The 113,545-nt window shown below is 69.8% G+C and carries 105 protein-coding genes and 1 other RNA gene (2 of these 106 cut by a window edge); 34 read left to right on the top strand and 72 right to left on the bottom strand.

Annotated elements, in window-relative coordinates; genetic code table 11:
- Both ACZ1DY_RS06605 and ACZ1DY_RS06600 read right to left on the bottom strand, forming a co-directional pair.
- Positions 1–280: the 5' portion of a helical backbone metal receptor gene (locus tag ACZ1DY_RS06605; protein ID WP_465483870.1), read on the bottom strand. Its footprint begins 482 nt before the window's first position; 280 of the gene's 762 nt are visible here — the first part of the coding sequence; it begins with the start codon at positions 278–280; the stop codon falls past the left edge of the window.
- The gene (locus tag ACZ1DY_RS06600; RefSeq protein WP_465485621.1) at positions 277–1,686 is read right to left on the bottom strand and encodes an RNB domain-containing ribonuclease; all 1,410 of its coding nucleotides are present in this window, start codon (positions 1,684–1,686) and stop codon (positions 277–279) included. Before ACZ1DY_RS06600 ends, ACZ1DY_RS06605 begins: the two co-directional genes overlap by 4 nt.
- 134 nt (positions 1,687–1,820) lie before the next feature.
- Here ACZ1DY_RS06600 and ACZ1DY_RS06595 point away from each other — a divergent pair, with 134 nt between their 5' ends.
- Entirely contained in the window at positions 1,821–2,786 is a 966-nt protein-coding gene (locus ACZ1DY_RS06595; protein WP_257488966.1) for an ATP-binding protein, read from the top strand.
- Positions 2,787–2,937: 151 nt separating this feature from the next.
- Here the strand turns inward: ACZ1DY_RS06595 and ACZ1DY_RS06590 are convergent, their stop codons facing one another.
- From ACZ1DY_RS06590 to ACZ1DY_RS06525, 14 genes are all read right to left on the bottom strand, one after another.
- Entirely contained in the window at positions 2,938–3,135 is a 198-nt protein-coding gene (locus ACZ1DY_RS06590) for a hypothetical protein (protein WP_007035345.1), read from the bottom strand.
- A 34-nt stretch (positions 3,136–3,169) separates the two neighbouring features.
- Positions 3,170–4,351 carry a hypothetical protein gene (locus tag ACZ1DY_RS06585; protein ID WP_465483869.1) on the bottom strand — a complete coding sequence of 394 codons (1,182 nt, stop codon included), beginning with the start codon at positions 4,349–4,351 and terminating at the stop codon, positions 3,170–3,172.
- A 102-nt stretch (positions 4,352–4,453) separates the two neighbouring features.
- Positions 4,454–5,452, bottom strand: a complete 999-nt coding sequence (locus ACZ1DY_RS06580) for a C40 family peptidase (RefSeq protein ID WP_465483868.1) — start codon at positions 5,450–5,452, stop codon at positions 4,454–4,456.
- Between the two features lie 4 nt (positions 5,453–5,456).
- Complete coding sequence (locus ACZ1DY_RS06575; protein WP_126736532.1) at positions 5,457–6,053, bottom strand: hypothetical protein; 597 nt, start codon at positions 6,051–6,053, stop codon at positions 5,457–5,459.
- Positions 6,054–6,056: 3 nt separating this feature from the next.
- Entirely contained in the window at positions 6,057–8,222 is a 2,166-nt protein-coding gene (locus tag ACZ1DY_RS06570; RefSeq protein ID WP_465483867.1) for a magnesium transporter, read from the bottom strand.
- Positions 8,219–11,176: an ATP-binding protein gene (locus ACZ1DY_RS06565; protein ID WP_126736534.1), complete on the bottom strand. Its 2,958-nt coding sequence runs from the start codon at positions 11,174–11,176 to the stop codon at positions 8,219–8,221. Before ACZ1DY_RS06565 ends, ACZ1DY_RS06570 begins: the two co-directional genes overlap by 4 nt.
- A gap of 3 nt (positions 11,177–11,179) precedes the next feature.
- Entirely contained in the window at positions 11,180–11,656 is a 477-nt protein-coding gene (locus tag ACZ1DY_RS06560) for a hypothetical protein (RefSeq protein WP_076153445.1), read from the bottom strand.
- Positions 11,657–11,665: 9 nt separating this feature from the next.
- A complete protein-coding gene (locus ACZ1DY_RS06555) occupies positions 11,666–11,935 on the bottom strand; it encodes a hypothetical protein (protein ID WP_126736535.1) in 270 nt (89 codons plus the stop codon).
- A 443-nt stretch (positions 11,936–12,378) separates the two neighbouring features.
- Positions 12,379–13,242: an SCO6745 family protein gene (locus tag ACZ1DY_RS06550; RefSeq protein ID WP_465483866.1), complete on the bottom strand. Its 864-nt coding sequence runs from the start codon at positions 13,240–13,242 to the stop codon at positions 12,379–12,381.
- 425 nt (positions 13,243–13,667) lie between these two features.
- Positions 13,668–14,066: RNase P RNA component class A (rnpB, locus tag ACZ1DY_RS06545), an RNA gene on the bottom strand.
- A 14-nt stretch (positions 14,067–14,080) separates the two neighbouring features.
- Positions 14,081–14,632 carry a COG4315 family predicted lipoprotein gene (locus ACZ1DY_RS06540; RefSeq protein ID WP_465483865.1) on the bottom strand — a complete coding sequence of 184 codons (552 nt, stop codon included), beginning with the start codon at positions 14,630–14,632 and terminating at the stop codon, positions 14,081–14,083.
- Positions 14,553–15,836, bottom strand: coding sequence for an NAD(P)/FAD-dependent oxidoreductase (locus tag ACZ1DY_RS06535; protein WP_465483864.1), 1,284 nt, complete (start codon positions 15,834–15,836; stop codon positions 14,553–14,555). Before ACZ1DY_RS06535 ends, ACZ1DY_RS06540 begins: the two co-directional genes overlap by 80 nt.
- Positions 15,833–16,642 (bottom strand): ferredoxin, encoded by an 810-nt coding sequence (locus ACZ1DY_RS06530; protein ID WP_257488972.1) that lies wholly within the window; start codon positions 16,640–16,642, stop codon positions 15,833–15,835. The genes ACZ1DY_RS06535 and ACZ1DY_RS06530 overlap by 4 nt, the downstream gene beginning before the upstream one ends.
- Positions 16,639–17,289 carry a DUF4142 domain-containing protein gene (locus ACZ1DY_RS06525; protein ID WP_257488973.1) on the bottom strand — a complete coding sequence of 217 codons (651 nt, stop codon included), beginning with the start codon at positions 17,287–17,289 and terminating at the stop codon, positions 16,639–16,641. Before ACZ1DY_RS06525 ends, ACZ1DY_RS06530 begins: the two co-directional genes overlap by 4 nt.
- A gap of 246 nt (positions 17,290–17,535) precedes the next feature.
- Between ACZ1DY_RS06525 and ACZ1DY_RS06520 the strand changes: the two genes are divergently transcribed.
- From ACZ1DY_RS06520 to sfnG, 4 genes are read left to right on the top strand one after another with little or no spacing between them, the layout of a single operon-like run.
- On the top strand, positions 17,536–18,090 hold the full coding sequence (locus ACZ1DY_RS06520; RefSeq protein WP_192746918.1) for a sigma-70 family RNA polymerase sigma factor: 555 nt from the start codon (positions 17,536–17,538) through the stop codon (positions 18,088–18,090).
- Complete coding sequence (locus ACZ1DY_RS06515; RefSeq protein WP_126736540.1) at positions 18,087–18,470, top strand: zf-HC2 domain-containing protein; 384 nt, start codon at positions 18,087–18,089, stop codon at positions 18,468–18,470. The genes ACZ1DY_RS06520 and ACZ1DY_RS06515 overlap by 4 nt, the downstream gene beginning before the upstream one ends.
- Positions 18,471–18,501: 31 nt before the next feature.
- Positions 18,502–21,336 carry a BREX system ATP-binding domain-containing protein gene (locus tag ACZ1DY_RS06510; protein ID WP_465483863.1) on the top strand — a complete coding sequence of 945 codons (2,835 nt, stop codon included), beginning with the start codon at positions 18,502–18,504 and terminating at the stop codon, positions 21,334–21,336.
- 33 nt (positions 21,337–21,369) lie between these two features.
- Positions 21,370–22,461 carry a dimethylsulfone monooxygenase SfnG gene (sfnG, locus tag ACZ1DY_RS06505; protein WP_465483862.1) on the top strand — a complete coding sequence of 364 codons (1,092 nt, stop codon included), beginning with the start codon at positions 21,370–21,372 and terminating at the stop codon, positions 22,459–22,461.
- A gap of 61 nt (positions 22,462–22,522) precedes the next feature.
- Here sfnG and ACZ1DY_RS06500 read toward each other — a convergent pair whose 3' ends face one another.
- The 4 genes from ACZ1DY_RS06500 to ACZ1DY_RS06485 form a co-directional block, all read right to left on the bottom strand.
- Positions 22,523–24,259: a hypothetical protein gene (locus tag ACZ1DY_RS06500; protein WP_465483861.1), complete on the bottom strand. Its 1,737-nt coding sequence runs from the start codon at positions 24,257–24,259 to the stop codon at positions 22,523–22,525.
- A gap of 289 nt (positions 24,260–24,548) precedes the next feature.
- Positions 24,549–25,658: a bifunctional RNase H/acid phosphatase gene (locus tag ACZ1DY_RS06495; RefSeq protein ID WP_185927328.1), complete on the bottom strand. Its 1,110-nt coding sequence runs from the start codon at positions 25,656–25,658 to the stop codon at positions 24,549–24,551.
- Positions 25,655–26,392 (bottom strand): zinc ribbon domain-containing protein, encoded by a 738-nt coding sequence (locus tag ACZ1DY_RS06490; RefSeq protein ID WP_465483860.1) that lies wholly within the window; start codon positions 26,390–26,392, stop codon positions 25,655–25,657. Before ACZ1DY_RS06490 ends, ACZ1DY_RS06495 begins: the two co-directional genes overlap by 4 nt.
- A gap of 16 nt (positions 26,393–26,408) precedes the next feature.
- On the bottom strand, positions 26,409–27,230 hold the full coding sequence (locus ACZ1DY_RS06485; RefSeq protein ID WP_465483859.1) for a Nif3-like dinuclear metal center hexameric protein: 822 nt from the start codon (positions 27,228–27,230) through the stop codon (positions 26,409–26,411).
- A gap of 31 nt (positions 27,231–27,261) precedes the next feature.
- Between ACZ1DY_RS06485 and ACZ1DY_RS06480 the strand changes: the two genes are divergently transcribed.
- Positions 27,262–27,816 (top strand): chorismate mutase, encoded by a 555-nt coding sequence (locus ACZ1DY_RS06480; RefSeq protein ID WP_465483858.1) that lies wholly within the window; start codon positions 27,262–27,264, stop codon positions 27,814–27,816.
- Positions 27,817–28,140: 324 nt separating this feature from the next.
- Here ACZ1DY_RS06480 and ACZ1DY_RS06475 read toward each other — a convergent pair whose 3' ends face one another.
- Positions 28,141–28,461: a hypothetical protein gene (locus ACZ1DY_RS06475; protein WP_126736547.1), complete on the bottom strand. Its 321-nt coding sequence runs from the start codon at positions 28,459–28,461 to the stop codon at positions 28,141–28,143.
- A gap of 130 nt (positions 28,462–28,591) precedes the next feature.
- Here ACZ1DY_RS06475 and ACZ1DY_RS06470 point away from each other — a divergent pair, with 130 nt between their 5' ends.
- From ACZ1DY_RS06470 to ACZ1DY_RS06460, 3 genes are read left to right on the top strand one after another with little or no spacing between them, the layout of a single operon-like run.
- On the top strand, positions 28,592–29,053 hold the full coding sequence (locus tag ACZ1DY_RS06470; protein ID WP_037331995.1) for a low molecular weight protein-tyrosine-phosphatase: 462 nt from the start codon (positions 28,592–28,594) through the stop codon (positions 29,051–29,053).
- Positions 29,054–29,076: 23 nt separating this feature from the next.
- On the top strand, positions 29,077–29,898 hold the full coding sequence (locus ACZ1DY_RS06465; protein ID WP_257488982.1) for an SURF1 family cytochrome oxidase biogenesis protein: 822 nt from the start codon (positions 29,077–29,079) through the stop codon (positions 29,896–29,898).
- 54 nt (positions 29,899–29,952) lie between these two features.
- Complete coding sequence (locus ACZ1DY_RS06460; RefSeq protein WP_465483857.1) at positions 29,953–30,573, top strand: FMN-binding negative transcriptional regulator; 621 nt, start codon at positions 29,953–29,955, stop codon at positions 30,571–30,573.
- Between the two features lie 276 nt (positions 30,574–30,849).
- Here the strand turns inward: ACZ1DY_RS06460 and ACZ1DY_RS06455 are convergent, their stop codons facing one another.
- Together ACZ1DY_RS06455 and ACZ1DY_RS06450 are read right to left on the bottom strand one after the other, a co-directional pair.
- A complete protein-coding gene (locus ACZ1DY_RS06455; RefSeq protein ID WP_465483856.1) occupies positions 30,850–31,791 on the bottom strand; it encodes a cobalamin biosynthesis protein CobD/CbiB in 942 nt (313 codons plus the stop codon).
- 52 nt (positions 31,792–31,843) lie between these two features.
- On the bottom strand, positions 31,844–32,539 hold the full coding sequence (locus tag ACZ1DY_RS06450; protein ID WP_465483855.1) for a FadR/GntR family transcriptional regulator: 696 nt from the start codon (positions 32,537–32,539) through the stop codon (positions 31,844–31,846).
- Between the two features lie 103 nt (positions 32,540–32,642).
- Here ACZ1DY_RS06450 and ACZ1DY_RS06445 point away from each other — a divergent pair, with 103 nt between their 5' ends.
- The 4 genes from ACZ1DY_RS06445 to ACZ1DY_RS06430 all read left to right on the top strand — a co-directional run bounded on the left by ACZ1DY_RS06445 (position 32,643) and on the right by ACZ1DY_RS06430 (position 35,446).
- On the top strand, positions 32,643–33,137 hold the full coding sequence (locus ACZ1DY_RS06445; protein ID WP_126736552.1) for a gluconokinase: 495 nt from the start codon (positions 32,643–32,645) through the stop codon (positions 33,135–33,137).
- A complete protein-coding gene (locus ACZ1DY_RS06440) occupies positions 33,134–34,501 on the top strand; it encodes a GntT/GntP/DsdX family permease (RefSeq protein ID WP_126736553.1) in 1,368 nt (455 codons plus the stop codon). The genes ACZ1DY_RS06445 and ACZ1DY_RS06440 overlap by 4 nt, the downstream gene beginning before the upstream one ends.
- A gap of 112 nt (positions 34,502–34,613) precedes the next feature.
- Positions 34,614–34,940 (top strand): ArsR/SmtB family transcription factor, encoded by a 327-nt coding sequence (locus ACZ1DY_RS06435; protein WP_257488987.1) that lies wholly within the window; start codon positions 34,614–34,616, stop codon positions 34,938–34,940.
- Positions 34,937–35,446, top strand: a complete 510-nt coding sequence (locus tag ACZ1DY_RS06430; protein ID WP_257488988.1) for an SRPBCC family protein — start codon at positions 34,937–34,939, stop codon at positions 35,444–35,446. The genes ACZ1DY_RS06435 and ACZ1DY_RS06430 overlap by 4 nt, the downstream gene beginning before the upstream one ends.
- A 58-nt stretch (positions 35,447–35,504) precedes the next feature.
- On the opposite strand, the gene ACZ1DY_RS06425 is transcribed toward ACZ1DY_RS06430, so the two are convergent.
- From ACZ1DY_RS06425 to ACZ1DY_RS06400, 6 genes are read right to left on the bottom strand one after another with little or no spacing between them, the layout of a single operon-like run.
- The gene (locus ACZ1DY_RS06425; RefSeq protein ID WP_257488989.1) at positions 35,505–36,509 is read right to left on the bottom strand and encodes an N-acetylglucosamine kinase; all 1,005 of its coding nucleotides are present in this window, start codon (positions 36,507–36,509) and stop codon (positions 35,505–35,507) included.
- The gene (locus ACZ1DY_RS06420) at positions 36,494–37,759 is read right to left on the bottom strand and encodes a 6-phospho-beta-glucosidase (protein ID WP_465483854.1); all 1,266 of its coding nucleotides are present in this window, start codon (positions 37,757–37,759) and stop codon (positions 36,494–36,496) included. The genes ACZ1DY_RS06425 and ACZ1DY_RS06420 overlap by 16 nt, the downstream gene beginning before the upstream one ends.
- Positions 37,756–38,649, bottom strand: a complete 894-nt coding sequence (locus ACZ1DY_RS06415; RefSeq protein ID WP_465483853.1) for a carbohydrate ABC transporter permease — start codon at positions 38,647–38,649, stop codon at positions 37,756–37,758. Before ACZ1DY_RS06415 ends, ACZ1DY_RS06420 begins: the two co-directional genes overlap by 4 nt.
- On the bottom strand, positions 38,646–39,635 hold the full coding sequence (locus ACZ1DY_RS06410; protein ID WP_192746522.1) for a carbohydrate ABC transporter permease: 990 nt from the start codon (positions 39,633–39,635) through the stop codon (positions 38,646–38,648). The genes ACZ1DY_RS06415 and ACZ1DY_RS06410 overlap by 4 nt, the downstream gene beginning before the upstream one ends.
- A 4-nt stretch (positions 39,636–39,639) precedes the next feature.
- Positions 39,640–41,022, bottom strand: coding sequence for an extracellular solute-binding protein (locus tag ACZ1DY_RS06405; protein WP_126736559.1), 1,383 nt, complete (start codon positions 41,020–41,022; stop codon positions 39,640–39,642).
- A 10-nt stretch (positions 41,023–41,032) separates the two neighbouring features.
- On the bottom strand, positions 41,033–42,283 hold the full coding sequence (locus tag ACZ1DY_RS06400) for an ROK family transcriptional regulator (protein ID WP_465483852.1): 1,251 nt from the start codon (positions 42,281–42,283) through the stop codon (positions 41,033–41,035).
- 403 nt (positions 42,284–42,686) lie between these two features.
- On the opposite strand from ACZ1DY_RS06400, the gene ACZ1DY_RS06395 reads away from it, so the two are divergent.
- A complete protein-coding gene (locus ACZ1DY_RS06395; protein WP_465483851.1) occupies positions 42,687–43,070 on the top strand; it encodes a TetR/AcrR family transcriptional regulator in 384 nt (127 codons plus the stop codon).
- Entirely contained in the window at positions 43,067–43,429 is a 363-nt protein-coding gene (locus ACZ1DY_RS06390) for a hypothetical protein (protein ID WP_126736561.1), read from the top strand. The genes ACZ1DY_RS06395 and ACZ1DY_RS06390 overlap by 4 nt, the downstream gene beginning before the upstream one ends.
- Positions 43,430–43,533: 104 nt before the next feature.
- Here ACZ1DY_RS06390 and ACZ1DY_RS06385 read toward each other — a convergent pair whose 3' ends face one another.
- The 6 genes from ACZ1DY_RS06385 to ACZ1DY_RS06360 form a co-directional block, all read right to left on the bottom strand.
- Positions 43,534–43,782, bottom strand: coding sequence for a hypothetical protein (locus ACZ1DY_RS06385; RefSeq protein ID WP_257488993.1), 249 nt, complete (start codon positions 43,780–43,782; stop codon positions 43,534–43,536).
- 204 nt (positions 43,783–43,986) lie between these two features.
- Positions 43,987–45,000, bottom strand: coding sequence for an NAD(+) diphosphatase (gene nudC / locus ACZ1DY_RS06380; protein WP_465483850.1), 1,014 nt, complete (start codon positions 44,998–45,000; stop codon positions 43,987–43,989).
- Positions 45,000–46,376 carry a M16 family metallopeptidase gene (locus ACZ1DY_RS06375; RefSeq protein ID WP_257488996.1) on the bottom strand — a complete coding sequence of 459 codons (1,377 nt, stop codon included), beginning with the start codon at positions 46,374–46,376 and terminating at the stop codon, positions 45,000–45,002. The genes nudC and ACZ1DY_RS06375 overlap by 1 nt, the downstream gene beginning before the upstream one ends.
- Positions 46,373–47,677: a M16 family metallopeptidase gene (locus tag ACZ1DY_RS06370; protein ID WP_192746527.1), complete on the bottom strand. Its 1,305-nt coding sequence runs from the start codon at positions 47,675–47,677 to the stop codon at positions 46,373–46,375. Before ACZ1DY_RS06370 ends, ACZ1DY_RS06375 begins: the two co-directional genes overlap by 4 nt.
- Positions 47,678–47,698: 21 nt before the next feature.
- Positions 47,699–49,294: a DUF2207 family protein gene (locus ACZ1DY_RS06365; protein WP_465483849.1), complete on the bottom strand. Its 1,596-nt coding sequence runs from the start codon at positions 49,292–49,294 to the stop codon at positions 47,699–47,701.
- A 1-nt stretch (position 49,295) separates the two neighbouring features.
- The gene (locus ACZ1DY_RS06360) at positions 49,296–51,065 is read right to left on the bottom strand and encodes a DUF2207 domain-containing protein (RefSeq protein WP_465485835.1); all 1,770 of its coding nucleotides are present in this window, start codon (positions 51,063–51,065) and stop codon (positions 49,296–49,298) included.
- A gap of 228 nt (positions 51,066–51,293) precedes the next feature.
- Here ACZ1DY_RS06360 and ACZ1DY_RS06355 point away from each other — a divergent pair, with 228 nt between their 5' ends.
- The gene (locus ACZ1DY_RS06355) at positions 51,294–52,550 is read left to right on the top strand and encodes a neutral zinc metallopeptidase (RefSeq protein ID WP_465483848.1); all 1,257 of its coding nucleotides are present in this window, start codon (positions 51,294–51,296) and stop codon (positions 52,548–52,550) included.
- 111 nt (positions 52,551–52,661) lie between these two features.
- Here the strand turns inward: ACZ1DY_RS06355 and ACZ1DY_RS06350 are convergent, their stop codons facing one another.
- The gene (locus ACZ1DY_RS06350; protein WP_257488999.1) at positions 52,662–53,540 is read right to left on the bottom strand and encodes an RDD family protein; all 879 of its coding nucleotides are present in this window, start codon (positions 53,538–53,540) and stop codon (positions 52,662–52,664) included.
- Between the two features lie 61 nt (positions 53,541–53,601).
- Between ACZ1DY_RS06350 and ACZ1DY_RS06345 the strand changes: the two genes are divergently transcribed.
- Positions 53,602–54,609, top strand: coding sequence for a stage II sporulation protein M (locus ACZ1DY_RS06345; protein ID WP_126736569.1), 1,008 nt, complete (start codon positions 53,602–53,604; stop codon positions 54,607–54,609).
- Between the two features lie 17 nt (positions 54,610–54,626).
- Positions 54,627–55,700: a hypothetical protein gene (locus ACZ1DY_RS06340; RefSeq protein WP_465483847.1), complete on the top strand. Its 1,074-nt coding sequence runs from the start codon at positions 54,627–54,629 to the stop codon at positions 55,698–55,700.
- Between the two features lie 80 nt (positions 55,701–55,780).
- On the opposite strand, the gene ACZ1DY_RS06335 is transcribed toward ACZ1DY_RS06340, so the two are convergent.
- From ACZ1DY_RS06335 to ACZ1DY_RS06305, 7 genes are all read right to left on the bottom strand, one after another.
- Positions 55,781–56,563 (bottom strand): hypothetical protein, encoded by a 783-nt coding sequence (locus ACZ1DY_RS06335; RefSeq protein ID WP_465483846.1) that lies wholly within the window; start codon positions 56,561–56,563, stop codon positions 55,781–55,783.
- Between the two features lie 86 nt (positions 56,564–56,649).
- Positions 56,650–57,396, bottom strand: coding sequence for a maleylpyruvate isomerase family mycothiol-dependent enzyme (locus ACZ1DY_RS06330; RefSeq protein ID WP_465483845.1), 747 nt, complete (start codon positions 57,394–57,396; stop codon positions 56,650–56,652).
- Positions 57,397–57,454: 58 nt separating this feature from the next.
- The gene (locus tag ACZ1DY_RS06325; RefSeq protein ID WP_465483844.1) at positions 57,455–58,741 is read right to left on the bottom strand and encodes a DUF58 domain-containing protein; all 1,287 of its coding nucleotides are present in this window, start codon (positions 58,739–58,741) and stop codon (positions 57,455–57,457) included.
- On the bottom strand, positions 58,741–59,700 hold the full coding sequence (locus tag ACZ1DY_RS06320) for an AAA family ATPase (protein WP_126736589.1): 960 nt from the start codon (positions 59,698–59,700) through the stop codon (positions 58,741–58,743). Before ACZ1DY_RS06320 ends, ACZ1DY_RS06325 begins: the two co-directional genes overlap by 1 nt.
- A 17-nt stretch (positions 59,701–59,717) precedes the next feature.
- Positions 59,718–60,842 carry a DUF4350 domain-containing protein gene (locus tag ACZ1DY_RS06315; protein WP_465483843.1) on the bottom strand — a complete coding sequence of 375 codons (1,125 nt, stop codon included), beginning with the start codon at positions 60,840–60,842 and terminating at the stop codon, positions 59,718–59,720.
- Positions 60,839–61,480, bottom strand: coding sequence for a DUF4129 domain-containing protein (locus ACZ1DY_RS06310; protein ID WP_465483842.1), 642 nt, complete (start codon positions 61,478–61,480; stop codon positions 60,839–60,841). The genes ACZ1DY_RS06315 and ACZ1DY_RS06310 overlap by 4 nt, the downstream gene beginning before the upstream one ends.
- On the bottom strand, positions 61,474–62,652 hold the full coding sequence (locus ACZ1DY_RS06305) for a DUF7847 domain-containing protein (RefSeq protein ID WP_465483841.1): 1,179 nt from the start codon (positions 62,650–62,652) through the stop codon (positions 61,474–61,476). Before ACZ1DY_RS06305 ends, ACZ1DY_RS06310 begins: the two co-directional genes overlap by 7 nt.
- 216 nt (positions 62,653–62,868) lie before the next feature.
- On the opposite strand from ACZ1DY_RS06305, the gene ACZ1DY_RS06300 reads away from it, so the two are divergent.
- Positions 62,869–63,954: a neutral zinc metallopeptidase gene (locus ACZ1DY_RS06300; protein ID WP_321183858.1), complete on the top strand. Its 1,086-nt coding sequence runs from the start codon at positions 62,869–62,871 to the stop codon at positions 63,952–63,954.
- A 161-nt stretch (positions 63,955–64,115) separates the two neighbouring features.
- On the opposite strand, the gene ACZ1DY_RS06295 is transcribed toward ACZ1DY_RS06300, so the two are convergent.
- Together ACZ1DY_RS06295 and ACZ1DY_RS06290 are read right to left on the bottom strand one after the other, a co-directional pair.
- Positions 64,116–64,523 (bottom strand): hypothetical protein, encoded by a 408-nt coding sequence (locus ACZ1DY_RS06295; RefSeq protein WP_257489778.1) that lies wholly within the window; start codon positions 64,521–64,523, stop codon positions 64,116–64,118.
- Between the two features lie 161 nt (positions 64,524–64,684).
- Positions 64,685–65,761: a potassium channel family protein gene (locus ACZ1DY_RS06290; protein WP_125680307.1), complete on the bottom strand. Its 1,077-nt coding sequence runs from the start codon at positions 65,759–65,761 to the stop codon at positions 64,685–64,687.
- Positions 65,762–65,849: 88 nt separating this feature from the next.
- Between ACZ1DY_RS06290 and ACZ1DY_RS06285 the strand changes: the two genes are divergently transcribed.
- The gene (locus tag ACZ1DY_RS06285; protein WP_034313224.1) at positions 65,850–66,236 is read left to right on the top strand and encodes a DoxX family protein; all 387 of its coding nucleotides are present in this window, start codon (positions 65,850–65,852) and stop codon (positions 66,234–66,236) included.
- On the opposite strand, the gene ACZ1DY_RS06280 is transcribed toward ACZ1DY_RS06285, so the two are convergent.
- Both ACZ1DY_RS06280 and ACZ1DY_RS06275 read right to left on the bottom strand, forming a co-directional pair.
- Positions 66,233–69,490, bottom strand: coding sequence for an ATP-dependent helicase (locus ACZ1DY_RS06280; protein WP_465483840.1), 3,258 nt, complete (start codon positions 69,488–69,490; stop codon positions 66,233–66,235). The genes ACZ1DY_RS06285 and ACZ1DY_RS06280 overlap by 4 nt on opposite strands.
- The gene (locus ACZ1DY_RS06275) at positions 69,487–72,702 is read right to left on the bottom strand and encodes an ATP-dependent helicase (RefSeq protein WP_465483839.1); all 3,216 of its coding nucleotides are present in this window, start codon (positions 72,700–72,702) and stop codon (positions 69,487–69,489) included. Before ACZ1DY_RS06275 ends, ACZ1DY_RS06280 begins: the two co-directional genes overlap by 4 nt.
- A gap of 54 nt (positions 72,703–72,756) precedes the next feature.
- On the opposite strand from ACZ1DY_RS06275, the gene ACZ1DY_RS06270 reads away from it, so the two are divergent.
- The gene (locus ACZ1DY_RS06270; RefSeq protein WP_257489009.1) at positions 72,757–73,080 is read left to right on the top strand and encodes an MGMT family protein; all 324 of its coding nucleotides are present in this window, start codon (positions 72,757–72,759) and stop codon (positions 73,078–73,080) included.
- Between the two features lie 13 nt (positions 73,081–73,093).
- Positions 73,094–73,924, top strand: coding sequence for a siderophore-interacting protein (locus ACZ1DY_RS06265; RefSeq protein WP_465483838.1), 831 nt, complete (start codon positions 73,094–73,096; stop codon positions 73,922–73,924).
- 175 nt (positions 73,925–74,099) lie between these two features.
- Here ACZ1DY_RS06265 and ACZ1DY_RS06260 read toward each other — a convergent pair whose 3' ends face one another.
- The 3 genes from ACZ1DY_RS06260 to ACZ1DY_RS06250 are packed head-to-tail and all read right to left on the bottom strand — an operon-like array spanning position 74,100 to position 77,214.
- The gene (locus tag ACZ1DY_RS06260) at positions 74,100–75,389 is read right to left on the bottom strand and encodes a sensor histidine kinase (protein ID WP_465483837.1); all 1,290 of its coding nucleotides are present in this window, start codon (positions 75,387–75,389) and stop codon (positions 74,100–74,102) included.
- Positions 75,390–75,443: 54 nt separating this feature from the next.
- The gene (locus tag ACZ1DY_RS06255; RefSeq protein WP_465483836.1) at positions 75,444–76,253 is read right to left on the bottom strand and encodes a uroporphyrinogen-III synthase; all 810 of its coding nucleotides are present in this window, start codon (positions 76,251–76,253) and stop codon (positions 75,444–75,446) included.
- Positions 76,246–77,214 carry a helix-turn-helix transcriptional regulator gene (locus ACZ1DY_RS06250; RefSeq protein ID WP_257489013.1) on the bottom strand — a complete coding sequence of 323 codons (969 nt, stop codon included), beginning with the start codon at positions 77,212–77,214 and terminating at the stop codon, positions 76,246–76,248. Before ACZ1DY_RS06250 ends, ACZ1DY_RS06255 begins: the two co-directional genes overlap by 8 nt.
- Positions 77,215–77,274: 60 nt before the next feature.
- Between ACZ1DY_RS06250 and ACZ1DY_RS06245 the strand changes: the two genes are divergently transcribed.
- Positions 77,275–77,670, top strand: coding sequence for a DUF3224 domain-containing protein (locus ACZ1DY_RS06245; protein WP_257489014.1), 396 nt, complete (start codon positions 77,275–77,277; stop codon positions 77,668–77,670).
- A 9-nt stretch (positions 77,671–77,679) separates the two neighbouring features.
- Positions 77,680–78,798, top strand: coding sequence for a winged helix DNA-binding domain-containing protein (locus ACZ1DY_RS06240; protein WP_126736313.1), 1,119 nt, complete (start codon positions 77,680–77,682; stop codon positions 78,796–78,798).
- Positions 78,799–78,807: 9 nt separating this feature from the next.
- Here ACZ1DY_RS06240 and ACZ1DY_RS06235 read toward each other — a convergent pair whose 3' ends face one another.
- The 6 genes from ACZ1DY_RS06235 to ACZ1DY_RS06210 are packed head-to-tail and all read right to left on the bottom strand — an operon-like array spanning position 78,808 to position 87,637.
- Positions 78,808–79,911 carry a uroporphyrinogen-III synthase gene (locus tag ACZ1DY_RS06235; protein WP_465483835.1) on the bottom strand — a complete coding sequence of 368 codons (1,104 nt, stop codon included), beginning with the start codon at positions 79,909–79,911 and terminating at the stop codon, positions 78,808–78,810.
- On the bottom strand, positions 79,908–80,255 hold the full coding sequence (nirD, locus tag ACZ1DY_RS06230) for a nitrite reductase small subunit NirD (protein WP_257489017.1): 348 nt from the start codon (positions 80,253–80,255) through the stop codon (positions 79,908–79,910). The genes ACZ1DY_RS06235 and nirD overlap by 4 nt, the downstream gene beginning before the upstream one ends.
- On the bottom strand, positions 80,252–82,756 hold the full coding sequence (gene nirB, locus ACZ1DY_RS06225; protein WP_465483834.1) for a nitrite reductase large subunit NirB: 2,505 nt from the start codon (positions 82,754–82,756) through the stop codon (positions 80,252–80,254). The genes nirD and nirB overlap by 4 nt, the downstream gene beginning before the upstream one ends.
- The gene (locus ACZ1DY_RS06220) at positions 82,756–84,114 is read right to left on the bottom strand and encodes a nitrate/nitrite transporter (RefSeq protein WP_257489019.1); all 1,359 of its coding nucleotides are present in this window, start codon (positions 84,112–84,114) and stop codon (positions 82,756–82,758) included. The genes nirB and ACZ1DY_RS06220 overlap by 1 nt, the downstream gene beginning before the upstream one ends.
- A 29-nt stretch (positions 84,115–84,143) precedes the next feature.
- Positions 84,144–85,571 carry an FAD-dependent oxidoreductase gene (locus ACZ1DY_RS06215; protein ID WP_257489020.1) on the bottom strand — a complete coding sequence of 476 codons (1,428 nt, stop codon included), beginning with the start codon at positions 85,569–85,571 and terminating at the stop codon, positions 84,144–84,146.
- Positions 85,568–87,637: a molybdopterin oxidoreductase family protein gene (locus tag ACZ1DY_RS06210; RefSeq protein ID WP_465483833.1), complete on the bottom strand. Its 2,070-nt coding sequence runs from the start codon at positions 87,635–87,637 to the stop codon at positions 85,568–85,570. The genes ACZ1DY_RS06215 and ACZ1DY_RS06210 overlap by 4 nt, the downstream gene beginning before the upstream one ends.
- Before the next feature lie 319 nt (positions 87,638–87,956).
- Between ACZ1DY_RS06210 and ACZ1DY_RS06205 the strand changes: the two genes are divergently transcribed.
- From ACZ1DY_RS06205 to ACZ1DY_RS06195, 3 genes are read left to right on the top strand one after another with little or no spacing between them, the layout of a single operon-like run.
- Entirely contained in the window at positions 87,957–88,481 is a 525-nt protein-coding gene (locus tag ACZ1DY_RS06205; protein ID WP_257489022.1) for a PadR family transcriptional regulator, read from the top strand.
- A 15-nt stretch (positions 88,482–88,496) separates the two neighbouring features.
- Positions 88,497–89,177 (top strand): ABC transporter ATP-binding protein, encoded by a 681-nt coding sequence (locus tag ACZ1DY_RS06200; RefSeq protein ID WP_257489023.1) that lies wholly within the window; start codon positions 88,497–88,499, stop codon positions 89,175–89,177.
- Positions 89,174–91,417, top strand: coding sequence for an FtsX-like permease family protein (locus tag ACZ1DY_RS06195; RefSeq protein ID WP_465483832.1), 2,244 nt, complete (start codon positions 89,174–89,176; stop codon positions 91,415–91,417). Before ACZ1DY_RS06200 ends, ACZ1DY_RS06195 begins: the two co-directional genes overlap by 4 nt.
- A 1-nt stretch (position 91,418) precedes the next feature.
- Here ACZ1DY_RS06195 and ACZ1DY_RS06190 read toward each other — a convergent pair whose 3' ends face one another.
- Entirely contained in the window at positions 91,419–92,216 is a 798-nt protein-coding gene (locus tag ACZ1DY_RS06190; RefSeq protein WP_126736322.1) for a TIGR02569 family protein, read from the bottom strand.
- Between the two features lie 105 nt (positions 92,217–92,321).
- Between ACZ1DY_RS06190 and ACZ1DY_RS06185 the strand changes: the two genes are divergently transcribed.
- Positions 92,322–93,290 carry a hypothetical protein gene (locus ACZ1DY_RS06185; RefSeq protein WP_465483831.1) on the top strand — a complete coding sequence of 323 codons (969 nt, stop codon included), beginning with the start codon at positions 92,322–92,324 and terminating at the stop codon, positions 93,288–93,290.
- A 284-nt stretch (positions 93,291–93,574) separates the two neighbouring features.
- Here ACZ1DY_RS06185 and moeZ read toward each other — a convergent pair whose 3' ends face one another.
- The 3 genes from moeZ to ACZ1DY_RS06170 all read right to left on the bottom strand — a co-directional run bounded on the left by moeZ (position 93,575) and on the right by ACZ1DY_RS06170 (position 96,981).
- Complete coding sequence (gene moeZ / locus ACZ1DY_RS06180; protein ID WP_465483830.1) at positions 93,575–94,753, bottom strand: adenylyltransferase/sulfurtransferase MoeZ; 1,179 nt, start codon at positions 94,751–94,753, stop codon at positions 93,575–93,577.
- A 119-nt stretch (positions 94,754–94,872) separates the two neighbouring features.
- Entirely contained in the window at positions 94,873–96,042 is a 1,170-nt protein-coding gene (locus tag ACZ1DY_RS06175; protein ID WP_257489026.1) for a DUF3152 domain-containing protein, read from the bottom strand.
- Between the two features lie 81 nt (positions 96,043–96,123).
- A complete protein-coding gene (locus ACZ1DY_RS06170) occupies positions 96,124–96,981 on the bottom strand; it encodes an alpha/beta fold hydrolase (RefSeq protein ID WP_465483829.1) in 858 nt (285 codons plus the stop codon).
- Between the two features lie 282 nt (positions 96,982–97,263).
- Here ACZ1DY_RS06170 and ACZ1DY_RS06165 point away from each other — a divergent pair, with 282 nt between their 5' ends.
- Positions 97,264–97,887, top strand: coding sequence for a TetR/AcrR family transcriptional regulator (locus ACZ1DY_RS06165; RefSeq protein WP_125680286.1), 624 nt, complete (start codon positions 97,264–97,266; stop codon positions 97,885–97,887).
- Positions 97,888–97,964: 77 nt separating this feature from the next.
- Here the strand turns inward: ACZ1DY_RS06165 and ACZ1DY_RS06160 are convergent, their stop codons facing one another.
- Positions 97,965–99,386, bottom strand: coding sequence for an amidohydrolase family protein (locus ACZ1DY_RS06160; protein ID WP_465483828.1), 1,422 nt, complete (start codon positions 99,384–99,386; stop codon positions 97,965–97,967).
- 35 nt (positions 99,387–99,421) lie between these two features.
- Positions 99,422–100,465, bottom strand: coding sequence for an amidohydrolase family protein (locus tag ACZ1DY_RS06155; protein WP_465483827.1), 1,044 nt, complete (start codon positions 100,463–100,465; stop codon positions 99,422–99,424).
- 100 nt (positions 100,466–100,565) lie between these two features.
- Here ACZ1DY_RS06155 and ACZ1DY_RS06150 point away from each other — a divergent pair, with 100 nt between their 5' ends.
- Positions 100,566–101,102, top strand: a complete 537-nt coding sequence (locus tag ACZ1DY_RS06150) for a carboxymuconolactone decarboxylase family protein (RefSeq protein WP_465483826.1) — start codon at positions 100,566–100,568, stop codon at positions 101,100–101,102.
- Positions 101,103–101,309: 207 nt separating this feature from the next.
- On the opposite strand, the gene ACZ1DY_RS06145 is transcribed toward ACZ1DY_RS06150, so the two are convergent.
- Entirely contained in the window at positions 101,310–102,233 is a 924-nt protein-coding gene (locus ACZ1DY_RS06145) for an alpha/beta fold hydrolase (protein ID WP_465483825.1), read from the bottom strand.
- Positions 102,230–103,138, bottom strand: coding sequence for an AurF N-oxygenase family protein (locus ACZ1DY_RS06140; protein ID WP_185927314.1), 909 nt, complete (start codon positions 103,136–103,138; stop codon positions 102,230–102,232). The genes ACZ1DY_RS06145 and ACZ1DY_RS06140 overlap by 4 nt, the downstream gene beginning before the upstream one ends.
- A 50-nt stretch (positions 103,139–103,188) precedes the next feature.
- Between ACZ1DY_RS06140 and ACZ1DY_RS06135 the strand changes: the two genes are divergently transcribed.
- The gene (locus ACZ1DY_RS06135) at positions 103,189–103,956 is read left to right on the top strand and encodes a TetR/AcrR family transcriptional regulator (protein WP_125680280.1); all 768 of its coding nucleotides are present in this window, start codon (positions 103,189–103,191) and stop codon (positions 103,954–103,956) included.
- Positions 103,953–104,279, top strand: coding sequence for a DUF4873 domain-containing protein (locus ACZ1DY_RS06130; RefSeq protein WP_126736330.1), 327 nt, complete (start codon positions 103,953–103,955; stop codon positions 104,277–104,279). The genes ACZ1DY_RS06135 and ACZ1DY_RS06130 overlap by 4 nt, the downstream gene beginning before the upstream one ends.
- A gap of 74 nt (positions 104,280–104,353) precedes the next feature.
- Here the strand turns inward: ACZ1DY_RS06130 and ACZ1DY_RS06125 are convergent, their stop codons facing one another.
- The 3 genes from ACZ1DY_RS06125 to ACZ1DY_RS06115 all read right to left on the bottom strand — a co-directional run bounded on the left by ACZ1DY_RS06125 (position 104,354) and on the right by ACZ1DY_RS06115 (position 106,693).
- The gene (locus tag ACZ1DY_RS06125; RefSeq protein ID WP_257489030.1) at positions 104,354–105,634 is read right to left on the bottom strand and encodes a heparan-alpha-glucosaminide N-acetyltransferase domain-containing protein; all 1,281 of its coding nucleotides are present in this window, start codon (positions 105,632–105,634) and stop codon (positions 104,354–104,356) included.
- A gap of 114 nt (positions 105,635–105,748) precedes the next feature.
- Positions 105,749–105,979, bottom strand: a complete 231-nt coding sequence (locus tag ACZ1DY_RS06120; protein WP_005167610.1) for a DUF3107 domain-containing protein — start codon at positions 105,977–105,979, stop codon at positions 105,749–105,751.
- Positions 105,980–106,039: 60 nt separating this feature from the next.
- Positions 106,040–106,693 (bottom strand): ferritin-like fold-containing protein, encoded by a 654-nt coding sequence (locus ACZ1DY_RS06115; RefSeq protein WP_191256953.1) that lies wholly within the window; start codon positions 106,691–106,693, stop codon positions 106,040–106,042.
- A 508-nt stretch (positions 106,694–107,201) separates the two neighbouring features.
- Between ACZ1DY_RS06115 and ACZ1DY_RS06110 the strand changes: the two genes are divergently transcribed.
- Both ACZ1DY_RS06110 and ACZ1DY_RS06105 read left to right on the top strand, forming a co-directional pair.
- The gene (locus ACZ1DY_RS06110; protein ID WP_465485834.1) at positions 107,202–108,812 is read left to right on the top strand and encodes a DEAD/DEAH box helicase; all 1,611 of its coding nucleotides are present in this window, start codon (positions 107,202–107,204) and stop codon (positions 108,810–108,812) included.
- A 35-nt stretch (positions 108,813–108,847) separates the two neighbouring features.
- A complete protein-coding gene (locus ACZ1DY_RS06105) occupies positions 108,848–110,242 on the top strand; it encodes an Rv3212 family protein (protein WP_465483824.1) in 1,395 nt (464 codons plus the stop codon).
- Positions 110,243–110,282: 40 nt separating this feature from the next.
- On the opposite strand, the gene ACZ1DY_RS06100 is transcribed toward ACZ1DY_RS06105, so the two are convergent.
- The 5 genes from ACZ1DY_RS06100 to ACZ1DY_RS06080 all read right to left on the bottom strand — a co-directional run.
- On the bottom strand, positions 110,283–110,978 hold the full coding sequence (locus ACZ1DY_RS06100; RefSeq protein ID WP_257489032.1) for a hypothetical protein: 696 nt from the start codon (positions 110,976–110,978) through the stop codon (positions 110,283–110,285).
- A 116-nt stretch (positions 110,979–111,094) separates the two neighbouring features.
- Positions 111,095–111,430, bottom strand: coding sequence for a hypothetical protein (locus ACZ1DY_RS06095; RefSeq protein WP_126736334.1), 336 nt, complete (start codon positions 111,428–111,430; stop codon positions 111,095–111,097).
- Between the two features lie 34 nt (positions 111,431–111,464).
- Entirely contained in the window at positions 111,465–112,325 is an 861-nt protein-coding gene (locus tag ACZ1DY_RS06090; RefSeq protein ID WP_126736335.1) for a RecB family exonuclease, read from the bottom strand.
- Between the two features lie 172 nt (positions 112,326–112,497).
- Positions 112,498–113,127, bottom strand: coding sequence for a MarC family protein (locus ACZ1DY_RS06085; RefSeq protein WP_016331481.1), 630 nt, complete (start codon positions 113,125–113,127; stop codon positions 112,498–112,500).
- Positions 113,124–113,545, bottom strand: partial view of a PHP domain-containing protein gene (locus ACZ1DY_RS06080; protein ID WP_126736336.1) — the final stretch only. The gene runs 442 nt beyond the window's last position; only the last 422 of its 864 coding nucleotides appear in the window; its start codon lies off the right edge, out of view; the stop codon is at positions 113,124–113,126. Before ACZ1DY_RS06080 ends, ACZ1DY_RS06085 begins: the two co-directional genes overlap by 4 nt.

Raw genomic sequence — 113,545 nt, 5'->3', positions numbered from 1 at the left:
TTCCGTTGGCACGTAAGCGTTCCACGTCCTCCGGCCGGTTCTCCTCGGAGTTGGCCAGCACCAGATCCGGCTGGAGTTCCAGCACCTTGTCCACGTTCGGGTACTTCGAGCCGCCCACCCGCGGGACGTCCAGATCGACCGGGTGGGTGCAGTAGTCCGTGGCGCCCGCGAGCCTTCCCGGCGCGCTCACCTCGACGGCCTCGGTCAGCGACGGCACGAGCGACACCACCCGCGACGCCGGTTCGCGCAGCGGGACGACTTCGCCGAGATCGTCGATCATGCGCGCTCGAAGGACAGTTTCCGCTTGTCGACGTCCACCGCCGTGAGCCGGACGCGGATCCGCTCGCCTTCCGGCGGCTTCTCACCCGCGCATTTCCCCATCACCGGCGGATTCTCGATCAGGATCTCCGATTTGGCGTCGTCGGCCCGCAGCACGATCGCGTCGAACTCCTCGCCGATGTGCTCGGCCATGACCCATGCCTCGACCTGGTCGATGCAGGCACGTTCGACCTTCGCGGCCAGCGTGTCGGACGCGGTCATCTGCTCCGGCACCTCCGAAAGCGCCGCGCGGACCCACTCGGGCACTTCGCGGCCCGCGCTCACGGCGAGACAGATCTCGGTGGCGAACCGGTCGACCAGGCGCCGGATCGGCGCGGTGACGTGGGCGTACGCGCCGCCGATCCCGGCGTGCGTGGTCAAGGCGGGCAGCTCGCCGTCGAACGCGGTGTACCCGGCGCCGCGCAGAAGCCTGGTGGTGTCGGCGAAAAGCGCCATGGACGCGGGCTGACCGGGATCGAGCGCGGCAAGGAACTCCGACACGCTCTTGCCCTCGGGCCAATCGATGTTCAGCGCCTGCGCGGACCGGCGCAGCCATTCGATCGCTTCGGCGTCGGGCTGGGGCAGCGTGCGCAGGACCCCGATCCCGGCGCCGATCATGATCTTGGCCGCCGCCATGCCGGTGAGTAGCGAGATCTCGGCGTTCCAGGCGTCGACGTCGTTGCGCGGGCGCTGAATCAGCGCCCAGCCGCCATCGGGGTCGCCGCTGATCTCCTGCTCCGGCAGCTGCAGTTCGACCGCGCCGCGGCGGATCGCGAGTTCGCGGCGCAGACGGCCCAGCTCCGGCAGCGCGGCGACGGAGGGATGCGGATCGCCCGCGTCGATCGCCGCCTGGACGGTTTCGTAGTCGAACTGTTCGGTGGAGCGGACGAGCGCCCGGCGGACGTTGGTCGCCGTCGGCTCGCCGCTCGCGTCGACGTCGATGGTCCACAGCACGGCGGGCCGGGTCTCCCCCGGCAGCAGGCTCGCCGCGCCCTCGGACAACACCGGCGGATGAAGCGGGACGTTCCCGTCGGGCAGGTAGAGCGTCTGCCCGCGACGGCGCGCCTCCTTGTCGAGCGCGCCACCCGGCGGGATGAACGCGGCCAGGTCGGCGATCGCGTAGTGGACCCGGAACCCGCCGCCCTCGACGCGCTCGACCAGCACCGCCTGGTCGAGATCCTTGGCGCCGGGCGGATCGATGGTGACGAAGGGCAGACCGGTGGCGTCCTCGCGCTCCCCCGCCGACTCGAGGGGATCGACGACCGCCGCCTCCGCCTCGGCGAGCACGTCGGGCCCGAACGACTCCGGCAGCGAGAACTCGGCCCGGAGGTGACCGAAGTCCCCTCCCGCCGCGTGTGTCCTGATCACGAGTGGAGGCACCACCCAACCCTATCCCGATCCGGCGCCGTTGATCGCCCGTTCGGGTGCGGGCCGGTCGGGTGTACGTTACGGACCGAAATGAAAACCGATACCCTTTTCAAAACGACAGGAAGGGCCGTGGCGTGAAGATCGCGTTCGTCGGGAAGGGCGGCAGCGGGAAGACCACGCTGGCGTCGCTGTTCACCGCGTACCTGGCCGGCGGCGGGAAACCGGTTCTGGCGATCGACGCGGACATCAACCAGCACCTCGCCGTCGCGCTCGGCGCGAGTGAGGAAGAGGCCATCGCGTGGCCGACGCTGGGCGACAACATGGGCCTGATCAAGGAGTACCTGCGCGGCGACAACCCGCGGATCGCGGACGCCGCCTCGATGATCAAGACGACGCCGCCGGGGCGCGGGTCGCGGCTGGTCCGGCCGTTCGAGGACAACCCGATCTTCCAGGCCTGCTTCCGCGAGTTCGGCGGTGTGCGGCTCGGCGTCACCGGGCAGTTCGACGAGGACGATCTGGGTGTCGCCTGCTACCACTCGAAGGTCGGAGCGGCGGAGCTGCTGCTGAACCACATGATCGACGACGCGGGCGAGTACGTGGTCATGGACATGACCGCCGGTGCCGACGCGTTCGCGTCCGGGCTGTTCACGCGGTTCGACGTGACGTTCCTGGTGTGCGAGCCGACCGTGCGCAGCGTCGGCGTGTACCGGCAGTACGCCGACTACGCGCGCGACTTCGGGGTGCGGCTGGTCGTCGTGGGCAACAAGGTCACCGAAGACGAGGACATCGAGTTCCTGCGCGAAGAGGTCGGCGACGCCCTCCTGGGCTGGATGGAGAACTCGCGGCACGTCCGCGCCGCCGAACGCGGCCGCGCGCGCCCGATCGGCGAACTCGAGCCGCACAACCTCACGACGCTGGGCTCGATGCTCGCGACCGTCGACGGCGAGCGGCGCGACTGGGCGCGCTACCAGCGTCAGGGCGTCGAGTTCCACCTCCGCAACGCGCGGGCGTGGGGCAGCGGGCGGGCCGGGGAAGACCTCACCGCGCAGGTGGACCCGGAGTTCGTGCTCGGACCGGCGCTGGCCCGCCAGGACGCCTGAGCCGCGGTGCGGCACGTTGCGAAAGCCACTTTCGCAACGTTGAAGGTTGCGAAAGTGGCTTTCGCAACGTGCGCGGAGGTGGGGCGAGCGGCCGGCGCAGGTGCTCGTGAGTGGTCAGGACGGTTCTAACCGTCCTGACCACTCACGAGGGTCAGTCGCCGTTCCACTTGGCGTCTTCGGCGTCGGCCTGCTTCGTGCGTTCCTTGGCGATCTCCAGGGCGCGCCGGGCCGTCGCCTCGTCCGGGTACGGGCCCAGGAGGTCGATGCTCCGGCCTCGTTCCAGGTGCTCGACCTGGTTCGTCTTGGTGTTGAAGTACCAGCCCTGATCCGGGTTCGGGTCGCTCGACATGGGTCAAGCCTGACATCACCCGGACGTCCTGTCATCACTTGCGATAGCGGTAGGGGATCTCCGTGGGATCGCCGGTCGGGCCGAACTCGCCGCCTTCGGGCGGATCCACCTTCGAGCTTTCCGGCACGTTCTCACCGAGTTCGTCGAACCAGCCCCGGTGCATCGGGACGCCGCGCGGCGGGGTCGCCGGTTCGAGCGCCACGGGGATTCCCGGCGGAGGCGATACCGGCTGCGTCGACGGAGGAGCCGGGGGCATCGCGGACGACGGCGGCGTCACGGGCGGCTCCGGCTCGGCTTGCGAGGGCGCGGCAGCGGACGGGGCTTCCGGGGTGGAAGGCGGCGCGCTCACGGGCGGCGGCGTGTGGTTTCCGGGCGGCGGCTGGGTCCGGGTGGGCTGAGGTAGCGGCGGCTGGGCCGACGGCGGCTGAGGAGCGGGTGCTTGGGGCACGGCAGGCTGCTGGGCCGGTGCTTGAGGCGCAGGCGACTGAGGTGCAGGCGCTTGCGGGGCAGGCGCCTGAGACGCAGAAGCCTGCGGGGACGGTGCTTGAGGCGCGGGAGCCTGCGGCGCGGGCGCGGCCATCCCCTGATTGCCCGGCAACGGCGGCGCGGGCGGCCCCGGAGGCGGCGCGACCGTACGCCACACCGGCGCGGGCCCGATGTTCATCGGCGCCGGAGCGCGAGGCGGCTGCCCGGTCGCGGGCGGCGCGGCCTGCGCAGGCGGCGGAGGCGCCTGACGCTGCGCAGGCTTCGGAATCGGGTCCAGGCACGAGACGAGCACCGTCGTGTTCGCCGGGTCCTCGACCTTCCGGCCGCTGCGCTCGCGGTAGATCATCTCGCCTTCGGTGTCCATCTCGACCAGGTAGCCGGCCTCCGCCAGCTGCTCCTCGTCGAGATCGACGAGCTTTTCGTAGCGCGACGGGACCACCCGGTAGATCGGCCAGGCGAGCCGGGCGTTCTCCTGGTGGAACTGGGCCAGCAGCGCGGCCATCTGCTGCTGCCAGGGCAGCGACATCCCCTCGGCCAGCGAACGCGGCAACACGACGTAACCGGGATCGACACCCGGCCAGCCCTGGTTCAGCTGGTCGGCCAGCGGCGTGCTCGACGCCGGCCGCGCCGCCTGCCGTGCGGGCTGGGCGGTGCCGAAAAGATCGCGGGGGTCGACCTCCGGGCCGCCTCCCGCCGCGGGCTTGCCTCGCCTTCCGAATTTCCGTGCCACGTTCTTCATCCTCTGCCAGTGTGCGGCCGCGTGCCGGTGGACAGGCCGCCACTTCGGGTGAATCCGATGGTCCCGCGATCGCGATACCACGCGCTCACCATGCTAAACGCCAGGACGGACCGCCTGCGCGACCACTTCGGCCTCGTCGAAGGAGAAGTCGCGGATGTGCACCGGCACCCCGGTCTGCTGCGCCTCGACGATCTTGCCGTCGCCCAGGTACATCATCACGTGGTGGATGGTCGCCGGGTTCGACGGCACGGTGGCGAGGAACAGCAGGTCACCCGGCTGCGCCTGCCGCACCGGCAGCATCGCGCCGCCCTTGTACTGGTCACGCGAAACCCGCGGAATGATGATCCCCGCCGACTCGTAGGCCCGCAGCATCAGCCCGGAACAGTCGTAGCTGTTCGGTCCGGTGGCGCCCCAGACGTACGGCTTCCCCTGCTCGGCGAGGGCGAACTTGATGGCCTGCGCGGCCGCCTGGCTCGGCGGCACCACGCTGCCGACGCTCGTGCCGCAGCCGACGACGTCGACGATCTGGCCCTCGTTCTGCACGAGGAGGGCGGCCATCGGCTCCCAGTTGTGATACCGGTCGGGGAAGCCGGAGCGCTCGACGCGCTGCGCGGCGTCGCCGGGCCGCATGTTCTCCCAGTTCGGCACCGCGAGCAGGACGTCGTAGAACTTGTTGACCTGGTAAGGCGGGTCGGTGACCTGGGCGACGGTGCCCCAGCCCATCGACGGCCGCATCTGGAAGATGCCGAGCGAGTCGCGGTCGCCGTAGGTCAGGTTCCGCAGCTTGGACTCGGTCATCCCGGCCTGGATCGCCACCTGCCACGCGCGCGGGGAGAGCGAGCGCTGCTTGCCGATCGAGATGATCAGCGCGACGATCCCCTTCTGTTCCTCGTCCAGCTTGTTGATGTCGGAAGAACCGCGATCGGCCTGTCCCGGCAGGGTCGGCCCGATCGACGCGTCGCACGAGGTCTTGACGACCCCGCCCGACTGCGCCTCCACATGGTCGGTCACCACCTTGGTGACCGTGCTCGTGGTGACCACCGCGGCGAAGACCGCGGTGATCAGCACACCGACGATGAGCCCGATCTTCATCGGGTCAGCCCGCTTGGGTGAACTTGGTGACCCGCCATCCCGGGTTCGTCTTGACGACGGTGACCCGGACCTTGGGCCCGTCCGTCGGGACGTCGACCTCCATCGACCCGGCGACCGAGGACGCGACCTTCGGCTCCCCGTTGACCCTGGTCGCGGTGATGTTGGCGGGATCCACCGTCCGCAGATCCGTGGACCAGAACTCGTCGGTGGTGTACGGCTTCAGGCCGCTCAGCCACTGTTCGGTCGTCGTTCCGTCGGGATGGTTCGCCCATGCCGTCACCCACTCCTTGGCGACCCGGACACCGTCCTGGTCAGGTGGCGCGGACGACGGCGGCGGCTGGGTGGTGAGCCTCGGCGGCAACGTCGACGTCACGGTCACCGGCGCCGCGACGCCGGGGCGTGAGGTGGCTGTCGCCGATGAACCCGGCCCACCGGCCGTCGGTCCCGGTTTTCCGATGGCCTTGGGCAGCAGGATGCCCAAGGCGGTGAGCACGACCGCGAGGATCACCAGCGTGCCGACGAGGTGGCGGGGCGAGCGCAATGGCCAGCCCCACAGTCTGCGGTAGACCGCGGTCCGCCCGCGGTTGGTCCGAATCGGCATGGGTCACCGGCCCACTGCGTGGTCTGTGTCGCGGACTTCCTCGCGGACCTCGAGCCCGCGCGAAGGCCGGTACAGCACGAAGACCGGCTTGCCCGCGACGACTTCGGGGTCGACGCGCCGAGGACGCGGAGTGGACGGGCCGGCTTGCACCGGAACGGCACCCGAGTGGTCCGGCGTCGTGTAACCGCCGCCCGCGGTGTTCATCCGCGACGGCACCACGACCGGTTCGGGTTCGTCGCTCCAGCGCCGGTCGGCGACCGGCGAGGTGTCGACCCGGCGGCTCGGCACCTGGATCGGGCTCCGGCCGCCGGAGGTGAACATCGAGTCGCCGGGGTTGCCCGCCGACGGGTTGTACTGGCCGAACACGGGAACGCCTCCGCCACCACCGGCGGGCAGCGCGGGCATACCGCCGCCACCGCCGACGGCACCCGGCCAAGGCGCTCCCGACCACGCCGCCGCGGGGCGGATGGCGCCGGAACCGTTGTCGAGCCGCTGGGAGCTGGCGAAGATCGTCGCCTCGGGCCGGAACCGCCCGCCGCCGACCGTCGCGCCGACGGGGCCGCGGAGGTCGCCGTCGACGACGTCGTCGGTGTCGCGGACGTTCTGCCAGAACGCGTCCTGCGGGGTCGGCTCGTTGTTCTTCTTGCGGAAGCGGGAGAAGAGCCCGCCACGCGGTGAAGGCATCGCGCCGCCGACCATGCCGACGGACATCTCGACCATCTGCCACAGCCGCCGCACGGGACGGCCGACCATGAACAGCAGGACGGTGATGATCGCGGCCAGCACCATCTTCGTCAGCAGGGACAGCGAGTTCCCCGCGGTGAAGATCGCCTCCAGCAGGAGGGTGTGCACCCCGGCCAGCACCGAGAGCACCATGAGGTTGAAGGCGACCGCGCCGACGACCTTCAGGATGCGCTGCATGATCTGCGGCTGGAGCAGCGCGATCAGGCCGATCAGCGGAGCCGTCAGGACGAAGATCCTGATCAGCACCTGCGCGAGCAGCACCGTCGCCTTGGCCAGCAGCTGGAACAGCGAGTAGAAAATCCCCTGGCCCAGCGAAAGGAAACCGGCGCCGACGCGGCTGCCGTCCTCACCGGTGAAGTACCCGGTCGCCGGGCCGAGTTTGGTGGAGATGTCCTTGAACGCCGCCTTCTTGGAGTCGACCAGCGCGGCGTCGGCGTCGCCGCCCTGCTGGATCTGACCCCAGGTGAACGCCCGCGCGTCCAGGAGCGCCGGACCGTACTGGATCGCCTGCGGCGAGTCCGGGCTGCCGAATTCGCCGCGGAGCCAGTTGTCGTAGACGACCCGGCAGTGCAGCTCGGTCGGGACCCGGTCCCACGGCTGGCGCGCGGCCACGGCCTCGGGAGTCGCCTGACACGGCTGCGCGGCGGGCGGCTGCGGCTGGGACGGCGGCGGCGTCTTGGCCTCGTCGATGAACCCGGCCTGGATGTTGGTCGTGGTCTGCACGATCGCGTTGTCGATCGGATCGAGGAATCTCAGCAGCGCCAAGGAGGACGCGGCCAGCCAGACCGCGGCGAGCCCGTAGAGCGCCCGTTTGCTGACCGCCGCGAGATCGCCGCGCCAGATGTTGCGGAACAACATGATCGACATGATCAACGCGGCCAGCCCGAACAGCTGCGCGTAGATGTTGTTGTAGACCTTCTCGGCCCCGGCCTTGACGGCGTTGTACAGCGGGCTGAGCAGGCTGCCCTGCAGCACGGTGTAGTGCAGCGAGTTCGTGGCACCGACGATGTTCTTGCCGATGTTGAACAGCTGGTTGCCCGCCCAGGTGTCGATGGTCGAGTTCGGCGAGGTGATGCCCGCGAGCGGGCCGCAGTCGGTTTCGAAGGTGTCCCAGACGTGTCCGGCGTACCCGTAGACGTTGTACGGGCTGCCGCCTTCACCGCGAGCGGTGGCGGGCGGGTCGAGCGCGCCGACCATGCCCGCGCCCGGACGTTCCGGGTTCGGTGCCTCACCACACGCCGCGGCCGACGCCGCCGGAGCGGTCGCCACGGCCTGCAGACCCAGGATCACCATGACGACGAACATCGTCGCGCGGCGGCTGGGTCTGGTCTTGCCGGGCCGCGGCCCCTCTTTGAGACGGCGGCGCAGCGCGTGCCAGCCGGCGGCGAACGCGAGAACGAACGCCAGGGTGAGCACCGTGTTCATGCGGCATCCCTGCCGGTGCCACCCTTGCCGGCGCGCGCGTGCTCGCCTTGACCACCGCTACCGTTATGTCCATTTTGGACAGCACCCTGGACCTCGCCCGTCTCCGCGGCGAGCGGGTCCGGGGCGCCCAGCATCTGCTCGTCGGTGAGGCCGACCTCGAGTTCGGCCGCGAGTTCGAGGTCCTCTTCGAGCTCGAAGTCGTCCTCCTCCGGCGGCGAAGCCACGAACGGCTTCTCCTCCGGGACGGCGAGCTCGTTGCCCGGCCTGGACGGTTTGGCGTCGGGCGAACCCGGGGTGGTGTCCATGACCCGGCGCAGGTGCTCCAGGTGCGGGCCGGAGAAGTCGACGCGGATCCGCTCCACGCCGCCGGCGCCGTCACCGAAGATGAACTGCCGCGGCTCGACGTCGCGCTGGAGATCGCGTGACGACCCGGGGCGGCGGCCCAGCGCCGCGACGACCTGTTCGTAGCCGACACCGACCGGGACCTTCAGCAGGCGCAGCGCGTCGGCCTGGGCGTCGTCGTCGTCGAGACGGCCGACGAACACCGAGTCCAGCAGCGCCACGAAACCCTGGATCTTCAGGAAGTCCGCGGGGATCTGCGAGGACAGCAGCACCCGGACGTTCCACTTGCGCGAGTCACGCGCGAAGCGGTTCATCAGCACGCGGCCGGTCGGGACCTCGGAGAGGAAGAACGCCTCGTCGATCCAGACGCCCTTGCGCAATTCCTTCGGCTTCTCGTACACCGACCGCTGCGTCAGCCACGCGGCGAGGTTCAGCATCTCGACGCCGAGGGATTCCGCGTCCGTCCAGTACTCGCGCGGGACGCCGTCCTTGGGCAGGGTCAGCCCCGCCATGGTCAGCACGGTCATCCGGTCGTCGCGGGTCTCGGCGTACGGGTCCGCGTCACTTTCCGGGATGAGCAGCGCCATCCGCTCGCGCATCTCGTCGAGGAAGTCCGCGACGACGACGGCGTGCTCGTGGTGCTCGCTGGAGTCGCGCCGCAGCGCGTCGATGACCTGGCCCGGGTCGGCGTCGAACCGGCCGCCGACCGCGCGGACGGCGCGCAGCAGCACGATCCGGGTCTGCGCCATCCGCGAGACCTCGTACGGCAGGACGCCGGTGAGGACGTCGAGCACGAGACGGCGGCGCGTCGCGCCCGCGAGGGCCTTCTCCCGCCGCCAGGAGCGCTCGGGGTCGTCCTCGTCCATGAAGTGCTCGAGCTGCGGCTCGGCGACCACCCGGTACGGGTTGAGGATGCCGGGCTGCGCGTTGAGCAGGTTGATCGGCCGGGCGTACGGACGCAGCTCGGGCAGGTCGCACAGGCGCGACAGCGGGCCCGAAGGGTCGAGGATCGTCCAGTGCGCGCCCGCGCGGAGCGTCTTGTAGACGATGCCGCCGCCGAGGAACGACTTACCGCCACCGAGGCCCGCGACCATCGCCGTCAGCCCGGAACCGTCGCGGATCTCCTGCGCCATCCACGGGTCCCACGCCACCGGGCGCCGGGTCGCGGTCACCGTCTCGCCGAGCAGGATGCCGCGTCGGTCGCCCACCTCGGCCGTCGCGGTCGGCACGGACGACGCCGCCCACACGACCGAACCGCGGCGCATGTACGCGGCCGAAGCCAGCGGCTCGCCGGGGATGAACTCCCGGGCCAGCGCGTACTGGGCCTCGGGATGCTCGACGGCGATCTTCGGCTTGTAGAGGTCGAGAAGCTGCTGGGCGAGGCGCAGCGCGTCCCGCTCCGTCGGCCCCGACACCGCGAGCCGCCACCACGACCGCACGCGGGTGGCCAGCGCGGTGAAGCCCGACGTCATCTCGTCGTCGATCTCCAGCACCCGGCCCGCCTGGCGCGCCAGTGACTGCGGCGGCTCCAGCTCGTGCTCGTCGGTATAGTGCTTGACCTGCGAACGCACCTTGTTCATCTGGCGCTGCAGCTCACCGGCGACCTCTTCGGGGCGCCGGACGTAGATCCGCGCGGACACCTCGACCGCGGCGGGCAGCCGGTCCGCGTGCTGGATCCACGGGTCGTCGACCTCGGGGATCTGCAGGCCGTGCATCTGGCCGACGGTGAGGACGGCGAGATGCCGCGAGACCCCGGCGTTCGACCCCGTGCGGCCACGGACGGTCACCGTCGGCGCGTACGGCTCGGCGTGGAAATCCGCCGCGTCGGTGAAGCTGGCGAGGTCCTCGGGCTCCCAGGCCGCGCCGGGGACCGCGGGCATGTTGCGCGGCGCGGGCAGGCCCAGCGAGCACGACCGGTGCATCAGCCAGGACATCTCCTCGGCGTGCACCGGACGGCCTTCGAGCCCGGCCGAGCCGATCACCTGGTCGAGGTGCTCGACCTCGGAGTCGAGCGCGGCCAGCTCGGCGTCGACGGCCTCCGGCAGGATCTTGCGCAGCACCGGGGCGGCGCTCTCGACCGCGCGGTCGATCATCCGCCTGGTCTGCACCTGGACGCCGAGGTAGACCTCTTTTTCGGCCATCGAACGGCCCATCAGCTGCTGCTGCTCGCCGATGAGGTAGTCGTCGAAGGACAGCGCGCCCTGGACGTCCTGTGGACGGCCGACGGCGTTGTGCACGTGGGCCTCGGCCCACATGCGGATCGGGTACGGCCGGTTGGTCACGCGCAGGTGCAGCCAGCGGCCCTGGAGCTCCGCGTACTGGCCGGCGATCGCCGCGATCAGGTCGCGGCGCTGCGAGTCCGACCGGAACGACCAGCGCTGCGGCGCGAGCCGGTACCAGGCGTACACCTCATAACCGGTGCGTAACAGGTGCCCGTCGATGCTTCGCGCCGCGATGGACGGGGTATAGGAGGGTATGGCCGCCTCGCCGGGCAGCCTCCTCCCCTTGCCGGCCTTCTTGGGCTGCGCGGAGCGGACCTGCTGGGGCGGGTGCCAGGCCCCTTGCTGCAGATCTCGATCACGTTTTCCTCGGCTTCCGCCGCGACCGAACAACGACTACCTCCCGGCCCGAGCCGCGGGGCGGCTCCGACGCGCTCGTGGTGTTCCCTGAGCTCCGGCGCCGCCGCCGTAGCCGTGGTGCTGGTACTGCCGTCTCCTGCGGTGCTTCGGTAGCGGGCGGTTCGCCCGCACCCGGACGCGGGATGCGCTGGCGGCGCCACCCGTGCCCGTGGTCCGTTCTCTTGGTGTGTTGAGCTCTTTCGCCGCCATCGCGGCCACGGCGCCCAGCGGGCGCTCGTGGCTGATCTTGGCCGTGATCAATCTGGTGATCACAATTGTGGCGACGAAGGCCCAGGCGGTCGAGAAGAACCCGAAGCTCCAGCCCGCCCACCGTTCGACGGTGAGCACGAGCAGGAAGACCGGGATACCGACGAGCCACGCGACATAGCGGGCTCTCCAGGGAAAAGTCGCTTTCGGCGGGCCGAGCCACACGGCGTCGACCCGGTAAACCTCGTCATCGGTCCGGATACGCAACGCGAGCCCTCAGCCTGTGAAGAGGCCGGCGATCCACTGGCCCACGTTGACTCCGGCGCCGCTCACCGCCAGGCCGATGATCGCCAGCGCGATCACGACACCGGCGAGTCGGCGCATGACACCCGCGTTGTCCCCTTTGCCACCGCCCAGCCACAGCAGGAGGAGCGCGACGGCCAGCAGCACCAGGGGGATGATGTTGTCGATCAGCCAGGTGCGGACGTTGCCGGTGCCGAGCTCTCCGCCCTGGGCCAGCGTGTCGAGGGTGGTCATGGTCATCATCGCATTACTCCCGGTGCGCGGAGAGGGGGATCGCGCGGTTCTGGCTCGGTGGTGCTTCGAACATCATGGCGTCACGAGGCGTAGTGGTCAAAGCGCGCTCTGTAGATGTCGTTTTGTCTACAGTTCACAGAGCGAGGCACAGCACCACGACCATCCTCGGTCTCCATCATCGTTGCAAGGGTCGTCTGGATTAACCCCGGCCACCCGTATTTCGCAGTGTGCTGACGGCCTCACTCGCTTGCGAGGCATCTTGCTCACTGTGAGTACGGGTCGGCCGCGGAGATTTCGGCCTCGACCAGTGTGACATGACTCGTTCGGTGGCTTCTCCCGAGTCCGCTGGGTGAACACGTATTCGACAAAAAACATGAGTGCCGATCAAGCGAAAGTCACGCTTCCGTTACCCAAAGCGAAATCAGGGGCGGCATTTTCACTACATAGCGTGATTATCGGCCCGTGGAGAACACATTCGCGGGAAAAGCGCCCGCTTCGACGGCCCGGCGGCTCAAAGGCCCGCACAGCTCGTGAAGCCGCTTCGTCTTCTCCTCGCCGAGGCGCTCCCACGCCCCCGTCGACGCCGCGTTCGTGGCGACTTCGAGCCGTTCGCGAAGATCGTTCCCGGCCTCGGTCAGGCCGCCCTGTTCGTCCAGGATGCCCTGCTCGCGGAGTTTGGCCGCGGCGTCGTCCCACTGCTGTTCGCTCCAGCCGCGGGACTCCTTGGCCGCGGCGGGCAGGAACCCCTTGCCGGTGGCGGTGTGCGTGACGAGGGCGGCGAGCCCGTCGAGCCCGTTGGCGACGAGCGCGGCGATGTGCCCGTCGCCGCGATGCTCGCGCAGGAGGGTGATGGCGTGCCACAGGACGAGATGCGGCTCGCTCGGCCAGTCGAGCCCCGCGTGCCCGGCGAACAGGGGACGGCCGTCGACCTGGCAGCCGCCGGTCGCCTCGCGGGCGAGCTCCGCCGCTTCGGCGACCTCTTCGGAACCGAGCGTCTCCTTGCCGAGCAGCCGGGTGAGCGTCGCGTCGACGGCTTCGAACCGGGCCTCGATGATCTTTTCGGGCGTGGCCAGCGTCCACGCGCGCGGGATGTGGCGGGCGACGAGTTCGGGGTTGAAGTTGTAGAAGGTCGCCGCGACCACGCCGGGCCCCACCGCGCCCATCGGCGCCGCGCGGCCCGCGAAGTACGTCATGCGCCCTGGGCGGAGACCCACGCCGGTGAGCGCGGCTTCCGTCTCGGGGGCGAAGTAGGTAAGGGAATGCAGTACATCGAACGTTCCGCGGAACCGTCCCGTGACGCGACTCGCTTCACCCATGAGGGCAGCCTACCGACAAGTAGTGACGGGCGCAGCGTCCGAAGGGGCGGCGGCGGGAGCAAGGGACCTTTGCTATCACTTCCGCAGGTCGGGCGTGGGTCGGGTGGTCGTGAGTGGCGTTTCGGGTTCTAACCCGAAACGCCACTCACGACCACCCCGATCCACCGCTCACCGCCGCCGGAGTCCGTGAAGGCCTCCTTCCTTACCCTCAAGGTAGGTAAGGAGGCCTTCACGGGCCTACCGCCCATCTCGGGGAGTACATGAAGGCCCCCTTCCTTGCGCCTGACGCAAGGAAGGGGGCCTTCATGTACTTGGGCGGCCACAGGGGCGTGCGTGCCCGTCGCGGGTTCCGTGAAGGACTCCTTGAGGGACGCTGGGTCTCTCAAAGCGACCTTCACGAACTTCGCGGCCCAGAAAAAGAAGTACGGACGAGCCGGCGTGTAAGCCGGATCCTGTCCCCGCCCCGCCTTGCGGCGGCACGGGTGGCGGCCATCCATCTAGGCCCGCCGTCGCCGGCGGGCTCGAGCGGCCTACCCGCAGGCTCGGGCGGGCAGCCCTCGATCGCCTGCGCAGGAGCCTCGCGGCTCCCTCTTGGCCTTGCTCCGGGTGGGGTTTACCTAGCCGTCCTGGTCACCCAGGACGCTGGTGGTCTCTTACACCACCGTTTCACCCTTACCCCCGCCCGCGAAGCGAACGGAGGCGGTCTGTTTTCTGTGGCACTGTCCCGCGGGTCGCCCCGGGTTGCCGTTAACAACCACCCTGCCCTGTGGAGTCCGGACTTTCCTCGAACCGGATTCCCGGCTCGCGGCCGCCCCGCCGACTCGTCCGTCGGCGAATCCTACTGCACGGGTCCGGGCAGGCAGTTCAGGTTGCGCCGCCCGTCGGGCTGGACGACGAACCACAGGTGGTCGGTGCCCTGGCCGGTCCATTCGCCGGGTCGCGCGTTGGCGAACTTGTAGAGCGGCCAGCCCGCCAAGGTCACCTGTTCGGCGCCTTCGGGACGCTTGATGGTGTCGACGAGCGCCGGGTCGATGCCGGTCACCGAGGGCGTGCCGCTGGTCGTGACGGGCGTCCACACGACGGCGCAGTCCCCGAGGCACGCCGAGCGGGCCTTGTGCGGATCGTCGCGTTCGTAGCGGAAGAGGACGGCACCGGTCTCGTCGAGGACGGCCTGCCCCATCCGGGTCATGTAGACGGCGGTGAGCCCCGTGCCGGCCGGGGTGCTGGGCGGTGAGGTACCGGGGGACGACGGCACCCGCGGGCTGGGGAGGGCTTCGGTGACCGGAGCCTGAGCCGTCCGCGACGCGGGTTCAGCCGCCTGCCACCACATCGCGGCCCCCACGACGAGCGCCGCGATGACGACGAGCATGGTCAACCGCGATCGGCGCATCAGGCGTCTCCTGTTCTCCCGGGTGGCTGACGGGGTTCTGCTCCGCGATCTCGTTGGTCCAGTGGAGGACGGCGGACGGGCTGTCGAGGCCGACGACACCGACGAGCCGCCCCTTGCGGACGAATCCGGTGACGGGCCGTTCACCGCCGACGGGTGAAGCGAGCGCGACGGTGTCGGTGCCGAGCTTCGGGATGCCGCCCGCCTGGATCCGCATGCCGTGCTGTTCGGACCAGAACCGCGGCACCGGCGCGAACGGACGCGATGCCTGCGGACCGGCGAGCAGGTTCTCCGCGGCCGCGCGGCCCATTTCGACGGCGTTGAGCCAGTGTTCGACCCGTCTCGGCGTCTCGTCGAAGCGCAGGTTCGGCCACTGCGCGACGTCACCGGCGGCGACCATGTTGCCCATCCCGAGCACGTGACAGGTCGGCGAGCAGACGACGCCGTCGTCGAGCGGCAGCTTCGAGCCGCGCAGCCACGAGATCGACGGCACGGTCCCGACGGCCACGACGACGCACGAGACGTCCAGGATCCAGCCGTCGGACGAGCGCAGCCGCAGGCCGTTCGCCGTGGTCTGCCAGCTGTCGACGGACGCGCCCAGCGCCAGCCGCACCCCTCGCGACCGGTGCAGCGCCGAAAGTTTCTGCCCGATGTGCTTGCCGACGACCTCGCCGAGCAGATGCGCCGACCGGCCGACGATGGTGACCTCCCGGCCGATCTCGCGCAGGCTCGCGGCGACCTCGCAGCCGATGAACCCGCTGCCCAGCACCGCGACGGGCCCGCTGTCGGCGACCAGGTTGTCGCGCAGTTCCGCGGCGTCGGCGAGTGTCCTGACGACGACCACCCGCGGATGTCCGTGCGGCACACCGGAAAGGCGCCGCGGTTCGACGCCGCTGGCGATGACGAGTCCGTCGTAGTGCAGTTCCTCCGCCCCGGGCAGATGGACGACCTGGCGACCCGGCTGCAGGTGGGTCGCAGGGGTGTTGAACCGCCATTCGGCGTCGATCTCGCCGGGCCGGGCGAGCAGCATTTCCGCCGGATGGGTGGCTCCGGTCAGCAGTTGCTTCGACAACGCCGGGCGGTGGTACGGCAGCTCCGGCTCGTTGCCGACGATCACCAGTTCGCCGTCGAACCGCAGTTCCCGCAACCGTTCCGCGCACCGCAGGCCGGCCAGCCCGCCGCCGACCACGACGATCCGTTCGCTCATCGTTCCGCCCCCTGTAATCGGATCGCCCGCATCGGACAGGCTCTGGCCGCGGCTTGCACGAGCGGCATCTGTTTGGCCCCGGGTTTCCGGAGGTAGTGCAGCTGGCCGTCGTGTGTGAGCTGGAAGACCTTCGGCGCTTCGGCCTGGCAGATGGCGTAGCGGTGGCATTTCTTGTCGTCGACGGAGATCCGGACCGGTCGCGCCCGGCCGGCGCCGCCTTCGAGCAGCCCCAGCCACACCAGCGCCCGCGGCGGGAGCACCCGGAGCACGGTGAGCACGACGGCGGGGGTGAGCACGGTGATCCCGCCGAGCCAGACCGTCGCGAGGTTCCCGTTCGCCGCCGCGCCGAGCCAGGAGTGGATCGCCAGCAGGCCGACCGCGAAGTAGCCGGCCTGATGGAACCGCTGCCCGCGGCGATCGGTCACCCCGCGGCGCACCGCGGCGGTGATCGAGACGGCGACGAACAGCTCCAGCCCGACGACTCCCGCCGCGTGCCGCGCTACCCCGCCGCCCGCGAACGGGATCAGCAGCGCGAGCACACCGAACGAGTCGTCGTCGAGGAACAGATAGGACAGTCCGTGGACGGCGCCGGTGGCGAGACTGAACGTCGCGAACACGACGTGACCGCCGCGCAACGCCTCGTGGCCGGTGACGCGCCTGATCCAGCCGGTGGCGCTCAGCACGCCCCACACCAGCGTCAGGCACATCGTCACGTAGGCGAACCGGGCCGACAGGGCGGCGATGTCCCGCACCCCGCTGTCGTGCGGCGACGGGGCCGGGATCACCGCCAGGAGCGAGGCCGTCATGCTCGCCCGCCCGGCACGCCGAGAAACCGCACGAGCCCGAAGGTCGCCCCGCCGGCGATCCCCACCATGAGCATGCCGAGCGCGATGTCGCCGCCGTCGAGGTCGTTGCCGCCACCCGGAGCGACCATCAGCGAGGTGGTCTCGGCGATACCGGTGCTTTCGAGCAGGGTCATCTGCCGCATGACGGTGTCGACGGCGGTCTGGGCGAACGACCGCATCGCGTCGTCGCGGGTGGCGGCCCGGACGTGGGAGGCGAGACCGAAGATGCTCCCATGCGCGGCACGGGCGCGGTTGACGTAGAGCCGGTCGAAGTCGGCACCGGCGGCACCGGTGATCTCGTCGGCCCACGAGCGCTGTTCTGCGGTGGGTTCGCCGGGCAGTTCGACCCGGACCTTCGAAGCGAGTGCGCGGACCTGCGTGTCGAGACGGTCGTGGTCGTCGGCGAGTTTGCGGCCGACCTCGCGGACCCGCTGGGCGCTCCCGCGCTGTTCCGCCTGACGGCTCACCGGGCCTTCCCACAAACCGGCTTGGCGTACCCGGACAAGGAGCTCCCGATCATGGGAGTCGATTTCCGCGAAGGCATGGGCCGGCGTTCCCAGCCATATCACCATGCAGCCGATCACCACTCCGAGAAGTCGATAGATCATTTCACCCGTCCCCGTCCGAGATATGCCTCACTGGGAGTACGGCGAACCGGAGCGGCCGGTTCGATCTACGCCGCCATACCCAGTGTGATGTGCATCACACGACATATTTAGAACCGTTTCCGGCCGACATACGTACCGGACGACTAATGGTAAATAGAGCACTACTGCACATGGCCCACGGCGATAGTCTGCGCTACGGTGTACGAACCTGGGAAATCCTCCACCGCTGGGGAGGTCGCGAACTTCATGGAAGCAGTGGGCAGAGAATGCCGGCTCGGCGGCGACGCTCGGTCGAGCGAGCTTTCCGACGAGCTGATCGCGTTGCTGTACAAGGATTTCCGGGAAACCCTGTTCAACCAGGTGATGTACCTGACCGGCCATGATCAGCAATGGACGGAGGACGTCGTACAGGAGACGCTGATTCGCGCCTGGCAGCATTCCGACACGTTGAACCGTGAGCCGGGAATGCTGCGCGGCTGGCTGCTCACGGTCGCCAAGCGGATCGTGATCGACGGCTGGCGAAACCGGCGCGCACGCCCGCAGGAGGTGGAGCTGGACAGTTCCGAAAGCGCCGAAATAGCGGATCGGACCGAGCAGTCGCTGTCCGCGCTCGTCATTTCCGAAGCACTACGCTATCTGGACGGCAAATATCAGGCCGTCATCTACGAGACGTATCTGACCGGGCATACGGTCCGGGAGGCGGCGGTGATATTGGGAATCCCGGAGGGAACGGTCAAATCACGGCTGTACGCGGCTATGAGGACATTGCGGCGGTCGTTAGGAGAGCTGGGTTCGCGATGACGAAGCGAAAGGTGAAACACACCGATGTGGCGGCGTACGTACTCGGTGTGCTGGACCAAGCCGAGGCTCACGCCTTCGAAACACATTTGAAGGGCTGCGTGCGCTGCGGCCGCCAGGTCGCGGAATTCGCTTCGGTGGAGGACGCGCTGGCCAAGGCCGACCTGAGCTACCTGTCCCCCGTCGCATCGCGGCGCTGCGGGCGGCTGTCGCTGATCGCGGCCAACCTCGTGGTGGTCTTCCTGGCGTGCGTCGTCGCGGCCCTGATGTCGTCGCAACGGTCGTCCCGCCGGCTTCGGCGGATCTCGTCGGATGCGCGCATCTCGACCCGTGCTCCCCTCGATGACCAGCGATTACTCCCGATACCGCTTACGTTCGAGTAGTCTGCCGCAACCCGACACGAAGGTCTCTACGGTGCATACCGAAGTAAATCCCGAGAGCCCCTTCGGCGGGCCTTCGGTACCGAAGCGCCGCGCCGCAGGGCTGCTGGGCCGAGACGGCGAACTCGGCACGATCACCGGGCTGCTCCGGGCCGCCCTGGCCGGCCGGGCCGTCAGCGCGGTGGTGGTCGGCGAGTTCGGCATGGGCAAGTCGTCGATGCTCACCGCGGCGGGCGAGCTCGCGGAAGCGGCCGGGTTCACCGTCGCGATCGCCACCGCGTCCCGGCTGGAGACGCATCTGAGCGGCGGGGTCGGCCGCCAGCTGATCGAGGGGCTCACCCACGCGCCCGCCGTCCCCGGATCACCGAGGCCGCGTGCCCCGCACGCCACCGAATCGCTGCCGGAGCGCCGCCCCCGGACCGAAGAGGAACAGACCGAGGCGCTCGACGCCTTCTTCCACGCCGTCCGGCACGCCGCCGAACAGGGGCCGGTCTTCCTCGGCATCGACAACATCCACCTCGCCGACCCGTGGTCGATGCGCTGTCTCGCCTACATCCGCCACCGGGTCGAGCACCTGCCGGTGATGGTCGTGCTGACCTCGCTGGTCGGCCACGTGCAGACCGGCGAGGTCGCGCTGCTGGAGATGTCCGGCTGCACTCCGGCGACGATCCTGTTGCGCGGGCTCGGCGCCCGGCACGTCGCCGAGTTCCTTCGTGTCTCTCCCGGGCGATTCGCCGAGGAATGCCGCGAGGTCACCGGCGGCAACCCGTTCCTGCTCGGCGCGCTGGGCCGCCGTCTGGTCCCGGGGATGGACCTGGACGCCGCGGGGTCGGCGATGATCGGCGAGGTGCTGCGGGTCCGCATGCACGAGTACACCGCCGCGCCGAAAATGCTCGAAGCCGTCGCGATCCTCGGCGAGGACGCGAGTTTCGACCTGCTGGCCCAGCTGGCCGGGGTCGACGAGAGCACCGCGATGGAAGCCATCGACACGATGGTGCGCGTGCACCTGCTGAGCAACAGCCACCGGCCGGCGCTGACCTACCGGTTCGTCCGCAACTCGGTGCTCGCCGACATGCCGCTCACCACCAGGGCGGTCACCCAGGCCCGCGCGGCACGGCTCCTGCACGACGCGGGTGCCGCGCCGGAGCGCGTCGGCGCGCATCTCCTTGAGGCGACCGCGATCAGGATCCCTTGGGCGGTCGACGTCCTGCGCCTCGCCGCGCGGCACTCCGTGGTCGCGGGCGACCCGGAGCTCTCCATCCGGTTCCTGTCGCGGGCGCTGGAAGAACGGCTCAGCGAACGCAAACGGATGGCGATCCTGCTCCAGCTCGCGCACGCGGAATTCCACTGCGACCCGGATTCGGCGCCGGCCAGGGTGCGCGAGGCCATCGACCACATCGACGACCGCGAAACCGCGGCCTTCGTCGCGACGGCCATGATCCTTTCGCTGTGCTGCGGCCCGGACGCGCGGCTGGCGATCAACTCCGCCGGCCAGTTCGCCGCCCGGCTCGACACGGGCGGGCCCGACGCCGTCTGGCCGCTGCTGTGCATGACCTATCTCGCCGAGGCGGGCAGCAGGCTCGGGCCACCGCCGGACTTCCGCGATTTCGAGCGGCAGTGGGCACCGCTGAACGATCCCGCCGCGCAGCAGAGCCGGTCGGGGCTGCTCGCGCTCGACGCGGTGCGCAGCGGGAAGTCCTCGGCGGACGCCGTCCGGCATTTCGGGGAGGCGTTGTCCGGCGAGCAGCCCGAACTGTTCGAACAGCCCTACTTCTTCACGCTCGCGACGGCAGCGCTCGCCGACGAGCCCGCGCTCACCGACAAGCTCTGCCAAGTGCTCGACACGAAACGCCTGCCGTGGGACTTCCACGTGCCGAAGGGGGCACTGGCCACCCTCGCCCGCGGGATCGCCGTGCAGGCTGGCGGCGATCTGGTGCGGGCGAGTGTCCACTACGAATCGCTGGTGCGGCAGTTCGACGAACGCGGCGCCCTCAGCCGGTGCCCGATCGCGGTGCTGTGCGCGGCGAGATTGATCGAGGTCTCGGTCGACCTCGGCCGCCACGACGTCGCGGAAGCGGTGCTGGACAAAATCGATTTCGCCGCCACACAAGCACTTTTCACGCACAACTACCTGCTCTACGCCCGCGGCAGGCTCCGCGCGGCCACCGGCGAGCCCGAGCTCGGCTACGAAGACCTGCGCGGCTGTGGCCGCCGTCTCGAACACCACGGCATGCGCTTCCCCGGCTTCGCCCCGTGGCGCGCGCACGCCGCCCGCACCGCGCTGGCGCTCGGGCGCACCGACGCGGCGGCCCGGCTCGCCGAGGAGGATCTCGACGCCGCCGGGCGCTGGGGATCGCCGAGGATCCTCGGCGGCGCGCTGACCACCGCCGGGCTCGTCCGCGACAGCGGCCTCGGCGAGGAGGGCGAACGCCTGCTCACCAAGGCCGTCGACGTCCTCGGCGGATCGACCGCGAAACTGGCGCTGGCAGAGGCGCTGACCGAACTCGGCCTGCTCCAGGCCCGGCACGGGCAGGCCGAGAGGGCGATCGGCACGCTGCGGATGGCCACGCAGTCGGGCAAGCACTGCGGGGCGCGGCCGCTCGCGAGACGGGCCGCCGAGGCGCTGCGGGACGCGCGCGCCAGCCTCACCACGGCGAAGGACAACGAACACGGCCTCACCAAACAGGAGTACCGCGTCGCGCTGATGGCGTCACAAGGTCTCACCAACCGGGAGATCGCCGAGGCGCTGCATCTGACCCGCCGCACCGTCGAACTGCATTTGTCCGGGGCCTACCGGAAACTGGGGATCACCGGCCGCACCGAATTGAGTTCCGCGCTCGGCCGGTCCCAGCGCGTGGACGCCGATTGACGATTTCGCCCGCACGGCGGTTCACTCCGCGACATGCCGGGAATCGAATCCGAACCACTCAAATTCGCCTATTGGGTCCCCAATGTGAGCGGCGGCCTGGTCACCAGCGACATCGAGCAGCGCACCGACTGGGGATACGAGTACAACCGAAAACTCGCCGTCCTCGCGGAGAACAGCGGGTTCGAGTACGCGCTGAGCCAGGTCCGCTACACGGCCAGCTACGGTGCCGCCTACCAGCACGAATCGACCGGGTTCAGCCTCGCGCTGCTGCTCGCGACGCAGCGGCTGAAGGTGATCGCGGCGGTCCATCCCGGACTGTGGCATCCCGGGGTGCTCGCGAAGTTCATCGCCAGCGCGGACGTGATCTCCGGCGGTCGCGCGGCGGTCAACGTGGTCAGCGGATGGTTCAAGGACGAATTCACCAACCTCGGCGAACCGTGGCTCGAACACGATGAACGATACCGTCGATCGGAAGAGTTCATCCGGGTGCTGAAGGAGCTTTGGACCAGCGACCACGCCGAATTCGGGGGCGATTTCTACCGGATCCACGATTTCGACATCAAACCCAAACCGGTCGGACGGCCGCATCCGGAGATCTTCCAGGGCGGCAACTCCACCGCGGCGCGGAAGCTCGCGGGCCGGGTCTCCGACTGGTACTTCAGCAACGGCAAGGACTTCGACGGTTTCAGCGAGCAGGTCGCGGAAGTCCGCGGCTACGCGGCCAAGAACGACCACGCCGTCCGCTTCGGGCTCAACGGCTTCGTGATCGCCCGCGAGACCGAGAGCGAGGCGAAGGCCGTCCTGCGCGAGATCGTCGTGAAGGCGAACACCGAGGCCGTCGAGGGCTTTCGCAATGCCGTCAAGCAGGCGGGAAGCTCCACATCGGACAAGAAGGGGATGTGGGCCGACTCGGAGTTCCAGGATCTGGTGCAGTACAACGACGGCTTCCGCACCGGGCTGATCGGCACGCCCGAGCAGATCGCGGACCGGGCCATCGAGTACAAGAAGCGCGGGGCGAACCTGCTGCTGCTCGGCTTCCTGCACTACCTGGAGGACGTCGAGTACTTCGGGAAGCACGTGCTTCCGGTGATCCGGGAGAAAGAGGCGGCCCTGGAACGCGTTTAGTCCTCTGGATGCGGTCGTTGCGCGGGGCAACTACCGCGTCCAGAGGACTGAACGCAGAGGGTTACGGCAGGTAGACGGTCTGGCCCGGATGCATGGTCGGGCCGCAGTCCTTGAGCGGGCCGCCGAAGCGCGCCTTCTCGACCTCCGGCATGGTCTTCGCGGCGTAGTCCTGGACGGCCTTCAGCTTGTCCGGGCTGGTGATGGCGTCCTTGCGCACGAAGTCACCGTTCCGCGGGCCGCTGCCCGGGTACACGAAGATCGGCTCGTAGTCGCGGTCGATCCGCGGGTCGACGGTGATGCCGTTGCCCGCGGCCCACGGGCCCCACGAGTGGATGAAGGTCGGCTTGACCTTGTCGAACACGTAGTCGCGCAGGCCGGGCATGTCGCCGTTCTTGACGAAGTCCGCGACGTCCGCCTCGACCAGCCCGGCCATGTCGACCAGGTGCAGGCGGCTGGTCATCGACGAGCCGCCGAGGTCGGGCAGCAGCAGCGACGCCTGCTGGAGACCGAGGATGTCGGCCATGGTGTTGAACCCGCGGCCGAACCGGTCGGCGATGAGGCACGCGGGGACCGTCGGGACCTCTTGGAACTTCTTCGACGCCGACGCGAAGCCCATCCCGGACGGGATCGCGGCCGCGACCAGCACGAGCACCACGACGGTGCGCAGCACCGCCCGCGAGCGGCGCATCAGTTCACCGGCGGCCAGCGTTCCCGCGAGCACGCCGAGGATCCAGATCGGGGTGGCGAACCGGTGCTGGCCCATCCAGTCCGGGACCATCACGCCGTACGCGATGATGCCCAGCGCCAGCGGCACCAGCAGCGCGATCAGCGCGCGCCGCCATTCCGCGCGGACCAGCGCGTAACCGATGGTCAGCGCCAGCAGGATCGTCCCGGCGACACCGGCGTAGCCGACCAGCTCGAACGGCTGCTTCAGCGCCGAAAGCCCGGGCAGGCCCTGGCCCTTGGCGATGGACGGGTTCGCCAGCAGCCTGCCGAATTCGGCGATTCGCCAGGCGAGGTACGCCCCGAACGGGATCGCGAACGCGACCACGGACACCACGATCAGCTTGATGCTCTGGCCCAGGAGCGGTTTCCGCAGCTGGAACAGGACGACGAGCGGGTACGCACCGCCGTAAATCAGGCCTTCGGGGCGGGTCAGCGCGGCGAACGCGACCAGGATCCCGGACCAGATCGCGACCTTCGCGGTGAGGACGGTGTCCTTGCGCACGGCCACGAACAGCAGGGCGGCGAGCCAGGCGACGGCCATCCCGAACAGGGAGTTCTCCAGGCCGGAGATGGTCCAGATGACGAACGACGGGATCGCGGCGAGCGTCAGCCCGACGACCAGCGTCGCCAGCCAGGCGAAGCGCGCGAAGATCTGCTTCGCCATGATGTGGCACGCGGCCAGCGTCCCGGCGGTGAACAGGAGTCCCAGCAGCTTCGGGAACATGACGTAGTCGGGGACGCCGAACAGCATGCCGCTGTCGAAGACACCGACGAGCTTGCCGAGCACCAGCGCGACCAGCCACGTCGAGTTCGACCAGCCCTCGACCGACGGCTGCCCTTGCTGCAGCACCGGGCCCAGCCCGTCGGCGAAGCTGCGCGCGTAGGAGAAGGTGATGGCCGCGTCGTCGACGATCCAGTGGCCGTAGAGGGTGGCGTGCCAGGCCAGCGCCGCCACCCCGGCGAGCACCGCCAGGTACGGCGCGACACGGGCGGCCAGGCCACGACGGGCCGGCGTCTCGGCCGGGTCGGGCACGTCTTTTTCGGAAGCCTCGCTGAGTGCGCTCGCCGTCATGTCCCCGTCTTTGCCTTTTCGCTCACGTGCCGTCGCCCGAAACTGTAGCCAATACCCCATCGGCCGCTTCCGACGCGTCATATCCAGGCGTGATCCGCGCCACACCTTCTGGCCAGGGGTGCTTCGCTCGAACTGAGGTCGGCTGGTTGAGCGAGGACACCTGTACGCGCTTCTTCTTGGCCGAAGGTCTCGGATTTACGGAGGCGGGCCGCCGCCCCGGCTCGGTGAGTGCCGGCGGATGCCGCGGCCCGGCTACGGAAATCCGACAGCGCGCTTCAGAAGACACTGATCAGGACAGATGCGAGATGTCGTTCACCAGCCGCACCGACGCGTTGCCGTCCGGATAGAACTCGACGATCGACAGCGACGCCAGATCCAGATGCAGGCGGAACAGCAGCGACGGCCCGGCGTCCAGGCCCATCCGCAGCAGCGCCTTGATCGGCGTGACATGGCTGACCAGCACGAGCGTCCGGCCGCCGTACTTCGCGATCAATTCGTCGCGGGCCTTGCGGACCCGCCGGTGCACGCCGTCGAAGCTCTCGCCGCCCGGCGCCGCGATCGAGGTGTCGGAAAGCCAGCTGGTCTGGAATTCGGGGTCGCGGTCCATGGCCTCCTTGAAGGTGAGGCCCTCCCAGTCGCCGAAATCGGTCTCGATCAGCCCGGGGTGGGTCTCGACCCGGCCGCCGAGCGCGTCGGCGATGGCCTGCGCGGTCTGCTGGGTGCGGATCAGCGGTGAGGCGATGATCGGCGCGGCCTCGCCATCGACGACCAGGCCCTCCATCGCGCCGAGGCGTTTCGCGGCGGCGGCCGCCTGCTGCTTGCCGTGCTCGGTGAGGGGGACGTCGCCCCGGCCGGAGTACCGCTTCTCGACCGACATCGCCGTCTGGCCGTGCCGCACGAGGAGGAGCTTGGTCGGTGTCCCGGTCGCGCCGGTCCAGCCGACCGGGCTGACCCTGTCCTGCTTCACGGTCTTCTTCGGCGCCTCCGCCTGCTTGCCGGCGTCCATCGCCTCGTTCGCGAGCCCGTCCGCGTGGGAGTTCTCCGCGCGCGGGATCCACTCGTAGCGCACGCGCGAGAACCGCGCCGCCAGCTCCTTGGCCTCGGCGTTGAGCGGCTGCATCGACGGGTGCTTGACCTTCCAGCGCCCGGACATCTGCTCCACCACGAGCTTCGAATCCATCCGGACGTCCACTGTGGACGCTCCGAGCTCGGCGGCCGCGGCGAGCCCGGCGATCAGGCCGCCGTACTCGGCGACGTTGTTGGTCGCGATGCCGACGTACGCCTTGCGCTCCGCGAGCACCTCGCCGGTGGCCGCGTCCTTGACGACCGCGCCGTATCCGGCGGGCCCCGGGTTGCCCCGCGAACCGCCGTCGGCCTCGACGAGCACGTGATCGGTCACAGGCCGGACTCCAGCGTGCGCACCAGGATGGCGCCGCAGTTCTCGCACTGGATGACGTTCTCCTCGGGGGCCGCCTTGATCTCGGCGATCTCGCGGCGGTCGATGTCGAGCTGGCACGCGCCGCAGCGGCGGGCACGCAGCAGCGCCGCGCCGATGCCCTTCTGCGCACGGACCCGCTCGTACAGCTTCAGCAGGTCTTCCGGGAACCGCGGCAGGAGCTTGGCGCGGTCTTCGTCGCGGCGGGCCTTCGTGGTGTCGAGGTCGGTGAAGTGCTCGTCGCGGCGGCTGACCGCTTCGGCGACCTCGTTCTCGGCCTTCGCGACCTCGGCGCTGGTGCGCTGAGCGTCCAGCTCGAGCGCTTCACGGCGTTCCATCAGTTCGAGCAGGTCGTCCTCCAGCGCGGCCTGGCGCCGGTTGAGGCTGTTCAGCTCGTGCTCGATGTCGGCCATCTGCTTGGCCGCGACGGAACCGGATTCGAGGAGCTTGCGGTCGCGGTCGCCGCGGGCGCGCACCGACTCGATCTCCTTCTCCTGGCGCGCGATCTCGCGGTCGAGGTCGGACGCCGCGGTCTGGACCGAGACCAGCGCGTCACGTCGTTCGCGCACCGTCTTCTCGCCCGCGTCGATCTCGGCGATCTCCGGCAGGGTGCGGCGACGGTGGGCGGTACGCGAGAGTTCCGCGTCCACCTTCGCGAGTTCGAGCAGCTGGCGCTGGACGGCGGGATCGGCCTTCACGGTGCTCCTTGGATTGTCAGTGCTCGGTTCGGGTGGCCCGTAGCGTCCACGGGTCGGTGCACCTCGTGGAGACGTGAACGTCGACGTTACCCGCAAACGCGGCACGGACGACGGCCGAGGCTTGCTCGCACCACGGCCATTCGCTCGCCCAGTGCGTTACGCCGACCAGGGCGGGGACTTCGGTGATCTCGGCGAGGTGTTCGCCGGCGGGGTGATGCCGGAGATCGGCTGTGACGTACGCGTCGACACCGGCGGCGGTGGCCCGCTTGAGATAGCTGTCGCCGGACCCACCCGAGACGGCGACACGACGGATCGGCCGGGCCGGGTCGCCCGCGCCGTAGACGCCCGGCTCCGTGCGCGGCAAGGCGTTCGCGACGCGTTCGACGAAGGCGGAAAACGGTTCGGGCTCGGGCAGCTCGCCGATGCGCCCGATACCGGTGACGCCGTCCTCGCGAGGGTCGAGCGGGCCGAGGACGGTCAGGCCGATGGCGTCGGCGAGCGCGTCGGAGACGCCAGGCGACGCGGAATCGGCGTTGGTGTGCGCGCAGTAGAGAGCGACGCCGGCGCGGATGAGGCGGTGCACGAGACGCCCCTTGGTGCTGTCGGCCGGCACGCCGTGGACGCCGCGCAGCAGCAACGGGTGATGCGCGACGATCAGCTGCGCGCCGCCGTCGATCGCCTCTTCGACGGTCTCGCCGACCGGGTCGACGCAGAACAGGACCTTGTCCACCTGCTCGGCCGGGTCGCCGCAGACGAGTCCGACGGCGTCCCACGATTCGGCGAGTTCGGGCGGGTACGCCTGCTCCAAGGCGGCGATGACTTCGGCTAGCGCGGGCACCTGGGGATTTTCGCATGTAGCGTTTCCGGGCATGCGACTTCGGGTGCTCTGTGCCACCTCGCTGCTTCTCGTGCTGCTACCCGCGCCCGCGTCGGCGTCTTCGGGACTGTGGGAACTGACCGACCTGGCCGCTCAGCGCGTGCAGATCGCCGACAAGGTCGCGGCCGCGAAGTTCGGCACGCCGTCGCCGATCGACGATCCGGTGCGCGAACAGCAGATCCTCGACTCGGTGGCCGCGAAGGCGCCCGGCCTCGGTCTCGACGCGGCCGGAGTGGTGCGGTTCTTCCGTGACCAGATCGAGGCGAACAAGGTCGTGCAGCGCGGCCTGTACGCGCGGTGGACCGAGCACCCCGGCACCCGGCCGCCCGGGCGACCCGATCTGGGGACCGAGGTGCGGCCGGTGATCGACCGGCTGAACGCGGGGCTGCTCACGGAACTCGCGGAGACCCGGGACGCGCGGGCGCGGCGGTCGTGCGACGCGCGGCTCGCGGTCACGGTGCGGCTGACCGACGCGCGGCGGGGGCTGGACCGGCTGCACTCGGCGGCGCTCGCGGAGTCGGTGCGGTCTGCCTGTGTGCGGCGCTGACCTGCGGAAAGGGAGCAAGGGACCTTTGCTACCGCGGCGGGGGTGTGTGGATTCAGAGACGTTGAGTGTCCCTATTTCCGCACACCCCCTACTGCGCGTAGTGACTGTGTGGATTCTGGTGCGTTGGGTGACCCGAAATCCACACAGTGCCCGCCGGAGGGGAGCAAGGGACCTTTGCTACCGCTTCGGGCGCGGCCCGTGTCGCGAAAGCCACTTTCAGGACGTCAGATGTCCCGAAAGTGGCTTTCGCGACATCCTTCGGTCCGCGCACGGAAGCCGCTGACCTGCGGAAAGAGAGCAAGGGACCTTTGCTACCGCCCGGGCTCAGTCCAGCGCCTTCGCGTCCTTGCTGATCGCCCACCGGCCGGCCGCGCGCACCACGCGGCCCGTCCACAGCATCGCCCGGTAGGCCTTCGTCGCCTGATCGGGCAAGTCGGGCCGGACGACCTGGTACGGCGCGACGGACGCGCTCGACCGGAGGTGTAACGGCATCCTGGTCATCGCCTCTTTCGGCGATCTCGCCTGGACGAAGTGGTGCTCCGACACGATCCGCCCGACCTCGTAGGGGTGCGGAAGCTTGACGGTGATGCGGTACCAGCGGAGCCCGGTTGCCGGGGACTCGACGCTGGGTGTTGGTGCGCTCATACGCGACCTTCCTGCGTGTTTCTCTCCAGGAGGTCTACTCCCGCTTCGTCCCGGCTTTCCAGCTTCGCGCGCCCGGTAGCCGTTCGGAGCCGGTGAGCGGTCGATCTCCGGCGGCCATCACACTGATCGGGTGCTGCACATCGTCTTCGTCTGTTCCGGCAACATCTGCCGTTCCCCGATGGCCGAGCTCGTCTTCCGCGCGAAGGCCGAGGAAGCGGGTCTCGATCACCTCGTCCAGGTGTCCAGCGCCGGAACCGGCGGCTGGCACGTGGGCGAGGCCGCCGACAAGCGGGCCCGCGCGAAGCTGGCCGAACACGGTTACCCGACCGGCCACGTCGCGGCCGAGGTCGACCGCGGGCATCTGGCCGCCGACCTGCTGCTCGCGGCGGACGAGGGCCATCTGTCGTTCCTTCGGCGCAAGGTGTCGGACCCGGCGAAGGTCCGGCTGCTGCGCGAGTTCGACCCGTCCGCGCCCGAAGGCGCCGAGGTCCCGGACCCGTACTACGGCGAGGACGACGGTTTCGAGGACGTCCTCGGCATGATCGAGCGGGCCGTTCCCGGCCTGCTCGACTGGGTGCGCGCACACGCCTGAGGCCGACCGCTTACCGTGGTGGGGTGCGGTTGAAGTTCCTGCTGAAGCCCGGGTGGCTGGCGTTGACGTTGGTGGTGTTCACCTTCGCCATCACTTGCTTCACCCTGCTGGCGCCATGGCAGTTCTCCCGCAACACCGAGCGCGAGCACCAGAACGCGGCGCTGCGGGAGTCGTTCTCCGGCCAGCCGCGGTCGCTGGAGCAGCTGCTTCCCAACGGGGCCGCCCCAGATCAGCGCACCGAATGGCACCTGGTCGCGATGAAGGGAACGTACCTGCCCGAGGGCGAGGTCGTGGCCCGTCTGCGCTCCGTCCAGGGCGAAGCGGCCTACGAGGTCCTGACACCGTTCCGGACCGTCGAGGGCACGGTCGTGCTGGTGGACCGCGGATACGTCCGGCTCGACGACAAGTCGCGCGCGCTCCCCTTCGCCCCGCCTCCCACCGGCACGGTCGACATCGTCACGCGGGCCCGTCACGACGAGAAGGACGGGAAGAACCGCGACGCCTTCGCCGACGAGTCGACCGGCGGGAAGCTGCAGAGCTACGTCGTCGATTCCCAGGTCGTCGCGCGGGCCGCGAAGCTGGACATCCGGCCGGGCTACTTCCAGCTCGACGTGAACCAGCCCGGCGTGCTGGGCGCGCTGCCGCTGCCGCAGACCGACGCCGGGCCGTTCTTCTCCTACGCGCTCCAGTGGATCGCGTTCGGGGCGATGGCGCTGATGGGCTGGCTGTACTTCACCGTCCGCGAGCTGAAGCCGGGTGGCGCGCTGGCCACGGAACGGCCACAGCGGCGCAAGAGCGTCGCGGAGATGCTGGCCGAGGACGAACGCTCCGAAGTGGCCACCTGATCTGGCGCGAAAATGGCCCTTTCATAGGTCCATTCCGCATGATCCCCTTCGATCATGTTGATTCACCCGTGGGACGCCGCCCACGACGACACCGAATGGCGGGCCTGGCTCTCCACACACGACTTCGGCCAGTTGATCGCCGGAGGCGTGGGCCGTGACCTGCCGATCGTCAACCCCGTGCACTTCGTCTACGACGGCGACCGAACGGTCCTGCTGCACCTCGCACGCCCCAACCCGGTCTGGCCGTTGCTGGAGGAACACCCGCGCGCACTGCTTTCGGTGATCGACGATCACACCTACATCCGCTCGGACTGGAACACCCCCGCCGACCCGCCGCACGGAGTCCCGACGTCGTACTACGCGTCCGTCCAGCTCGAATGCGACGTCCGGCTGGTCGACGACGCCGCGGAGAAGGCAGCGCTCCTCGACCGGCAGCTCGCGCATTTCGAGCCCGGCTCGGGCCGGGTGGGAGTGAGCGCCACCGAGGCGCCGGACAAGCGGGTTCTTCCCGGCATCCGCGGCGTCGAGCTGACCGTGACCGGGGTGCGGGCGAAGTTCAAGTTCGGCGGGAACAAGCAGCCCGCCGACCGGTCGCGGATCGACGCGGAGCTCGCGCGGCGCGACGGTCCGATGGACGCACGGGCGCGGGCACAGCTGGCGCGGCGGGAGCGGTAGCAAAGGTCCCTTGCTCCCCTCGGGCGGACACCGTGTGGATTTCTGGTCACCCAACGCACCAAAATCCACACAGTCGTCACACGGAGTAGGAGGTGTGTGGAGATAGGGACACTCAACGTCTCTATTTCCCCACACCCCTGCGCGGCAGCAAAGGTCCCTTGCTCTCTTTCCGCAGGTCAGAGCTCCAAGTGGTAGCAAAGGTCCCTTGCTCCCGCGCGGCGAGCCCGAGCCCGGGCAGGACCGGAAGAGGATGTCTCGAAGGGCACCTTCGGGGCGTCAGCGCCGCCGCCGCCCAAGCCCGACGACACCCGCCAGCACCACCGAGCTGAGGGCGCCCAGCCACCCGACCACCCGCGAGAGTTCCACAGCCCGCGTCACGTGCCCCGCGTCCGGGTTGCGGCCGATGCCGAGCACCGGCAGTTCCTCGACCCCGTGCGGATACACCGTCCGCCCGCCGACCCGGATCTCCAGCGCCCCGGCGAACGCGGCCTCCACGCGGCCCGCGTTCGGGCTCGGGTGCGCGGTGGTGTCCCGCCGCCACGCCCGCCACGCACCGCCCGCCGAGCCGCCGACGACCGGGGCCGCGAGCACGGTCAGCCCGGCCGCGACCCGCGTGGGCACCAGGTGGACGACCTCGTCCAGCCGGGCGACCAGCCATCGGTACCGCTCGGGACGCCCGCGCCCGAGGCCGCGCAGCAGGCTGATCGCGCGCGAGCCGAGCAGGCCGGGGACACCGGCCAGCGCTCCCCACACCAGCGGCGCGATGACGACGTCGGCGGTGTTCTCGGCGAGCGTCTCCACCGAAGCGCGCGAGAGGCCGATGACGCCGAGGTCGTCGGCGACGCGGGGGTCCAGTGTGGACAGTGTGCCGCGCGCGGTCTCGAGTTCGCCTTCTTCGAGGTCCCGCGCGAGTGACGTGCCGTGCGCGGCCAAGCCGGCGGCGCCGAGGACGGCCCAGGTGGTCACCGCGGTCGTGGTCGCCTGCAGGACGGGGCTGCGCCGTCCGGCGCGTTCGGCGAGGACGCCCGCCAGCACGGCGGAGCCCGCGAGGCCACCGGTCCACAGGATTCCGGCCACCGGATGCTTCGACCGTACCTTCGCGTCCACCGCCGAAGCCGCCCTGGCGAACACCGTCACCGGACGCCGGGACCGAGGATCCCCGATCGCCCCGTCCGCGGCCACCCCCAACACCAAGCCGATCGCGCGCGCCGCGCTCACGTCGCCCCCTGCCTGCAGTATCCCTCGAAGACCTGCAGAGATTACTCGAAGATCATCCGTCCAGGAGGACGGCCATCTCGTCACGCGCCTGGATGACGATGTCGCGCATCGCGCGTTCGGCCCGGTCGGCGTCGCCGGCGTCGACGGCCGCCGCGACCTCGACGTGCAGGGCGACGGCTTCGGGTTGCGGCTGCTCCGGCATCAGCCCGTGTCCGGTGCGCCCGGCAAGCACCGCGGCGACGACCGCCGAAAGCTGCGCGAACATCGGATTCCGCGACGCGGACAGCAGCAGATCGTGGAACGCGACGTCGTGCCCCAGGAAGGTTTCGAGGTCCCGCCGGCGCGCCGTCTCCTCCAGCCTCTTCGCCAGCGCCCGGAGACGGCCGCCTTCTTCCGGAGTCGCCCGCAGCGCGGCATACCGGGCGGCGCAGGGTTCGACACCGGAACGCAGTTCGGTCAGGGTGCGCAGCGCGGTCTTCCGCTCGGATCCGTCGAGCTGCCAGCGGAGCAGCCTCGGGTCGTAATGGTTCCAGTCGCGCGGCTCGCGCACGATCACCCCGACCCGGCGTTTGCTGCTGGTCAGGCACATCGTTTCGAGGACGCGCACCACCTCGCGCGCCACCGTGCGCGACGCGCCGAACCGTTCTTGGAGCTCCTCCGAGCGCAGGACGGAGCCCGGCGGGAGCTCCCCGTTCGCGATCGCGGAGCCGAGCGCGTCGAGCACTTCGGCATGCCTGTCGTTGCCCACCAGGCGACTCTAACGTTCTGACTCGATTAAGTAGTACTTGATGTTGCTTAAGTAGTACTTTTGAGCTGTACTCGTCCCGGCTACAACGACGTGGGAGGTACGGATGACCGTCATCGTGGTGATGGGCGTTTCCGGCTCGGGAAAGACGACAGTGGGCACGGCACTCGCCGAGCATCTCGGCGTCGACTACGCCGAAGCGGACACGTTCCATCCGAAGGCGAACATCGACAAGATGAGTTCCGGTCACCCGCTGAACGACGAAGACCGGCAGCCCTGGCTCGAAGCCATCGCCGCCTGGATCTCCGATCACCAGTCCACCGGCGGCGTCGTGACGTCCTCCGCGCTCAAGTACCGCTACCGCGACATCCTGCGCGGCGGCGGCGACGTCTGGTTCCTGCATCTGCACGGCGACCGCGACCTGCTCGCCGACCGGATGAAGACCCGCTCCGGCCATTTCATGCCGGTGTCCCTTTTGGACTCCCAGCTCGCCGACCTCGAACCGTTGCAGCCGGACGAATTCGGTCTCGTCGCCGACATCGCGAAGAAGCCGGAAGAGATCGTAGAAACCGCCCTTTCCGCTTTCAAGGACCGCCGATGACCACCACACTCGCCGCCGCCTGGACCGGACACGACACCCGCCTCATCGGCGCGACGGTGCTCGCCATCGCCGTGATCGTCGTCCTGATCACCAAGGCGAAGCAGCATCCGTTCCTGGCCCTGATCCTCGGCTCCGGCGTGCTCGGGCTCGTCGGGGGCATGCCGGTGGACAAGCTGATCAAGAGCTTCAGTTCCGGCGTCGGTTCCACCGTCGCCTCGGTCGGCGTGCTGATCGCGCTCGGCGCGATGCTCGGCAAACTGCTCGCCGACTCGGGCGGCGCGGATCAGATCGTCGACACCATCCTGCGCCGCGCGGGCGACCGCGCCCTGCCGTGGGCGATGGCGCTGGTCGCCGCGCTGATCGGGCTGCCGATGTTCTTCGAGATCGGCCTCGTCATGCTGATCCCGGTGATCCTGCTGGTCGCCAAGCGCACCGGGAAACCGCTGCTGATGCTGGGAATCCCCGCGCTCGCCGGGCTTTCGGTGCTGCACGGTCTCGTCCCGCCGCACCCCGGGCCGCTCGCCGCCGCGGGTGCGCTGAACGCGAACGTCGGCCTCACCCTGGCCTTCGGCCTGCTCGTCGCGATCCCGACGGTGATCATCGCCGGGCCGCTGTTCGGCAAGCTGGCCGCGAAGATGGTCCCCGACGCCGTCGCGCCGGAACGCCTCATCCCGGAATCGTCCTCTTCGGACGGACGGCGGCCCGGCTTCTTCGCGACGCTGTCCACCGTGCTGCTGCCCGTCGTGCTGATGATGGGCAAGGCGCTCGCGGACATCCTGCTGGAGAAGGAGAACCACGTCCGCCGCGTGCTCGACTTCATCGGCGACCCGCTGGTCGCGCTGCTCGCCGCGGTCCTGCTCGGCATGCTGACCCTCGGCAAGTCCGCGGGTTTCACGCGGGACAAGCTGTCGTCCACGCTGGCGGACTCGCTGCCGCCGATCGCCGGCATCCTGCTCATCGTCGGCGCGGGCGGCGGGTTCAAGCAGACCCTGGTCGACGCCGGGGTCGGCAACGTCATCACCAGCCTCGCCACCGGCGCGAACCTGTCGCCGCTGCTGCTCGGCTGGCTGGTCGCGGTCGCGATCCGGCTCGCGACCGGCTCCGCGACGGTCGCGACCGTGTCCGCCGCCGGCATCGTGGCCCCGCTCGCCGCGACCATGGACCCGTCGCACAGCGCGCTGCTGGTGCTCGCGATCGGCGCCGGTTCGCTGTTCTTCTCCCACGTCAACGACGCCGGGTTCTGGCTGGTCAAGGAGTACTTCGGGCTTTCGGTCGGGCAGACGCTGAAGAGCTGGTCGATCATGGAGACGGTCATCTCGGTGGTCGCGATCGCGCTGATCCTGCCGCTGGGCGCCCTCCTCTAGCCGAAGCGCGTGAAGGCCCCCTTCCCTCGGTTCAGCCGAGGGAAGGGGGCCTTCACGCGCTCCAGGAAACTTCCGGTTGACACGTGACCTTTTGGTCACATATTCTTCCGGTGTGCCCGACGACGACCTGGTATTCAAGGCCCTGGCGGATCCGACCCGCCGGTTCCTGCTCGACCAGCTGTTCGCGCGTGACGGCCGCACGCTGACGGAGCTCGAATCCGAAGTGGACATGAGCCGGTTCGGCGTGATGAAGCATTTGAAACTGCTCGAAGAAGCCGGACTTGTCGTCACGCGCAAGGAGGGCCGGGAGAAGAAGCACTTTCTCAACCCGGTGCCGATCCGCCAGATCCACGACCGGTGGATCGACAAGTTCACGGAGCGCAACGTGGCCGCGTTGCTCGATCTCAAGGCCGAACTCGAAAACGAGGAGCCCTCATGACCGACACCCAGGTTTACCGCGTCTACATCAAGGCCACCCCGGAGAAGATCTGGGACGCCATCACGAAGCCCGAATGGTCGCGGAAGTACGGCTACACCGGTCTCGTCGACTTCGACCTGCGGCCGGGTGGCAAGCACGCCACCCACCCCACGCCGGAATACGTCGAGGCGGGGTTCACGAACGACCTGGTCGACGGTGAGGTTCTCGAGGTCGACCCACCGCGCAAGCTGGTCATCACCTGGAAGCTGCTGATGGACCCGTCCTTCGACAAGGAGCCGTACACCAAGCTCACCTATGAGATCGAAGAGACGAAGACCGCGGGCACCCGGCTGACCGTCACCCACGACGTCACCGACGCGCCCACGACGGCCGCGCTGCTCAACGGCTCGCAGGAGGACATCAACGCCGGACCGGGCGAGAACGCCGGTGGTGGCTGGCCGTGGATCCTCTCGGACCTCAAGACGCTGCTGGAGACGGACGAGCCGATCGTCCCCGCCGCCTCCTGAGCGCGTGAAGGCCCCCTTCCCTCGGCTGAGCCGAGGGAAGGGGGCCTTCACGCGCGATCTAGACCCGTTTGGTGGCGGCCTTGAGGGAGGCTTTCGCGGCGGCGGAAGCACCGATGGTGTCCAGCGCGAACAACGCCGCGCCGACCACCGGGGCGACGTCGACCACCTGGATCGCGGCCTGCGGCGCCACCTTCAGGCACCGCCGCTCGATCTCCGCGATCACCTGCGCGCCGACCCCGGTCAGCACTCCCCCGCCGAGGATGACCTCAGGCGCTTCCTCGGTGAGCTCCAGCCGTCGCAGGATGACCGACACCAGCAGGGCGACCTCTTCGACGAACCGGTCGACCACGTCCTGGGCCACCTCGTCGCCGCCCGCCGCGACGGCGAACAGCAGCGGGCACAGGGCGTGGATCGAATCGGAGTGCAGCTCCCCGAAGTGCAGGCGCTCCACCACTTCCAGCACCGAAGACGTCTTGAAGTGCGCGGTGACGGCGGTTTGCAGAGCCGTGCCGGGACCACGGCCGTCCTCGGCGCGGACGGCCCACCACAGCGCCTCCTCGCCGAGCCGGTAGCCGCCGCCCCAGTCGCCGGAGATCTTGCCCAGCGCGGGAAACCGGTGCTCACGGCCGTCGGCGCTGACGCCGGCCCCGTTGATCCCGGCGCCGCACACCACCGCCACGCCCGTCCCGTCGGTACTGCCCGCGCGCAGCAGCGCGAGCGTGTCGTTGCCGACGATCAGCGTGTCGCTCCAGCCGCGCGCGGCCAGCGCGGCGTGCAGGATCGCTTCCTCCTGCGGGAAGTCCAGCCCCGCGAGGTAGGCCGACGTATGTGTCGCGAAAGGACGGTCGGCGGGAAGCCCTGCCCCGCGAAGGGCTTCCAGGACCAGCTTCTCCAGTGCCTGGACGCTGCCGTCGACCCCGATGTTCTGCGGTGACGCGCCCGGCCCTCGCGACTGTCCGAGCACCCGTCCGTCCCGGGAGACGATCAGGACGTCGGTCTTGCTGTTGCCGCCGTCGATCGCGACGACGACGTCGGCTGACCCGGCCGTCATGCCCCCGCCCACGGCAGGAACTCGCGGTTGATCCGCACCAGCGAGTCGGCGAGCTGATCGGCCTTGGTGTACTGGCCGACCAGCGGGTGCGCGAGCAGCGCGTCGGCCACCCGGTCGCGGCCGCCCTTGATCGCCGCCTCCAGCGCGAGATGCTCGTACGCGGTCACGCCGGCGATGAGCCCGGCGAACCGCTGCTCCACCGGCGGCTGCGGGATCGGGCGCGGCCCGGAACCGTCCACAAGGGACGGAACCTCGATGACGGCGTCGTCCGGCAGGAAGTCGAAGGTGCCTTCGTTGCGCACGTTGACGACGTGCTCCTCCGCCGGGCCACCCGAGGTGAGCGCGTGCACGAGCTGCACCGCGGCCTCGGAATAGTAGGCGCCGCCCCGCTTTTCCAGCTGCTCCGGTTTGGTCACCACCTCCGGGTCGAGGTAGACCTTCAGCAGTTCCTCCTCGACGTCGCTGACGACGTCCGCGCGCGGCCGCTCGGTGCGCTGCTTCGCGACCTGCTCGTCGTGCCCGTAGTAGTACTTCAGGTAGTACGACGGCACGACGTTCATCCGCCGCATCCATTCGACCGGCGCGGTGACGTGCTCACCGAGGAATTCCGCGTGCTCCGCCAGCAGCTCCGGCAGCCGGTCCTCGCCGTCGACGAGCACCTTCCGTTCCCAGCTCAGGTGATTCAGTCCGGTGTGGACGAGTTTGACGTCGTCGACACCGGCGCCGAGCAGCTGCGCGAACGTGCGCTGGAGGTGGATCGCGACGTTGCACAGCCCGACGGCGCGGTGGCCCTCGTTCAGCAGCGCACGGGTGACGATGCCGACGGGGTTGGTGAAGTTGACGATCCAGGTGTCGTCACCGGCGATCTTCCGCACCCGGTCGGCGATGTCGAGCACCACCGGAACGGTGCGCAGCGCCTTCGCGAGGCCGCCCGCGCCCGTGGTCTCCTGCCCGACACAACCACAGGCGTGCGGGAAAGTCTCGTCCCCGCGCCGCGCGCGCTGCCCGCCGACCCGCAGCTGGATCAGCACCGCCGACGCCCCGTCGACGCCCTCTTCGAGGCTCGACGTGGTGCGGACCCGCGCCGGATGCCCGGCGTGGCTCAGCAATCGATTGCTGAAGTCCCCGACCGCCTCCACCCGGTACGCGTCCGGATCGATCAGCACGATCTCGTCGACGTCCAAAGTGGACCGCCGTCCGGCGATCCCGTCGATCAGCTCGGGCGTGTAGGTGGACCCACCACCGACGACTGCCAGTTTCATCCCTTGACCCCTGTGAATGTGATGCCCTTGACGAAGGACTTCTGCGCGAACACGAACAACACGATCACCGGCAGCATGATCAGCGCGGTGGCCGCCATGGTGAGGTTCCATTCCACGTGGTGCATGCCGCGGAACGACGCGATCGCCAGCGAGAGCGGCCAGCTGTCGCGGGTCTCGCCCGTGTAGAGCAGCGGACCGAAGTAGTCGTTCCAGGTGAACAGGAAGCAGAACATCGCGGTGGCCGCGATCCCCGGCTTCGCCATCGGGATCAGGACCTTGACCATCGCCTTGAACTCGTTGCAGCCGTCGATCTTCGCCGCTTCGAGGTAGTCCTTCGGAATGGTGAGGAAGAACTGCCGCAACAGGAAGATCGAGAACGCGTCGAAGAAGAAGTACGGCGCGATCAACGGGATCAGCGTCCCGGTGAACCCGAGCCGCACCCACAGGTCGTACAACGGCACGACGGTGACCTGCGGGGGCAGCATCATCGCGGCGACGGTCAGCATGAAGAACAGGTTCTGCCCGCGGAACTTCAGCTTCGAAAGGGCGTACGCGGCCGGGATCGCCGAGACCAGCGCCCCGACGGTGGCCAGTGTCGAATACAGCATGCTGTTGCCGAAGTACCGCAGCAGCGGCGCCTTTTCGAACACCTCGATGAAGTTCTCGAAATGCCATTCCTTCGGCCAGAAGTTCGACGAAAGCGCCTGGTCGCTGGACATCACCGCGGTGAGGAACACGAACAGGATGGGCAGCATGAAGATCACGCCCATCGCGATGCCCACGCTGTGCGTCGCGATCCAGTAGAGCTTCTTGTCCCATTGGCGCCGCATCCGCACCTTCGGCGGTTCGGAAGCGGGGGCGGCGGGCTGCCGCTCAGCGAGTGTCGTCATCCGCCTTCCTCCTGGTGCTGGGACTTACGAAGCTGCCGGACCAGAATCCACGTGAACCCGGCCGAGACGACGAACAGCAGGACCGCCATAGCCGCCGCGTAACCCATGTTGAAGTACCGGAAACCCTGGACGTACAGCCAAACCGGATAGGTCAGCGTCGAGTTCTGTGGCGCGCCGATGAACTTTGTGTTGCCCGCGACGTCCGCCGCGCCCGCCGCGGCCGATCCCGCGACGATCGCCTGCGTGAAGAACTGCAACGCGAAGATGATCGAGTTGACGATGCCGAACAGCAGCACCGGCGAGATCGACGGCAGCGTGACGTGCCAGAACCGGCGGACCGGCCCGGCGCCGTCGAGTTCCGCGGCCTCGTACTGCTCCTGCGGCACGTCGAGCAGCGCCGCCAGGATGATGATCATCAGCTCGCCCGAACCCCACATCACCAGCAGGGTCAGTGCCGGCTTCGACATCGCCGGGTCGTTGAACCACAGTCCGCCGTCGATGCCGACGAAGTCCAGGAACGCGTTCACCGGGCCGTATTCCGGGTTGAACAGGAACACGAAGGCCAGGGTCGCCGCGGCGGGCGGGGCCAGCGAAGGCAGGTAGCACAGCGTCCGGACCAGGCCGACGCCCGACTTCAGCCGGGAGATGACGGAGGCAACGCCGAGCGCGAACACCACCCGGCACACGGTCAGGACGATCACCAGCCACAACGTGTTGTACGCGGCGGTGCCGACCAGCGGCTCGCTGGTGAACATCCGGACGTAGTTGTCGAAGCCGATGAACTCCGGCGCGTTGATCAGGTCGTACCGGGTGAACGAGTAGTACACCGTGGCGATCAGCGGGTACCCGAAGAAGATCAGGAAACCCAGCATCGCCGGGGCGATGAAGTAGAAGACGGTGCGACGGCGGCGCGCCGCGTTCCCCTTCCGCGTCCGGGTGGACGCGGAAGGGGAGGCGACCGCCCTGGAATCCAGGGTCGAAGTCATGCGATCAGCCGCCGGCGCGTTTCTGGGCCAGCTCGTCGTTGATCTGAGCGTCGACCTGCTTCAGACCCGCGACCATGTCGGGGACGTTGCCCGCCTGCCACTTCTCGGCGAAGTCGTTGACCGCCTTGAGGTGCGCGTCGCCGATCGGGGTCGACGGGTTCGGCGTCAGCTTGCCGCCGTTGTACAGGTCGAGGAACGTCTTGAACTCCGGCGTGACCTCGAGCTTCGGGTCGGTCAGCGCGGCCTTGGTGCTCGGGACGTTCTTCAGGCCGTTCGACAGCTCGACCAGCGTCGCCGTGTCGAGGGTGACCTGCTTGATCAGTTCCCAAGCCGCGCCGGGGTTCTTGGCGCCCTTGGGGATCGCGATGATCGTGCCCGTGGTGAACGCGCCGCCGTAGCGGTCGGGCTTGCTGTCGAGCACCGGCGGGGCCGCGGTGCCGAACTTGAGCTCCGGCGCCTGGTCCTTGATGAACGCGGTGCGGTACTCGCCGTCGATCATCATCGCGAGCTTGCCGCGCTGGAAACCGTGGTCCGCCGAGTACTCCTCGCCGAGACCGGCCTTGAACTGCTCGACCTTGGCGTGGCCGCCGTAGAAGTCCACCAGCTGCTTCTGGAAGTCGAACATCGCCTTCCACTCGGGGCTGTCGGCGAGGTGCGACTGACCGTCGGGGCCGAGGTAGCTGGCGCCGAAGTTCGGGGCCCAGTACTGCGCCATGTTGGCGTAGAACGGCATCGACGGCAGGAAACCGGCGACCTTGATGGAGCCGTCCGCGTTGAACTCGGTCAGCTTCTTGGTGGCCTCGAACAGTTCCGAGGTCGTCTTCGGCGGCGACGTGACGCCCTTCGCCGCGAACATGTCCTTGTTGTAGTAGAAGCCGTAGACGTCGGCGAGCAACGGCATGGCGCAGCGCTTGCCCTGGAACTCGGTGTAGCTGCGCACGGCGTCGGGGATCTGCGTCAGGTCGATCTTGTCGCGGTCGATGTAGGGCTTGAGATCCTGGAAGCTGCCCGTCGAGCACCACGCGCCGAGGTTGTCGGTGAAGAACGAGATCGCCACGTCCGGCGGGTTGCCACCGCGGATGGACTGGGTGATCTTGTCGTCGTCCTGCTGGCCCTCGTGCTTGATCTCGATGTTCGGGAACTTCGCCTTGAGCTTGTTGAGCCCGGCGGTGACCACGTTGTACTCGCGGTCGGTGAACTTGCTGTAGACGGTCAGCGTGAGCTTCGCGTCCGCGGCGGGGGCGGCCGCCGCGTCGCCCGCCCCACCGTTCGGGCCGCTTGCGGCGCCCGAACAAGCGGACACCAGTGCGGCGACGGTGACCGCGCCGAGCACTATCGAGCCGCGCCAACGGCGGCCACTTCTCCGAACCTGGGTCGTGGAACTCATGACCCTCCTCCTAGTTGGTTGGGGCGGGAGACGGTGGTTCTGTTCGTGAATCCGGGATCGCCACGATCGGATTTGGCTCTCCCGCCCCGGACCGCCCGGGCCCGAGGAGCGAAGGGGTGTTGACGCCGAAGACGTCCCGGCGGACCGTGGCGAGCGCCGATTGGAGCGCGCCCGCGCGGACCGCGTTGCCCTGCACCGAAGCGACCCCGACGGGGGTGCGGGGCAGGACCAGTTCGTGCAGCCTTTTCGCGACCAGTGCGGCGAATTCGTCGCCGCCTGCCCGGCTGGTGTCGCCGGAAAGGAGCACGAGTTCGGGGTCGACGACCGCGATCAGTCCGGCCGCGCCGCCCGCGACACGGCGGGCGAGGTCGTCGAGGAAGGCTTCGTTGTGGCTTTCGCGCGCCTTGACCACGGCGTCCGCGCCGGTTTCGGCCTCGATGCCGTGCGCGGCGGCCAGCTCGACGACGGCCGGGGAGGCGACGAGATCACCGAAACGATCTCCCGCGCGCGGCTTTTCCTTGGGCGTGGCAACGGAAACCGGATCGGGCACGCGCATCCAGTCGATCTCGCCGCCACCGCCGGTCGCGCCGCGCAGCAGCCTGCGGCCGACCACCACCGCGCCGCCGACGCCGTCGCTGAGCCAGATCATCACGAAGTCGTCGAGCCCGACGGCCTGGCCGACCGTCATTTCGACGATCGCGACGAGGTTGACGTCGTTCTCGATGGTGACCTCGACGCCGAGCTCCCGGCTGAGCCTGCGCGGCACGTCGAAACCGAGCCAGCCGGGGATGTGGGGCGCCGAGGAGAGCAAACCGGTGCGGGGATCGAAGGCACCCTGCGCGCCGATGACGACGTGGCGGAGATCGGTGGCGGCGAGCCCGGCACTGTTCGCGACGCTGGTGAGCGCCGCGCCGAACGTGCCGACGACGTCCGCGCCCTCGTGGACCGGCAGCGGGACCTGGTACTCGGCGAGCACCGCGCCCGTGACGTCGGCGACCACGAAGTCGGCCTGCTGCGGCGTCAGGTCCACGGCCGCGACGTAGGCGACGCCGCCGTTGACCTGCCAGAGCTGGGCCCTCGGGCCGCGGCCCCCGCCGCGGACGCCCGCCTTGGTGACGACGTCGTCCTGCTCGAGACGGGTGAGCAGCTGCGCCGTCGCGGGCTTCGACAGGCCGATGGCGACTTCGAGCTCGGAGCGCGTCAGAGGGCCGTCCCTGAGGAGGACCTCGATGGCCGCGCGATCGTTTATCTCGCGCAGCATTCGCGGACTGCCGGCTCGCACTTGGGTTCGCTCCCGACTTCGTTAGGAAACTTTACAGACGGTTTCCGGGGACTGTAGTGAGCCGAGCCACAGCCGTCAACGGGGTCGGGAAACGGGGAGGTAACGCTTGCCGTGTTCCGCACAGTGGGTATGGGTACCGGTGCGGAGGGTGGCCACTGGCGAGCACCTGGGGGCCGATTGGACGACACGCGTGATCCGACGGACGACACGCGTGACTGGAGGGACGACTCGAACATCAGCCGCGTGTCGTCCATTCAGTCACGCGTGTCGTCCGCCCAAGCACGCGTGTCGTCCGTCTGGTCACGCGTGTCGTCCACCCAAGCACGCGAGACGGCCACTGGAGTTCTTGACCGGTCATTCTTGAATGACTATTCTCAAACCCATGGCCCGACCACGCCAGTTCGACGAGAAGACAGCGATCGAAGCCGCGGCGGCGGTCTTCCGGCAGCGGGGATACCACGCGACCTCGGTCGATCACCTCGTCGAGGCGACCGGCGTCCACCGGGGGAGCCTGTACGGCGCGTTCGGCAGCAAGCACGGCCTGTTCGTCCGGGTGCTGGAGCACGTCGCCGCCGACCGGCACGACAGCGCCGGACGGCTCGACGTCCTGCTGGTCGCTCTGCTCGAAATCGCACCCGAGGACGAGCGGTTGCGCGCGCGGGTCCGGGCCGTCATCGAGGACGGCGGGACGACCCCGGACGAGCTGGGAAGACGGCTGCTGGCCCGCGCCGGATTGCCGGACATCGACAACGGAGGAACGACATGAGCAACAACCGCGTCACCATCACCGGAGACCGCCTGGTGGTCGAACCGGTGGGGATCGACAAGATCTGGTCATTCACCCGGCGGCTCGAATTCCCGCTTGCCCACGTGCGCGGCGCGACGCACGATCCGGGGATGCGTGACGAGCCGAAGGGCTGGCGCGGGCCGGGTCTCCACCTGCCAGGGAAGCTCTGCGGCACCTTTCACGCCGACGGCGACCGGCAGTTCTGGAACGTCTCCGGCTTCGACCGCACGGTCGTCATCACCCTCGACGAGGCCGAGGACTTCAACCGGCTCGTGCTCACGGTCGACGATCCCGCCGGGACCGTCACCGCCGTCAACAACGCGATCGCGGTCGCGTGACGACCCGGTCGAGTGCGTGAAGCCCCTTTACGCACAGCCGCGTCGAAGGGCCGCTCAGGAGGTTCGAGGCCTCCCGAGCGGCCCTTCGGCGACGCGGTGGTGGATCAGAAGTTGGGCTGCACGTACAGGTCGTACGCCCAGGGGATCACGTTGGAGGGATAGCACATCCACCCATCCCAGTCCCCGGCGATCTGGCCGTGGTGACCGCTGATCCCGCACTCCTCTTGGTTCGGATACGTTTTGAAGTACTCGTAGTCCGAGGCCTGCGCCGCTCCCGCGGTCACGGCGCTGAACGAAACGAAGGCCGCGACAGCGGCTCCGGCGACGGCGAACCGCCGCAAGGTGTTCTTCATGTTTTCCCCAGTGTCCTGACTCGACGATCCTGAAAACCGGACGGCCGGAGATTAGCGGACGCCGGGATCACCGCGTGATCAAACGCGTAACTCGCGTGATCGAAGGCGTAACTCGCGTGCTTGGAGACGTAACTCGTCCAATCAGTGAGTTACGCGTCCAATCACGCGAGTTACGCGTTCAAGCACGTGAGTTACGCGCCGGGATCAGACGCCCGCCCAGGCCGCCAGCATCACGCGCGCGATCGACGAGTTCCCCGGCAGCACGAGCTGCCGGGTGCCGCCGGCGATCGGCGTCGGCACGGCGCCCGCGTTCCGCAGCTGGCTGTTCGCGAAAGCGGCCCGCACCTCCTCGCGCGAAACCCAGAACGCCTCTTCGATCTCGCCCTCCGCGGGCACGATCGTCGACGAGATGTCGGCCCGCGCGGTGAAGCCGAGCATGATCGACCGCGGGAACGGCCACGGCTGGCTGCCGAGATAACGCACATCGCGCACCTCGACACCGACCTCTTCGCGGATCTCCCGCTCGACACAGCCTTCGAGCGACTCCCCCGCCTCGACGAAACCGGCGAGGATCGAATACCGGTCCGGCGGCCAGATCGGCTGCCGCGCCAGCAGGACGTGCTCACCGTTGACGCCGGCGTCGTCGTGCACGAGACAGATCACCGCTGGGTCGGTGCGCGGGTACTCTTCCCGGCCGCAGCCGGTGCACTTGCTCGCCCAGCCCAGCTGGATCAGCTCGGTCGGGCTGCCGCAGCGCGTGCAGAACTTCGCCTGCCGCCGCCAGGCCTGCAGCGCCTGCGCGGTGGTGAACAGCCCGGCCGACGTGTCGTCGAGCAGGTCGCCGTAGCCGCGCAGGTCGACCCAGATCTCGCCGTCGCGGCGCTGGACCTGTTCGATGACGCCCCAGCTGCCCGCCATTTCGACGGTCTCGGTCTCCCCGGCGGGGCGGCCGGGCATCGACCAGTAGTCGGTGCCCTGCCACTCCCCCAGGAAGACCGCGTCGGCGGGCGGCTCGGTGCCGAAGTCCTGCGATTTGCGGGTCGCGAGCGTGCCGGAACCCTCCACCACCGGGGTGCGCGCGTGCTCGTCGAGCAGCACGATCCGGGCGTTCGGCCAGCGCTCGGCGAGCCTGTCCGGGTTGGTGCGCAAGGATTCCTGACGGTCCGCCGTGGAGCGCGAAAGCGTCGGGAGCGCCCCCAACCCGAACGGCGTCTCCATCAGGAGGGCTCCCCGACGGTCACGTCGCCCAGCGCCGTCAGCTTCGGCGCGAGGACCTCGGCGTCGCCGACGACGACCCCGGTGAACCGCTTGGGCGCGAAGAACTCCAGCGCCGCGTTCGCCACGTCTTCGGCGGTGACCGCGGCGAGGCGCTCCGGGTGTCCGGCCAGCCATTCGACGCCCAGCCCCGTCGCGGCGAGCGCGGACAGCTGCGCGGCAAGGCCACCCTGCGACGACGCCGCCGTGACCAGCGAACCGATCGCGTACTGGCGCACCGACTCGACCTCGTCGGCGGTCGGCGGCACGAGGCCGAGCCTGGCCAGCTCGTACCGCGTCTCCAGGAGCGCGGCGGCGGTCGCGTCGGTCGCGGTGTCCGCGTCGACGTTCACCACGGCGGTCTGGTCGGTGAACTCGAAACCGGAGTGCGCGCTGTAGGTGTAACCCTTGTCCTCGCGGATGTTCTCGACCAGCCGCGACGAGAAGTACCCGCCGTACACGAGGTTCGCCAGCTGCAGCGCCGGATACCGCGGGTCCGTGCGCGACACGGTCTGCGCGGACAGCCGGATCTGCGACTGCACGGCACCGGCCCGCGGCACCAGCAGGACGTTGCCGCCGACGAGGTCGGGCAGCACGGGCAGGCGGACGGCGGAGCGGTCCGAAGCCCAGCCGCCGAACGCCTTCTCCAGGTCGCCGATGACGGTATCCGGGTCGATGTCGCCGACGATCACCAGCACGGATCCCCGCGGCAGCACCGAAGCCCGGTGCAGCGCGCGAACCTGTTCCGGCGTCACGACCGCCACGTCTTCGGCCTGCGGGACCTCGCGCACGGCCGGGTGGTCGCCGTAGCGGTGCTTCTGCAGCGCCTCGCGGGCGATAGTCCTCGGCTGGGTGCGGGAGACGGCGATCCGCTCGATGAGCCGCTCGCGTTCCCGCTCGACCTCGGCGTCCGCGTACGACGCGCCGGTGAGCGAGTCGGCGAGGACGTCGAGCATCGTCGGCAGGCCGTCGGCCAGCGAGGTACCGGTGATGATCAGGCGCTCCGGGTCGACACCGGAGGCGAGGTCGCCGCCGATCAGCGCGAGGTCCGCGTCGATCTCGATGCGGTCGCGGCGGGCGGTGCCGGTCAGCAGGGTTTCGGCCAGTACCTCGGCGGTCGCCGGGTGCAGCTTGTCTTCACCGGCGAACGGGATCCATACACGCAGCTCGACCAGCGGCACGGTGGGCTTGCGGACGGCGAGCACCCGCAGCCCGTTGCTCAGCGTGGTGTCCACATGGGACAGATCGGCGGCGGCGCGCTGTGTCCCCAGCGAAGGGACCGGACGCGGCCCGGCGGCCGTGCGGCCGATCTCCTCGGCGGTGCGGTGCGGTGCGCTCACTGCTCGGTACCTTCCTGGTCTGAAGATCCACTACCGGGGCGGACGACGAGCACGGCGCGCGAATCCGGCCGCAGCGCCTTCGCCGCCGCCGAAACGGCCTCCCCGGTGATCGCCGAGATCTTCTCGGCGAGCCGGTACACCAGCGAAGCGTCGCCGTAGAGCAGCTCGAACGAGCCGAGGGCCAGCGTGCGGGACACCAGCTTGTCGTGCTCGGAGTGCAGGCTCGCGGCCCAGCGCGCGGTGACCTTCTTGATCTCCTGGTCTTCCGGCGGCGTGGCCGCCAGCTTCTCCAGTTCCTCGTCCAGCGCGGCGAGGACCTGGTCGGTGCCGACCTCGTGCGGGTGGATCGCGGTGATGGTGAACGTGTCCGGGTCGCGGGCCTCGAACGGCCCGAACAGCCCGGCGCCCGCGCCGATGTCGACGACCAGCGGCTCCCGGTGCACCAGGCGCTGCTGCAGGCGGGAGCCGTCGCCGTCGGTCAGCACGCCGGCGAGCACGAGGTTCGCCAGGTAGCCGTCGAGGTCGTTGATCGGATCCGGCATGCGGTAGCCGACGCCGACCGCGGGCAGCGGGGCGTGCGGGTCCACGTGCTCGCCGCGCAGCTCGCCCTCGGGCGCGGGCTCGGCGAACGACGGACGCTGCGGCGCGGGCCGGTGCGGCACGTCGCCGAAGTGCTTCTCGATCAGCTCGCGGGCCTCCTCGACGGTGAAGTCACCGGCGACGGTCAGCACCGCGTTCGCGGGCGAGTAGTAGGTGTCGAAGAAGGCCGCGCAGTCGTCGAGGGTGGCCTGTTCGAGATCCTCGAAACCGCCGTAACCGTTGTGCGCGTTGGGGAACGTGGAGTAGAGCACCGGCGGGAGCAGGATCCACGGGAACCCGCCGTACGGCCGGTTCAGCACGTTGAGGCGGATCTCCTCCTTGACCACGTCGATCTGGTTGGCCAGGTTCTCCTGCGTCAGCTTCGGCGCCCGCATCCTGTCCGCTTCGAGGAACAGGGCGCGCTCGAGAGCCGCGGCGGGGAGGACCTCGAAGTAGTCCGTGTAGTCCGGATGGGTGGAGCCGTTGAAGCTGCCACCACTCGACTGGACGTACCGGAAGTGCGCGAGCTTCTCCAGGCTCTCGCTCCCCTGGAACATCAAATGCTCGAAGAGGTGCGCGAAACCGGTGCGCCCTTCGGGCTCGGAACGGAAGCCCACGTCGTAGTGGACGCTGACACCCACCACCGGAGCGGTCGCGTCGGGCGCGAGCACCACGCGCAGACCGTTGTCGAGGGTGAATCGGACAAGCTCGGGATCGGCCATGCGCACCACCCTACGGGCTACTCAGGCCTCCAGGCGACGGCCCTGGCGGGTCGCGGCGAAGGTTCCCACTAGCGCGGCCGTGAAGTCGCTCACCCGCTCGATCGCGACCTCGCCGCCGTCTTCCTTGCCGTACCAGTAGATCTTGGGCGGACCCTTGAGCCCGGCGAATCCGGCGACCCAGGTTTCCTGTTCGCCGAGAGCGAGCGCGTACGGCAGCGCCCGGGAAAGCAGCACCTCGCGTTCGAGCTTCGGGACGGCCGCCGGCTTGGTCGCCAGCAGCGCGTCACGGACGCCGAGCAGCCGCCGGTGCAGCACGACACCGGCGCCGGTGCGCACCGGCAGCCACCGGGCGGCGACGGCGAGTACCGCGCCCGCGGCGATGACGATCAGGCCGAGCTGGGCGTAGCCGACGGTCAAGGCCAGCAGGACGGTGAGGAACAGGCCGTAGCAGCAGATCCGCAGGCCGGCCCGGGGCAGCCTGCCGGGCAGCCGCGAGTACCAGCGGCGCTCGACGACGCTGTCGTCCAGCGCCTCGCGCACCGTTTCGATCCCGATCCGCGCCGACTGGATCTCCGACAGCAGCACGGACTCGCGTTCGCCGGGCAGCAGCGCGTCGAAGACAGCGCGTTCGCAGGCGGTCAGCTGGTCGTCCGGCGGGTTGCGGCGGACGAGCCGCCAGCCGGTCAGCTCGCCTGGCTCCTCGCTCACCCAGAGGTAGTTCCGGACGGCGAGGTCGACGACCGTCGCGGCGAGGTCGACGGCGTCGGCGCGACCTGTGAGGACGGTTCCGACCTGGCCGGGCAGCACTCCGTCGGGTGAGGTGAACGCCTTCCCGGCGAGCAAGCGGACTGGGAGCGCGTCTCCAGGGTGTTCGTCCCGCCTCCGCAGCAGGACCAGCGCCACCGCGGCCGCGACCAGCGCGAGCGCGAAGCCGAACCAGGCCCAGCCGACCGGAGCGGTGAGCACGAACGCCCCGGCGAAGGTCTTCGACGGCTCCAGGCGCGCGTTCGCCGGGACGGTCCCGCCGGGCAGCTCCACCGAGATCTCCATCCGCTGCCCGGCCGCGAGGTTCTGCTGGCTGAACCTGGTCAGCCCGGAATGCGCGATCTGGGCGGTACCGCAGCGCACGCGAGACCCCTCGGGTCCGGCGTGACAGATGACGGCGTTCGGGACGGACGGCGCGGCGAAGCTCGCCCGCACGAGCTCGAGCCGGGTGTCCCAGCCACCCGCGAGCTGCCAGCTCACCTTGGTCAGGCCGTCGGCTTCGGAGACCGCACCGTCCACTGTGTACCTGACGATCGAGGTGCCGCCCTTGAGCTTGACGGTGAACTCGTCGTCGGTCAGCTCGGCGTTTCCCGCGCCCTCGATGACGACGTCGCGGATGCCGATGATCCGGTCACGGTCGTTCGGGGCCGCGGTGCGGAGCGGGATCCGGCGGGTCATCGTCGCCTCGCTCGGCACGGACACCGCCTCGACGACCGAGAGCGCGCCGTCGCGTTCCACCTTGAGCGAGATCTCCGCGCTGTTCGGCAGCGAGGGCAGCTGCGGTTCGCTTTGCGCTCCCGCCGGTGCCGCGCCCAGCACCAGCAGGAGACCGACCAGCAAGCAGATCTTCACGTCAGGCGGGGACCGGTTCGGGACGGAGCGAGCGCAGGTGCCCGGATTCGGCGAGCAGACCGTCCAAAGCGGACAGGAACGACGGCAGGTGCGCGGCGAACCGGCGCAGGTCCCGGTCGCCTTCGAGGCCGCCGAACCAGTACAGCCCGGCCGAGCCGTCCGCCGACGGGTCGAGCCCTTCGAACGTCCGGAGCCAGCGCTCGGCGTCACCGAGCACGATGGCGTATGGCAGCGATCGCGAGAACACCATTTCCCGGTCCGCCACCGGGATGTCGGCGACCTTGACGGTGTGCAGGTACTCGAGCAGCCCGCGCACCTGGCCGACCAGTCGCCTGCCGCGCGAGGTCCGCGGCGGCACCCACGAAGCGCCCAGCAGCGCGGCCACGCCGGCGAGCACGGCCGCGACGCCGAGCAGCGCGTGCCCGACGGTGAACGTCAGGACGGCGATGCCCACGAGGCCGAGCGCGATCAGGCCGAGCCCCGCCCACGTGAGCTTGCCCTTGCCCTTGTCCGGACGGCGCGAGAACCAGCCCTTGCGCACCACGTCGGCGTACATCGCCTCGCCCGCGACACGGAGATCGACGGTGCCGCGGCCCCGGAGTTCCGACAGCAGCACGGAATCGGTGCCCTCGGGCAGGATCGCGGTGTAGATCTCGCGTTCGAAGGCCGCGAGGTGCTCGTCCGGCGCGTTGCGGCGCGCGATCCGCCAGTCGACCGTGCCCGCGCCGCGGACCTCGGCGATCCACAGGTAGTTGCGGACGGCGAGGTCGACCACCGTGCCGCTGACGTCCACGACGTCGACCGTCTCGTCGACGACCGTGCCGACCTGTCCCGGCAGGACACCGTCGGGCGAGGCGAACGAGACCCGGTCGCCGTCGCGCATGAGGACGTCGACCGGACCGGTGCCCGCGGTGAGCGCGGCCTTGTCGCGACGGCGCAGCAGCCAGATGGCGAGCGCGCCGAGCACCAGGATCAGTGCCAGCGCACCGAAACCGAGGCCGGCGAGGGTGGTGAGGGCGAACGCGCCGCCGACCGTGGCGATCTGCTCGAAGCGCGCGTTCGCGGGCACCGTGCCTGCCGGGAGCTGGACGGCGATGTCGACCCGTTCACCCGCCGGGAGTTTGTCCTGCTCGACGCGGACGACGCCGCTGTGGTCGGTCTCCGCGAGCGAACACTGCCTGTCCGAACCGAGCGGCCCGGCGAAACAGTCCACTGTGGGCGTTTCGCGCGTCGGCGCGCTGAACGAAGCGGACACCCGGGACAGCTCGCCGTCCCAGCCGCTCGCGACCTGCCAGCGGACCTGCTGCGCGCCGGCGACGTCCGCGACCGCTCCGTCCACTTTGTACTTGAGGGTGGACGCGCCGCCGTCGAAGGTGGCGACCAGCTGTTCGCCGTTCGGCTCCGCCTTGCCCGCGCCCTCGACCGAGACGTCACGGACGACGTACACGCGGTCCTGATCTTCGCCTGCGGGAACCTTCAAGGGAATCCGGCGCACGAGGTGCTGTCCACCCGGGACGGTCACCTGCTCGGTGATCGACAGCGAACCGTCGCGTTCCACCTTCACCGCGACGTTCGCGGCCGCGCCGGACGGCGGCTGGAGGAGCCCGAGTTGACCGCGCGCACCGATCGGCGGCGGCTTCGGCAGCTGCGGCGCGTTCGTCAGCGAAGGGCCCGCCGCGGGCGCCTCCGGAACGTTCGTATCCGACGGCGGGGCCATCAAGGCCGAGCTCGCCGCGACGGCCACGACCGCCGTCCCCCATTTCGTCAACACAGCCACACACTCTAGGGCAGCCGATCTATGCTGACCGCCGAAACGCCGAATCCGCCACCTGGGCGAACGGCGTTGCCGAACGCATGGGGGATCCACTCGATGAACCAGCAGCCGCCCGGCCCGCCTGATCCGCGGCGCCGGCCGACTCCGCCGCCACGACCACCGCAAGGTCGCCGTCCGCTTCCGCCGCCGGGAGCTCGTCCGCTGCCACCGCGCGGCGGCCCGCCGATGCCCCCGCCGAACCGGCCGGGCCCCGTCCCGCCCGGTCGTCCCCGGCCGCCGGTTTCGCAGCCGCCGCCCTTCCGGCCTGGTCCGCCCAGTGGTGGCCTGCCGCTGCCCCCGCCGGGCGCGGCTCCGCTGCCGCCGCCGCGGATCGGCGCGCCGGTCCCGTTCCGGCCCGGCGCCGTCGGCCCGCCGCAGCTTCCGTACGGCCCGCGTTTCGCGCAGCCCGCGTTCACGCCATACGGGGGATACCAAGCCAAGAAGTCGAACGGCGGGGTGATCGCGGCGGTCGCGATCGTGGCACTGATGGCGGTGATGGGCGGGCTGCTCATGGTGGTCACCATCGCCGGCGGCGGGTCGCGCCAAGTCGCGGACGTCGGGTACTCGAGCTATCCCACGACCTCCACTTCGGACTACACGACGACGACCACGTCCAGTGACACGTCGACCACGAGCACCCGTTCGCGCGAGACGACCGCCACACGCGAGACTTCGGCGGGCTCGACCCGCGAGACGTCGGCCAGCCGCGCGCCGTCCGGCCCGCGGCCGCACCTCAAACTGGCGGACAACCCGCTGTGGCTCGATTCCCGGGTCGGTCTGCCGAACCAGCCGTGCAACCTCGCGCGCTGGGCGAACAACCCGGACGCGGCGGCGGCCTTCTTCGAGAGCGCGCGGCCCTGTCTGGACAGCGTCTGGCGGCAGGTCATGGACTACACGAAGCTGCCGTTCCGGGTCCCGACCGTGAAGTACCCCTCCGGCAAGAACTGGTCGAGCCCTTGCGGCGACGCCAGCAATGGTTCCGTGGCGGCGTTCTACTGCTCGCAGAACGAGACGCTTTACATGCCGTACGAAGGCCTCCAGGTCTCCCAGTACGGCAACCGGCCGGGGGTCTATCTGGCCGTCTACGCCCATGAGTACGCGCACCACATCCAAGCGCTATCCGGTATTTCGGAGGCCTATTGGACCGCCCGGTACGAAGCGGGCATTGATTCGGCGGCGGGACTGGAGATGTCGCGGCGCAACGAGCTTTCGGCGCAGTGTCTTTCCGGGACGTTCCTGGGTTCCACGGTGGGCCGCGGCGGCTCGGTCGATCAGGCGATGTACCGCGACGCCTGGCAGACCCAGGACCGCGGCGACCGCGACGGCGGCCCGCGCGACCACGGTTCCGACGCGCACGCGGTGTCGTGGTGGCAGCACGGCGCGCAGAAGAACCGGATGTTCGAGTGCAACACCTGGGCGGCCAAGCCGGCCGACGTTTCCTGACCCGCGCTGAGGTTTCGTAAGTACATGAAGGCCCCCTTCCTTGCGTCTAGCGCAAGGAAGGGGGCCTTCATGTACTGCGCGCGGCCACTCACGGACTTCTCTCAGCGCGGGTCAGCCCGGTGGCGCGAAGGGGTTCTCTGGAGCCGGTTCCGAGGGGGCTTCCGGCCGGGCGACCGGTGCGGGAGCGGCCGGAGCGACCGCCTGCGGATAAGCCTGTCCGTACTGGACCGCCGGCTGGAGCTTCGCCTGATCCCGCCGCCGTCGCTCGGCCAGCACGGCCGACAGGTACGCCCAGGACGGCACCCCCGGCGGCACCGGCGCCCCGATCGCCGCCGCGACCTGCTGGGCGAGCCCGTACCCGAGCGCCTCGACCGCTTCGGGACGGAGCTCGCTCGTCCGGCTCAGGTACTGGCGGACGGCCAGTGCGAGGTCGTTCGAAAGCCGGGTCAGGTCCAGCTGCGAGGCCCAGTACGCCAGCTGCGGCGGCATCCCGACATACGGTGTCCTGGCGGCGGGCATCCGTTCCCGGATCACCAGCGTGCCGGCGAGGTAGTCGCCGACGCGGCGGCCGTTGGGCGACAGCAGCGACGTGACCACCGCCACGACACCGAGCATCCCGAGCGCCCAGAAGTCGATGAAGAACCCGGCGAGCCCGCGGACCAGCGCGTGCCGGAACCGCACCGGGCCGCCGTCGGTGCGGACCACCCGCAGGCCGAGCGCCATCTTCCCGAGAGTGCGGCCGCGGCTCAGTGTCTCGAAGATCACCGGATAGCCGACCATGATCAGCACGACGGTCACCAGGAACAGGGTCAGCGCCAGCGCTTCGTCACCGAACGCGGCGACCTGGCTCAGCACCAGCATCGCGACGATCAGGGCGACGAGCTGGAGGGCGACGTCGAGCATCATGGCGAGCCCGCGGCTGGCCAGCTTGGCCGCGCGGACGTCCAGGACGACGGCCTCGCCGGTGACGAGTTCGGACTCTTGTTCCACCGGGCAAGCGTAGTGACGAATAGGCTGGGCGACCAAGGACGATGGCCGGGAGGGCTCCGAGTTGGACGTGGACGTGTTCGTCGCCGCGCATCAGGCCGAATGGAATCGGCTGCGCGAGCTCGTCGGCCGCGCCGGGAAGCTCAGCGGCCCGGACGCCGACGAGCTGGTGACGCTGTACCAGCGCGTCGCGACGCATCTGTCGATCATCCGCTCGGTCGCGCCCGATCCCGTGCTCGTCGCGCAGCTGTCCGGCCTGGTCGCGAAGGCGCGCTCCGCCGTCACCGGTTCGCACAGTCCGGCCTGGCGCGAATTCGGTCTCTTCTTCACCCAGCGGTTCCCGGCGGCGCTGTACCTCAGCCGGCGCTGGTGGCTCGCGTCGGCGGCGGCGTCGATCGCGGTGATGGCGATCGCGGCGGTGTGGATCGCCGGTGACCCGCAGGTGCTCGCGTCGCTGGCCTCGCCGGAGGAGTTCAAGGACCTGACCGCGCCGGGCGGGAAGTACGAGACGTACTACTCGTCCGACCCCGCGGGCTCCTTCGCCGCGCGGGTCTGGACCAACAACGCGTGGGTGGCGGCGACCTGCCTGTTCCTCGGCGTGGTGCTTGGGGTCCCGGTGATCTACGCGCTCTGGGCGAACTCGCTGAACCTCGCGATCGGCGCGGCGCTGATGTCCTCGGCCGGGCGGCTCGACGTGTTCTTCGGCCTGATCCTGCCGCACGGCCTGCTGGAACTGACCGCGGTGTTCGTCGCCGCCGGGACGGGACTGAAGCTCGGCTGGACGGTCATCGACCCGGGACGCCGTTCCCGGACGGCGGCGCTCGGCGAACAGGGCCGGTCGGTCGTGGTGATGGCGCTGGGGCTGACCGTGGTGCTGCTGATCTCCGGCGTGATCGAAGGGTTCGTGACGCCGTCGGGCCTGCCGACCTGGGCACGCATCGGAATCGGAGTAGTCGCCGAGGTCGCGTTCCTACTGTACGTGTTCGTCGTCGGGCGTCGCGCCGCGAAAGCGGGCGAAGTGGGTGATGTCGACTGGCGATACGCTGGAGATTCTCGACCGGAAGCCGGCTGACCTGGTTAGCTCCTTTCATGGGGAGAAAACGGTTACGCGTCTTCGCGATCGTCGTCCTGTCCGTACTCGCCTCGACGCTCCTCGTCGGCGCGTCACAGGCTCAAACCGTGTCCGCGCCGTCGGGCAAGCAGAACTGGGTGGTGAGCGTCGGCGGATTCCGGACCGACGCCGACCGTAATTACGTCCGCCTCGGCTATCTCGTGTTCAACCCGGCCGACAACACCGTCGCGCACAACTTCTGGACCTGGAGCCAGGCGGGTTTCCCCGTCCCGGTCGACAGCGGCGACGTCTACTACTGCGGAAACTGGGCACCGGGTACCAATCCCCGCAACAACTGCCCGATCAAGACCGCGCCCGGCTTCACCGGCGCGCCGAACGGCCACTTCACCGGCACCTACGCCGAGACCTCCGGGCAGGTGGCCATCACCTGGACCCGCAGCACCGTCGACGGCACCACCACCGCCGTCGACCTCAAAGAGACGTGGGCGGTCTCGGAGACCCGGCCGGGTCTCGGCCGCCTGCAACTCGTGAGCGACGACTACTCGATCACCAGCGGCATCGCCTACGGCAGCAACGCCTCCCTCGCGCAGACCAGCAAGGCCCCGATGAGCTCGGTCCGCGCGACCCAGCGGTCATACCTGCTCGAAGGACAGGGCGTGAACCGCCGCGCGATCACGAACTGGACCCGCGGCGGCAGCGGCGCCCTCGGCGTCGGCCCGGGGTGGAACCAATGCGACGACGGCTCCTGCCTCGGGTTCGTGCAGTACGACTCCGGATGCGACCCGTCCTCCTGCTGCCCCGCCGGCCCCGGATACGAGGCCTGCGCGAAGAAGATCGTCGACACCGGTGGCAGGCGGTTCTACTACCTGAGCGACGCTTTCGGCGGACGGCGCAACAGCTACGAGTTCTGGTGCGAATGCCTGTCCTACAACGGTTGCTACCTCGGGAACAGCCACGTGCGGCCGCTCCTGCAGGTGATCGACGACGCGGGCGCGTTCCAAGGCTGGGTCGGCGCCGAGGTCAGCCCCGACCGGAGCGGCTCACGGGATCCCTCGGGTGAGTACTACTCGAGTTTCGCCCTGGTGGCGTAGTTCCGCATGGGTCAGGTTGGTCGTGAGTGGCGTTTCGGGTTAGAACACGAATCGCCACTCACGACCAACCCGGCCGTAGCTCAACAGGTGCAGCTGCCTTCGAAGGTGATGGTGTTCCCGTCCTCCAGGCTCGCGCTGCCCGTGAACCGGATCTCGAACTCGCCGGGTTCGGTCAGGACGATCTTCGGACTCGCCGCAGAGCCGTCGGCCGCGGTCTTCGCGGTCGCCGTCTCGGCGCCGCCTTCGAAGACCAGCACGTTCTTCGGCCGTGCCGCGCGGACGAAGAAGTTCACCGGCACGTCGGCCGCGGGCTGGCCGTTCTCGCCGACCACACGCACCACGAACGGCTGACCGGGTGTCTTCGTCGACAGCCGCTGCCCGTTGCCCGACAGGATCGCGAGCGTCCGCACACCGGCCGCCCAGGTGTTGGAGAGTCCGGACAGCGAACACACCTCCTGGTACAGCCGGGCCCCGACGACCGGCGACTCCGCGGTCAGGCAGCGCGCGGTCGCCACGTTGGCCAGCAGCACCAGCCCGGGCAGCCCGGCGTTGCGGCGCCATTGCTGGTGACGGTCCTTGCCGTCGCACGCCGCGAGTTCGACGCCGACCCCGTCGACCGGGCTGATCGCCGCCAGGCACTGTCCACTCGCGACATGCTTGTACGAAAGCGCGGCCTTGTCGTACACCCACTGCGCGTTGGCGTCCTTCGCGTCGGCGAGCGCGAGCTTGCCGTCGGCCGCGGCCAGGGAGATCGTGCCGCCCCCGTCGGCGAGGTAGACCGGCGTTCCGGCGGGCTGCGCGGAAGCGGGCGACCCCGGCAGCATCACCGAAACCACCGCTAGGAACAGCACGAACCTGCGCAAGACTGGCCCCTATCCTGTCGGTCCGGATCTCCCTCCGAGCTAACCGCCCGCGACCGCCGTCGCCAACCGGCACCACTCCATCGGGTTCAGCCGAACCGCACGTGGGTCTGCCACAGCTCGAACAGATCGAGGTCACCGACGACGTCCCCGGCGTCCCGGCGCTGGTAGAGCGCCAGCAACAGATCCGTCAGCGAGCCACGCACGGTCACCGCGGCGCCGCGCCGTCCCCGCTCCCAGGTGACCGCTGAGCCGTCGAGGTCGAGGAACCACGCGTGCTCCCCCGCCTCGAAACCGACCGACCGGCCCGCCCCGAGGATCTCCCGTTTCTCCGGCCTGAGCTCGAAGTGCAGGGGCAGCGCTTCGAGTTCCATCCACTCGTCGATCGCGTCGAGCACGACTTCGGGCGTGGCGTGGAACTCCTTCCCCGCGGCCAGGGTCGCGTCAGCGCGGTGGACGAGCGTCTCGTGGGTGAAGCGGCGCGCGTAGAACGACGCGGTCCGGTAGTGGAACGGCACCCAGACCTCAGCGTCCGGTCCCGCTTCCCGCAGCGCCGACGCCAGCCGGGTGGCCCCGTCCACCAGCCACGACCCGGGCAGCCGTCCGGAATCGTCGCCGTCCACCCGGCGCACCCGGTCGTCGGGCACCGGCGCGGTCGCCCGGCTCCGGACGATCTCGTCCGCCCATCGATGCCCGGCGCCGAGATGCCGCACCAGCGCGCCCAACGTCCAGCCTGGCCAGGACGGCACGGGCGTCGTCAGGTCGGCGTCGGCCAGTTCGGTCGCGAGCAGTTCGGCCTGGGTGACGATCTCCGCGCAGTGCCGGTCGAAATCCATCGGTTCCTCCTGATGATCGGTTCACCAGGTGGTCGGAGCCGCTTCACGGTTCTCGACATCAAAGCCGTCCGGCCGCCTTCAACGCGAGATACCGGTCCGCCAGCCGCGGCGGCAGGTCCTCGGGCACCGCGTCGACGACCTCGACCCCGTGCCGCGCCAGCCGCGCGGTGACCTGGCGGCGTTCGGCCAGCACGCGCTCGGCCGCGGCCGCGTCGTAGACGGCTTCCGCGTCACCGCGGCCCGCCGCCATCTCGGCGACCCGCGGGTCCGCCACCGAAGCGATCATCAGCTGGTGCCGCGAGGTCAGCTTCGACAGCACCGGGAACAGGCCTTCTTCCAGCGGTGCCGCGTCCAGCCCGGTCAGCAGGACGACCAGCGCGCGCCGCCGGGTCCGCCGCAGCACCTCCGCGACCATCCCCCGCGCGTCGGTCTCGACCAGCGACGATTCGAGTGGCGCCATGGCGTTCACCAAGGCGGGCAACAACTCCGTCGATCCCTGGACCGCGGCGTGGACCTGCCGGTCGTAGGCGAGGAGGTCGACGCGGTCACCCGCCCGGGCGGCGAGCACGGCCAGCAGCAGGGCCGCGTCCATCGCCGCGTCGAGCCGGGGCGCGTCCCCGACCCGGCCCGCCGAAACGCGACCGGTGTCGAGCACCAGCACCACGTGCCGGTCGCGTTCCGGGCGCCAGGTCCGCACCATGACGTCGGACGCGCGCGCCGAAGCCCGCCAGTCGATCGACCGGACGTCGTCACCGATCACGTATTCGCGCAGGGAGTCGAATTCCGTGCCCTGGCCCCGGATCAGCACCGCGTTGCGGCCGTCGAGCTGCTGCAGCCGCGCGAGCCGCGAAGGCAGATGCTTGCGGCTGTGGAACGGCGGCAGCACCCGCACGGTCCACGGCACGTCGTGCGAACCCTGGCGCGCGGCGAGCCCCAGCGGCCCGGTCGACCGGACGGTCACCCGCGCCGCGATCCGGTCGCCGCGCCGGGTCGGCAGTAGCCGCGTGGTCACGACGCGGCGTTCGCCAGGGGGCAACGTCAGCCGGTGCCGGTCGTCCGCGCCGGCGCTGGGCGGCCAGGCGTCCCGTAGCCACGCACGCACGGGACGGCCGCCGGGATTGGCCACGGTGAGCGTGACCTCGCACGCCTCCCCCAGCCGCACCGACGTCGCGCCGGAGCGCGCGAATTCCAGCCGCCGCACGCTCCCGGCGAGCAGGAGGTCCAGCACCACCAACAAAAGCAGCACCGCCGCGGCCAGCCCGATCCCGGCCCACGAGGGCAGCAGGAAACCGACCGCCGGCGCCGCGAGGAGCGCCAGCAGCCCGAGCCGCCCGGTGACGGCCATCAGCGCGGAACGGGCACGGACGCGAGGACCCGGTCCAGCACGCCGTCGGCGGTCGCGCCTTCGAGTTCGGCCTCGGGTCGCAGGTCGAGCCGGTGCCGCAAAGCCGGGCGCGCCAAGGCTTTGACGTCGTCCGGGGTGGCGTAGTCACGGCCCGCGAGCCAGGCCCACGCCCGGGTCGCGGCGAGCAACGCGGTCGCGCCACGCGGCGAGACGCCGAGCCGCACGGACGGCAGCGACCGCGTCGCCCGGCAGACGTCGACGATGTAGGCGAGCACCTCAGGGCGCACGGTGACTCCGGCGACCGCGCGCCGCGCGGCGTCGAGCTGGGCGGCCCCGGCGACCGGCGTGACGCCGGCCGCACCGAGGTCACGCGGGTCGAAACCCTGCGCGTGCCGGGAAAGAATGCCGAATTCGTCCTCACGGGACGGCATCGGCATGGTCAGCTTCAGCAGGAATCGGTCCAGCTGCGCCTCGGGCAGCGGGTACGTGCCCTCGTATTCGACCGGGTTCTGCGTCGCGATGACGATGAACGGGTCGGGCAGCGGCCGCGTCTTGCCGTCGCTGGAGACCTGACGCTCCTCCATCGCCTCCAGCAGCGAGGACTGCGTTTTCGGCGGGGTGCGGTTGATCTCGTCGGCCAGCAACAGGTTCGTGAACACCGGGCCTTCGCGGAACGAGAACTCCCCGCTGTGCGCGTCGTACACGATCGAACCGGTGATGTCGCCCGGCATGAGGTCCGGCGTGAACTGCACCCGCGTCGTCTCCAGGTCCAGCGCGGCCGCCAGTGCCCGCACCAGCAGGGTCTTCGCCACCCCGGGGACGCCTTCGAGCAGCACGTGCCCCCGGCACAGCAACGCGATGATGAGCCCGGTGACGGCCGCGTCGTTACCCACCACGGCCTTCCCGACCTCGGTACGCAGCGCGATCAGCGCCGCCCGCGCGTCGGCCGCGGCGTCCATATTGGACTGTTCGGTACTCAAGACCGCTCCACCTCTCGTTCCACGACATCGAGTCCGTCCGCCAGCCGCACCAGCGCGGCGTCATCGGCGGGCGGGTCCCCGTACAACAGCGCGCCGATCTCCGCGGGCGCGCGGCCGGTCCGTGCGGCGACGGACTCCACGAGCGCGGCCGGTTCGGCGTCGCGGGTGAGCCCCAGCAACGGCCGGAGCCGCGCGCGGGCCGCCTCCCGCAAGGTTTCCCCGGCGTGCGCGGCGGCTTTCGCCTTGCGATACAACCTCGCCCGTCCTTCGGTGGCTTCCGCCGCGCGGACCACGACCGGGATCGGCTCGGTCACCACCGGTCCCAGCCGCCGCGAACGCCACAGCGCCAGCAGCACCACCGCGACCCCTGCTTGCAAGGCCGCGTACGACCAGCCCGCCGGGATCAGCTCGGACAGCGGCTTCTTCTCGGTCTCCAGCGACGGATCGGCGGCCGTCGGCAGGTACCAGACCAGCCGCTCGTGCTTTCCGAGCAGCCGCATCGCCAGCGCCGCGTTGCCCTCGTCGGCCAGCCAGTCGTTGGTCAGCGGGGTGGGGGTGCCGAGTACGGTCACCGTCCCTTGTGGACCCGGGACTTCGAGATACGAGCCGCCGTAGCATTCCTGCGCCCTCGGCTGAGTTGCCGCGTACTTCAGGCCGCCCATCGTCGCGTTGCCCGCCGCGACGGGATCCTCGGCCTCGCAGTCGGGCGCGCGGGTCTCGGTCTCGGCCTGGCCGTTCACCCGCACACCGGGAAGGATCTCTTCGACCGTGCGAGGGCTCGGCTGCACCAGCACGACATGTTCGGCGTTCTGCCTGATCTCCGTGAAGGCGCTCTTGGGCACGTACTCGGGCTGGGTGATCAAGACCGTCGCGCCCCTCGCGACCCCCTTGGCCGCGGCGGCGGTACGCACGATCGGGATCTTGACGCCTTCCCGTTCCAGCAGCGTCGCCAGCGCGCGGCTGCCGGTGGGCTCGTACGAACCCGGTTCGAGCGCGCCGGTGGTCTGGTCGCCCCGCAGCAGGACGAGCAGCGTCCCGGTCAGCACGATCAGGAGTACGACGGCGAGCGGGAGCCGCACCCCGCGCCAGATCCGGCGGGCGTCGGGCGAGACCGAGGTCATCCGGCCGCCAAGGCGACGGGCCTGGCGCGACGGCAGCTCTCGTCCAATTCGGACAGTGACCGGTAGCCGGCCTCCGTCGCGGGGATCCCACCGTAGTGGACGTCGTCGAACAACCGGGCGCCCGCGCGCAAGGGAGCGGCCACGTCGGGCAGCAGCCGTCCGGCTTCGATGGCGGCCTCGTCGGCGGTCCGGCCGGACTTCTCGTCCAGCAGCGCGCGCTCCTCCAAGGACCGCACCACGGCACGGAAGCGCTCACGGACTGCGTCGTCGAAGTCACCGCGCGACGCGGCCTCCTCGGCCGCCTTGCGATGTTCGCCGGACGCCTTGCGCTGCCCGGCGAACACGGCCCGGCCGCTCTTGGCCGACGTCGCCAGCGGACCGGACTTGAGGCGGATCACCACGACCAGCACGATCAGCACGAGGACCAGCAGCAGCACGGCGAAGATCCCGCCGGGTACCGCGCTGTTCACCTTTTCGAGGAAGCCCAGCAGCTTCTCGACCACCCAGTTGAACGCTTCGGTCAGCCAGCTCGGCCTCGCGGCCTGATAGCCCTCGCCCGAGAGCTCCTCGGCGGCGCGCAGCCGGGCGGTGTCCCGGTCGATGTCGACCGGGACCTCGGTGAGGAAGCGCGTCACCATGCCTGCGGCGGGGGCGGCGTCGCGATCCCGGCCGCGCGGGCCAGCTCGATGTCCATGCCTTCACGGCGCATCCGCTGATCGATGTAGAGGATCACGGTGACGAGCGCGGTGAACGGGCCGACGATCGTCTGCGCGATCACCGTGCCCACCGACTGCAGGATGAGATCGCCGGTCGACGGGACGTACATCTGGTCCAGATCACCGAAGATGGACAGGAAGGCGCTGAAGCTGAACGGGATCGTGATGATGGACGCCAGGAACGACGAGATCACGGTGGCCAGCAGCAGGATGCCGAAGACCCGCCAGAACATCCCCGACACCAGCTTCACCGACCGGCGGAACGCCTCCATCACCGTGCCGCGTTCGAGGATGAACGCCGGGCTGGCCAGCGCCCAGAAGGTGTAGGGGATGATCGCGGGCAGCAGGCAGAAGATCGCGGCGACCATGATCGCGATCGTGTAGAGCACGGTCAGGCCGAGCAGCGGCAGCAGCCGCGGCGTCGCCTCACGCAGCGCCTCCTTGAAGGTGACCGGCTTGCCCAGCACGGCCTTGCCCATCAACACGGTCAGGAATCCGGTGAGGACCGTCGTCCCGAGCAGGGTGGCGACCAGGCTGATCGACGACGACGCCAGCGTCCCGCCGAGGACGCCGAGCATCTGGTTCATCAGTTCCTGATCGGTGGCCGCCGGGCCGAGATCACGCATCCGCTCGAGGTCGGCGGTGGTGTCGACCAGCAGCAGCCCGACCAGGTTGATGGCCGCGGTGAACACGGCGGTGACCGCGGCGGCACCGAACACCATCCGCCAGTACTTGCGCATGGCGGTGACCGCGCCGTCGAGGATGTCGGTGAGGTTCAGCGGGCGCAGCGGGATGACGCCGGGCCTGCCGAGGCCGACCTTCCAGTTCGGATACTGCTGCTGTGGCGGCGGCTGATACGACGGCAGCGGAGGAGGCGGCGGCGTCGCCCCGGACGGGGACTGCCACTGCTGCGCCGGCGCCGGTGAGGGCGGCATTTCCCCCTGCGGCGGTGTCGGCGTGTCAGCCTGCGGCTGCGCTGGTTCCCCCGCCTTCGACTGTGCTGGTTCCCCCGCCTTCGGCTGTGCTGGTTCCCCCGCCTTCGGCTTCGGCATCTCGGTGCCTTCAGGCCCGGACGGTCCGCCGGTCTCCGTCATGCGACAGCCCCTTACCCGTTCACGTTGCTTGCGCCCACTCTTCCAGAGGGTCCGACACCCAGCCAGAGCTGGGGGGACGACACTGATGGGTGACCGCTCGCCTCACGCTGGATACCCTCTGCAGCCGAGCTGTGGGTGGGGACACCGTTAGCTCGTTATGCTGAACATCGGGCCGGGTACCCCCGGTTCGCCCCTAGAACCACCGGGACCGACTTGATGACGCAACCGCCCCACGGCCAGTGGCCGCCACGCGGCGCCGTCCAGCCACCGCCGGTGCACGGCCAGCACCCTGCCCAGTGGCACGGCGCGCCGCACCACTTCCCGCCTCCGCCGCCGCGCAAGTCCGTGGGCGCGATCATCGGTATCTGCCTCGGCGCGGTCGCGGTGCTGGTCCTCGGCCTGGTGGCGATCGTTTCACTCAATCGTGACGACTCCGATCACGTAGCGAACGCGGGCTACAGCACCCTGCCGAACACGTCGTCGCGGGCGGAACTGCCGCCGAGCGGGTCTTCGTCGCCCTCTTCCTCGACGAATCCGTTCCCGACGTCGCCGTCCAGGGCGCCGTCCTCGTCGAGCGGTCCGCAGAAGATCCTCAAGCTCGCCGACCACCCGATCCTCCAGGACCCCAACGCCGGCCTGCGGAACCGGGTCTGCACGCTGCCGCAGTGGCAGAGCAGCCAGCAGGCCGCCGAGGCGTTCTTCACCGCGGCCGGCAAATGCCTCGACAACGCCTGGGGCCCGTTCCTCGACGCCTACGACCTGCCGTTCACGCCGCCCGCGCTGCACTTCCCGACCGGCGCCAGCTTCGAGACCGAATGCGGCACGATCCAGGTGGGCATCGCGACGGCGGCGTACTACTGCGAGAACAACCTCTACGTGCCGTTCCGTGGTCTCCAGACCGACCAGTACGGCAACAACCCCGGCGTCTACCTGGCCCTTTTCGCGCACGAGTACGGGCATCACGTGCAGGAGGTCGCCGGGCTGATGGACGCGGCCTGGCAGAAGATCTACGACGCCGGCCAGAACAGCCCCGCCGGGCTGGAGATGTCGCGGCGCAAGGAACTCCAGGCGCAGTGCTTCTCCGGGATGTTCCTCGGCGCGCACGTCGACCAGGGCGGCACGGTCAGCCGGGACATGTACAACAAGGCCTGGAACGACCAGGAGACCCGGGGCGACAACACCTCGCGCAGCCAGGACCACGGGACGAACGCGCACTACGCGTCCTGGTGGCGGGCGGGTGCGAGCAACAACCGGATCGCCGACTGCAACACCTTCTCGGCCCCGGCGAGCGCCGTTTCCTGAGTTTCCGCGCGTGAAGGCCCCCTTCACTCGGCTGAGCCGAGGGAAGGGGGCCTTCACGCGCTTCGGGTGGGTGGTCGCCCAGGGTGCCGACTGTGTGGCTTTTGTGGCGTTGGATGACCAGAAATCCACACAGTCCCGCGTGACCGGTCCGAGACCAGAGGTCAGGCGGTCACCGGCACACGCGGCCCACGCAATACCAAGAAGACGTACATCCCGCCCGCGAAGCAGCTGAACACCAGCAGCGCCAGCCCGAGCGGCCGCCGCGCGTCGCTCGCTCCCGCCGTCGCCTCGGCCGCGTGCACGGCGACCGCGTCCCCCGAAGCGCCGTCGGGGACGACGACCTCGAGGCGCTCGCCCTTGCCGTGTCCGCAGGCGTTGAGCGAGCCCTCCATCGGCTTGCCGCCGAATTCGAACTTGACCTTCTCGGTCGCGCCGCCGCCCGTGCAGGGCGCGGGCTCGACGACCTCCGCCCGCACGGTCGTCCCCTTGGTCTCGTTCGAGATACCGAACAGCCCCGGCCCGGCGAGCCAGGCCAGGAAGATCACCAGCAGGCCGGCCCCGGCCGCCACGGCCAGGGAGTTCCACCCCGGGGTGAGCCCTCTGGCGGGGTCCGATCGCTTGCGCACGAACGCCATGCTCCCAGAACCTCGCGGCAAAACACAGAAGCCCTGGGAGGTGGTGGCAGCGGCAGAACAGAGGAGCCCTGGGAGGTGATGGCAAATAGCCCCTGCTACCGCTCGATGGTCTCCGCGGAGGTCACCTTCCGGATGTACAGCAGCTTGTCCCCCGGCTCGATCGCGTCGGCCTGCGGAGCGTCCACGCGGTACAGGACGCCGTCGCGGACGACACCCAGCACGATGTCCGGCAGATGCCGCGGCGAACCGCCCTCTTCGGACGGTTCCACCGGGCGTTCGGCGATCGCGAGGCCGGACTCGGGGGTGAGCAGGTCCTCGACCATGTCGACCACCAGCGGCGTCGACGTCGCCATGCCCAGCAGGCGTCCGGCGGTCTCGCTCGACACCACGACCTGGTTCGCGCCCGACTGCTTCAGCAGGTGGACGTTCTCCGCCTCCCGCACCGACGCCACGATGTGCGACTTCGGCGCCAGCTCACGGGCGGTCAGCGTGACCAGCACCGCGGTGTCGTCCCGGTTCGGGGCGACGACGACGGCCTTGGCCCGCTGCACGCCGGCGACGCGCAGCACGTCGGCGCGGGTGGCCGAGCCGTGCACGGTCACCAGGCCGAGTGACGTGGCCGCTTCGAGGGCCTGCTGGTCGGTGTCCACGACGACGATGTGGTCGGGTTCGACGTTCTCGTCCCCGAGCAGCGCGTTGACCGCCGACCGGCCCTTCGTGCCGAATCCGACGACGACCGTGTGGTCACGCACTTTCGTCCTCCACTTTTGGATCTTGAAAGCCTGGCGGGAGCGCTCGGTGAGCACTTCGAGTGTGGTGCCGACCAGGACGATGAGGAAGAGCACCCGGAGCGGGGTGATCACCAGGACGTTGACCAGCCGCGCGGACGGCGTCGCGGGCGCGATGTCGCCGTACCCCGTGGTCGACAGCGACACGGTCGCGTAATAGAGGCTGTCGAGGAAGGTGAGCCCGTCGCCGTTGGCGTCGCGGTAGCCGTCCCGGTCGAGGTAGACGATCAGGACGGTCGCGAGCAGGGCGAGGACCGCGCCGATGATCCGTTTGAGGATCGACCGCAGCGGGCTGACCGTCAGTTCCGGCATGCGGATCACGCCGACGAGCTCGTGGTCCGGGCGGTCGCTCAGCCTGACCGGGAAACGCTTGAGCACCTTCATGCGCAGGCTCCGGCCTGGTCCGCGTCACTCACGGTCGGGAGGATAGCCGAAGATCCTCACCTTGAGCGCGGTATGCGAAGCTCAGGGCATGTCTTCGGATTCCAAGCCGTCTCAGCGGCCCGCGTATTTCCTCGCCGGCCTGCTCGGCGCGGCCGGTGTGCTGCACTTCGTCCAGCCGAAGCCGTTCGACGCCATCATCCCGAAGCAGCTTCCCGGCTCCCCGCGCGCGTGGACCTACGGCTCCGGCGTCGCCGAGCTGGGCGTCGCCGCGGCGGTCGCCAACCCGAAGACGCGACGGCTCGGCGGGCTCGCGGCCGCGCTGCTGTTCGTCGTGGTCCTGCCGGGGAACGTGAAGATGGCCGTCGACGCCGACCGCCGGAAGGCGCCGAAGCACTGGCGGGTGGCCTTCTGGGCCCGCGTCCCGCTCCAGATCCCGCTGGTGACCTGGGCCCTGAAGGTGCGCGACCGCGCCTAGATCGTCGGGACGCTCCGCAGGAGTTGCCGCAGTCCTTCGGCGTCCAGCAGATCCGCCGGCCGGACGGTCTTGTCGTGTTTCACGTAGTGGAACGCCGCCCGGACCTTCTCCACCGGCACCTTCTTCAGCGCCGCCCACGCCAGCCGGTACGCCGCCAGCTGCACGGCCAGCGGTTCGAGCCGGTCCTTGTCCGGCACGGCGCCGGTCTTCCAGTCGACGACGGTCCAGCCGCCGTCCGCGTCGGCGAACACGGCGTCCATCCGCCCGCGCACCGTGACGCCCACGACGTCCGCCGAGAACGGGACCTCGACGGCGTGCGGTACCCGATGCGCCCACTCGCTCTTCTCGAACGCGGTCTGCAACGCCTCCAGCTCGGTATCGGGCGCCTCGTCGACGTCCGCCGCGCCGGGCAGATCGTGGATCTCCAGCAACTGCTCGCCGCCGAACCGCTGCTCCAGCCAGCCGTGGAACGCGGTGCCCCGGCGCGCGTAAGTGTTGGGCCGCACGGGAAGCGGCCGCCGCAGCCGTTTGGCCAGCGCGGCGGGATCGGCCGACAGCTCGACCAGCTGACTCACCGAAAGATGCGGCGGGAGGACCACCTGCTGCACGCGATCCCGCGCCCGCGCGCGCTCCTCCAGCAGCACCTTGGTGTCGGAGATCCAGCCGTCCGGATCGTCCTCTTCCTCTTCCTCGGCGTGTTCGGCCTCTTCCATCGCCCCGAGCACCAAGTCGACGCCGTTGGTGACGCCCTCGCGCCGCGGCCACAGCGGATCGACCGGCCACCGCGACCGCCGGGAGTCGGCGACCAGGGGGTTCTCGCCGTCGGTCTCCGGCTCGTCGGCCCAGTGCTCGATGCGGCCGACCGAGTTCGCCCGCATCACCTCGCCGATTTCGAGCAGGAACTCCGACGGCCCCTTCGGCCGCGCGCTGCTCTCGTTCCACCAATGGCCGGAGATCAGCATCGTGTGCTCGGAGCGGGTCAGCGCGACGTAACAGAGCCGCCGCTCCTCGTCCGCTTCACGCGCGACGAAGCCTTCTTCGTGCAGCTCCAGCGCTTCCTGCACTTCCTTGCGGTCGGCGCCCTCGGGAATCCGCAGCACCGGCAGGTCCTCGGAGTCACCGCGCAGCGCGGCGGGCAGCGAGGTCGACGTCCGCAGCCACGACGACGAACGCCGCCGGCCGGGGAAGACCTCCTTGACCAGATGCGGGATCGCGACGATGCGCCATTCCAGCCCCTTGGCCGAGTGCACCGTCAACACCTGGACCCGATCCGGGACGACCTCGACCTCACCGGGCGTGAGCCCGTCCTCCGCGTGCGCGGCCGTGTTCAAGTAGTCCACAAAGGACAAAAGAGTGGCCGTCGGCGACGTCTCGGCGAAATCCGTGACGACGTCGGCGAAAGCGTCCAGGTGCGCTCGCCCGGCCGGACCGGGACGGGCCAGCGATTCGACGTCGAGCAGCATCGTGCGCTCCACATCGGCGACCAGCTCGGGCAGCGACTGGTCCAGCCGCCGTCGCAACGCCGAAAGCTCGGCACCGATCTTCCGGATCCGCCGGTAACCCTCGGGCGAATACCGTTCCGGCGTCCCGGGATCGTCGATGGCGTCGGCGAGCCCCGCCTGCTCGACCCGCTCGGTCACCAGCACCGGTTCGTCCACATCGGACTTTCCCGAGGGCGGCACCGGCGAGGACAATTCACCCGCCCGGCGCCACAACGCCGCGAGGTCGGCCGCCGCGATCCGCCAGCGTGCGCCGGTCAGCAGCCGCGCCGCCGCGCTGCCCGCGAGCGGGTCCGCGAGCACACGCAACGTGCTGACCAGGTCCGCGACCTCGGGTTCGTCGAGGAGCCCGCCGAGACCGACGACCTCCACCGGCAGCCCGCGTGCCCGCATTTCCGCCGCGATCGGCGCCATGTCGGCGCGACGGCGCACCAGCACCGCGGCCGTCGGCGGTTTTCCGGTCTCCTCCACGGTTTCGAACCAGCGTTTCGCCACCGCGTCGGCCACCCACTCGCGTTCGGCGCGGACGTCCGGCAGCAACGCGGCGGCGATATCGGCCGAGCCCGCGCCTTCGAGTGCGCGCAGCCGGGCGACACCGAGACCGCGTTCCCGCAACGGTTCGGAGATCGCGTTCGCGAGTTCGAGCACCTCGGGCGGATTGCGGAAACTGGTCAGCAGCCCGAAATCCCAGGCCGGGACGAGCCGTTCGCCGTTGTCGCGCGGGAAGTCCGTGGTGAACCGGGGCAGGTTCGCCGCGCTCGCCCCCCGCCAGCCGTAGATGGCCTGTGCCGGGTCGCCCACCGCCGTCACCGGCATCGGCGGATGCTCGACGCCGCCGAACAGCGACCGCAGCAGGATCCGCTGGGCGTGCCCGGTGTCCTGGTATTCGTCGAGCAGGACGGCGCCGTAACGCTCGCGCTCCCCCGCGACCACCGCCGGATAGCTGCTGGCGAGCTGCGCGGCCAGCGACATCTGGTCGGCGAAGTCGAGCGCGCCCTCGGCCCGCTTCCGCGTGTGATACGCCTCGACCAGCGGCAGGAGCGCGAGCCGGAACCGTTGCGCGGCCATGACTTCGGCGAGTTTCTGCGGCAGCGACGCGCGCTGTCCCTTCGCGCGCGGCGCGTTCTCGATGACCTCACAAAGCCAAGACGTGTACTCCGCGAGCCGTTCGGTCTCGACCAGATGCTCGCCGAGTTCCCCGGCAAGCGCCAGCAGTTGCGCCGTCACCGTGGAGGGCACGCGATCGGTATCGAGATCATTGTCCCAAGTGGACACCACGCGATGCGAGAACTGCCACGAAGACGTCTCCGAAAGCAGCCGGACCCCAGGCTGGACAGGCAACCGCAGGCCGTGTTCGGACAGCAGCCGCCCGGCGTACGCGTGATAGGTGAGCACCGTCGGCTCGCCCGCGGTCACCGTGGTGCGCAGGTCGCCGGTCGGGTCGATCTTGTCGAGCAGCCCCGATCCGACCAGGCGGCGCAGCCGGGTGCGGACGCGTTCGCCAAGCTGGCGGGCGGCCTTGCGGGTGAAGGTCAGGCCGAGCACCCGTTCCGGCGGGACGACGCTGTTGGCCACCAGCCACACCACGCGCGCGGCCATCGTCTCGGTCTTGCCCGCGCCCGCGCCCGCGACGACCAGCGACGGCTCGATCGGCGCGGCGATCACCTCGGCCTGCTCGTCGGTCGGGCTGTGCAGGCCGAGCGCGCGGGCGATCTCGCCCGGCTCGACCTGGCGGCGCTGAAGTTCGGAGATCACGGGCCGGTCACCTGCCTGCCCTCGGGCCGCAGCGGGCAGCAACCCCTTGCCGGGCAACGATCACAGTCCGGGTTCTCGGTGACGCCGTACTCCGGGCCCGCGGCGGATCCGGCCGCCGAGCGCACCAGTTCGAGCCACTGCTTGCCGCCGTCCTCGTCCAGCGGCGCCTGCTCGCGCTGGGTGGATCCGGTCTTGTTGTTGGACTTCGCGACGTAGACCAACCGCGCGCCGCCGGGTTTCGAACCGCCCTCGACCGCGCCGAGCAGCACGGCGAGCTGGTACGCGGCGAGCTGCGGATGCTGTTCGGCGTCGGCGGCGGAGATCGGGACCTTGCCGGTCTTGATGTCGATGACGACCGGGCGGCCGTCCTTGTCCATCTCGACGCGGTCGACGCGGCCGCGCAGGAGCACGCGGACATCGTCATCACCGACCGGGAGCTCGACCTCGATGTCCTGCTCGACCCCGGCCTCGATCAGCTCCTTGCGGCTGGATTCCAGCCAGGTGATGAAGTTCCGCAGCATCTGCTCGACCCGCGACCGCTCGCGGCGCGAGAACCACGGCGCCCCGGCGTCGACCCGAACCCACGCTTCATCGAGGGCCGCGCGGATCTGCTCGTCGCTGCTGCCACCGGCGACCGCCTGCGCGAGCCCGTGCACCAAGGTGCCCGTGACGGCCGCAAGCTGCGCCGGGTCGCTGCCGCCGTGGCGTTCGATCAGCCAGCGCAGCGGGCATTTGACCAGAACCTCCACAGTGGACGGTGAAATCCGGATGAGGTCGCCGGGCCCGTGCACGGGTTCGCCGGTGGAGGGTTCCAGCAGGCCGTACCAGGTTCCCGGATGTGCGCCCGGCACGCCGGCGGCGGCCAGTTTCGCGAGCTGACGCGCCGCCCGCCGCCGCCTTTCCGGCTCGCTCGATTCGTCGCAGACGACCTCACGCAGTTCGCCGACGAGTTCGGCGAGCACCAGCGAGCGTCCCGCCGGCTTCATCCGCGAGTCGAGGCCGCCGTCGTCCGCGCCGTTCTCCTCCAGGTCGTCGATGAACCGCGAGGGCTGCTCGTCCTCCCCCGCGACCGCGCTGACCAGCAACGTCTTCCGCGCGCGGCTCGCGGCGAGGTAGAACAGCCGCCGCTCTTCGGCGAGGATCGGCGCGGTGGCGGACACCTTTTCGTCGTCGACGCCGGACATGAGGTCGACCAGCCGCTCGACGCCGAGCACGGAACCGCGCAGCCGCAGATCCGGCCAGCTGCCCTCCTGGACACCGGCGATGGCCACGACCGTCCACTCGCGACCGGCGGACGCGTGCGCGGTGAGCAGCGAGACACCGTCGCTCTTCATGGCCGCGGGGGCCAGCGTGTCACCGGCGATGTTCTGCGAGGACAGGTAATCCGCGAACGAGGCGACACTCGCCTTCGGCAATCTGTCGACATAGCGACCGGCCGCGTCGAAGAGCGCGACGATCGCGTCGAGGTCACGATCCGCCTGGGAGCCGAGCGAACCGCCACGGTCGACCAGCCGCAGCAGGCGATCCTCCAGACCGCTCGCCTGCCAGAGATCCCACAGCACCTGCTCGACGCCGTCGCCGCGTACGACCGCCTGGTGCGCGGCGTGCAGCAGACCGCCGATCCGGCGCATCGGCAACGCCTCGGCATCCGCGAGACCGGTGAGGACATCGTTGGTACGTAAGGCTTCCACCAGGAGCTCGTCGCTCGACCGCTGCCCACCGCCCGCGAGCTCCAACCGGCGCAAGCCGCGACGCAGCCTGCGCAGGGCGAGCGGATCCGCGCCGCCCAAGGGCGAGGACAGCAGCATCTCGGCGAGGTCGACGTCGAGTAGCTCCGGATCGGCCGCGAGCCGCAGCATCGCCAGCAGAGGACGAACCGCGGGCTGCTTCGCGAGCGGCAGTTCCTCGGTGGCCGAACCGATGGGCACCCCGGCTGCCCGCAGAGCACGTTGCAGGACAAGGAAAGTACGGGCCGGTGACCGGACGAGCACCGCCATCTCCGACCACGGCACGCCGTCGACGAGATGCGCGCGGCGGAGCTGATCGGCGATCCAGCTCGCCTCGGCGGCCGGGGTCGGCATCAGGCGGACGCGGACGGCGCCGCCCTCGGCGTCCGGCGCGTCGACGAGTTTGCGCTGCGGTGACGAACCGGGCAGCACGGAGCCGAGTTTCGTGACGGCCGTGCGGATCGCCGGGGCGAGCCGGTGCGCGGTGGTGAGCAGCACCGTGCGCTCGCCGTCCTCGTCCGCGCCGGCGAACAGGCTGGGATCCGCGCCGCGGAAGGAGAACACGGACTGATCGGGGTCGCCCGCGACGACGAACTCGTCGGCCGCGTGCCCGATGAGCCGGATGAGCTGGGTCTGCAACGGATCGAGATGTTGCGCGTCGTCGACGAAGAGGTGCCGGACGCGGCGCTGCTCGCGTTCGCGCAGTTCGGGATCGTCCTCCAGCGCGAGCAGCGCGGAAGTGACCAGCTCGGCGGCGTCCAGCGCGGGCGCGCTCGCCACGCCGAGCGCGTTGCCGCCCGCGCCCTGCAACAGCGTGACCTCTTCGTACTGGCTCCAGAAGCGCCCGGCCGCGATCCACTCCTCGCGGCCGCGGCGCCTGCCGAGTTCGACGAGATCCTCCGGGCCGAGCCCGCGTTCGGCGGCGCGGAGCAGGAGGTCTCGCAGCTCCTCGGCGAATCCGGGCACGCCCAGCGCCGGCCGCAGCTGCTCCGGCCAGTCGAGCGCGCCCTCTTCGAGGTCGCCGGCGAGCAGGTCGCGGACGACGACGTCCTGTTCCGCTCCGGCCAGCAGGCGGGGCGGCGGCAGATCGTCGGCCTGCGCCTCCATCCGCAACAGCGCGTACGCGTACGAGTGCACCGTGCGCACGAGCGGCTCGCGGATCGTGCGCGGCAGCGGATCCTCTTCGGGGTCGGTGGTGAGCCGGTGGGTGATGTCGGCGCGCAGGACCTCGGCCGCCTTGCGGGAGGTGGTCAGGATGAGCACGCTCTCCGGGTTCGCGCCCTCCGCTATGCGCCGCGACGCCGCCGACGCCAGCAAGGCCGTCTTGCCCGTGCCCGGCCCGCCGAGGACCCGGCGGAAGCCGTCCGGGGCGGCCAGCAAGCGGCGGGCGCCGGAATCCCACTGGAAGGACGGCGTGCCGGTGACCGGCGTGCGGACCAGCCGCGCGTCGGTTCCTGCCGCTGTTCGCCGCCCGTTCACGCCCACGATGGAACCACGCCCCGCCGACACAACCTCGCAGCGGCACGGCAAAGTGGTCCCATGGATGACGAACTGCACGAGCGGGTGCGCGAGGTCATCGCGAGCGTGCCCGCCGGCTCGGTCGCGACTTATGGGGATATAGCGTCGGTTTCGGGGGCGCCGTCGCCGCGGCTGGTGGGCCGGATCCTCGGCGAGGACGGCCACGACCTGCCTTGGCACCGCATTCTGCGGGCCGACGGGACACCGGCTCCGCATCTTCTCGACGAACAGCTGCAACGGCTGCGCGCGGAAGGCGTCATCCCCGACGGCCAGCGCGTCGACCTGCGGAAATACCGGTGGCAACGTGATCCCGGCGACGACGCTGGCCCCGGCGCTCTTTTTTAGGTTAGCCTCCCTAATGAGCTACATCGAGGCGAAGGTGGCCGGTGTCCGGCGGCTCACCCCGCATATGAGCAGGGTGACCTTCTCGGGGGCGTCGCTGGTGGACCAGGCGCCCGACCAGTACCTGAAGGTGTTCTTCCCGCAGCCCGGCCAGGCGGAGCCGGTGCTGCCCGCGCCGCTGGCCGGCGACGAAGTGCTGTCCTGGTACCGGACCTACCTCGCGATGCCCGACGACGTCCGGCCGCCGATGCGCACGTACACCGTGCGCGCGCTGCGACCGTCGGTGCAGGAGGTGGACATCGACTTCGTCCTGCACGGCGACGAAGGCCCGGCCTCCGCGTGGGCTTCGCGCGCTTCGGAGGGCGATCGGGTCGCTTTCCTCGGGCCGCACGGGCTCTACGACGTCCCTCCGGAGACGACCTGGCAGCTGCTGGTCGGCGATGAGACCGCGATCCCGGCGATCGGCGCGATCGTCGAGGCGCTGCCCGCCGGGACGCGAGCGGTGGTCTACGTCGAGATCAGTGATCGCGAAGACCGGCAGGTCTTCGAAACGCAGGGGACCGTGGAGCTGCACTGGGTCGTGCGGGGCTCGGGACCTGTCGGCGACTCGGTGCTCGAAGCCGTGCGGAAGGCGGAGCTGCCGGGCGGGACGCCGTACGCGTGGATCTCCGGCGAAGCGAACATGGTGAAGCTAGTGCGGCGACACCTCGTGCGGGAGCGCGGCGTCGACAAGCGGGCGATCTGCTTCACGGGATACTGGCGGCAAGGGGTGAGCGAAGAGGCCGCCGGGCGCGAAGCGATGCGGCAGGCGGAGGCCGGGGAGACGCCTGGTCCCGACGAGGACTGAGGCTCCTGACCTGCGAAAAGGGAGCAAGGGACCTTTGCTACCACTTACGTAGGAATGCTAAGCAATCGATAGCAAAGGTCCCTTGCTCCCACTCCGCCGCAGAACGCCGTGAAGGCCTCCCTGCCTACCCTCAAGGTAGTGAAGGAGGCCTTCACGGACTGAGCGGTCAAGCCCCTCAGTGCGGCACCCACAGCGTCACCCGGGTCCCCCGCCCCGGCTGCGAATCGATCGTCCCCCGCCCGCCGACCTCCGCAAGCCGCGCCATGATCGACTGGCTGATCCCGAAGCCCGGCGGCCGATCCAGCATGCTGAAGCCGGTCCCCTGATCCCGCGCGATGACCGCGACGCCGCCTTCGCTTTCCTCGACGCGAAGCACGACCTGGTTCGTCCCGGCGTGCTTCACGGTGTTTCGGAGCGCTTCGCGGACGGCGTCGCGGATGGCGGTCCGGCGCGCGTGCGAGAGCCGGTAGTCCTGTTCGGTCTCGGCAGCGACGAGCTGGGTGCGCAGGCCGTCCCGCGCCATTTCGGTGGCGACCTCGGCGAGGTCCGCCGCGAGCCCGCGAGCCGACGGCGCGTCCGGGCCGAGCAGTTCGCGCCGTAGTTCGGCGGCTTGCGCCCGCGCGGTGGCGCGCATTTCGGCGAGCCGTTCCGAGGCCGCCGAGTCGTCGTCCGGCGCCTCCAGCCCCATCGCCTCCAGCGTCTGCAAAACGCTGTCGTGCATGACCCGCTGGGTCCGCAGGCGTTCGGCCCGCTGTCCCCGGCGCATCCCGATCCCCAGCGCGAACCGCGTCCCGACGCCGAGCAGGATCAGGATCCCCGCCGTGGTCACCATCGCCACGACGAGCGCGACCATGCACCCCACCGACCGGCTCACCGCGAGCGGATGGTCGATCGGCAGCCCGCCGATCCAGGTCAGGAACGCCCGGAACGGCACGGCCGCGATCACCAGCGCGAGCGCCGCGGGCAGCCCGAACGACAGCGTCCACAACGCGACCGTCCCGACCATCCACGTCCACGCGACGTCGACGGCGAACGGCTGGATCTCGGCGGGCGCCGCGGCGGCCACGATCGTCGTGAGCACCACGCCAACGGCGAGATCCGCGTACATCAGCCGCCCGGAGGTCTTCGCCCGGATCCCGCGGCCGCGTACCACCCACCAGACCGCGAGGACGTTGAGCAGCATCCCGACGATCGTCGTGCTCAGCACGGGCACGATGCCCGCCGACCCGTTCGAGACCAGGAAACCGAGGTACACCTTCGGAAACGCGGCCACGCGGTAGAAGATCGGGCCGAGCGCGGAGTAGCGGATCGCGCGCATTAGCAGCGTGTCCGCGGAGTCTTCCCGATAGCGCCAGTCGGGCACGGAATCGGGGTCCGGTGCTTCGTCGGCCGGGCTCGCGCCCAGCACCGAAGAACCCTTTCGCAACATCGCGCGCACGAACGTGACCGATTGAGACTCGGACATCCGCCGCCCTCCCCGCGTCCGATGGGTCGAGCCTGGCAAAGCGGACTACCCGCGTCAAGACGGCCGAATGCGCAGCTGGGCGACGAGAAGTTTGACCAACGCGCCGAGCCGCTGACGTTCGGGCTGCACGGTCGGTACCCCGGCCGCTTCCAGCGGAGCCGCGGTCACCGGGCCGACGCACGCGCACAGCACCGGACCACGCAGTGCGTCAAGGAGTTCCTCGCGACGCGACCCCGCCAGCGTCAGCAGGTTCGCCGCCGCCGGAGCGGAGGTGAAGGCCAAAGCGTGCACGCGCCCGGAAATGACGCTTTCGACGAGTTCGTGCACAGGAGCGACGTCGGCTGGCGAAAGCCAGCGATACGGCTGCGCCTGGACGACTTCCGCACCGGCGTCCCGCAGCGACGCGGTGAGTTCGGGCAGCAGGGTTCCGTGTAACTGGACGGCGACCCGTGCGCCGCCGACCCCGGCATCGCGCAAGCCTTCGAACAGTTCCGCATTGCTCTCCTCGGGCGCGGAAAACTCCTCCCGGAGGCCGAAACCACGCACTGCGCCCACCGCCTTCGGCCCGCGCGCGAAGATCCGTGACGCGGCCAGCCGCTCCAGCAACGGTTCGCGCAGCCCCCAGCCTTCAGCCGCCGAAAGCCAGCCGCGGAATCCGGCGCCGGTGGTGACCGCGGTGAACCCGACCGGCCGGGCCAGCACGGCCTCCGTCGCCGCCCGCAGCTCGGTGTCGTCGGGCAGCGGGACGATCCGGATCGTGGGCGCGTGCAGGACGGTCGCGCCGTGCCGCGTCAGCGCGCCGATGAAGTCGTCGGCTCGCCGCTCGGCGGTGATCCCGATCGTGATGCCGTCCAGGTCAGCCATAAACCGCGCCCATCTTCCCGATCTCCTCCGCCAGCCGCTCGCGCAGCTCCGCCGGTTCGAGCACTTCGAGGTTCCCGCCGAACCGCAGTAGTTCGCCGACGGCCGATTCTCCCGGCTCCACCGGCAGTTCCATCGTCAGCCAGCCGTTTTCGTCCGGTTCGGCATCCGCTTCCCGCAACGCCCGCGCTCCGACGGCTCCGAGATAGAAGGGCAACAGTATGCGGGCGAACTCGTTCAGCCGGACCACCGCCATCCGCGAGTACATCCGCTTTTCGAACTGCTCCGACCACTCCTGCCAGTAGCGCGCGAGGTCGAAGTCCGACGGCCGCTCGAAGACCTCGCCGAGATCTTCGAGCTCTTCGATCCGGGAGACCCGATAGGTCCGGTCGCTCCCGTCGCACCGCGCCGCGAGATACCAGTTCCCGGCTTTGAGGATCAGGCCCAGCGGGTCGAGCACGCGCTCGACCTTCCGCTGCCCCCAGCGTTCGTACCGGACCTTGATCCGCCGCGCGTGCCAGACCGCGTCGGCCAGTTCGGACAGTCGCGGCAGGCTTTCGATCCCGCGATGCCAGCCGGGCACGTCCAGAAAGAACCGCTCGGAGATCTTGCTCGCCCCGGCACGCAGCTCCGCGGGCATGGCCGCGTGCAGTTTGAGCTGGGCGGCGGCGAGGACCGTACCCAGCCCGAGCTCGCCGGCCGCGCCCGGCAGGCCCGCCAGCGAAAGCGATTGCGCCTCCTCCTCGGTGAGCCCGGTCAGCCGCGTGCGATAGCCGTCGACCAGCTGATATCCGCCCGTGCGCCCGCGATCGGCGTACACCGGCACGCCGGCGGCGGACAGCGCCTCGACGTCGCGGTAGACCGTCCGGACCGACACTTCCAGCTCGGCGGCCAGCTCTTCGGCCGTCATCCGGCCGCGGTTCTGCAGCAGGAGGAGAACGGACAGGAGCCTGCTCGCGCGCATGGATCGAGTATCCCAGAAAACCTGACACATCCTGACAGGTTTGGCTGACAGGGTGAACCCATGAACACGTTCGCCGTGAAGAACTGGGAAGAATCGATCGTCAGCGGCACCGACGGCGGCCCCCGGGTCGCCTACGCGCACGCCACCTTCGACTACAACGGGCTGATCGAAGGCGAGTCGATCCTCGACTACCTGCTGTACTACGCGGGTGAGGGTTACGACGGCGGCGGAACGCCGGCGCCGGGCTTCGAACGGATCGAAGGCAGTGTGGACGGGCGCAAGGGAAGCTTCGTGATCAAGCACGACACCGGGTTCGACGCCAAGGGCATCTCGTCGAAGTTCACGATCGTCGAGGGCTCCGGAACGGGTGAACTCGCCGGGATCACCGGCACCGGCACCACGACCGGCGTCCTCGGTGAGCCGACGATGTCGTACACACTCGATTACTCGCTCTGAGGAGGACCAGTGCTCGAGGTCGATCGCGAGCAGGTGCTGGCGTACCGGATCGCGGCCCACGGCCTGCACCGTGAGGAGACCGATCCGGCCGCCGCGGCCGTGTTCGACCTCGGACTGCAGGATTCCGTGCGGGACACCGCCCTCTTGGGCCTCGCCGCCCGGATCGACGGCGACATCACGCCGTCGGTCTGGGACGGCGAACGGTTCGTGCTCGCGTGGACGCATCGCGGCGCGCCCCATTTCCACCGTCGCGCCGAGCTGGACGCGGTCCGGGCAGCGCTGGTGCCGCTCGACGAGAAAGACGCCATGGCGCGGATCCTGTGGCAGCGCAAGCAGGTCGAGGACGCGGGCATGTCCGCGACGGACGCGCTGTTCACCGCGGCGAAGGCGATCCGCGAGGTCGTCACCGGCGTGCTCACCAAGGGCGCGGTGAGCGGCGCGGTCACGAAACTGATCCCCGAAGGCCTGTCGTACGCCTGCCGCGGCTGCGGTGTCGTGCACATCTATGAGCAGCTGATGCGGGTCGCGTCGATCCACGCCGGGGTCCGGCTGGAAGCGGGCGCGACGCCGGCGACGTTGGCACCGCTGGAAGGGCGTGGCCGCCTCAAGACGTCGCCGGACGTCAAGGCGGCCGAACGCGTCATCGAGAATTACCTGCGGATCAACGGTCCGGCCTCCCCTGGCGACGCCGCCGCGTACGTCGGGACGACCCGCGCCGGCGTCGACGCGATGTGGCCGGGCGGCCTGGTCGAGGTCCGCGTCGACGGCAAGAAGGCGTTCCTGCCGGAAGACGGCGTGCCGCTGCTGGAGAAACCGCCGGAGCCGGACGTGGTGCGCCTGCTGCCGCCGATGGACCCGTTCGTCCAGGCGCGTGACCGCGCTGTGCTGGTGCCGGACAAGGCCCGGCAGAAGGAGGTCTGGAAGATTCTCGGCAATCCCGGCGCGCTGCTGGCCGGCGGCGAGATCGCCGGCGTGTGGCGGGCCAAGGCGAGCGGGAAGAAGCGGCTCGACTTCACGGTCACCTCGTTCGACACCCTCCGCCCGGCCGTGCGGAAGGCGGCCGAGGCGGAGGCCGCCCGCGTCGCCGCCGCCCGGGAGTTCCCCGACCACCGCGTCACCTGGTCCTGACCCCGGGGGTCACGGATCGACGGCCAAGCGGTAGCCGCGCTTCACCACCGTCTGGACGAGTTTCGGCGACCCCAAAGAGCTCCGCAGGCGCCCGATGGCGGTCTCGACGGCGTGTTCCTCGCCGCCGTCGGGCAACGCGGAGATCAGCTCCCGCCGGGAGAACACCCGCCCCGGTGCCTCCGCCAGCGCCCGCAGTATGGCCATCGGCGCGGGCGCGATGTCACACCACTGGCCGTCGACCAACGCCGCCTGCCCCCGCAGTTCGATGCTCCGCCCGCCCGCGGTCAGCCGCGGCGAACGGGATTCCAGCGCGTCGGACACCGTCCGCGCCAGCGCCCCGATCCGCGACCGCGCGGGCTGGACCGTCGGGATCCCGAGCGCGGCCAACGGCGCCGCGGTGATCGGCCCGACACAGGCCGCCACGACCCGCTTCTCCAGTGCCCGCACGATTCCCGGCAATCGCCCGGTCCGTTTCGCGACCGCCAGCATGGACGCCACCGCGGGCGCGCTGGTGAACGGCAACGCGTCCACCGAACCGTCGAGGACACCGTCGAGCAGCCGGTCCAGCGGGCCGGGATCGGCGGGCCCGACCCACCGGTACACCGGCACCTCGATCACCTCGGCACCCGCGCCGCGCAGACTGTCCACAAAGTACGGAAGCGGCTCGCCGTGCAGCTGCACCGCGATCCGCTGACCGTCCACACCGGAATCGAGCAGATGCCGCAGGACTTCGGCATTGCTCTCCGAGGCAGGCGAGTAGTCCTCCGAAAGCCCGGCCGCGCGGATCGCGCCCTTCGCCTTCGGACCGCGAGCCAGCAGCGACGACTTCCCGAGCCGGTCGAGCAGCTCCTCCCCCAGCCCCCAGCCCTCGGCCGCCTCGACCCAGCCGCGGAAGCCGATCCCGGTCGTCGCGACGACGGCGTCGACCCGGTCCTCCAGCAGACGCCGAGTGGCCGCTCGCAGTTCGGTGTCGTCGGCGAGCGGCACGATCCGGATCGCCGGGCCGTAGCGCACGGTCGCACCCTTACGCACGAACAGCGCGCCGAGCTCGTCAGCCCGCCGCGCCGCCGTGATCCCGATGACGAATCCCGCCAGGGGAAGGACTTCTGTCACGGTGAGAATTCCACCTCCACGACCCCATCGGTGACCCGCACCCGATAGGCCGCGACCGAGACTCCTTCGGCGTCCAGGCACGAGCCGGTCCGCAGATCGAAGCGTTCCTTGTACACCGGCGAAGCCACCACGGGGACACCGCTCGCGTCACCGACGATGCCTCGCGAAAGCACCGCCGCACCGCTGATCGGATCCACATTGGACAGTGCGTACCACCGGTCGCCGGGCAGCCGGAAGATCGCCACCTGCGTCTCGCCTTCGAGCAGGGCGGCGACACCGGACCATTCGGGAACGGCGCCGGCCGCGCAGACGGCGGTCCAGGTGCGCTGGATCGAGGTCGTCACTGCTTCACCTCCGGGATGCCCAGCAGCACGGGCACCTTCTGGTCGCGTTCGGTGCGGAACGAGATCGTCGGATCCGGCGTGCCCGGCGCGTTGACGAACGAGGTGAACTTCGCCAGCTTCTCCGGGTCCTCCAGCACGCCGCGCCATTCGTCGGCGTAGTCGCCGACGTGTTTGGCCATCGCCGCGTCGAGGTCCTCGCAGATGCCGAGCTTGTCGTCGACGATCACCGCGCGCAGGTGGTCGAGTCCGCCCTCCATCTCCTCGACCCACGGCGCGGTGCGCTGCAGGCGGTCGGCCGTGCGGACGTAGAACATCAGGAACCGGTCGATCGTCCGGATCAGCGTCTCTGTGTCCACTTCGGACACCAGCAGATCGGCGTGCCGCGGGGTCGCGCCGCCGTTACCGCCGACGTAGAGGTTCCAGCCCTTGTCGGTGGCGATGATGCCGAAGTCCTTGCTCCGCGCCTCCGCGCATTCCCGCGCACAGCCCGAAACGGCCGACTTCAGCTTGTGCGGCGAGCGCAGGCCGCGGTAGCGCAGCTCCAGCTCGATCGCGAGCCCGACGCTGTCCTGAACGCCGTAGCGGCACCACGTCGAACCGACGCACGACTTCACCGTGCGCAACGACTTCCCGTACGCGTGGCCCGATTCGAACCCGGCGTCGACGAGCCGCCGCCAGATCAGCGGGAGCTGGTCGACGGTGGCGCCGAACAGGTCGATCCGCTGCCCGCCGGTGATCTTGGTGTACAGCCCGAAATCCATCGCCACCTGCGCGATCACCATCAGCTTCTCCGGCGTGATCTCGCCGCCGGGGATGCGCGGGACCACCGAGTAGGTCCCGTTGCGCTGCAGGTTCGCGAGGAACTTGTCGTTGGTGTCCTGCAGGGTCGCCTGCTCGCCGGCGAGGATATGCCCGTTGCCCAGCGTGGCCAGGATGGACGCGATCGCCGGTTTGCAGATCGCGCACCCGGTTCCGGTGCCGTAGCGGTCGATCATCTCGCTGAACGTGGTGATCCGCGTGGCCTGCAGGATCTGGAACAGCTCCGCGCGCGACTGCGTGAAGTGCTCACACAGCGCCTTCGACTGCTCGACACCGCAAGCCGTCAGCAGCTTGCCCAGCAGCGGGACACACGATCCGCACGCCGTGCCCGCCCGCGTGCAGCCCTTGATCTTGGCGACCGAATCGCAGCCCTCTTCGGTGATCGCGTGCGTGATCGCACCCTTGGAGACCGCGTTGCAGGAACAGATCTGCGCGGCGTCGGGCAGCGCGTCGACACCGACCGCCGCCCCTCCACCGGCCGGGGCGAGGATCGCGCCGGGTTCGGCGGGCAGCGGCCTGCCGACCATCGCGCGCAGCGTGTTGAACTCGCTCGCGTCGCCCACCAGCACCCCGCCGAGCAACGTCTTCGAGTCGTCCGAGACGACGAGCTTCTTGTACGTCCCGGCGACGGCGTCGTTGAACGCGACCTCCAGCGCGCCCTCGGTCGCCGCGTGCGCGTCGCCGAAGCTGGCGACGTCGACGCCCATGAGCTTGAGCTTCGTCGACATATCCGGCTCGGGGAACGTGCCCTCGCCGCCGGTCAGCCGCGCCGCGACGATCTCCGCCATCGCGTACCCGGGCGCCACGATGCCGTACACCTTGCCGTCCACGGCCGCGCATTCACCGATCGCGTACACCGCCGGATCGGATGTCCGGCAGGTGTCGTCGACCAGGATCCCGCCCCGCGCGCCGACTTCCAGGCCGGACGAACGCGCCAGATCGTCACGCGGCCGGATTCCGGCGGAGAACACGACCAGGTCGACGTCGAGTTCCGTGCCGTTGCCGAGCTTCGCGATGTAGCGTTCGCCGTCCGGCTCGATGGCGTCGGTCGACGTTCCCGTGTGGACGGTCACGTCGAGATCGGTGATCAGCCGTCGCAGCAGGCCACCACCGCCTTCGTCGACCTGTAGCGGCATCAGGCGGGGCGCCATCTCGACCACGTGCGGCGAAAGACCCATGTCCCGCAGCGCCTTCGCGGCTTCCAACCCGAGGAGCCCGCCACCGATGACGACCGCCGAACGGCGCCCGCGCCCGGGCCGCTGAGCGGCTTCCCGGATGGCGTCGAGATCCTCGATCGTCCGGTACACGAAGCAGCCGGGGAGATCGTGGCCGGGCACCGGCGGGACGAACGGCCGCGAACCGGTCGCGAGGACGAGCGCGTCGTACGGCTGCTCGTATCCGGCTTCGGTGACGACGACCTTGCGGTCCCGGTCCACCGAGGCGACCGCGTCACCGAGCCGCAGTTCGACCATCGGGTCGTCCGCGTAGTCCGCGCCTTCCAAAGCGAGTGACGCCGGGTCCCACGTGTCCACATAGGACGTCAGGGCGACGCGATCGTAAGCGGGCCGCGCCTCCTCGGCGAGGACCACGATCTGCCACTCGCCGGTCTTGTCCTCCGCGCGCACCGCTTCCACGAGCCGGTGCGCGACCATGCCATGTCCCGCGACGACGAGTTTCCGCATCAGACCTCCGCCCCGGCGAGCGCCAGACCTCGGGTGCTCGCCACCTCCGACTGCTGTTTGCGCAGGTACACCGCCCAGGTGACGGCGAAGCACAGGCCGTAGAAGACGAGGAAGGCGATGAACGCCGGCACCCCGCTCTTCGTGTCCGCGAACGACTGGCGGAAGGCCAGGTTGATGAAGAGCCCGCCGAGGGCGCCGATCGCCCCGGCCAAGCCGATCAGCGCGCCGGAAAGCTTGCGGGCCTTGAGCATCTCCAGCGTCTCGTCCGCGCCCTCGCTGATCGCGACCTTGGCCTTGGCGCGGAAGATCGCCGGGATCATCTTGTACGTCGAGCCGTTGCCGATACCGGTGAGCACGAACAACACGATGAACGCGACGGTGAACAACGCCAGCGAGTTCGACGACGACGCGAGGATCAGCACCACCGTCGCCGCGGCCATGCCGACGAACGTCACGAAGGTGATCTTGCCGCCACCGATGCGGTCGGCCAGCCAGCCGCCCGTCGGCCGTGAGAACGAACCGAGCAGCGGCCCGAGGAACGTCACCGCGGCCGCCTGCAGCGGCGTGCGGCCGAACTGGTTCTGCAGCACCAGGCCGAAGGCGAAGCTGTACCCGATGAACGAACCGAACGTGCCCACGTAGAGGAACGACATCACCCAGGTGTGCGGATCCTTGACGACCTCGCGCATCGCCTTCGTGTCGCCCTTCATCGAAGCGAGGTTGTCCATGAAGAAGTACGCGCAGGTCGCGGCGACCACGATCAGCGGGATGTAGATGTAGAGGACCACCCGGGGCGCGGTCGCGCCGACGGTGCCGATGACCAGCAGGCCGATCAGCTGGATCGCCGCCACACCGAGGTTCCCGCCGCCCGCGTTGAGCCCGAGCGCCCAGCCCTTGTGCTTCTCGGGGTAGAACGCGTTGATGTTGGTCATCGACGACGCGAAGTTCCCGCCGCCGACCCCGCCGAGTGCGGCGATCAGCAGGAACGTGCCGAGCGAGGTGCCCGGTTCCATCGCGATCGCCGCGAGGATCGTCGGCGCCAGCAACAGCAGGGCGCTGACGATCGTCCAGTTCCGGCCACCGAACTTCGCCACCGCGAAGGTGTAGAGCGGCCGCATCAGCGCGCCGATCAGCGTCGGCGTCGAGACCAGCAGGAATTTGTCGGCGGCCGAGAACCCGTACTGCGGGCCCATGAACAGGACCATGACCGACCACAGTGTCCAGACGGAGAAGCCGATGTGCTCGGCCAGGATGGAGAACCAGAGGTTCCGCCGGGCGACCTTCTTCCCGGTCTCCTCCCAGAACCGCTCGTTCTCCGGATCCCAGTGCTCGATCCAGCGCTTTCCACGAGCGTGCATGAGGTCCTCCTTGGTGGATGCGTTCGGGTTCACTGGGCGGCCAGCCATTTCGCGACCCCGCCGACGGCGTCCTTGCAGCCGCCGCAGCCGGTCGTCGCGCGGGTCGCCCCGGCGAGGGCGGGGACGTCGGTGGCGCCGCCGCGCCACGCTTCGACGAGCCGCCCCTTGGTCACGGCGTTGCAGCGGCAGATGACCGCCGACGCGGGCAGATCGGCCGGGCTCGCCGCCGACGGCGCTCCCGGCGGCAGCGACCGTCCTAAAAGGACCGCCAGCCGGTCTTCGGGCACCGGGGTGCCCCGGTCGTAGAGTTGCGTGATCGTCGCGGCCGCGTCGGGCAGGCCGAGCAGGATCGCGCCGGTCACCCGGTTTTCCCGGATGACGAGCTTCCCGTAGCGGCAGCCCGCCGGGTCGCTGAAGGTGAGCACTTCGGCGGTCGGGTCGTCCGCGCCGGTCATCGTCTCGCCGAGCGCGGTGAGGTCGATGCCGCGGGCCTTGAGCCGCGTCACCGCCTGGGTGCCGCGATAGCGTGACGCGGATTTCGTGCCGGTGACCAGATCCGCGACGACGGTGGCCTGTTCCCACGCGGGTTGCACGAGGCCGCCGAACGCGCCCGGATGCTTCGCGCAGTCGCCGATCGCGTGGATCCGGCCGTCGCTGGTGCGCAGCAGATCGTCGACGACGATGCCGCCTTCGACGGTCAGCCCGGCGTCCACGGCCAGCTTCGTCTCGGGCCGGACTCCGGTGGAGACGACGATGAGATCGGCGGGCACGTGCGTACCGTCGTCGAGTTTGAGCCCGTCGCCGCTGACGTAGCGCGCCGCCCCGACGCCGAGCCGGAAGGCGACGCCGAGTTCTTCGAGTTTCCTGGTCAGCACCCGCGCGGATTCCGCGTCGAGCTGACGTTCCATGATGTGCGGCATCGGATGCACGACGGTGACGAGGTTCCCGCGTCCGGCGAGGCCCCGCGCGGCTTCCAGGCCGAGCAACCCACCGCCGAGGACGGCCACCGGCGCCCCAAGTTTGGCGGCGTCGAGAATGCGCGCGCAGTCGTCGAGCGTGCGGAACGCGACGACGTCCGGGCCGGGTTCGAGCCCTTCGACCGGCGGCATCCACGGGTTCGCGCCGGTGGCGAGCACGAGCGCGTCGTAGTCCACAGTGGACCCGTCGTCGAGGTGGACCCGGCGCGCGTCCCGGTCGATCGACGTCGCGGAGACACCCCGGCGCAGGTCGGCGCGGGTGCGGGACGACCATTCGTCGTCGTGCAGCCGGACGGCCTCGGGCCGCATGGTGCCGGCGACCACCGACGAGAGCAGCACCCGGTTGTAGGCGGCGTGCTCCTCCGCGCCGACGACGGTGAGCCGCACGCGCTCGCCATCGGGATCGCGGCGCTGGATCTCGTCCGCGAGCCGCGCGCCCGCCATCCCGTACCCGGCGATGACCACCGACCGGGGGCTCACGCGACGGCCTCGGCCGGGGCGAGCGCGACCGCGCACACCTTGAACTCGGGCATCCGGCTCGTCGGGTCGAGCACCGGGTTGGTCAGCAGGTTCGCCCGGCCCTCGCCGGGGAAGTGGAACGGCAGGAACACGAGGTCGGGACGCAGCGACGCCACACAGCGGACGCGTGCGACGGTCTTCCCGCGGCGGGAGCGCACGACGGCGAGGTCGCCCTCGGCCAGCCCCGCGCGGGCAGCGGTGTCGGGATGAACTTCCACGAAGGCCTCCGCCACGACGTCGTTGAGTTCTTTGACCAGCCGGGTCTGCGCCCCGGACTGGTAGTGCTGCAGGACCCGCCCGGTGGTGGCCTGCAAGGGGAATTCGGCGTCGGGCAGCTCGGCCGGGCCGACGTGGTCGACCGGGACGAACCGCGCGCGGCCGTCCGGATGGGCGAAGGAGTCGAGGAACATCCGCGGCGTGCCGGGATGCGACTCCGCCGGGACGGGCCAGTAGAGGGCCTCGCCGTCCCGGAGCCGGTCGTAGGTGATGCCCGAGTAGTCGGCGACACCGCCCTTCGAAGCCTGCCGAAGCTCGGTGAAGACGGTCTCGGCGTCCGCCGGGAACCGTCCCTCGGGCTGGCCGAACCGGCGGGCGAGCTCGGAAAGCACGTAAAGATCGGTCTTCGCGCCGGACGGCGGGTCGATCGCCTTGCGACGCAGGAGGATCCGGCCTTCGAGGTTGGTCATCGTGCCGTCCTCCTCGGCCCACTGGGTGACCGGCAGGACGACGTCGGCCATCGCCGCGGTCTCCGAAAGGACGAGGTCCGAGACCACCAGGAAGTCCAAAGAGGACACTTTGTCCTGGATGTTCCCGGCACCGGGCGCGGAAACGACGAGGTTGCTGCCGAACACCATCAGCGCGCTCGGCCCGTCTTCGGTGCCGAGCGCCTCCAGCAGCTCGACCGCCGACCGGCCCGGCCCCGGCAGGGATTCCGGCGGCACGCCCCACACTCCGGCGACGTACTCGCGGGCCGCGGGGTCGTCGATCTTGCGGTAACCGGGCAGTTGGTCCGCCTTCTGCCCGTGCTCGCGACCACCCTGTCCGTTGCCCTGCCCGGTCAGGCAGCCGAACCCGGATCCCTTGCGTCCGGGCAGGCCGAGGGCGAGCGAGAGATTGATCCAGGCGTTGACCATCGCGGTGCCGTTGGCGTGCTGTTCGGTACCGCGCGCGGTGAGGACATAGGCGTTGCGGGCGGCGGCGAGCTTGGCGGCGACGCGACGCTGGTCCGCGGCGGAGACGCCGGTGATCTGCTCGACGCGCTCCGGCCACCAGGCCGCGACCGAACGCCACAGTTCCTCGAAGCCGTTCGTCCGCGAGACCACATAGGACTTGTCGAGCCGGCCGTCGGCGACGACGGCGTGCAGGATGCCTTGCGCCAGCGCGAGATCGGTTCCCGGCGCGGGCTGCAGGTGGAGTCCGGCGAGTTCGGCGGTCGGCGTGCGGCGCGGGTCGACGACGATCAGGTCCGCGCCACGCAGGTGCTGGGTGAACGGCGGCATCGTCTCGGCGGGGTTCGCGCCGATCAGCAGGACCGCGTCGGCGTCGGCGAGATCCGTGACCGGGAACGGCATCCCGCGGTCGGCGCCGAACGCCTTGATCCCCGCGGCCGCCGCCGACGACATGCAGAACCGGCCGTTGTAGTCGATCTGCGAGGTGCCCAGCGCGACCCGGGCGAACTTCCCCAGCAGATAAGCCTTCTCGTTGGTCAGCCCGCCGCCGCCGAAGACGGCGACCGAGTCGGCGCCCTTGGTTTCGCGGATCTCGGTGAGCCGCTTCGCGACGAGGTCGAGGGCCTGCGGCCAGGTCGCGGGCCGGAGTTCACCGTCGACCCTGATCAGTGGTGTCGTCAGGCGGGAGGGCGAGGTGAGGAGCTCCCCCGACGTCCAGCCCTTCTGGCAGAGGCCGCCGGCGTTGACCGGGAAGTCACGCGGGGCGACCCGGGCGCCGTCGAGGCTCATCCCGCACTGCAGGGCGCAGTACGGGCAGTGCGTGTCCACCGCGGTCACGGTGGGGGCGGCGAGTGGCACGGGCACCTCCTCCAGGCGTCGATAGCGCTTGAAGGTAGGTAGGCCGTGTTACCTGAAAACTCCTGAATGTTTCAGGCGTTTGACATTGCCCGCCGTCGAGCCACGTCACACCGTGAGGTCGCGAGCCTGCCCGAGTCGACCTCGCGACGTCGCGAAAGCCACTTTCGGGACATCTGATGTCCCGAAAGTGGCTTTCGCGGCACCTCTTGATGCGGCACGGGTCAAAAGGGCTGATGGGGCCTTCACCGCGTCACATGCGGGGAATGACGCCCTCAGCAGCTATACACTCGATGTATAGATCGTGTGTATAGTCGCCCTCATGTCCATCGGGAACACGCTGCTCGGCCTGCTCGAAGCCGGCCCGAAGCACGGCTATGACCTCAAACAGCTTTACGACAAGCAGTTCCGCCAAGACCGTCCGCTGCACTACGGGCAGGTCTACTCGACGCTGAACCGGCTCCTGAAGAACGGCCTGGTCGAGGAGAACGGCGTCGAGGCGGGCGCCGGCCCGGACCGGAAGCGGTACGCGATCACCGAGGCGGGCGTCACCAACGTCGAGGAATGGCTGAAAAGCCCGGAAAACCCCTCGGTCTACCTGCAGAACACGCTCTACACCAAGGTCGTGCTCGCGTTGCTGTCCGGCCGCGGCGCGCAGGACCTGCTCGACGCCCAGCGGAGCTCCCACCTGCGCGCCATGCGTGAGCTCACCGCCCGCAAGACCGACGGCGACCTCGCCGACCAGCTGATCTGCGACCACGCGCTCTTCCACCTGGAAGCGGATCTGCGGTGGCTGGAACTCACCGCCGCCCGCCTCGACGACCTCGCGCGCCAGCTGACGCGCTGATCTGGGGACCACACAGTGGAAACACCGTTGTTACACGGGCTCGGCCTGCACAAGGCCTTCGGCCCGAATCAGGCGCTCACCGGGGCGGGGCTGACGCTCGAAGCCGGCGAGATCGTCGCGATCATGGGCCCCTCCGGCTCCGGGAAGTCGACGCTGCTGCACTGCCTGTCCGGAATCGTGCGGCCCGACGCGGGTCAGGTGCTGTTCCGCGGCCGTGACCTCGCGAGCATGTCCGACACCGAACGCAGCGCCTTGCGGCGCACCGAATTCGGCTTCGTCTTCCAGTTCGGGCAGCTCGTCCCGGAGCTGACCTGCCTGGAGAACGTCGCGCTGCCACTGCGCCTTGGCGGGATGAAACGCCGCCCCGCCGAGCGGCTCGCGCGGACCTGGCTCGACCGGCTGGCGGTCGGCGACGCCGGTGACAGCACCCCCGGCCAGGTTTCGGGCGGGCAGAGCCAGCGGGTCGCCATGGCCAGGGCGCTGATCACCGAACCGTCGGTGGTCTTCGCCGACGAACCGACCGGCGCGCTGGACACGCTCAGCGGAGAGCTGGTCATGCGACTGCTGTCCGAGACGGCGAAGCAGACCGACGCCGCCGTCGTCCTCGTCACCCACGAACCGAGGGTGGCCGCCTACTCCGACCGGGAGGTCATCGTGCGAGACGGCCGGACACGCGAACCGGTGATCACCCGATGACCGGGCGCGAAGACCTGATGCTGGGGTTCCGGCTGGCCGTCGGGGGCGGCCGGGGCTCGATCGTCAGGCTCGTCCTGAGCACCGTCGGCATCGGGCTCGCGGTCGCGGTCCTCCTGATCGGCGCCTCCGCGGGCACCGTCAAGGAGAACCGCGACCAGCGGGCGTACGCCGCTTCCCCGCGGTACGAACCGATCCCGGGTGTCGCACCGCTGAACCACCACACGACGACGACCGACTTCCGCGGGCAGGCGATCTCGCTCGTCCATCTGCACGCCACCGGGCCGAATTCGCCGATCCCGCCGGGGGTGGACCGGCTGCCCGCGCCGGGCGAGGTCTTCCTTTCCCCGAAGCTCGACGAACTCGTCGCGGCCGACACCAGTGGTCTGTTACGGCCCCGTCTGCCCGGCAAGCCGGTCGGGATCATCGGCACGGGAGCGGTACTCAATCCGAATGATCTCGTCGTCTACGCCGGCACGGACAATCCACGCAACGGCGCCCCGATCTATGCCTTCGGTTCCCCTCCCGGCTACGAAGCGCCGTTCGAACGGGGAATTCTCTCGCTGCTGCTGATCGGTCTCTTCGTCCTGCTCACGCCGGTGTTCATCTTCGTGGGGACGGTCTCCCGGCTCGGCGGTGCGGCCCGTGACCGGCGGCTCGCCGCGCTACGCCTGGCGGGCTCGTCCCTCAAGCAGCTGCGCCGGATCACCGCGGCGGAATCCCTCGTGGGCGCCGTGGCCGGGCTGGTCGCCGGCGGCGCGTCGTTCCTGCTGTTCCGCGGCGCGGTGGCGGACTTCCAGGTGCTCCGGTTCGGGGTGTACTCGGAGGACCTGACACCGCCGTGGCCACTGGTGGTGCTGATCGTGCTCGTGGTCCCCGCGCTGACCGTGGCGGCGGCTTGGGCCGCGCAGCGGCACACGGTCGCCGAACCGCTCGGAGTCGTCCGCGAAACCGTGCCGCCGAAGCGGCGGTTGTGGTGGAGGCTGCTGCCGATCGTCGCCGGAATCGCTTTGATAGCCCCGGATTTCAGCGTCGCGAGCGAACTCGGCCGGATGGCGCTGATCGCCGGTGCCGTGCTGCTGATGCTCGGGATACCCGCGGTGCTGCCGTGGCTGCTGGAGCGTGCCGTCGCCCGGATCAAGGGCGGGCCGCCGTCATTCCAGCTCGCGATCCGCCGTCTGCGGAACGACAGCGGGACCCCGGCCCGGGTGGTCGCGGGGCTCTGCGTGGTGCTCGCCGGGGTGATCGCGCTGCAGAGCCTGTTGGCGGGCCAGGCGACGTCGGCGGCCGTTCACCAGGAGAAGACCGATGACCGGATCTCCGTCCATGCCGACAGTTCGGTGGCCGATCAGGCGATCGCCGCGGTCCGCGCGGTGCCCGGCGCGGCCGGCTTCCAGGCCATGCGCTCGATGCTCGTCGACACGAACCGCGGCGATGGCGGGCTCGTCTCGCTCACCGTCGCCGACTGCGCCACGATCGAAGCGACCACCACGGCGACCGGATGCCACGACGGTGACGTGTTCGCCGATCCCGCTTCTCTCCACAAAGGACAGTCGATGAAGCTCACCGACGACGACAAGAGGGAATGGCCCTGGACCGTTCCTGCCACGCCCCGCCCGCTCGGCGTGAAGGCGTCGGGGCTCGGCGAGCAGCTCCAGCCACACGTGCTCGCGACACCCGCCGCGATGGCGGGCGTCGACCTGGCCGCCGCGCCGGTCACGGTGAGCCTGCGGGGGACGACCGGCGATCCGGACTTCGTCGAGCTGGTGCGGAACGCGGTGGCGCCGTACAGCGGACAGGTCTCGGTGGCGTCCGCCAACGAAAAGCGGGTCTCGGACGAGGCCCGGATGCTCGACGACGTGCGGACCATCCTGTTCGGCGGCGCGTTGTCCGTCCTGTTGCTGGCCGGGGTGAGCCTGCTGGTGCTCGCTCAGGAACAGGTCCGGGAACGGCGCCGGGCGCTCGGGGCGCTGTCCGCCACCGGCGTGCCGGTGCGGGTGATCGTCCGATCCCTGCTGTGGCAGAACGGAATTCCGCTGCTGGTGGGCATCGTGGTCGCGACGGTGACCGGGATCGCCGTCGCCGCGCTGGGCAGGCGGCTGTTCTGGAAGGGCTTGCACGTCGACTGGCCGGCGGTCGGGCTGCTCGCCGCGGCGGCGATCGCGATGGTGCTGCTGGTGACGGCGTCGACGGTCCCGTCGGTCCGCGCGGCGGCGAAGACGGAGAACCTGCGCACCGAGTGACCTACAGCACCGCGCTCACGTCCCGGGCGGCGGCACGGAGTCCGTCGTGCGCCGCCCGGGTCGACCGCGGGTCGAGGGCGTTGGCGGCGAGCCGGAAGAGGACAGCCCGTAGGAGAAGCTGGGGCCATTGGGGCAGATGCGCCCAGCGTTCGAGGAGATCGATGGTGGCGCCGCCCCAGGCCAGTGCGTCGACCGCGACGATCGCGGCGCCCCATTCACCCGGCCGGTAGTACGGCACGAAATCGACGATGCCGGGGGCCGCGTCGCCGTCGAAGAGCACTCCGGCGAGAAGCTCGCCGTGGACGACCTGGTCCGGCAGTTTGACCGGTCTTCGCGAACCGGCCAGCACCTCGAACCAGCGGCCGCCCTTGTTCTCGTCGAGGGGCACTTCCGCCTCGCCCCAGGCGAGTTTGTCGGCGAGCGCCTCGATGTCGGTGCGCCGTCCCAGGAAATCCGGCCGCGGCAACCCGGCCGTCGCGCGATGCAGTTTGACCGCCGCGTGCACGACCTCGTCGTACCGGTGCTCGGCCGTGCCGGACACGAACCGGTTCGCCGACCAGCCGCCGACGATCCATCGGCCGTCGCTGGACCGGACGGGCTTCGCGACCCGCAGCCCCGGCTCGTCGACGGCTTCCAGCGCCCGGGCCGTCCACAGGGTCCGCGACTTGTCGACGACGGGTTTGAGCACGAGATCGTTGTAGCGCCAGGCGGTGGTGCCGGGCAGCGGTTCCGCGTCACCGGTACGTCCGCCGAACGCCGAACAGACGTGTTCCGGAGGGCTTTCAAGGGTGGCACGCACGGCTCGGCACGTTACCCCGTCTTCCGCGCCACGAACGAGAAGACGCGCTGGTCTTGAGTAGCGATACTCAAGACAGGATCGCTTCTGACCTGCCATTCTTCGACCGTGATCCCCCGAACGGCTCAGCGCCGCCTCACCGGCGGGCAGCTCACCGCGCTCGCACTCGGCTCACTGTGGCTGCTCGGCACGCTGGGGGCGCTCACCGTGGGCCTGCTGCTCCCGCTCGCCGCTTTCCTGCACGTTCCGTGGATCGCGTTGCCGGTGCCGCTCGTGTCGATCGGGGTGGTCTATCTCGTCGCTTTCGCGGCACCGGAAGCGTTTCCGTCCGTCGCGAAGCCTTGGCCGCGGCTGGCCTGGGCCTTCGCGACCGGGATTTGCGGTGTCTTCGGCGCGATCTTCGTGCTGGAAGTGGCCGAGGCGTTCGACCCGTGGTTCGCGGTGCCGTTCCTCGGAGTGCCGGTACTGCTCGTCGCGGGGCTGTTCACGCGTGATCTCCGGGCGAGGGCAGGCGCGGGTGTCCTTTTGGTCGCCCTGATCGTGGGCGGGATCGCCGTCCCCGCGTCACTGCCTCCGGACACCCCCGCACGGCGCCTCGCCGCGACCGGCGTCCCACGCGATCGCACTCTCGCGGCGGACCTCGGCCCGCAGCGGCTCCCGACCAAGACGACCGAAGACTCCGGGGCGCTGATCGTCGAGTACGCGCCGCAGCTGTGGATCTCGCCCGTCTGGACCTTCGCGACCGACGCCGTCGAGAGCTGCGAGACGTCGGTGAAGACCGCTTGGCGCCTTGAAAACGCGACGTGCGCTCAAGTCGGCGAAGGCGAGTTCATCCGGCGGAACGCGGACCGCATCGAGTTCGTCCAGCGGCGCGGCGCGCTGTCGGTGCACCTCGCGGGGAACCACAACTGGAAACCCGAGGAACTGCGCGAGCTGGCCGGGAAAACCCATCCGCTGACCGACGCCGAGATCATCGCCGCCGTGCCGAAGTCGCCCCTGGGGAACCGGACGGACGTCGTCGCGGAGTTCGCCAAGTTCGTGCGGGCGATCTTCGTGGGCCGGTCCGTCGGCTACTGACGCTCGGGGGAGCAAGGGACCTTTGCTACCACTTTGGGCGCGGCCGAGTGGAGGTGTGTGGAAATAGGGACGTTGAGTGTCCCCATTTCCACACACCCCGAACTCCGCGTGACGGCGCCTACGGACCGTGTGGATTTTGGTGCGTCAGATGACCCGAAATCCACACGGTCACCACGCCGACCTGCAGAAAGAGAGCAAGGGACCTTTGCTACCACCCGCGCGTGAAGGCCCCCTTCCCTCGGCTGAGCCGAGGGAAGGGGGCCTTCACGCGCTTCCGCGAAACCTCAGTAAGTCGGCAGGCTCTGGTCGATCTGCCGCGCCCACGCCAGCACGCCGCCCCCGAGGTGGGTCGCGTCCTTGAACCCGGCCTGGTGCAGCGCCGCGAGCGCCTCCGCCGAACGCGCGCCCGACTTGCAGTGCAGCACGATCGGCTTGTCCTGCGGCAGTTCCGCCAGCGCCTCGCCCGAGAGGATCTTGTCCTTCGGGATCAGCGTCGCGCCCTTGATGTTCACGATCTCGTACTCGTGCGGCTCGCGGACGTCGATGAGGGCGAAGTTGTCGCCGTTGTCGAACTTGGCCTTGAGCTCCGCCGGAGTGATCGTGTGTCCCGAAGCGGCCGAAGCGGCTTCGTCGGACACAACACCGCAGAACGCTTCGTAGTCGATGAGCTCGGTGATCTTCGGCGTCTCCGGATCCTTGCGGATCTTGACCTCGCGGTACTTCATCTCCAGCGCGTCGTAGCTGACGAGCCTGCCCAGCAGCGGCTCACCGATCCCGGTGATCAGCTTGATCGCCTCGTTGACCATGATCGAGCCGATCGACGCGCACAGCACGCCCAGCACGCCACCTTCGGCGCACGACGGGACCATGCCGGGCGGCGGCGGCTCGGGGTAGAGGTCGCGGTAGTTGAGGCCCTTGCCGTTCGGCGCGTCCTCCCAGAACACGCTCACCTGGCCCTCGAACCGGTAGATCGAGCCCCACACGTAGGGCTTGCCGGTGAGCACGGCGGCGTCGTTGACCAGGTACCGCGTCGCGAAGTTGTCGGTGCCGTCGAGGATCAGGTCGTACTGCTCGAACAGCTCCAGCGCGTTGGACGACTCGAGCCGGTCGGTGTGCAGGTGCACCTTGACGAACGGGTTGATCTCGGCGAGCGACTCCTGCGCGGACGCGGCCTTCAGCTTGCCGATGTCGGACTGGCCGTGGATGACCTGGCGGTGCAGGTTGGATTCGTCGACCTCGTCGAAATCGACGATGCCGAGCGTGCCGACCCCGGCCGCGGCGAGGTACAGCAGCGCCGGGCTGCCGAGGCCGCCGGCACCGATGACCAGCACCTTGGCGTTCTTCAGCCGCTTCTGCCCGGTCATCCCGACGTCCGGGATGATCAGGTGACGGCTGTACCGGGCCACCTCTTCCTTGGTGAGCTCGGCGGCCGGCTCTACGAGCGGCGGCAGCGTGCCTGACATCGGGTCCTCCATCTCGCGTGGATCGCGGGTCGCATCCCAGTATCTACAACACGGAAAGGCCCGGACGCCTTCCCCTGTTCCAGATCCTGGGACCCGTCCAGCAGGTGAGACGGCGTGGACTAGGGTGTCTGGTTCGGCCAGGAGCCCGGCTTGCAGACCTTGCCGTCCGCGGGCACCTTGCCGCGGTCACCGCCGGGGAGATTGTTCAGCTGCGCCACGAAGTCGTTGGAGACGCCGAAGGTCTGCTGCATCATGACGGGCGCGACCGCGCCGTTCTCGGGGCAGCCCACGTGCTTTCCGCCGAGGGCGTGCCCGACCTCGTGGTTGATGGCGTACTGGCGGTACCCGGTCATGTCGCTCTCGAAGGCCAGCGCCCCCCGCACCCAGCGGGCGAGGTTGATCACCACGCGCTTGTCGAAACTCGAGCGGTAGCAAGACGTCTCGTAGGTGATCTGGAACATGCAGACGTCCGCGCGATGCGTGGTGTTCGGTGTGGTGAGGCTCACCCGGAAGCTGGGGTTCGGGTAACTCGCGTCGACGCGCTGCAGCGCCTTCTTGCCGTCCCACGTCCAGCTCTTGGGATTGGACAGCGTGCCCTGCACCATCGTGGCGAAGCTGTCGTCACCGCCGTAGCTGGACGGGTCGATGCCGTCCTCGACCTCGACGGTGTAGGTGAACAGCTGACCCGTGCCCACTTTTTCGCCCTTGCCCGGCACCACGTGATAGGTGCCCTTGCCGGACTCGGTGAAGTTGCCGCCCGTGGGCAGGTCCGCGGTCGGGATCTTGAGGTCGACCGGTTTGGCCGGGTTCTCCGGGAGGACGTCGCCGCCCCCGTCCACACCGGCGCCCGGCTCGCCGCCGTTGCCGGCGGAACCGTCGGACGAAGCGAGGCTCGCCCCGTCCGTGGCGATCGGCTCGGGCGGGCCGGTGGCGGTGTTGAACACGACCAGCGCGGTGATCACCACGAGGATCGGCAACGCGTACACGCGCCAGCCATAGGTCTTGGCGAACTGGCCGATACCGCCTTTGCTCTTGCGCTTGGCGGTCGTCTTCGCGGCGCCGGGCTCGTGCGGCCTCCAGGAGGCGCTGAGCGGCTGCGCGCTGGTCCGGCGGCCACCGGGGCGGTAGCGATCTTCGTCGAGCCGCTGCGACGGCGGCGGCGTCGGCCGGTACTGGCCGGTGCGCGGCACGTCGGTGGTCCGGGGCTGGGAGCGCGGCGGACGACGGGCGGAGGCGGAGTACTGAGACCGCCGACCTTCGCCCTGCGCGCCTTGCTTTACCCGATCCACGCGCACCAGGGTGCCATAACCGAACTGTGATGTTGTGAGCGACCGGCGCTTCGTGCGGCGTGTCCTCCTCACCCGGATGGGCTACCAGGTGCCCGATTCGACCGATTCCCACATCCCCAAAACGGCCTTCGCTACGACATTCGGGCGTTCCATCTGCGCCACGTGGCCGATTCGGGGAAGGACCAGCAACCGCGCGTGCGGGAGTAGCCGGGCGGTGCGCTCGGCGCGCCGGACGGAGATCACCCGGTCGTGCTGCCCCCACACGACGAGCGTCGGCGCGTCGACGCTCGGCGCGACCGCCCACAGCGACGCGGGCCCGCGGGCGGACCACGTCCGGAAGATGCCGAACGTGCTGCGGGCCAGCGCGGGGGCGGCCCACGCGAAGGCGGCGCGAGCACTGTGCTCCTCTTCGAGCTCGTCCAGCCTGCTGTCGGCGAAGCGGCTCGGATCGGCGAAGCACAGCTTGATGACCTGCATCGCGCGTTCACGCGGGCCGAGCGCGGCCAGCCGACGCCGCACCCTCGGACCGATCAGCGGGAGGTACGCGAACGCCATTCGCGGGTCGGACAGCCGTTTCATACTGGGCCGGAGATCCGGCATCGCGGGCGAGATCAGCGTCAGCGTCTTCACCAGCTCCGGACGGCGGGCCGCGACGAGCAGCGCGACCGCGCCGCCCATCGAGTTGCCGAACAGGTGCACCGGCCCCGCTTCCAGGCTCTCGATGTGGCTCGCGACGATCTCGGCGTGCGAGTCGAGGCTGAAGTCGAACCCGGCGGGCGGCTCCGAATAGCCGAAACCCGGCAAATCGATCGACGTGCCGCTCGCCTGGGGCGCCAGGAGCGCGGCGAGGTCGGTCCAGTTCGTGGACGAACCGCCGAGACCGTGGACGTAGACGGCCGTCTCCGGGCCGCCCGGCGTCCGGCGGATGTGCAATTTCACCCCGGCGACACCTATTGTTTCCCCGGGCCAAGGGGGCGGCGCGGGATCCAGTGACGGCAACGACCTGCGCGAAAGCGGCACATGGGTCAGCGGCGGACGACCCCCGGCGGCACGGGAAACTGGAGAAGACACAGCATCAAGGATGCCTGACCCTTGGCGGTCCGGCTGTACCGGCGAGTAATCTCGACCTCACTTCACGCGGTGGTGACCCCGCCCGTGGAGCCCCGCTCGACTGCGCTGCTGCGTTCTCGGCGGAGACGAGTGCCTCGAACTGGAGGAACGATGACAGACATGGCGCGACTGCAGGCCCGAGGTGTTCGCCTGCCCAGAACGGAACGCCGCGCCCAGCTGCTGGCCGCCGCGCAGCGGGTGTTCGCCGCGAACGGATACCACGCCGCCGCGATGGACGAGATCGCCGAAGAGGCCGGAGTCAGCAAGCCGGTCCTCTATCAGCATTTCCCCGGCAAGCTCGACCTCTACATCGCGCTGCTGGAGAGCCACGTCGACGAACTGGTGCGGCGGGTCAAGGACGCGCTCGACTCCACGACGGACAACAAGCAGCGCGTGCCGGCGACCGTCGGCGCGTTCTTCGACTTCGTCAACAACGACGCCGGCGCGTTCCGCATGGTCTTCGAGTCCGACCTCCGCGGCGAGCCCGCCGTGCAGGAGGCGGTGGACCGGGCGACGTCGGCCAGCGTCGACGCGATCACCGAGACCATCACCGCCGACGCGGGCCTCGACGAGGACAAGGCCCGGCTGCTCGCCGTCGGCCTCGTGGGCCTCTCGCAGGTCAGCGCGCGGTTCTGGCTGGCGCACCACAAGTCGATGAGCCGCGAAGAGGCCGTCGCCCTCACCGCCAACCTCGCCTGGCGGGGCATCGGCGGTGGCTTCCCCCTGCAGCACTGACCCCGGCCCGCATTTCGTCCTCTGAATGCCTTCCTTGCGCGTGCAACTACCGCATTCAGAGGACGAAATGCGTGGGGTCACTGGGGTAGGAGCTTCTTCAGGCGGTCGGCGGCGACCTGGGCATCGGCGACGACCTTCGCGGTGTCGATACCGACAACGCGTCCTTCGCGCTTGAGGGCGCGGCCGTCGACGAACACCCACGAGACGTTCGCGGGCTGGGTGTTGAAGACCAGCTGATTCACCCAGTCCACCTTCGGCGCGAAGTTGACCGCCTGGGCGTCGACCACCTGGAGGTCCGCCCGTTTGCCCGGCGTCAGTGACCCGATCTCCTTGTCCATCCCTAGCGCTTCCGCACCGCCGAGGGTCGCCATGCGCAGGACGTCCGCGGTGGTCGGGTAGACCGCCGGATCCGTCGTGGTCGCCCGCTGGAGACCGACGGCCGCGCGCATCACGTTGAACATGTCGCTCGTGTCGTTGGTGCCGCCGTCGAGGCCGAGCCCGACCTTCATGTTCCGTTTCTTCATCTCCGGCAGCCGGATCACCCCCGACGCGAGCCGCATGTTCGACAGCGGGTTGTGCGCCACGCTGACGCCGGCGGCCGCGAGCTCGTCGAGATCGGCGTCGGTGGTCTGGATGACGTGGTTCGCCACCAGCCCGGGGTGCAGCGCGTTCGCCCGCCGGAGCGCGTCCATCTGCCCCGCGGTCAGGTCGGCCTTCGATTCGAGCAGATGCACGTTCAGCGAGACGCCGAGTTCGCGGGCGAGCTTCTCCGAGGCCTCGACGCTCGGGAAGTTCCCCGTGGACGGATGCGTGCCGATCTGCAGGCGCGCCAACGGGTTCGGGTCGATGACCTCACGCTTCACGCGACGGATTTCGTTCTGCAGCGCGGGATCGGTGGTGCCGTTGTAGGAGTAGAGGAACCGCAGCTTCGACTCGCCGAGCGCGCGGAGACCGCCCTTGGCGAAGTCGGTGTTGAACGCGTGCGACCAGTCGGTGACCGTGGTGATGCCGGTCGAGACGACGTCCGCCGCGGCGAGTTTCGTGCCCGCGTAGGCGTCTGCGTCGGTCACGGGCGCGCGGTACAACGGGATGACGCATTTGCCGAGCCAGCCGATGAGTTCCTTGTCGGCCGCGCAGCCGCGGATGAGCGACTGCCACAGGTGGTTGTGCAGGTCGACGAAGCCGGGCAGCACGATCTTGCCGCGGCCGTCGACGACTTTCGCCGAGCCCGCGTCGAGGTCCTTGCCGACCTGCTTGATCTTGGTGCCCTCAAGCACGACGTCGGCGTCGGCGAGGGCGCCGAGCGGTCCTTCGCCGAGGCTGGGATCCATCGTGATCACCATGGCGGCGTCACGGATGACGACACGGCCGGCCCCGGCGAACTCGGCATCGCCGCCGGCTTCGGTGGTCTCACCGCCGAGGTTCGTGAGCAGGGCCGCGCCGAGGACCACGGCGAGGGTGAGGGTGAAGACGGACAGTATCGATCCACGCTGTTTCATCGTTTCAACTCCCCAGTCGATGAGATCACGTTAGCTCACCTGACGCGGACGCCTCGCAGAATTACCGCGACGGGATGCTCCAGCTGTCCGAGGTCTTCGCGCGGATCCTCCGCGTAGACGACGGCGTCGGCGGGCGCCCCCGGTGCGAGCCCCGGCAACCCCAGGTACTCGCGCGCGGCCCACGAGCCCGCGGCGAGCGCGTCGTGCGTTCGCAGCCCCGCTTCCGCCAGCGCGCGGATCTCGTCGCCGACCCGGCCATGCGGCCGGGAATCGGTGCCGGCGAGGATCTTCACGCCGGCCTCGGCCGCCGCCACGACCAGCGCGGGATGCGCCTCCACCCCGCTGGCGAACCAGCGTTTCCGCGGGGTGTCCTCACGGTTCCGCACTCTTTCCAGCCCCGCCTGGAAAACCGAAAGCGTCGGTGTGAGCGCGGTGCCGCGGGCCGCCATGTCCGGCAGGTAGGCGGGATCCAGCCACATTCCGTGTTCGACGGAATCGACGCCGGCGGCCACCGCGGCCTCCCCGCCGGCGGCGTGTTGCGAGTGCACCGCGAGACGACCACCCACCGCGTGCACGGCCTCGGCGACCGCGGTCAGGACGTCGGACGGCACGGCGTCGTCCCCGTTCTGCCAGTCGGCGATGACCTTGGCCCAGCCGGTGCGTTTCGCCTGCTCCGCGGCGAGCGCGGGGAGCTCCGCGTGCGTGGCGCGGCGGCCCCAGCCGTCGAAGAACTCGCCGTGCTGGGCGATCCACGGACCGGCGTGCACCGCTCGGGGCAGGCCTGGTTCGGCGCCGAACCACTCGGGCGGCTCACCGGGCAGCCCTGGCGAACGGATCATCGTGACCCCGGCGTCGACGTGGCGGTGCAGGTCGGCGCGCAGGATCTCCTCGTCCATCGGGTCACCGGGCTCTTCGGCTCCGGGATGGGTGTGGGCGTCGACGAGCCCCGGCAGAAGCCAGCCCTCGGCCACCAGCTCCGCGCCCGGGACCGGATCGGACGTCCAGCGGTCGCCATCGGCGTACAAATCGACATACTCGCCATCGGGAAGCGCGCGCCCCCGGACCCTGATGATCACCATTCCCCCTCGCACCCCTTGTCGAGCAATCCAGCGGCAGCGCGCCGAGCCGGGTTTCGGCTATGAATCGAACGACCGCGTTGCCGATCCGCGAGGAGTCACCATGCCCCATATCGCGCTCGACGAAAACCTTCCCGGCATCACCGCCTTGTTCGCCTACCGGCCGGAGACGGCCGCGCCGCTCGGGCAGCTCGCCGAGGTCCTGCTGCGCGGCCCGAGCAGCCTCAGCGTGGGCGAGCGCGAACTGATCGGCGCGGTCGTCTCGCGCGGCAACGACTGCACGTTCTGCTCACGCAGCCACGCCGCTGTCGCCGCCGAAGCGCTCGAAGGCGGCATGCCCGTCGTCGAAGCGGCTTGGAAGGACGTCGACGGCGCGCCCGTGCCGCCGAAGGTGAAGGCGCTCCTGCACGTCGCGCTCGCCGTCCGCGAAAGCGGGAAAGCCGTGGGAGAAGACCTGATCGAGGTGGCTCGCGCGGAGGGCGCGACGGACGTCGAAATCCACGACACGGTGCTGATCGCGGCCGCGTTCTGCATGTTCAACCGGTACGTCGACGGGCTGGCCACCCTGGCCGTCGACGACCAGGACGCCTACCGGGAGACCGGCGTCCGGCTCTTGGAGCACGGCTACACCAACCTCTGAAGGGAGCAAGGGACCTTTGCTACCGCCTCGCCGCGTCCCACGTCGCGAAAGCCACTTTCGCGACGCCTGATGTCCCGAAAGTGGCTTTCGCGACGTGACCAGCCAGGCCGCCCGGAGCCCTGACCTGTGGAAAGAGAGCAAGGGACCTTTGCTCCCACTTGTCTCAATGTCGAGAGAAGCGGTAGCAAAGGTCCCTTGCTCCCCCCTTCAGACCCTCGCGGCGCGGCGGACGAGGGCGGCGATGCGATCCGAAACCTCTTGCGCCCGTTCCTGCGGGAGCATGTGCCCGGCGCCCGGATAGCGCACGAACTCCGCCTCCGGCAGCTCGTCGGCGATGACCTTGGCGTGCGGCGGCGGGCAGAGCCGGTCCCGCTCCCCCGCGAGCACGACCACCGGTTTGCCCTGCAGCGCGGCCAGCGTGACGCGGCAGTCGTGCTGAGAGATCGCATCCTGGAAACCCGCGACGCTCGCCGGATGCGCGCACAGCAGCTGTTCGGCGACCGAGTCCACGTCGGCTCGCGAGGGCCGGCGCCCGAAGACGAGCAACCTGGCGCCCGGCCGCACCACCGACAGCGGCAACGGCAAGGCGTCACGGCGGTTCTTCGCGAGCAGCTTCGCGAGCCTCCGTTCGAACCTCGCCGCGCCGCTGCCCGCGATCCCCGGCAGGCCGAGGGTGATCCGGTCCATCTCACCGGACGATGTGGCGACGAACGCGACCCCTGCCACGCGCCGGGCCACGAGATCGGGATGCCTGCGGGAAAGTTCCATGATCGTCATGCCGCCCATGGAGTGCCCCGCGAGCACGATCGGACCGTTCGGAACGCGGTCCTCGATCAGCTCGGCGAGGTCGTCGGCGAGGGTGGCGATCGTGGCAGTGCCCGGTTTCGCCGGCGCGGAACCGCCGTGGCCGCGCAGGTCGTAGCGCAGGGTCCGGACGGAGTCGCCGAGCCGCGAGACCACGCCGTCCCAGGTCCGGTGGTCCTGGGTCCAGCCGTGCACGAGCACCAGCGTGAGTTCGGAGTCGGCGGGGCCGCTCGTCTCGACGTGGAGCGCGGTGCCGTCGCCAGTCACGAACCGATGTTCCCTCGACGGGTCCCACGACACGGCGTCGCGCTGCTTGACGCTCCTCATCGCTTCCCCGGCAGCAGGAAGGACTTGCGCCAGAAGTACATGCCCGGCTTGCCGACCAGACCGGATTCCTGCAGGAACGGCATGATCTTCTCGCCTGCCCACTGGATGCTTTCGCGCCAGTGGGGGTTGTTCAGCGCGGCTTCGACGCCGTCGCGCGGACGGATGCCGACGGCCTTGTAGACGTTCGGGTTGATGAAGGCCCGCGTCACGAAATACGAAATGAGCGCGATGATGAACTGCTGGTAGAGGATTTCCTTCTTCGACAGTTTCGCCATCCCGCGTGTCACCTCTTCGCGGGCGAAGGTGACATGCCGGGCCTCTTCGAGTACGTGGATCCGGTTGACCATGCGCACCAGCGGCTGGATGTCCGGGTCGTTCATCTGCTCGCGCTGAAGCCGGTCGAGGACCTCTTCGGCGACGAGGATCGCGCCGTAGCGCGCGGGGCCGTAGCTGATCGTCGGCATCAGTTTCGCCAGCCTCCGCAACCACGGCACCGGCCCGTAGTTCGGGCAGCCGATCCGCGAGGCCATCCGCGCGAACATCGTCGAGTGACGGCATTCGTCCGCGATCTCGGTCAACGCGTACTGGGCGTGCGAGCTGGTCGGGTCCTCTTCATAGACCTCCTTGAGCAGCATCTGCATCAGGAGGATTTCGAACCACAGCCCCGTCGTGGCGACGCTCGCGACCTCGTGCTTGCCGAGTTCGATGCGCTGCTCTTCGGACAGCGAGTCCCACAACTTCGTGCCGTAGAGCGAAGAACGGTGGGCCGGGATGAAGCGCTTCCCGTCGACGAGCGGGGCGTTCCAGTCGATGTCGACGTCGGGATCGTAGAACTTGTTCGCGGAGGACTTGAGCAGCCGCTCGGCCGTCTTCTCCCGGTCTGTTTCCTTCAGCGCCCGCGTCATTGCCGACACACCCCTATCTGTAACTCGTGGTAACAGTTACCTCTGGTAGCATGACTTGGGTGATCGAACGTGTCAAGCGCAACAGCAAGCAGTCGAGCAAGCACCCCACAGCGGGTGAGGCCGACACGGGTGATGCCCGTCGCGACCGCTGGCGCAAGCACCGGATCGCGCGCCGCGCGGAGTTCGTCGAGGCCGCCCTGCGCGCACTCGACACCCACGGGCCGGACCTCGGCATGGAGGACGTCGCCGCCGAAGCGGGCGTCACGAAACCTGTGCTGTACCGGCACTTCGACGACAAAGCGGATCTGTACGTCGCGCTCGGGCAGCGCGGCACGGAGATCCTCTTCCAGCGGCTGATCCCGGCCATCAACTCCGAACTCGCCCCGGTCCCCCGGATCCGGATGGCGCTCGACGCGTTCTTCAGCGTCATCGAGGAGCACCCGAACCTGTACCGCCTGCTCGCACGCGGCGGCCTTCAGGAGAAGGTGGTCGTCAAGGCCGACGTCGTCGCCGAGGACAAGGAACTGATCGCCACCGCGCTGACCGCGCTGCTCGGCGACTACATGCGGATGTTCAACATGGACTCCGGCGCCGCCGAACCGTGGGCGCACGGCATCGTCGGCATGGTGCAGAGCACCGGCGAATGGTGGCTGGACCGGCGCTCGATGGGCCGCGACAGCGTCGTCGAGTACCTGACGCAGATCATCTGGGCCGCGATCGACGGCCTCTCCCGGCAGCAGGGCATCGTCATCGACCCGAACCTGCCGCTCGAAGAGAACAAGGTCGTCCAGATGCGGAAGGAATCGGAGGCGAAATGAGCGAGCACGACGAAGACGGTTACGCCGGCGAAGCGGTCCTCGTGATCGACGGGACCGAGATCGCGGCCACGGTGGAACTGCGGGGCTACTTCCAGCCCATTGACGGGTATTACCGCTGGTACGGCCGGGTCGCCACCAACGAGCAGGTGTCCGCGGCCGCCGGCGGCAAGAAGACCGCCGTCGAGATCCGCGCGGGCGAGTACAGCGCGAAGGGCGAGCTCTCCGACCCGGACCCGTGGGACCGCTACCGCATCATGGGCACCAGCACGCCGCCCTTCCACGTGCCGACCAGCCTCGAAGAACTGAACGAACTCAACGCCTGACCCCTCAAGCGCGTGAAGGCCCCCTTCCCTCGGCTGAGCCGAGGGAAGGGGGCCTTCACGCGTCACCGGGGAATTCAGCCCTGCCGCTGAGCGGGCACCCGGCTCCGCGGCACCACGTACTTCGGCCAGCTCGACAGCTTGTTCATCGCCCATTCCAGCGGCCCGCGCCCGATGAACTTCCGCCACAGCACCGCCGCGGTCAGCGCGACCACCGAGAACTCGACGAAATGCAGCACGCTGAAGATCGAGTCGCCGTCGCTCTCGTCCCACAGCAGCGCGATCGCCACGAAATGCAGCACGTACGCGCTCAACACCCGCCCGCCCAGATCCGAAAGCGGCCGCAGCACGCGTTCGAACTTCGGCATCAGCAGCTGGCAGCCACCGATCACCGCCGCCGCGATCCCGATCGAGATCAGCAGGTCGAACGGCGTGTACGAGGTCCCCGTCGGCAGTAGTTCCCAGGCCCAGCTGGTGGTCGGCGGGGTGCCGTGGATCCAGGTCTGGTGGAGCCGCAGGAATTCCGGCGGCGTCATGCCCATCTGCGCGGCGGCCGGTTCCAGCGAGCGGTACACGGCCTGCATGCCGCCGAGCGGCCCGGTCGCGATCCAGGACACGACGTACCCGCCCACCGCGAGCGCCGATCCGCCGAAGAACAGCCGACGGCACACGCTGCGCGAGGTCAGGTCCATCCGCCCGATCGCCATCCCGGCGAACACGTACGCCATCAGCGTCAACGCGGGAAAGGTCCCGGTCAGGACGAGCACGGTCGCGGCCTTCAGCAGCCCGGTCGACGTGATGTCGTCCGCGGTCAGGTCCGGCGCGAAGAAGAGCAGGTCGCGGGGCAGCAGTTGCGCCCTGATCAGATGCGAGAGCAGCGGGCCCGCCACGGCGACGACGACCGCCGCGATCGCCAGCGCCTTCGCGCCCGCGCGCAGCCACGGGATCGCGAAGAGGAAGCAGGCCCCGTAGTAGGCCAGGATCACCATGTAGCCGGTCTCGAGGCTGGTCAGCCAGAGCCCCAGCGCCACCAGGAGCGGGGCGCGGGTCGCCAGTTTGAGCGCGACGCGGGTCCGGTCGCGGCCCTGTTTGGGACGGCGGCCGCCGGACATCAGCGCGATCGAGACCCCGGCCAGCACCGCGAACAACGCGGCGGAATGACCTTCGAACGGTTTGAACAGCACCCCGACGCCGCCTTTGGCGGGATCGGGGCCGACATGCACCGCGTACATGCCGAGTACGGCCAGGCCGCGGGCGACGTCGATACCGGTCAGCCGCCCAGCGACCCGTTTGCCTTGTTCGGGAACTGTGCGCACGCCGTCGAGCAGCGCGCGGTCCATCACAGTGACGCCGTCCACCTCATTTCTCGGCTAGCCCCCTGCCGTCCCCGCCTTAGCGTGACGATCAAATCTGAGAGCTGGCTGAGACGCAGCGGTGACGCCACTGTGACATCCGACTACAACCCGATCGGGTTAGCCACCAACAGCGAAGCCGACCTTGCGAACATCCGACGGCGCGATCTCGACGTAGGCGATCCGGTCGGTGGGCACGATGTACTTACGGCCCTTTTCGTCGTCGAGGCGGAAGATCCCGTCGCCGGCCCTCAAGGCGTTCGCGACCAGTTCCTCGACCTCGTCGGGCGACTGGCTGCTGGACACCACGAGCTCCCGCGGCGTGTCCTTGATGCCGATCTTGACCTCCACGTGGGACCTCCGCTTGAAAGTTCGAAATTTACTGGTGCGCCAAGGCTAGCCGAAGTGACCTCAGCCGAGGCCCAGCACCTGCATGCGCTTGGTGTGCCCCTGCTGCAACCGGCGGAACAGCGCGGCGATTCCCGAAAGGTCACCGGAACCCTCGACGATCAGCTCGGCGAGCCCGTCCCGCTCGGCGACGACGTACTGGGCCTGCGTCAACGCCTCGCCCAGCAGACGGCGGCCCCACAGCGCGAGCTTGTCCCGCGCCTTCGGGTCGGCCTCGATACCGGCCGCGACTTCGCGCTCGGCGAACGCGGAATGCCCCGTGTCGGCGAGCACGGTGAGCACCAGGTCCTTGGTCTCGGGATCGAGCCAGCTGGCCATCTCGCGGTAGAGATCCGCCGCGAGCCCGTCTCCGACGTAGGCCTTCACCAGGGACTCGAGCCAGGAGCGCGGCGCCGTGGAGGCGTGCCAAGCATCGATGTGCCCGACGAACGGCCGCATCGCGTCCTCGATCGCGACGCCGTGCCCCGCCAGATGCTTGGCGAGCAGGTCGTAGTGCCCGATCTCGGCGGCCGCCATGGAGGCCAGCGCGGCCCGGCCGGCCAGCGTCGGCGCGGTGCGCGCGTCCTCGGCCATGCGATCGAATGCGGACAATTCCCCATAGGCGAGTACGCCGAGCAAATCGACTACGCCCTCACTGATCTGCTTTGCCTCCGTCACGGCGGAAAGGGTATCGCCGAACACACCTTCGGGGTGGTGAAGAGACCGATCCCACCCTCCCCGGCGCGCCGGGGAGTTCCGGCCGGAAAGAGAGCCTTCCCACCTCCGGCGCGGCGGGGACTATCCGAAAACCGCAGATCAGGTAGACTGGCCGCCGGATACGACGGATCATCCGTCCCGGATCGGGACGCTGCTGCGGCTGAAGGACAGCCGGTGCGGCCCTGGTCAGCACAAGAATGATGTGCGTGCACGCCATCCTGCGGCATTCCCACGAAGGGCCGCTCCAGCGCCAGTAGCGCGGAGCCCGAGCGAATTTTCGTGGTCGAGTGTCGATCGGTGACCAGGGCAGTGCGCGCTGGTCACGAGAGAGGCGAGCACCCTGACCACGAACGAACCCACAACTGTTGAGAACACCACCACCGGAGTGCCGGAGGCCGTCGCGCTGGAGCACAGCGAATCGGGCCCGGCGGCGCTCGACGTGTCGCACCCGCTGCAGGCGGGCGCACCGGTGGAACCCGAGGCCCCCACCTTCGCTTCCTTCGGGGTCAAGCCCGAGATCGTGAAGGCGCTGAGCGAGGCCGGGATCGAGCGCACCTTCGCCATCCAGGCCCTCACGCTGCCGCTGGCCATGGCGGGCGACGACCTGATCGGCCAGGCCCGCACGGGCATGGGCAAGACGCTGGGCTTCGGCGTCCCGCTGCTGCACCGCGTCGAGGTCCCCGGCGACGGCACCCCGCAGGTGCTGGTCGTCGTGCCGACCCGTGAGCTGTGCATCCAGGTCGCGAACGACCTCAAGGGTGCGGGCAAGCACCTCGGCATCCGCACGCTGGCCATCTACGGTGGCCGCCCCTACGAGCCGCAGATCGCGGCGCTCCGCAACGGCGTCGACGTCGTCATCGGCACCCCCGGCCGCCTGCTGGACCTGGCCGAGCAGAAGCACCTGGTGCTGGGCAAGGTCCGCGGGCTGGTGCTGGACGAGGCCGACGAGATGCTCGACCTCGGCTTCCTGCCCGACATCGAGCGCATCCTGCGGATGGTCCCGGACAAGCGTCAGACGATGCTGTTCTCGGCGACCATGCCGGGCCCGATCATCACGCTGGCCCGCACGTTCCTCACCCAGCCGACGCATATCCGCGCCGAGGAGAACGACGCCGGCGCCATCCACGAGCGCACCACCCAGTTCGTCTACCGGGCGCACTCGATGGACAAGCCCGAGCTGATCGCCCGCGCGCTGCAGGCCGAAGGCCGTGGCCTGACGATGATCTTCACCCGCACCAAGCGCACCGCGCAGAAGGTCGCCGACGAGCTCGTCGAGCGCGGCTTCGCGGCCGCCGCCGTGCACGGTGACCTCGGCCAGGGTGCCCGTGAGCAGGCGCTGCGCGCGTTCCGCGCCGGCAAGGTCGACGTGCTGGTCGCCACCGACGTCGCCGCCCGCGGTATCGACATCGACGACGTCACGCACGTGATCAACTACCAGACACCGGAGGACGAGAAGACCTACGTCCACCGGATCGGCCGCACCGGCCGCGCCGGGCGCACCGGCGTCGCGATCACCCTCGTCGACTGGGACGAGGAGCCGCGCTGGAAGATGATCTCGGACATCCTCGGGCTCGACATGCCCGAGCCCGCCGAGACGTACTCGTCGTCGAAGCACCTGTTCAGCGACCTCGGCATCCCCGAGGGCACCACCGGGCGTCTCCCGCTGTCGAAGCGGACCCGCGCCGGTCTTTCGGCCGAGGTCGAAGAAGATCTGGGCGGTAAGCGCCGCGGCCGTGGCCAGGGTCCGGCGAAGGACGAAGAAGCGCCCCGCAAGCGCAACCGCGCGCCGCGCAAGCGGACCCGTGGCGGCGCCGACGCGGCCGCCAAGATCGAGGCCGCCGACGCTGCCGCCAGCGCTTCCGCGGAAGGGACCGCGGGCGAAGCCACTGAGTCCTCTGAGTCCTCTTCGGAGGGCCGCACGCGGACCCGCCGTCGCAGCCGTGGCGCCGCCAAGCCGAGCCCGGAGGTCAGCGGCCCGGCGGTCGAGAAGGAGGCGGGCGACAGCGCCGAGCGTCCGGCTCGCCGACGCCGCCGTCGCCGTCCGTCGGCGACTTCTGATACACCTGCGTCGGCAGACTGAGCTTTCATACTGCGGACATGGGGAGCTAGGGGCACGTGAGCGAACGCTGGGACGCCGCGCCGGACGACGAACCGGCGCGGCCCGTGCCCGCCGATCCCGGGCAACCGGACGGCAGCGAGCCGGAGACGGCCGAAAACGCGATCGGCACGGAAGACGTGCTGGACGCCGATCCCGCCCAGCCGGTGGCCGGCGAGCCGCCGCTGGGCGGGAAACGCGCCCGTCGCTCGCCGTGGAACCGCCCGCGGGATCGCGTGATCGCCGCGGCGATCGTCGTGGTCGTCGCGGTCACCGGCCTCGTCATCGGCGTGACCAGCGACAACGCGGCGACGGTCGCGCAGGTCGCCACCACCCTGCCGCCAGGGCTCCCGCCCGCGCCGGCGGAGGTTCCCGGCTCCCTGAGCGAACTGTGGCAGGCGCCGAGTTCGGCGACTCCGGTCCCGATCGGCGAAGCCAACAGCGTCGTCACCGCGGACAAGGGCGAGGTCCTCGGCCGGGACCCGTACACCGGCGAGGTCCGGTGGCGCTACTCGCGCGATCTCGAACTGTGCACCGTCGCGCTCGCCGGGATCAAGGTGGACGCGGTGTACCGCAAGGAAACCGGCTGCAGCGAGGTCACCCAGCTCGACGCGGGCACCGGGCGCCGCACGGCGCAGCGCAACGGCGACGCCGAACTCGGCACCAGGCTGGTCGTCGACGGATCGCACGTCACCACGACCGGCAAGAAGCTCCTGAACACCTGGCGCGACGACCTGGTCAAGAGCATGGAATACGGCCAGGTCCCCGCCATCGTGAACCCGAACAAGCAGCCGAGGACCGGCTGCACCTACGGCACGGTGGCCGCCGCGGCGGGCAAGATCGGCGTGATCGAGCGCTGCCCCGGCGACCCGGCCGACCGCTTCACCGTCTACCGCGCGACCAACGACGAAGCCGACGACCCGAAGGTCGACTACAGCACCGTCCTCGCCGGCAAGAACGCGAAGGTCGTCGCGATGTCCGGCGATCTCGCGCTGATCGTGCTGCCCGAGCAGAAATTGCTGGTCATCTACGGCGGCGACGGCCTGCAGAAGTCGGCGTACCCGCTCGACCTGCCCGAAGCGGAGATCACGCCGGATCCGGTGGGCGGCGTCATGACGACCTCGTGGACCGCGCAGGGCGTGTACTGGTTCACCGGCTCGAAGACCATGGCGTTCTCACGGGACGACCTCACGCCGCGCTGGACGCTGAACAACTCCACCGGCCCCGGGGTGACCTTCGGGGAACAGCTGGTCGTGCCGATCCAGGGCGGGCTCGCCGTGCTCGACGAGACGACCGGCGCCACGATCCGCACCGTCGGCGTGGACCGGCGCGGCTACACCGGCCCAGTGACGCTTTCCTCGGTCGGGCCGGTGCTGCTGGAGCAGCGCGGCCCCACCCTCGTCGCCCTCAAGTGACCGGCGGGCGGTAGCAAAGGTCCCTTGCTCCCGCCGGCCGTCAGCGAGTCGTCGAAGTCCTGGAAGTACGCAGCCTGCTGACTTCCTTCCAGCACCACTTGCCGCCTTCGCTGGCGAGCGTGCCGGTGGCGGTGCCCGGCCGCCCCGCGACGGTCAGCGTGACGGCGACCGTGTACTTGGTCTCGGAGATCTTGGTGACCGGGCCGAGCGAAGCGTCCGAGGCTTCGTTGACCCGCTCGATGATCTGGTCGATGTCCTTCTCGGCGCTCCCGCACTTCAGCGCCGTCAGCGCGGCCCTGTCGTGGGCGTTGATGCCGTCGATGATCGCCTGCGCGGTGCCTTCCGGGCCGGACGCCTTCTCGGCCTTGTCGTCACTGAGGAAGAACCCGGGCGCGACGAACCCGGTGATACCCAGCGTGAGCACCACGACGGCAGCGGCGGCGATACCCACGATCAGACCGGTCTTGTTGTTCTTCGGGGGCGCGGGCGGCCCGCCGAAGCCCTGGCCGTACTGCTGCTGACCGTAGCCGGGGTACTGCTGCTGGGGGTACTGCTGCTGCGGGTACGCGCCGCTCTGGTCGTAGCCGCCCTGCTGGTACTGCGGCTGGCCCGGGTACTGCTGCTGTTGCCCTGGGTACTGCTGCTGCTCGGGATACGGCTGCCCCGGCTGCTGCCCTGGGTACTGCTGCCCGCCCTGACCGTGGTCGGGCTGGCCGGGCTGGGGTGGGTAGGTCATCGACAGTGCCCTTCGTCCTCGCTGCGGGGCAGCGTGTTCATCCACGACATGCCCAGTGAGCCACATTTTCGCAGGGACAGGACGCCTTTTCCGGTCAATGACACCTTCCTGCCGGGTCAGCTCCACCAGAACAGGCTCAGCGCGGCCGTCACGCTCACCACGACCACGAGACCGGCGCCGCCCGCGGCGCGGCCGTCACGCGAGTCGGCGACGCGTTGTGCCAGCAAAGCGACGACCGCCGCGACCGGGTGGCCGATCAGCATCAGGAGACCCGGCCCCGGCGCGCCGGTGAACAGGCAGACCGAGGCGATCGCGACGACGCACACCGCCAGCACGGCCATCCCGGCCGCGAGCGATCCGGTCAGCCCACGCCAGAACCGGCCGCTTCCGGGCGTCACGGGCTCGTCCGCGGGCGGAATGGTCGCGAGCTCTTCGGTGTCCGGTGACGACACGTCCTCGTCTGTCCAATCGTCGGGTTTCGAGAATCTAGGGCGCCAGCAACTCCCACGGCTGAGCCGCGGGCCCGGCCTCCTGGCCTGCCGCGCAACTGGGCCGGAAGTCGCACCATGAGCAACGACGGCCAGGGCGCGCCGGGAACAACACGTCCTCGTCGCCGCCGGCGTCCAGGGTATCCGCTGCCAGCCTCAGGTCCCCGGCGGTCTCGTCGGCGCGTTGGAGATGCCGCTTCAGGCTCTCCTCGGTGTGCTCGGCGGCCGCGATGGTTCCGGTGGGCACGTGGTGCAGCTCGACCTGGTAGCACGGCGTCCGCAGCGTCCTGGCGGCCGCGACCGCGTACAGCGCCAAGGCCTGCGACGAGCGCGCCTCGTACTCGTCCGGCGCGCGGCGGCCGGTCTTGTAGTCGATGATCACCAGTTCCCGGCCGCGCTGGTCGATCCGGTCCGCGCGGCCCTCGATGATGAGGCTGGGCCCGCTGCCCGGCTCTAGCGTGACCGGCGCCGAAACCCAGCGCTCCAGCCCGACGGGATCGACGCTGACGTCGTTGTGCTCGACGTACTCCGCGACCCAGGCCTTGGCCCTGGCGCGATACCGGGCGGCCTGGTCGGCGTCTTCGAACCCGGCGTCCTTCCAGTGTTCGGCGACGAGCGCCATCGCCCGCTGCGGCACGCGCTTGATCACCGGCAGGTCGAACAGCGCCCGCAAAGCGTTGTGCACCACCGCACCCAGCGTGCTGTGCGCCCACGCGCCGGTGCGTACCGGGGACGGGCGGTCGAGATATGCCATGCGGTAGCGGCGCGGGCAATCTTCGAACGTCGCGAGGCGCGCGGGCGAGACCTTCGTCAGCTTGCGCGGCGCTTCGACGCCGAAGTCGAAACCAATCTGCTCCATCGGATCACCCCGCGCGCAACGCTACGCACCCCCACCGACACTTTTCGAGGGGATCCCCAGGAAGGGAGCAAGGGACCTTTGCTATCACTCGCGGCCGACCCGGGTACATGAAGGCCCCCTTCCTGTACCTAGGCGCAAGGAAGGGGGCCTTCATGTACTCATGGCCGGCCGGTCATGTGCCCGAGATGAAGCCCTTCACCGAGTTCGCCACCAGCTCGACCGCGATCGCGGCCAGCAGCAGACCCGCGATCTTCGCCAGCAGCGTGATCCCGCTTTCCTTGATCAGCCGGATGACCACGCCCGAGTACCGCATGCACAGGTACAGCACGAAGTGCACTGTCACGATCGAAAGCGCGAGAGCCACGTACGCGCCGACGTGCCCATCGGCCTGCCGCACGAAGACGATGGTCGCGGCGATTGCGCCCGGACCGGCGAGCAGCGGTGTCCCGAGCGGCACGAGGGCGACGTTGACGTCGTCGCCCGCCGCCTCGGCCTCGCCGCCGGTCTTGCCGGTCAGCAGTTGCAGCGCGATGAGCAACAGCAGCAGTCCGCCCGCGCCCTGCAGCGCCGGGATGCCGATGCCGAGGTACGACAGGATCGCTTGTCCCGCAACGGCGAACAGCGAGATCACCAGCAGGGAGACCAGCACCGCCTGCCGCGCGGCCTTGGCACGGAACGCCACCGATTTGCGGCCGGTCAGGCTCAGGAACACCGGGACCGTGCCGGGCGGGTCCATGATGACGATCAGCGTGATCGTCGCGCTCATGAACAGGCGCGCGTCGAAGAAGTCCGTGATCGTCACCGGGTCACGACCTGGTAGCCGGTCGACCGCGCGACGAGTTCTTCGAGCGCGAGCGGGTCGGTGGTCTCGTCGCCGAGATCGATTGTCTTGTTCGTGCCGTGGTAATCGCTCGACCCGGTGCGCACGAGCCCCAGCTCCCCCGCCAGCCCGTGCAGCTGGACGCGGGTCTCCTCGTCGTGGTTCGGGTGGTCGACCTCGACGCCGGTGAGCCCGTGCTCGGCCAGCCCGGCGAGCACGTCGACGGTGATGGTCGCGCCGCGCGTGTAGGCGAAGGGGTGCGCGATGACGGTGACGCCGCCCGCCTCCGCGATCATGTCGATCGCGTCCTCGACGAGCGTGTCCTGCCGCGCCACGAAGTAGCCGCTGCCGTTGCCGAGATAGCTCGCGAAGGCCTCGTTCACCGACGAGACGACGCCCG

It is taken from the genome of Amycolatopsis sp. PSD-21 (genome assembly GCF_055561455.1).
The sequence above is the reverse complement of the archived record's forward strand: the minus strand, read 5'-3'. Positions and strand labels throughout refer to the sequence as shown.

Bases quoted from the DNA above. Each gene is read 5' to 3' on its own strand.
- ACZ1DY_RS06140 (WP_185927314.1), bottom strand. From the start codon at position 103,138: ATGACGCGGGCGCTGAAGGAAACAGACCGGGAGAAGACGGCCGAGCGG.
- ACZ1DY_RS06405 (WP_126736559.1), bottom strand. From the start codon at position 41,022: ATGAGTTCCACGACCCAGGTTCGGAGAAGTGGCCGCCGTTGGCGCGGC.
- ACZ1DY_RS06305 (WP_465483841.1), bottom strand. From the start codon at position 62,652: ATGACGGAGACCGGCGGACCGTCCGGGCCTGAAGGCACCGAGATGCCG.
- ACZ1DY_RS06340 (WP_465483847.1), top strand. From the start codon at position 54,627: ATGGGGAGAAAACGGTTACGCGTCTTCGCGATCGTCGTCCTGTCCGTA.
- ACZ1DY_RS06250 (WP_257489013.1), bottom strand. From the start codon at position 77,214: ATGCGCGCGAGCAGGCTCCTGTCCGTTCTCCTCCTGCTGCAGAACCGC.
- ACZ1DY_RS06310 (WP_465483842.1), bottom strand. From the start codon at position 61,480: ATGGTGACGCGCTTCCTCACCGAGGTCCCGGTCGACATCGACCGGGAC.
- moeZ (WP_465483830.1), bottom strand. From the start codon at position 94,753: ATGTCAGGCACGCTGCCGCCGCTCGTAGAGCCGGCCGCCGAGCTCACC.
- ACZ1DY_RS06290 (WP_125680307.1), bottom strand. From the start codon at position 65,761: ATGAAGGTGCTCAAGCGTTTCCCGGTCAGGCTGAGCGACCGCCCGGAC.
- ACZ1DY_RS06410 (WP_192746522.1), bottom strand. From the start codon at position 39,635: ATGACTTCGACCCTGGATTCCAGGGCGGTCGCCTCCCCTTCCGCGTCC.
- ACZ1DY_RS06500 (WP_465483861.1), bottom strand. From the start codon at position 24,259: ATGACGGCGAGCGCACTCAGCGAGGCTTCCGAAAAAGACGTGCCCGAC.
- ACZ1DY_RS06555 (WP_126736535.1), bottom strand. From the start codon at position 11,935: ATGATGACCATGACCACCCTCGACACGCTGGCCCAGGGCGGAGAGCTC.
- ACZ1DY_RS06420 (WP_465483854.1), bottom strand. From the start codon at position 37,759: ATGAAACTGGCAGTCGTCGGTGGTGGGTCCACCTACACGCCCGAGCTG.
- ACZ1DY_RS06330 (WP_465483845.1), bottom strand. From the start codon at position 57,396: ATGGATTTCGACCGGCACTGCGCGGAGATCGTCACCCAGGCCGAACTG.
- ACZ1DY_RS06460 (WP_465483857.1), top strand. From the start codon at position 29,953: ATGTTGATTCACCCGTGGGACGCCGCCCACGACGACACCGAATGGCGG.
- ACZ1DY_RS06195 (WP_465483832.1), top strand. From the start codon at position 89,174: ATGACCGGGCGCGAAGACCTGATGCTGGGGTTCCGGCTGGCCGTCGGG.
- ACZ1DY_RS06575 (WP_126736532.1), bottom strand. From the start codon at position 6,053: ATGCCGATTCGGACCAACCGCGGGCGGACCGCGGTCTACCGCAGACTG.
- ACZ1DY_RS06370 (WP_192746527.1), bottom strand. From the start codon at position 47,677: ATGGCCGATCCCGAGCTTGTCCGATTCACCCTCGACAACGGTCTGCGC.
- ACZ1DY_RS06570 (WP_465483867.1), bottom strand. From the start codon at position 8,222: ATGAACACGGTGCTCACCCTGGCGTTCGTTCTCGCGTTCGCCGCCGGC.
- ACZ1DY_RS06245 (WP_257489014.1), top strand. From the start codon at position 77,275: ATGAACACGTTCGCCGTGAAGAACTGGGAAGAATCGATCGTCAGCGGC.
- ACZ1DY_RS06355 (WP_465483848.1), top strand. From the start codon at position 51,294: ATGCCCCCGCCGAACCGGCCGGGCCCCGTCCCGCCCGGTCGTCCCCGG.
- ACZ1DY_RS06220 (WP_257489019.1), bottom strand. From the start codon at position 84,114: ATGCACGCTCGTGGAAAGCGCTGGATCGAGCACTGGGATCCGGAGAAC.
- ACZ1DY_RS06520 (WP_192746918.1), top strand. From the start codon at position 17,536: ATGGAAGCAGTGGGCAGAGAATGCCGGCTCGGCGGCGACGCTCGGTCG.
- ACZ1DY_RS06415 (WP_465483853.1), bottom strand. From the start codon at position 38,649: ATGACGACACTCGCTGAGCGGCAGCCCGCCGCCCCCGCTTCCGAACCG.
- ACZ1DY_RS06540 (WP_465483865.1), bottom strand. From the start codon at position 14,632: ATGCGCCGATCGCGGTTGACCATGCTCGTCGTCATCGCGGCGCTCGTC.
- nirB (WP_465483834.1), bottom strand. From the start codon at position 82,756: ATGCGGAAACTCGTCGTCGCGGGACATGGCATGGTCGCGCACCGGCTC.
- ACZ1DY_RS06385 (WP_257488993.1), bottom strand. From the start codon at position 43,782: ATGAAGAACACCTTGCGGCGGTTCGCCGTCGCCGGAGCCGCTGTCGCG.
- ACZ1DY_RS06145 (WP_465483825.1), bottom strand. From the start codon at position 102,233: ATGAGGAGCGTCAAGCAGCGCGACGCCGTGTCGTGGGACCCGTCGAGG.
- ACZ1DY_RS06265 (WP_465483838.1), top strand. From the start codon at position 73,094: ATGAGCTACATCGAGGCGAAGGTGGCCGGTGTCCGGCGGCTCACCCCG.
- ACZ1DY_RS06270 (WP_257489009.1), top strand. From the start codon at position 72,757: ATGGATGACGAACTGCACGAGCGGGTGCGCGAGGTCATCGCGAGCGTG.
- ACZ1DY_RS06205 (WP_257489022.1), top strand. From the start codon at position 87,957: ATGTCCATCGGGAACACGCTGCTCGGCCTGCTCGAAGCCGGCCCGAAG.
- ACZ1DY_RS06390 (WP_126736561.1), top strand. From the start codon at position 43,067: ATGAGCAACAACCGCGTCACCATCACCGGAGACCGCCTGGTGGTCGAA.
- ACZ1DY_RS06475 (WP_126736547.1), bottom strand. From the start codon at position 28,461: ATGAGCGCACCAACACCCAGCGTCGAGTCCCCGGCAACCGGGCTCCGC.
- ACZ1DY_RS06130 (WP_126736330.1), top strand. From the start codon at position 103,953: ATGAGCGAGCACGACGAAGACGGTTACGCCGGCGAAGCGGTCCTCGTG.
- ACZ1DY_RS06430 (WP_257488988.1), top strand. From the start codon at position 34,937: ATGACCGACACCCAGGTTTACCGCGTCTACATCAAGGCCACCCCGGAG.
- ACZ1DY_RS06160 (WP_465483828.1), bottom strand. From the start codon at position 99,386: ATGAAACAGCGTGGATCGATACTGTCCGTCTTCACCCTCACCCTCGCC.
- ACZ1DY_RS06400 (WP_465483852.1), bottom strand. From the start codon at position 42,283: ATGCTGCGCGAGATAAACGATCGCGCGGCCATCGAGGTCCTCCTCAGG.
- ACZ1DY_RS06325 (WP_465483844.1), bottom strand. From the start codon at position 58,741: ATGGCCGTCACCGGGCGGCTCGGGCTGCTGGCGCTCCTCGCGGCGCCG.
- ACZ1DY_RS06580 (WP_465483868.1), bottom strand. From the start codon at position 5,452: ATGAAGATCGGGCTCATCGTCGGTGTGCTGATCACCGCGGTCTTCGCC.
- ACZ1DY_RS06395 (WP_465483851.1), top strand. From the start codon at position 42,687: ATGGCCCGACCACGCCAGTTCGACGAGAAGACAGCGATCGAAGCCGCG.
- ACZ1DY_RS06135 (WP_125680280.1), top strand. From the start codon at position 103,189: ATGACTTGGGTGATCGAACGTGTCAAGCGCAACAGCAAGCAGTCGAGC.
- ACZ1DY_RS06315 (WP_465483843.1), bottom strand. From the start codon at position 60,842: ATGACCTCGGTCTCGCCCGACGCCCGCCGGATCTGGCGCGGGGTGCGG.
- ACZ1DY_RS06090 (WP_126736335.1), bottom strand. From the start codon at position 112,325: ATGGAGCAGATTGGTTTCGACTTCGGCGTCGAAGCGCCGCGCAAGCTG.
- ACZ1DY_RS06100 (WP_257489032.1), bottom strand. From the start codon at position 110,978: ATGACCTACCCACCCCAGCCCGGCCAGCCCGACCACGGTCAGGGCGGG.
- ACZ1DY_RS06150 (WP_465483826.1), top strand. From the start codon at position 100,566: ATGCCCCATATCGCGCTCGACGAAAACCTTCCCGGCATCACCGCCTTG.
- nudC (WP_465483850.1), bottom strand. From the start codon at position 45,000: ATGGAGACGCCGTTCGGGTTGGGGGCGCTCCCGACGCTTTCGCGCTCC.
- ACZ1DY_RS06525 (WP_257488973.1), bottom strand. From the start codon at position 17,289: ATGATCTATCGACTTCTCGGAGTGGTGATCGGCTGCATGGTGATATGG.
- sfnG (WP_465483862.1), top strand. From the start codon at position 21,370: ATGCCGGGAATCGAATCCGAACCACTCAAATTCGCCTATTGGGTCCCC.
- ACZ1DY_RS06590 (WP_007035345.1), bottom strand. From the start codon at position 3,135: ATGTCGAGCGACCCGAACCCGGATCAGGGCTGGTACTTCAACACCAAG.
- ACZ1DY_RS06480 (WP_465483858.1), top strand. From the start codon at position 27,262: ATGCGACTTCGGGTGCTCTGTGCCACCTCGCTGCTTCTCGTGCTGCTA.
- ACZ1DY_RS06285 (WP_034313224.1), top strand. From the start codon at position 65,850: ATGTCTTCGGATTCCAAGCCGTCTCAGCGGCCCGCGTATTTCCTCGCC.
- ACZ1DY_RS06255 (WP_465483836.1), bottom strand. From the start codon at position 76,253: ATGGCTGACCTGGACGGCATCACGATCGGGATCACCGCCGAGCGGCGA.
- ACZ1DY_RS06440 (WP_126736553.1), top strand. From the start codon at position 33,134: ATGACCACCACACTCGCCGCCGCCTGGACCGGACACGACACCCGCCTC.
- ACZ1DY_RS06320 (WP_126736589.1), bottom strand. From the start codon at position 59,700: ATGGACGCCGCGGCCGACGCGCGGGCGGCGCTGATCGCGCTGCGTACC.
- ACZ1DY_RS06165 (WP_125680286.1), top strand. From the start codon at position 97,264: ATGACAGACATGGCGCGACTGCAGGCCCGAGGTGTTCGCCTGCCCAGA.
- ACZ1DY_RS06445 (WP_126736552.1), top strand. From the start codon at position 32,643: ATGACCGTCATCGTGGTGATGGGCGTTTCCGGCTCGGGAAAGACGACA.
- ACZ1DY_RS06550 (WP_465483866.1), bottom strand. From the start codon at position 13,242: ATGGGTGAAGCGAGTCGCGTCACGGGACGGTTCCGCGGAACGTTCGAT.
- ACZ1DY_RS06300 (WP_321183858.1), top strand. From the start codon at position 62,869: ATGACGCAACCGCCCCACGGCCAGTGGCCGCCACGCGGCGCCGTCCAG.
- ACZ1DY_RS06535 (WP_465483864.1), bottom strand. From the start codon at position 15,836: ATGAGCGAACGGATCGTCGTGGTCGGCGGCGGGCTGGCCGGCCTGCGG.
- ACZ1DY_RS06515 (WP_126736540.1), top strand. From the start codon at position 18,087: ATGACGAAGCGAAAGGTGAAACACACCGATGTGGCGGCGTACGTACTC.
- ACZ1DY_RS06530 (WP_257488972.1), bottom strand. From the start codon at position 16,642: ATGACGGCCTCGCTCCTGGCGGTGATCCCGGCCCCGTCGCCGCACGAC.
- ACZ1DY_RS06155 (WP_465483827.1), bottom strand. From the start codon at position 100,465: ATGGTGATCATCAGGGTCCGGGGGCGCGCGCTTCCCGATGGCGAGTAT.
- ACZ1DY_RS06260 (WP_465483837.1), bottom strand. From the start codon at position 75,389: ATGTCCGAGTCTCAATCGGTCACGTTCGTGCGCGCGATGTTGCGAAAG.